Origin of the sequence: Nocardia sp. NPDC049149, from assembly GCF_043197455.1 — a bacterium.
Taxonomy (GTDB): Bacteria; Actinomycetota; Actinomycetes; order Mycobacteriales; family Mycobacteriaceae; genus Nocardia.
Window position 1 is genome coordinate 113,907 of record NZ_JBICTD010000005.1, and the last position, 111,995, is coordinate 225,901.

Sequence of the window (111,995 nt, forward strand, 5' to 3'; positions counted from 1 at the left end):
CGGGCATCGACGGCCTCGACCATCTGGAGGCGCGCGGCGTGCGCGAGGGCTGGCCACCCGGCATCCCCGAAACCCTTGTGCAGCGCGGCATTACGCTCGCGCCAACGCTTGCCGTCACCGACCAGGTCTTCGACCAGCCGACCAAGGCCGCGATCTACGCTCGGGTCAGGGAGTTCCGCGCCGTTGGCGGCCGGATCATCGCGGGCAGCGACGCCAGCTTCGGCGGCGTCTATGCGGGCTCCGGACTGATTCGCGAACTCGAACTACTCGTCGCCGCAGGCCTGACCCCACGCGAGGCCATCACCGCCGCAACGGTGACGCCCGCCGCGACCTTGCACGCCGACACGATCGGGACCATCGAGCCAGGCAAGGCCGCCGACCTGCTGGTCGTCGCAGGCGACCCGCTGGCTGACATCGCCGCGCTGCGCCAGGTCGACGCGGTACTGCGGGACGGCCGCATCGTCGTGGACAACACCAACTAACCTCGACGAGATGGCACAGCCGTTGGGGGATCTCGCGGCGTAATCGTAAGGGGCGTCGGCACACATGGAACCGATCGAAATCAACGCGGGGACTTGGTATCTGCGCGCGTTGCGGGCCGACGACCGCATCGATGACCGACCCGCCCTCGCCGAGGGCGGCATCACCGATCCCGCCTATGTCGCGTTGCGCATCGCGGGCTGGGTGGAGGAAACCCACTTCTCCTGGGCGGTCTGCGAACCGACGACCGCCGAAATGGTCGCCGAGGTCGGCGCGACACCGGCCGAAGACGGCACCGCCGCGCTCACCGGCTGGGCCCGCGACGGCTACGAACCCGCGCTCGCGGCGGGCCTGACCACCGTCCGCAGGTTCGTCGAAGGCGGGCTCGGGCTACGCCCGATCACGCGCTGACTCTGGCCCCATACCGCCCGACGTCCTGAAACACACGTCGGGCGCGGCCAGACCAGGTCCGGCCGCGCCCGCACGAGTTCCTACTCGAAGCTGGTGAGCACCCGGTCCAGCGCGTCGACCGCAGCGTCCAGCTCGGTGATACTGACGGTCAGCGCAGGCCGGAAACGGATGCCACGGTCGCCGGTGCCGAGGATCAGCACGTGCTCGCGCTCACGCAGTGCGGTGATCACCTCGTCGCGCAGCTCCGCCGAGGCGACGGTGACCGCGCACATCAGCCCGCGGCCCCGCGGCTCGGTGATGCTCCGATGCCGCTCAGCCAGCCCTTCCAGCCGCTCGAGCAGGTGCGCACCGAGCCCACGCGAGCGCTCGATCAGCTCGTCCTGCTCGATCACCTCGAGGATGCGCCGAACCCGAACCATGTCGGTGAGGTTGCCGCCCCAGGTCGAGTTGATCCTGGAGTTGACCACGAACACGTTGTCGGGCACCTCGTCGACGCGCCCGCCTGCCATCACGCCGCACACCTGGGTCTTCTTGCCGAACGCGATCACGTCGGGCTGCACGCCCAGCTGTTGGTAGGCCCAGGTGCTGCCGGTCATGCCGACGCCGGTCTGCACCTCGTCGAGGACGAACAGCGCGTCGTTCTCGTGGCACAGCTGCCGCATCGCCTGCAGGAATTCCGGCCGCAGGTGCCGGTCGCCGCCTTCGCCCTGGATCGGTTCGGCGATGAAACACGCGATGTCGTGCGGGTTTTCGGCGAACGCCCGCCGAGCCTGGTCCAGCGCACGGGCTTCCGCCTCGGCGACGTCGTGATCGTCGGTCAGGTAGGGCGAGTCGATGCGCGGCCAGTCGTATTTGGGGAACCTGGCGGTCTTCTTCGGGTCGGTGTTGGTGAGCGACATCGTGTATCCGGTGCGGCCGTGGAAGGCGCCGGTCAGATGCAGCACCTTGGTGCCGAGTTCCGGTGAGCGGCCGTTCATTTCGTTCTGCCTGCTCTTCCAGTCGAACGCGATCTTGAGCGCGTTCTCCACGGCGAGGGCGCCGCCGTCGATGAAGAACAGGTGCGGCAGCCGCGGATCACCGAGCACTCGCACGAACGTCTCCACGAACCGAGCCATCTCGACGGTGTAGATGTCGGAGTTGCTCGGCTTGTTGAGCGCGGCGGTTACCAGTTCGTCGCGGAACTCGGCGTCCTCGGCCAACGCGGGGTGATTCATCCCCAGCGCGTTGGACGCGAAGAAGCCGAACATGTCGAGGTAGGAGGTGCCGTCCCGTTCGTCGACGAGCCGGCATCCGCGGGATTCGTGGAGGTCCAGCACCAAGTCGAAGCCATCGGCGAGGATGCTGGCCGACAAGATCTCGTGCACCCGGGCGGCGGGGGTGACCGCCGGGCGGGTGCGTTCCAGTTCGATGGTCACAACACCGAGAGTACGCAAAATTTACGGAATCTGTACAGGAAAGCGGATTAATTACACGTAACAGCTACCTGTCATAGAATGTCTGCAGGATGATGGTGCTTCGAGTCCTGACGTTGGCGGTCGCTCTGATCTCCTGCAGCAGCTGCTCGAGGTGCCGCGGCGAGGCCACCCGAACCAGCAACATGTAGCTCTCGTCGCCCGCCACCGAGTGGCACGCCTCGATCCCGGGGATGTGCTGCAACACTGCCGGGGCGTCATCCGGTTGCGACGGGTCGAGAGGAGTGATCGCGACGAATGCCGACAACAGCTGGCCGAGTGCCTCCGGGTCGACGTGCGCCGTGTAACCGCGGATTACCCCGCGCGCTTCCAACCTGCGCACCCTCGACTGCACGGCCGACACCGACAGGCTCGCCTTCTCGGCCAGGTTCGACAGTGTGGCGCGTCCATCGGCCATCAACTCACGAATCAGCAGGCGATCAATGTCGTCGAGAACGGGTCGTGCTGGTGTATCCGCCATTTGCGAAGGCTAACCCAGGCGACCCGCTACGTGGCAGAAACCTCACCCCCATCCTCCCAAGACATGGGACAAACACGCCGCAATGCGGCCGAAAGGTACGGCGGAGCAACACATGACAGATGTACTCGGCGATCAGAGCACCAGGGAACTCGCGGAGCGCGCGGCGGCGGTGCTGCGCGGACTCGGTGTCGAGCCACCGGAATCCGGCGATCTGCCCGCCCGCAGCCCGATCACCGGCGGCCAATTGTTGACGCTGCAAGCTAGCTCGCTGGACGAGGTCGACGCCGCAATCGAGCGGGCCGCCACGGCATTCGGCGCATGGCGCACCGTGCCCGCGCCGGTGCGCGCCGCCGTCGTGCGCAGGCTGGCCGAGCTGCTCACCACACACAAGAGCGAGCTTGCCGAGCTGGTGACGCTGGAAGCGGGCAAGATCGGCGCCGAAGCCGCGGGCGAGGTGCAGGAGATGATCGACGTCTGCGAGTTCGCGATCGGCCTGTCCCGCCAGCTGTACGGGCAGACAATGCCGTCCGAGCGGCCAGGCCACCGGCTGATGGAGACCTGGCATCCGCTCGGCGTGGTCGGCGTCATCTCGGCGTTCAACTTCCCGGTCGCGGTGTGGGCGTGGAACACCGCGATCGCGTTGGTCTGCGGCGACACCGTGGTGTGGAAGCCGTCCGAGACCACGCCGCTGACCGCGCTGGCCTGCCATGCGCTGCTGCGCCGTGCCGCGACCGACGTCGGCGCGGATCCCGAAGTGCACCAACTGATCCAGGGCGCGGCCGAGGTCGGCGCCCGGCTGGTGGACGACGAGCGGGTTGCGCTGGTCAGCGCGACCGGCTCGGTGCGGATGGGCAAGATCGTGGCGCCGAGGGTGGCCGAACGCTTCGGCCGCTGTCTGCTGGAGCTCGGCGGCAACAACGGCGCAATCGTCACGCCCTCAGCGGATCTGGAACTCGCGGCACGCGGCATCGTGTTCGCGGCGGCGGGCACGGCCGGGCAGCGGTGTACCACGCTGCGCAGGCTGATCGTGCACGCCGACGTGGTCGGGCCGCTCATCGAGCGGATCGAGAGCGCGTATCAGCAACTGCGCGTTGGCAACCCGCTCGAAGACGGGGTGCTGGTCGGCCCGCTGATCGACGGCAGGGCCTACGCGGGGATGCGCGCCGCACTGGACAAGGCACTTGCCGACGGCGGCGAATTGATCTGCGGCGGTGAACGAGTCGATGGCTTCGGGGACGACGCCTACTACGTGCGCCCGGCGATCGTGCGGATGCCCGCCCAGACCGCGGTGGTGCGCGAAGAGACGTTCGCGCCGATCCTGTACGTGCTGACCTATGACGATTTCGACAGCGCGATCGCCATGCACAACGCAGTGCCGCAAGGCCTTTCGTCGGCCGTGTTCACCAGCAATCAGCGCGAGGCCGAACGCTTCCTCGCCGCGGACGGTTCCGACTGCGGCATCGCCAACGTGAACATCGGCACCTCCGGGGCCGAGATCGGCGGCGCGTTCGGCGGCGAGAAGCAGACCGGCGGCGGCCGCGAATCCGGGTCGGACTCGTGGAAGGCGTATATGCGCCGCGCCACCAACACGATCAACTACTCCGCCGAACTGCCGCTGGCCCAAGGCATCAAGTTCGGCTGATCGGAGTTCGTCACCGAATACGGCACGGCCGAGGCCGGGTTGGTCGCCATCGACCACCCGGCCTCGCTCGTTGTGTGCCGACACCGATCCCGGCGCCGTCCACTGGTACTTCCCATTGCTGGCGGTCTTCTAGTGTTGATTGACGAGCCCTACTCGCACACGGTCAGTCGAGCACGGTCGGCAGTTCCTGCAACCCGCGCAGGAACGTGCTCGGCCGCCACTGCACCTCGTCGGCGATCTTCATGTTCGGGTACCTGGCCAGGATCTTCTCGAAGGCGATCCGCGCCTCCAGCCGCGCGAGCGGTGCGCCGACGCAGTAGTGGATGCCGTGGCCGAAGGCCAGGTGCCCACCCTTCGTCTTGCCCGCCTTCCCGATCTCGATGCGGTGCGGATCGTCGAACTGGTTCGGATCGTGGTCGGCCGCGGCCAGCGAGACCGAGACCAGCTCCTCGGCCGGAATGTCGATGCCCGCCAACGTCACCGGCTCGGAGGTGTAGCGCAACGTGGCCAGGTGCACCGGCCCCTCGTGCCGGAGGAACTCCTCGATGGCGGCGGGAATCCGCTCGGGTGCGCGGGTGAGATCCTCGTACAGGATCCGATCGCGCAGCATCGCGTAGAGGCCGTTGCCGATGAGGTTCACCGTTGTTTCGTGACCCGCAACCAGGATCAGGAACAACATCGCGATGAGTTCCTTGTCGCTGAGCTTGTCGCCCTCGTAGTTCGCCATGATCAATTGCGACATCAGGTCGTCGCCGAGGTTCTTCGAGCGCTCGGCGATGAGCCCGATCAGATAGGTGGCCAACTCGATGCTCGCCGCGCCGCGCTGGGCGGCCGTTGCGTAGAACGCCGACTTGGCCGCCGCCTCTTGGTCTTCGGCGTTCTCGGTCGAGGACGCCGTCATCGTGGTCGACAGCTCCCGGAAGCGGGCCCGATCGGCTTCGGGCACCCCGAACAGCTCGCAGATGACGGTCATCGGGATGGGCAGCGCGTAGTCGTCGATCAAATCGATCTCGGGCTTGTCTGCCATCTCGTCGAGCAGCTTGTCCGCGATGGCCTCGATCCGCGGGTGCAGCTGCTCGACCGTTCGCGAGGTGAACGCCTTGGTCACCAGCCGCCGCAGGCGGGTGTGATCCGGCGGGTCGGAGCTGAGCATGTGTTCCCACAGATCCGTGCTCACGGTGGTGTATTGGTCGCCGGGCCGCAGCCGCGAGGTGATCGGCGCCAGGGCGGCCGCGCCCTTCTTGATCCTCGGGTCGGCGAGCACCTCGCGCGCCAGCTGATAGTCGACGACCAGCCAGGAGGTGAGCCCGTTGGGCAGCAGGACGTGATGGATCGGCCCCTGCTTGCGGAGCTCGTCGTACACCGGGTGCGGGTTGTAGACGAACTCGGTGCCGAGTTTGAGCAGTGGCTTGGTCATGAGAACTCCCTGGCTACCTTGGTTACGCTGCCCCCGCCGTTGAGGACGGTGAGCGGTTTCAATCCCCAGGCCTCGGCGATGATGCGCGCCAGGAAGCCCAGTTCGTCGTCGGAATGCGCCATCTCAGGCTTGATGCTCTCCAGCACCCACTGGATCTTCCCGTCGAACTCCGAGAGCCAGGTCGCCAGCGCGATCGGCTGCTGCGCGGCCTGCGGAGTGTCGATGCCCTGGAAGACGCCGCGCATCACGAAGGCGGTCGGCTCCGCGCCGTGCCGCATCGCGGTCGGCACGAAGGGGTCGAGTACGCCCATGTTGGAACACATTCCGACGGTGATCGGCGGCGTGTCGACGAGTCGTTCGACCACACCGTCGGGCAATACGTCGATCAGCTCGGGCGGCATGTTCCTCGGGCGCGAGATCCCGCCGGAGCCGACCTCGTGCACGGCCTCGAACGAGGCCTTGCTCGCCACCCGCAGCGGCGCGAGATCGAACCGATCCAGCCACTCGCGCTGCACCACGATCGGCACGCGGGCAAAGGAATTCGAGTCGATCTGATTCTCTTCCCGCAGTCGCCGGACCGCCGTCAGCAGGACGAGGGGTCCGTTCTCGCCGACCAGCGTGCAGTGCCGCATGAGGTCGGCGACCAGCGCGAGATACAGCGTGTTGGTCGAGCCGCCGCGCTGTGCCGCGAGGTTCTTCCATTGCGCCGCATCGAAAGTCGCGATCACCGAACCCTCACGCCAGCCGAGCGGCGCCGACTCGTGCTTGGTCCGGTGGCCGGTCAGCGCCGTGCGCACCGCCGCACGATGGGCAGGATCCTTGGCTGCGCGACGCGCTTCCGAAACCACCTCTCGCGCAACGGCTATCCCGCGTTGCACACCTTCCTTCAGCTCCGTGCGGAGTTGCACGGTCTCGACAAGCCCCTCCGTCGTCGCGAGTTCGGGCTGGACCAGCCCGATCGCCGCCATCAGGCCTGCGTGACCGTCGGCGATGGCGTGCGAGGCGACCGCGGAACAGACCATGCCGCCGGACCTGGTCGGCACCGCAGACAGCCGCCAGCCGTAGCCGCGCTCCGGGTCGAGCGGGTACTGCGCCTGATCGTTTGCCCACGCCAGCGCGTCGGCGTCGTCGATCGCGGCATGTTCGAGGCTCAGCGGCAGCGCGTCCTCGGCAAGCACCCAGCGCCAGCGGGCGAAGGGCACGCCGGGACGGTGCACGCGCCGCTGGAACGGCCCGGCCCGCAACGCCTCGTACATCGAGGTGAGCTGTTCATCGGTGAGCCGATGGTGCAGCACCGTCACCGTCTGGCTGATGACCGGTGCGCCGTAGCCGTGGTGCAGCCGCAGGAAGGCCTTGTCGGTGAGACCGACGTACACCGGGCCCATCAGACGGCCGCCTTTGCGACGAAGCCGCGCTCTTCCGGCAGCACGAAGTCCGGGTCGGCCAGTCGCAACATCCGCTCCTGGGCGACCATCGCGACCAATTCGCCGGAGCGGCTGAAGATCCGGCCCTGAGTGAAGGCCCGACCGCCCTCGGCCGAGGGTGATATCTCGTCGTACAGCAGCCAGTCGTCGACGCGGAACGGCCGCATGAACCAGATCGAATAATCCAGTGCGGCAGTCTGAATCGCGATGCCGGGATGCGGCGCAACGGCGGCGCCGAGCAGCGTCATGTCACTCGCGTAGGTCAGCGCGCAGCTGTGCACCACCGAGCAGTCGGGCAGCGGCTCGGTATAGCGCAGCCAGACCTGTTGGCGGGCACTGCCGTTCGGCTCACCGGGTACCTGGCGAATGTCCCAGCGGTCCCATTCGTAGCCGGGATCGTTCGCACCGATGCGCGCCAGCTCCTCGGGGTTGGGCGCGTCGGGGCACGGATCCGCGTGCCGCACACCACGATCGCCCGCATGGAAGGAGGCGACCATCAGGAAAGTTTCGCGACCGTGCTGCAGCGCCCTGATGCGGCGCACCACGAACGACCGGCCCGCCTTGACGGTGTCGACCAGGTAGTCGATGGGCAGTTCGGACACCATCGGCCGGACGAAGTACCCGTGGATCGAGTGGACGGCGAACCCATCCGACATCCCGGACGAGCCAGCGGCGAGCGCACGCGCCGCCACCTCGCCGCCGAATGCCCGGACGAGCACTGTGCGGTGCGGAAGTTTGCCACGAAAGAAGTTCGTGTCGATTTGTTCGACCGCAAGTGCGTCGAGTAGCTCAACCATGCGCCATGTTTCCCTTCGGACGCTGAAACAGTTCGACGACCTCGTTGTCGCATCCCCCCGCACGGTTGGTGTGCGAGCGGCAATATGGATTCGCTTGCGTCAGCATCGACAGAGGGACGACCGAGCGGCCGGCACCAGGTGCCGAGGTCAGGTTTCTGACGCTACGTAACGAATACAGTGAACCTCTGGTGAACTCAATTCAAGCCGCTGTAGTCCATTTCACAAACCAAATGACGATATCTTTACGGAAATGCAGTCAACCCCGACTGACCAGGCATTTTCCTACGCCGACGAAGCGGAGCCGAGCTGGGCAAATACTGCCGAATTGTCGGGTTTCGAAAGTGAAATAATTCCGCTTCTATCCATCGATAAATTCCGCAGAGTTCAGTGGAATTGAGACGAATTACAGAAGTCAGCCGCCCTCAATTGTGCATAGTTCCAACTGGAAGCTATCCGTTTTGTCGCATTTCGGCCGATACTACCGATTCAGGCGAGGTCGCCGGCGCCCACGCTCGACGCACCGGCCGCACCGGACTCTCGCAACGGGATTTCCTTCCAGAACAGCACCATGACCAACGCAAGCACCGCGATAGCGGCGGCCGCGAGATACACCGTCGACATGGCATCGGCGAACCCGGTCTGCAATGGCGCGGCAAGCGTTGGATTCAGCTGTTGAATCACCGAGCTATCGTCGAGCACCCGCTGGATCGCGGCCGGATCGTGGCGCACCAGGCCCTGCGCGAAGGCGACCTCGGCGGGGTTGCCGCTGTGCAATCCCGCGATCACGGCCTGCTGATAGGCGGGCTGGGTCGAGGCGGCCGCCAGCGCGGCGGTCACCTTGGACGGCAGCAGGCCGAACAGCGTGGACAGCAGCGCCGCGACCCCCAACGTGCCGCCGACCTGACGGAAGAAGGTGGCGGCCGCGCTCGTCACGCCCATATCCTTCGGCGCGGCGGCGTTCTGGATCGCCAAGGTGATGGGCTGCAACAGATTTCCCAGACCGACACCGGTGATCGCCATGAAGATCATGGTTCGCCACAGCGGCGTCTCCGGCGTCAGATAGTGGAACAAGAACAGGCCGACAGCGACGATGGCGGTGCCGAAGATCGGGAACGCGCGGTAGCGTCCGGTCCACGCGATGAGCCGGTTGGACACGATCGAGCCGACCATCAGCCCGCCGACCATCGGCAGCAGCTGCAGGCCCGCCGCGATCGGGCTGGCGCCCCGCACCACCTGCAGGTACTGCGGAACCAGGATGATGCCGCCGAACAGCGACGCACCGACGACGAACGCGATCGCCACGCCGAGCGCGAAGGTCGGATTTCGGAAGAGCCGCAACGGAATCAGCGCCTCGTCGCCCATCCTCGCCTCGATGCCGACGAACGCCGCAAGGCCCGCCACGCCGACCAGATAGCAGGTCACCGCGCTCACGCTGGTCCAGCCCCACTCGCGGCCCTGCTCGGCGACGATGAGCAGCGGCGTGATGCCGATCGCGAAGGCCGCCGTGCCGAACCAGTCGATCAGGCCGGTGGTTCGGGTGCTTCGCGGGATCCGCACCACCCGATAGACCACCACCAGGGCGATCAGGCCGACCGGGACGTTGATCAGGAACACCCAGCGCCAGCCGGTGATGCCGAGAATCGTGTGCTGGCTGGCGAACAGGCCGCCGAGCACCGGGCCGATCACGCTGGCCATGGCCCAGGTGGCGAGGAAATGTCCCTGATACTTGGCCCGCTCCCTCGGCGTGACGATGTCACCGAGGACGGCCGAGGCCAGCGACATCAGCCCGCCCGCGCCGACACCCTGAACGGCGCGGAAGACGGCCAGCTCGTACATCGACTGCGCCAGCGTGCACAACAGTGAACCGAGCACGAAGATGGTGATGGCGGCGAGCAGAAATGGCCTGCGGCCGTACATATCCGAGAGTTTTCCGTACAGCGGCGTCGTCAGCGTCGCGGTGATCAAATACGCCGTGGTGACCCACGCCTGCAACGAATAGCCGGACAGATCGTCGGCGATGGTGCGGACCGCGGTGGCGGTGATCGTCTGGTCCAGCGCCGCCATGAACATGCCGAGCATCAGGCCGCTCAGGATGACCAGGACCTGCCGGTGCGTGAATCCGCCCGGATTGTCGGCTTTTTCGAGAGGTGGCGGCGTGGTGGGCCGGTCGGTTCGATGTCCGTATTTGAGCAGCGCCATCGGTCACTCCTGAAGATCAGCAGGAACTCACATCAGTTATTGGAATGCGGCCAAATCTCTTCCCCGGACCGCGGCGATCATGCGCCCACCGAACTCATCGAGCTCGAGACAGCAACGATAGTCCTCGCCCTCGACCCGGGAGCCGCGTAGTGATGCCTGTCTCAATTGCCATCAATTGTGATCCAGATCACATCGATAGCGACCAGGCCACCAACCATGCCGACGCTCCTAAACCGCCTCTCACCACACGTTTTCGCATACCGACGCCGGGTGTGTAAGGTTGGGAACACCCAACGCGGGGTGGAGCAGCTCGGTAGCTCGCTGGGCTCATAACCCAGAGGTCGCAGGTTCAAATCCTGTCCCCGCTACAGAAGGCTCAGGCCAGAGAGATTTTCAATCTCTCTGGCCTGAGCCATTTTTCGGCCTTCTCGACCCTTACTCGACCTTTTGAACGGGATAGACCGCGTTCTGGATCGCGGCGGCCATAGCACCGTTGGGCCGGCGTCGCCGCGAGGCGTAGGTGTTGAGGGTCTGGGTCGGGTTGACGTGGCCCACCAGATCGGCGACCAGCGCCGCTGACAGCTGAGCGTCGAGACCGACGTCGACGACGAACTTGCGGAACGAATGCCCGCTCATGCGGTCCGGTAGACCGAGCGCTGCACGGACCCTGCGCATCTGGTCGTTGAAGTTCGTCGGGTCACGCAGCGTCCCCGCTGCCGACTGGAACAGCGGTGTCGTCCCGTCCTTCATCGGCCGCAGTGTAGGAATCCGCAGATCCAGCATCGCCATCCCGTACGGCGCCAGCTGAATGGAGCGACGCAGGTTCTTGGGGTTGTCGGGATCGTCCTCGTTGGAGACTCGGATCAGCCCGACGCCTCGAACCCTGACCACGTGACCGGTCACCTCGATGATGCCGGTCTCGGGGTCGTAATCCTCGAGCAGGAATGCCAGCAGTTCCGAGATTCGCCCACCTGTGGTGGAGAACATGGTGAACGGGTCGGCGAGGTCTCCTCGTTTGCAGAACGCGGCCACGGTCGGCACCCGGTACCTCGGGTCCGGCGGGACGAGGACGCCGTTCTTCATCTTCGGCAGCGGCGGACACAGTACTTCACTGGTTCGCAGGTCCAAGAGCAGTTGCCGAACCTGTTCGGGCTCAAGGGCTATCGCGCCCTTGCCCTTCTTGTTCTTGATCGGCTCGGTCTCGCGCATCGGATTGTGGGTCCACACGTCGTACCGTGTCGCCAGCCCGCACATTCCGGTGAGGACGATGCGTACACCTTTCGCGTCGGTTCCTCCGCGCTGTTTGTATTCGGTGATGAAGCGCTCGAACCGTTGGGTGCTGCATTCTCGGAGCCGAACCCTGCGCAGCGCGTTGAGGATTGCGACGGAGACCCGATCGTAGCGGGCCAAGGTGTTGTCGGCGCGCTTCTTCACCTCGACCAGATATTTCCGATACGCGTTCCACAAGGCTTCGATGGTTGTCTCGCCGTTGATTTCGTCGCTGCCCGAGTGAGTACGGTCTCGAAGGTGTTCGAGCAGACGGCGTTCGGCGACTGCGCCGGTGCGATCCGCTGTTCCTTCCGGTGTCCAGCGGTAGGCGCGGCGAGTTACTCCGTCGTGGTCACGGACCTTGCAGTATGCGTACCAGTAATTGGGTTTGATCTGTTTGCGTGTGATCTTGCCCCAGGTGCCGATGGGTAGCGGTGGCCTCGCCATCAGCACGCTCCAAGGATCGAGGCATGCGGATATTTCATTGTTACTCCCGTAGGTGCAGTGCCCGGTGCTAGCCGGTGTTGAACACTTCAATTCTACGGGGGCAGAATGGATTTACGTGTCGCCCCTCAGCGTGAAAGCCGAAATTGGTTCGGCAGCTTCTATTTCGACGCTTCCAGGGAGGAAACAACGACGCCGGTTGTCTGAATCTTCAACGGAGGTCGGGGATGTCGATTGTTGGCGGCCAGGGCGCGAATGAGATCGGAGACGAGTTTGCGCTGATCTCGGTCGAGGATCGCGGCCTCCGGAGGCGGGGTGTATGCCTCGTCGAGCTCGAGTGCGATGCCGGACCAGTGCGCGACGTCGCGGGTGTCGAGTTTAAGGGCGGTGGCGATGGCGCGGATGGTCTCGAGCGCGGCCGGGTGCTCGGGGTTGTCGATCAGGCGAGTGACGGTGGTGGCGTGCACGCCCGCCTCGTCGGCGAGCTGGTTGCGCGTTTTGATACCCACCGCGGCCATCGCGGAGGCCCATGGTTCGGGTATCGGGCGGGTTCGTGCCATGTCCACAAGGGTAAGGCATATGTCCACACCAGCCGTAGACATGATATCGATTTGCTTGATTCGATGCGGACTGATCGCACGGTATACCGCCTGTAGCTGCTACGACAATCTATACCGTAGTCGAGGTCAGTAGACACTGATGTCTTCTGTTGTTAGGGTTTGTGGCAGGGGGAGGAGGACAGAGGGAGGGAGCTTTGATGGCGAACAGCACGCGGCTGGCAAGCCAGACCGCACTACGGGATGCGATGACCACCCAAGGCTTGTCGGTGCGCCAACTGGCCGATCGGGCCGGATGCGGCAAGAGCATCATCGGCCTGCTGCGCTCAGGAGCCCGACGGTCATGCAGTCCGGAGTTGGCAGCGAAAATTGCTGCGGCGCTGGATATCCCAGTTTTCGAGCTGTTCCCCGAACAGAAGGACGGAGGCACGGACTGAGCGAGCGCTCAACAGTTCTACGGGAGAGAAATAGTTGACCCGGCGGGCTAGCACTCCGCCGGGTCGGCGCACATCTACGGGAGTAGTTATGCGATATCAGTTTAGCCCGACTGCCGTGAAGTCGACAGACGGGCACACCATGCTGCCGCAGAACGGGCGGCAGTGATGGCGATCGAATTCAAGCCCGCCGTGCGGCGCAAGACCCCGGCGCGGTTGGCCCTGGCCGGCCCGTCCGGCTCGGGTAAGACCTACACCGCGCTGGCGATGGCCTGGGAATGGGCACAGCGGGAGAAGTCGGTGATCGGGATGGTCGACACCGAGCACGGCCGCGCCAGCATGTATCAAGGTGTCAACGGATGGCAGTGGGAAACCCTTGAGCCCGAACGATTCTCACCGTTGGGGTTGGTCGAGATCCTCGGTGCCGCAGCGGGACGCGGGTTCAACCCGTTCATCATCGACTCCTGGTCGCACTACTGGTTCGGCCCGGACGGGATGCTCGAGCAGGTCGACCGCCGCAAGACCGGTACCAACAGCTTCTCGGGCTGGAAGGAAGTCACCCCCGACGAACGCAAGATGATCGAGGCGATGCTCACCTATCCAGGGCATCTGATCGTGACCCTGCGAACCAAGACTGAATATCTCGTCGAAGAGGATGCCAAAGGCAAGGCCGTCCCGCGCAAAGTTGGCACCAAGCCGGTCCAGCGCGACGGGCTGGAGTACGAGTTCGACATCGTCGCTGATCTGGATCTACGCAACAACCTGCACATCTCCAAGACCCGGCTGCCGTTTCTGGCCAACCAGGTCATCGCCCAGCCTGGTGCCGAACTCGCGACGCAGATCGCCGACTGGCTCGACAGCGGACAAGCCGTGCCGACGGTTTCGGAGTTCCGGCAGCGGATTCTCGAGGTCGAGGAGATGACGCAGCTGCGGGAGATCTACCTCGAGGTGGACTCCTATCGGATGCTCGGGGCACCCACTGTCGACCACGAAGGCACCCCGACGACGCTGCGGGAGCTGATCGTGGCCATCAAGGCGGCCATGGAGGCAGTCGAGCAGCATCAGGCCGCACATCGCGCGGCTGCGGCGGCCGAAGACGGCTACGACGCTAAGGGAAGGGGGTGAGAACAGATGACAACAACACAATGCGAGGCACCAGCCTGCACCCATGGGTTGATCGACATCGCCGAGATAGCAGAACGGCTCCGCGTCACCGAGCAGCTGGTGCGGCAGTGGCGATCCCAGGCGAAACCGCACCTGCTGGCGGACAAAGGGTTTCGGCTCAACGGTGATTCCGGTCCGCTGCGCTGGGTCGACTGCGACTACTGGGTCTACCTGTCAGGGCTGGCTGAACCGAGGTCGGCGTGAGCGGGGGCGGGCGTCCTTCGCTCGACGCGATCACCACGTCGAAGGAGGACGCCCAGCGGATCTTTGTCACCGAGTACCGGTTCCTGCGCGAAGCGAACATGACCCACGAGGCGATCGCGCAGCGCCTCGGCATGACCGTGGCCACCTTGCGCACCCGCATCCTGCGCTACGACTGCCTCATCTTGTCCAAGGCCGAGCAGCGGATCGCCGATCGACTCGACGGGTTCATCGCCGCCGGTGAGTCGTTCACCCTCGAACAGCTCCACGTACTCGACAGTGGGATCGCGTTGATGCTGATCCAGATCGCGCTCAAACGTGGCCGCATCCGCTCGTCACAATCACGGGCTCAACGCCCCAGGCGCGCACCGGTCTACACCCCTGTCGATACCAAGCCGTGAGGGCCGCTGATCCGTTCGGCGACGGCCAGGACTGGTTCGTCATCGACGAAATCATCGACCAGGACGGCTATCTCGTCCGTGTGTTATGGCAGTGCCGTTACATCGTGGAAAGCGGCAGCGGCAGCGCGCAGGTGACCGAGCGCCGCTGGAATGACGGCCAACACGAGTCCCGCGAGGTCGAGCCACTGACCTGAACCTCACGCCCCGTCGTGCCCGTGGCACGCCAAACGGCTCCACGTCACACCAGTGATGTCGGCCAGTTTGGCGCGCAATGACTTTCGGAGTACACGCATGCCCGTTGAAGCCCGCGAGGTCACCAGAGACACTCGCGGATACATCAAACTCGCCTTGGACTTCCTTGAGAACCCCAAGACCGCACCGATGTCACCGGTGACCAAGCTCAAGCTGATCGAGCTGTGGATCTACTGCGCCCGCAACCGCACCGAAGGCATGGTGACCGCCACCCAGGCACGACGGCTGGTGCCCGGCCGTATCCGCGAAGTCTTCACAGTCGCGCGCTGCTGGCATCACCATGACTGCACCACAGTGACAGCGTGCCAGCACGGGGCGTGCACACCGTCTGCGCCGTGCGGGCGCGAGTTCTTCACGATGCACGACTACGAGCGCCACCAAAGCTTGCACGGCCCGGCCTCGGCCAGGCGCAAGGACACCCGCGGCTACCTCAAACTCAGCGTCGACTTCCTGGAGAACCGCAAAACCGGTCCCCTGACGCCGGTCACGAAGCTCAAGCTGATCGAGCTGTGGATCTACTGCGCCCGCAACCGGACCAACGGGGTCATCGCTGCCAGCCAAGCCCGCAAGATCGCGCCACCACGCATCCGTGACGCGCTCACCATGGCCGGATCATGGCAGCACCACACCTGCACCACAGCGACACCGTGCCAGCACGGCGCATGCACACCGAACACACCATGCGGTCACGGTTTTTTCACCATGCACGACTATCGACGCCACCAAACCCACTACCTCGACCCCACCGCAAGGAGCGAACAAGCCAGGTCAGCCGGTAGAAAAGGCGGGCTCGCCAAAGCCGCCAACCGGCGAGACACGGCTAGCGAAACCGCTAGCGTCCCGGCCAGGGCTCCGGCTAGCAACGCGGGCGCGTCTCACAATTCACAAGTCATAAATACCTCTACTCCAGTAAGTTCCCTCCCTTACGGCAGTGACGCGTGGGAGGAAAAACCGCTCCCACCACCACGACCCGCACCGCGTCCTCGCCACGGCGGCGACGAGGTCGCCGACCGGCTCAACGCCGCCGCCCCCGAAATCCCGACGACCCCAGCGATGCGCCGCCGCGTCCTGGCCCGCCTGGCCCCCGATGCCGTCGCGGTCCTGGCCGATCCTGATGCCGGCGCGATCCGCCACGCCCAAGCCCAAGCCGAACTCGACCGCGCCGAGGCGGTGATCGACGCTCGCACCGAGTACCTCGCCACAGCGGACGTGGTCGAAAAACCCGACATCGACCGGCTTTTCGACCCGCACGGCGACCACGGCTACGCCCGGCGCATGGCGGCCGCGCACACCCCGCTGCCCACCCCGGACCCGGTCACCCCTGGCGAGAGACGGGCGATGGCCTACCGGCTCGCACGCGACCACATCGACGCCATCGCCCGCCACGGCGGTACCCCGCCCGGCCCGGCCCGCGAAGCCCTGCGCGCCGAACTGGAAGCGCTGCTCGATTCCGGTGTGCACCAAGACCGGCTGCGCACCGAACTCGCTGCGATGCGCGAGACCGGGATGTGGGCGGCCTCGAAACTGCGTGAGCGCCTCACGAAGGCCATCGCGTGAACGGCCCCGATTTCGAGCAGCCGGAGATGTGCGACATCGAAGCCGAACAACAAGTCCTCGGCGCGGCGCTCTACACCGAAGACAACACCGAGGTCGCGGCCATGGTCGCCGACATCCCCACCGAGGCGTTCTACCGGCCCGCCCACCAGCTGCTCCACGCCACCCTGGTCGCGCTCGTACGTGACGGGCAACCCGCCGACCCGATCGTCGTGCTGGAAAAAGCCAGCAGCAGAGGCGAACTCGGAGCCGACACCGGCCGACTGCGCCTGATCACCCTGGAGCTACTCAGCAAAGGCGTACCCGGCTCGGTCCCGTACTTCGCCGACCGCATCATCACGCTGTGGCACGCGCGCACCGCCGTCGGAGAAGCCACCCGCATGATCCAGAAACTGCACGTCCTGCACCACAACGGGGATCTGTCGTTAACTGGTCAGGTCGTCGCCCGCGCGCGCGAGGGGCTCGACCTGGATTTCACCGACCCCGTCGCTCCCGGCGAGGCGGCGCTCCCGCCCTCGGTCGCCGAGCTGCTGGCCGGCAGCGATTCCTACGACTGGCTGATCCCGCAGCTGTTCGAGTACGGCGACCGGATGATCCTCACCGGCATCGAAGGGCTCGGGAAGTCGATGCTGCTGGCTCAGATCGCGTGCGCGGTGACCGCGGGCCTGCACCCGTTCCTGGCCGCGCCGATCCTCGGTGCCGGGGCGCCACGGGCCAGCTCGCATCGGGTGCTGGTCATCGACGCGGAGAACCTGCCCGGCCAGCTGCGCCGCCGCTACCGTGATCTGGTCTCGCGCATCGACGCGGTGTGCGCGCAGCAGAACCATCCGCGCCCGGACTGGAACGACGAACTACGCATCGAGGCCCGCCCCGACGGCGTGCGCCTGGAAGACCCGCGCGAGCTGCGCCGCATAGAAGCCGCGATCGCCGCGCACCGGCCCTCGCTGGTCGTGGCTGGCCCGTTGTACCGGCTCAACGGACTCGATACCGAAGCCGCCGAGGGCGCACGGGAATTGGTGCGCATCCTGGATCGGCTGCGGGTGAAATACCGCTTCGCGCTCGTGCTCGAGGGACACATCCCCCACGCTGCCGACGGGCGTTCGCGCTCGGTACGCCCGATCGGGTCCTCGCTTCTGCTGCGCTGGCCCGAGTTCGGTTACGGCCTGGTCCCGGCGCGGGGGCACGAGGAAGAAGAACACCCCAGCGTGGTCAACCTGCGCCAGTGGCGCTACGCCCGTGACGAGCGGTTGTTCCCGCACGATCTCTACCACTCCACCTTCGGGCTGCCCTGGACTCCGGGCGACAACTATTTCCGACTCTGCCGCAGCCGAGGAATATTCATATGAATGCCGATCGAAACATACTGCACTGCAAACGAATTGAGGTATTGAGTCCGAATTGATATTGAAATATTATGGAGGACAGGGGATTTCAAGTGGCTGGCACCACCGATCCCCTGTGAATCGAATACCGCATCTACGGGAGAAACGATGACAATCGTCATGGAATTGCACTGCCCGCTCGAGCACGGAAGTGCCGAGGAAGCCGGGCCGAAAGACATTTCACCGACCAGGCCCAGCCTGGGACAGCTGGCCGGTATGGCCTGCCCAGCCTGCCCGACGCTGACCCTGGAACCAGGCTTGACCATGATGGGCGGCAATTCGGTCACCACGGGCTATTGCCCGTGCTGCCACGCCACCTGGCTACCGGCTGCTCCCATGCATCTGCTGGCAGCCGGACGCCTCGTCGGTGTCGAATACACAGCCGGACAGAGTGTTTCGTCATGATCCGCCGCGCCACACCTGATATCCGGTTCGCGCGCAAGGTCATCGACACCATCGCCTCACTGCCCGATCAGCGCCGTCATCCTGGGCTGACGTGGGATCAGGAGTTCTTCCGGATGGTCGACGTCGCCACCATCGTCCGCGCCGATACCGGCGCACCGCTGTGCCCGATCGCGATGTGCGTCGCGGGCTGGGTCGTCGAACTCGACCCCGACGTGGGCTGGGCCTACGACGCGATGACCCTGCGCACCGCCGGTCTCACCGATGACACGACCATGCCGCCGGTGCGCTTGGACGCTGATCTGACCACCGCACGGGACCTGGCCACCGGCAAACAGTTACGCGCTGCCGAATACGCCACGCGGCGACTCGGGCTGTCCGAACCCCAAGCGCACGAGTTGTTCCACTCCGCCAACACCCTCGATGAACTCACCGAGATCATCGACCGCATCGAGCGGGGGCGGCTATGAGCACCACCATCACCGCGACCGCGCTGGTCTGCAAGGTCCGCGAACTCGTCATGACCACCCCCGACGCCATCACCCCCACCGCCCACAACCATCCCCACGGCAACCGATACGTCGTGCGTGACGCCGACGGCGGCTGGCAAGGCTCACGACTGATCGGGCGCGCCCTGCTCGATCTGGGCGCCGACCCCGACGCCCTGGCCGAGCACGATGCATTCGCCCTGAGCGCGGCAAGCACCGTCATGCATTTCGTGCGATTCGACATCTGGGGTCAAGACCTGTTGTGGCTCAACGTTGTTCAATCCCAAGAGAGCAAGGGCCATCCCTGGCAGTGGGCGATGACCTTCGCTGACCTGCGCATCAAAGGTGTCATCGGGAGCAGCCGATGAGACCACCCATCGAGCCAGGCACCTGCACAGCGATCGACATCGAATACTTCCCCGCGGACCGCGATGAACCCGAACGGTGGCGCGCCAGGGCCATCTACCGCGACCTCGAGGGCAAGGTCCACCGCCTCGAAGCGCTGCGCCCCGACCCCGACGAAGCCGCGAAAGCGGTCGAGACCCGACTAGACCAACTCGGAATACACTGATGCCGCAACATAATCCGACTCCTGATCGCGTCTTGGTCGACGCCATCGACGCTCTGGTCGATGAACAACTAGCCCGAGAACCCGACAGCGGCACCGTCGAGCACTGCCCACACTGCCCCCAGGAATGGCACTCCTTGCCGGTCCGCATGCAACTGCTGATGCTGCGGCTACGGTATTGCGGTTGCGAGGACTGCGAGGCAGCCCTCGATGCGTACGACTACGCCGCAGACGACAGCCCCGTGTTCTGTCCCGGATCCCAGTTCCACGGCCCCGTACAACCGCTCCTCCAACGTCTTCGAGCAATGCGGGGACGGATCCCGATCCCGATCCAGATCGACATCATCGAGCTGATCGAAACAGACACGACCGCGGTCGAGGCCGAGCCACCACCAGGTCCAGTGCCGCCGGACGGGTGCGCCTACCGCATCACGTTCCACGGCGACGCCGACCACTACCGCGCCCAGATCTGGACCTACCGGCTCTCGCGGCCGTGGCGGGACACGAACTATGTGTTCGTCTCCCACATCAAGCGAACCATCGCCGACGACGGACCAGAGTTCGAGACCGCGATCTTCCGCTACCACCCACCCGGAACCCCCCAACCCGCCATCAGCAACCGCTTCCTCGTTGATGGGCACTGGCACGGTGTCCTCGCCGGGGAGGACATCAGCCACTACCAGGCGGCGATCGACGAGCACGGTGTCATCGTCGAAGTCGACCCGAACCTGCGAGCTCGCTACCACGCGGACGGACGAGTCGACCCCGACCTGTTCGTCCAGCAGATCACCGGACAAATGGTCATCGCGATCGTCGACTGAGGCTCTCGCCCAGGGAACGGCGGGCTTGACGTAGGTAGATCCACCTACTGTGAAGCCCGCCGTTTCCACTATTCTGGGACAGATGCTGGGGGAATGGCTACTGATCGAATGCGTCCGTAAAGATCCCAACGTCATGGCCATCGGCCGCAAACCCGTACGCCTGCAACCACTCCAGAAGGTGCTGCGTAACGAAACGCTCAAAGCCACCCGGCGCCTGACCAACCAGGTCCGCCGCAGCGGGCACAGATGGGAAGAAACCTCCACCGCACGCGGCGAGCATCTCATCGCCGAGCCGATCACGAACACGACCGACCGCATCTACGGCATCCGAATCTGGGTCGGACACACCGGGATCGAGGTGCCGCTACCGCCTCGATCAGGGGCGTGGGATCTGAATCTCGACACGATGGTCGCCCTCTACACCGACGAAACGCACGATGTCTACCAGGTTCCGAAGGACCGCCGACGCACTGAGATCTCTCGGATGTCGGCCCTTCGATACCTGAACTTCGCCGAGGACGAAGGTGCTGCCTTCGCACTGGCGATGCGAGCCGACGACACGACGCTCTATCAGAACACCTGGCCCATCATCCGCGGAGACGGCGTCGCTCGCGATCTCCACTTCTGCGCCCGCGGGGCGCGAGTTGGTGGCCGGCGGTTTCTTCAGGGCTTGGCGATCGACATCAGCCCCGGCCGCGACGAGCCCGCCGAACCACCACCGCTGACCTTCTCCCAAGCCGTGATGGCCGCCGAGCTCTCTGTGCCGGGCATCTACCACGCCCTGGTCGATCTCAAAACACTCATTGCCCACCGCTGGCTCGGAGCCGAAATGCCCGGCATCGCCTGGGAACTCACCGGCGATGCCGACCGTGATCCCGCGCTGCACCCCGAGGACATCGCCCTTGCCCGTGCGACGGCGCGCGCGACTATCGACGGGCCCTCCAACGCCGTGCTGCGACTGCGGAACACGCAGGGAGGCTGGACACGAGTCCGGGTCGAAGCCAAACGTGTGCTGCTAACCCGAGATTCGGACGCAGTAGCCATTCTGGTCAGCATGGCGCACGACACAGCAACCGAATAGCGGTGCGGGCTTCCTCTATGATGGATGACACGTTTAAGATCACCTGTTCGGGGTCAGGCCCCCTCGACCCTGGTCGGCCCCCCTCGCGAGAACCGTTGTCATCAGCTTGATTTGTCACGTCGGGCCGGGCCGACCACTGACGAGTCGCTGATTCCAGGGCCGGGACTAACTCGGCCGGTTGGGGGAAACTCATGTTGCCAGCCCGGAGGTTCCGGTGCCTATCGTCCTGAACCTGCCGCTCGCCCACACTGTTCTTCGCACCCTGAGTGCGAAACCGCATCTGCACGATCATCGCGTCTGGGCCGACGCGCGCCCCGAAGGCACCGCCCACAGCGTCGCCGGATGGACTGTCACCCTGGCCGGAGCCGAATGGACCCAATGCCACGAAATCGTCATCTACCGCGGCAAACGCCGCTCGGTCCCCATGCTCGCCCAAGAGCTGCTGGGCCTGTCCTACAACCAAGCGCGGACGCTGTTCTTCCACTGTGATGAACAACAAGCCATCAACATGCTCTGCGGGCTGGTCGGCCACGCCTACCAACAGCAGTTTCACCAATTGATAGCCGCTGCAGAACAATTCAACCGAGCCAGCTGACCGCGAACGACTCACCATCTACGCACTGGTGCGATATCTACTGATGCACGCTAGAGTAGAGACATGGTGATCGTCGCTGTGACACAGCCGGATTCACGCCCATGACTCGCACAACCCCACGGGCCGCCGTATCCCACGAGCTCGATGACGCGGTCCACGCCCTCATCGGGCACCGGCTGCGCAACCACATCGACTCCGACGGCGCGATCCGCAGCGGCTACAGCGAATCGGTCTACGACGAGATTCGCGCTGAGCTTGCCGCACGCCAAGGTGACGGCGGATCCTTGCGGCCACGCAGCCTTCCACCCGCCTGGGTCGAAGGACTCGACTGGCTCAGCGACGTCGACGCCACCGTCGCCGCCTGGCATCCCGATGCCGGCGGCGACAACGGGCACACCGAGACCGTGCGCCGACTCAACCTTCTCGCCGCAACCGCCTGGGCGCCGGAGTATCGCGAAACCGTGGACGAGTGGATCGCCCAGCTGCGGCGTTGGGCCGAGGCCGGAAAGGGATTGCTCGAACCGGTGCATCGGTGGGAGCTGGTCGCGGCCTGCCCGGCCTGCCAGGTCCGCACCGTGCACCGGCCCGACACCGCAGGGGAATACGTCCGACAAGCCGCACTCCAGATCACCGCAGACGGCTGCGTCTGCCAGTCCTGCCACACCCGATGGGCTCCCACCCACTACCGGCTACTCGCTGCCGCCCTTGGATGTGAACTTCCGACCGGCGTCCTCGAATAGCGCGCCGGGCCTCATGCGGAGTCGCGTCACGTCGCGGATTCCTTCGCGATCTTGCGGAGGAGCCTGCGACTGTGAGGCTCATCCAGTGACGAACGTTGTAGTTCGGCGTACGCCTGCTGATACCGCTGGACCTCATCGATCTTCTCGAGGTACGCCGCGCCGGTGTAGCCCTGTAGGTGTACGACAGGAGGTTCGGTGAGCCGCGCCGTACGGTGCCTCGGGAATTCGAGCAGCTCGAACGGGCCGACAACCAACCCCGCATACGCCTCGACGCTTAGCGGAACCACCTGCACGCATACATGCGGCAGCTCCCCGAGATCCGCTAAGTAGTTCATTTGCTCTGCCATAACAGTCCGGCCACCGACGGCTCTGCGCAGAGCGGCTTCATCAATGACAGCATGCAGCGACCGGGGATGAACAGGCTCGTAGAGACGAGCCTTTCGGCAATTGAGCATCTCGATGCGACGTTCGACCTCGGCGACAGGCATCATCGGAGCCGTCAGCCAGATCAGCGCTCGATGATATTCCTCGGTTTGCAAGAGTCCGGGTAGAAGCGTCGTCTGATACGAAGTAATCCGTTTCGCGGCATCTTCGAGCCCTATGAACATTTCGCAGCTCTTTGGGATCACGTCCCCGAATTCGTGCCACCATCCCTTCGCGCGCGCTTCCTCCGTCAATTCGAGAAGTATGCCCGTCACACCCTCGGACGCTCCATACATTGCGCATAGTTGCTCGATGAACAGCGGATTCAGCCGCACAGGTTGTCCGGTTTCCATCCGCCACAGTGTCTGTTTGGCGACACCGATCCTCTTCCGGGCCGTTTCCGCACTGACGCCTGAGTTCTCCCGCAGCTCGCGCAGCTGGCGCGCCAACATGCGGCGGGCGAGGACGGGTGCGGCAGTGACGGTCACGACGCACGGTCCATCCTGGTGCGGCCGTCGGCGGCGACGTAAAGTTTTCGGTTGTAACTGAGGTTCATTCGAGTTCCTGGCTGTGCGGTCGTCGATGGTTTCGATGCGGGCTATGACCTCGCTCGAATACCACCGGATTGGTCAATACTTGGCCACAACCTATGCAATAGATCATTTATCGATTGAATATATGGGCCTATATCTGCTTGTCACATACCATATTAGTCTGTGCATAGTCATTGCTCAATTGATGACAGAGGGGGTTCTGAACCATTACACAAATGCCACAGGTGCCGAAAACGGAGCGTGGGACGTTCGGGCTAATGTCGACCCGACTCGCTTTCTGGTGGCCCACGACGTTTCAGTCCTGGGCCACCAGAAAGCTGTATTCGACGTATGCGAGGGAAAGTTCTTAACCACTGGCGCAATCACCCGCAGCCTTGCCCGCGTATTGGATATTGGCGTATGGGCTGGCCTACCTCAGTCCAAACTGGCTACTCGTCGCCATCCTCGGATATGGAATTCCTCCAATCGTGCACGAATAGCCGGTACCGCATCACGATCAGGTGCGTGGCTCAGCCTCATCCTTCGTCTCGGGATCCGGCACAGGCTGTGCCAATAGCTCACGCAAAGTGGCAGCCAGGTCGGCAAAGTCCGCGAGCCGTGTCTCCTGGTCTGCCGCCGACGTATCGGGACTGGGCATCCCTAGCGGCAGGGGTGCGAATTCGTCGTTGAGAGTTGCTTCGGCGCGGGGCAGTACCAGACATTGCACCGGACACGAAAAGTGGACACACATGGCATAGATCGCGTCGTCGCGAGTGAGGACTCCGGGGTCGACCAGGCAGTCACCGAAACCGGTCGCACCCGGATCCGGTGAGGCCGGCGTGTTCACGACGCACACCCCATCGTGGGGCGGCGGCCATCGTCGATGATGCGCCATCCCGCCCACTCGCAGGCATGGTGGTCCCATGTTCGATGTGCCTCGATCCTGCTCTCTCGCACCGGAACACGCCCGCACAACACCGCCGGACAGACCACGCCAACCAGAAGACCATCTTCATCGAATTCCGGTCGCCCGCAATGGGAGTAGAGCTTCAGACATCGACGTTTGAGCTCGGCGTTCTCGAACATGACGAAGCTGCGACAGCCCCGCCGACGGGATGGGGCTCCGCTCGATCGGTGAGATATGCGTCGAGCGAGCTGATCTCGCCAGTTCACCGGCGCACCTCCTTTCCCTGATGATCATCGAAATCGACTGGTCGCCAACCTGTTTGGCGGCACCGTTCCAAGCCGCAGGTGCTGCGGGGATAGTCACACGAACCCGATAGGGGCCATCGATGGTCTCGGATTTCTGTCCTCATCGGTACACCTCCCATTCGATCGGCCACCGCCCTGATCGGGAGATGGTCAACGCGTCATTGATCTCGACCTTGGTTTCTGCTCCTGCGGCGTCGCGGATCAGAACTTCGCCTTCGGTTCCTGCGGCCTCGAGGACTCGTGCTCCGACCGTGATCAGCTGACTGGCGGCCCTGTGCCATGACATGGCGACTGACCGTTTTCGGATCCCTGCTGCCGCGGCCGCGTCGAGCTCGACGGTGATGTGACTGTTGGGCAGGACTTCGAACTCGATCTCGTGGCGCCGACGCGCGAGTTGGTGGAGGCTGTGCGCGGCCCAGAACGTGATGTTGAGCAGGATCATCAACGGTGGAGCCCCGAGCAGCTGCTTGTATCGCAGGTGCTGCTGCGGCCACTCGAGCCACCAGGACTCGCCTACCGCATACGGGCGCGCGGCCATCGGGAGGGCAAGGCGTTGTCCGGGCTCGAGGACTCTCACTCCCAGCCAGCCGAGCTCTTCGAGCGCTTTGGGCGGGATCGACTCACGCGTCGCCACTACCGTCCAGTCCGCGGTGGAGAGCTTCTCGGGCGCGGGGGCCAGTGTCGGTGTCTGGAACCCGATTCGGTCGTTCACCCACCCGACAAAAGCGTGGGGCATCATCACCGCGGTTATGGCGTCATCCGCGATCAGCTCCACCCGCCCGTCGTCGCTGATCGTCGCGGGCAGGTTCCGCGCCCGATAGGCGGCCGCCCAGTCTTGGGACGTGGTCAACGAATCCGCGTCGTCCCAGCCGTGGTTGCGGGCACCGTCGATCACTGCTCGCGCCGCGAAGTGGGCACGACACTCGTGCCAATAGTGCGCAGACCAAAGCACTCGCGCGTCGTGCGGACTCAACGACAGAGGGAAGCTGTCACAGGTGTCTTCCTCGTCTTCGTAACCCATTACGCTCGCCTCCTCATAGGCGTACGACAGCGGGGTAGTCGATCCAACGGCGCAGGCGGGTCCGGTCGTCTAGCGCGCAAAAGTGTGAGCACGCCGAACGTTTCCACGGCGATGGTGAGTGCAGAAAGCAGCAAGGGGGAATCCTTCCGGGTTTGTTGTCGGTGAATGTGTCTCAGCAGCAATGCGTTTCAGCGCCAGGTATCCGGATCGCCAGGAAAGATGCGCCGGATCCCGCCGCGGGGATCGGCGATGTCGCCGTGGTAGCGGGGGATGATGTGAAGATGCAGGTGGTCCACGCTGCGGCCTGACGCCGGGCCGTCGTTGATGCCGATCGTGTATCCCTCAGGGCGGAAACGCTGCTCGAGGTGACCCTGCATAGCACGTGCCAGCCAGTGAAGGTCGCTCGCTTCCTGATCAGTCAGGTCGAAGAACGACAGCATGTGACGGAAGGGAACGATCTCGAGATGGCCTGGGCTGGCGGGGAAGTTGTCCCACCGTGCATATACCGTGCCCCAGCTGCCAGCGATCCTGTTCAGATCCGGATTCGCCGGGCAACAGAACAGGCATCGCGATTCAGAATTCGGTGATGCGCCAGCCCGTGCACTATCTAGCTCAGCCACCGGTGTGGCGAGGGAATCGACCATGGATACTGACTCCTACTCACGTGCTATTCACTGAATACGGGATATGTTGTGCGACAGCACTATTCACAACGGAATAGTGATCTCCGGAAGGCGGCGGGTACCTCGCCCGAGCTCGTCGGCGAGGTCTTGATAGGCATCGCCGAGTTCGGCCAGTTGCGCGGAAGCGTCGGCAAACAGGCGATCCGGCGCGGCTACGAGCGCGATATAGGTTTGGACAGTCGCCTGCGCAAGCTGATCGATGACCTGACCCATCGTGTGGGTATGCACTCGCGCGTCCGGGAACGGGTCCGGGGTCACCAACCTCACCCAGTCATCGATCTCGCACATCAAACGAGAGCGGTGCCAGTCGATTTCCTCGAGCTCGCATAGCGGTGTGTGCTCGCGAGTTTGATGCAGCGCGGCGAGCTCGCCGGCCGAATCCAGCAGCATGACGTCCTCGATCGGAGGGAAACCCCTGCAGGCGGCCAAGACCATGTCCTTGCCCGGCAGCCCGGTTCGACTATCCATCGACCGATGGGTGTTGCGACCACCCGCACACGCCGAAGTGCTCTCCGTGCAGAAACAAATTCAGTCCGGCACGGGTACTCAGCAGAGTCGCTGGCGGGATCTCATCGAACCCGAACCACCGCAGGTCCGAACAACGCTCGGGCTCACGGTTATACGGTTCACCGGTCCAGGTCTCAGCGTGGAAGGTGAACACGATCCGTGTGCCGCCGAGGGGCGACTGGATGTGCAACACCGCCACCATCCGGACCTCGTCAGGGACCAGCTGTACGCCGACCTCTTCGTTCGCCTCACGGATGACGGCGGCGAGGACATGCTCCCCCTGCTCTAGTCGGCCTCCGGGAGCGTTCCAGTCGCCATCGGCGAAACCGGTGTTGTGGCGTCGCGTCAGCAGTAGGCGGCCATCTCTGACTATCAGCAGTTGCACCGCGACCGCGATGCCGTTGCCGCGCAGTGCATTCGGCACGTCGGACACAATGTCTCCTTGATCGTGGCTCAGCCCTGGCCTGCGCGACTGTGCCGTTTGCGGGATTCGATCGCCTGCCTTCGGTGCGATGGCAGGCGATCGCCCTCGCGTCTTCCTACGACGTGCGGTGTCCATCAGCGGCGATCCCCAAGTGCAGGAAGACGTCGAGCACGCTGGATTACTTCGCGGGTCAAGTCGGTATAGCCGTCGACCAATTCCGCCAGCCGGTACCAGGCCGCGTGCACCCTGGGGTCGTCTGGACTGATCGTCATCAGCAGGCGGTACGCGTGTACCTGCGCTTCGGCGATCCGGTCGAGCAGTCGGCCCACCGTTTCGGTGTGCAGGCTCGCGTTCGGATGTGGCACCGGTAGCCGGGCCGCCACCCACGTATCAACCTCGACGGCGAGTTCGTCTCTGCGGCGAGCGATCTCAGCATGGGCGGCGGCGGTTTCGAGGAGCTGCTCGTGCAGGATCCCGAATTCCCGCGCGAATCCGCACAGTGGCTGGTCGCCGATGTGGTGCCCGCGGATCGCGGACAGCAGCTCTTCGTCGGAGGGGAAAGACAATCGCATGTCGGTCATGACCAGCGTGAGGCTCGTCGGCGCGGCGCACATGAGATCAGCACCCTTGAGACCGAGCGATGGCATGTCCGTCGAGCACTTTGCGGGCTATCCCAAGCACAAATGTGCGGGATGGAGCCGCGCTCGCGCCTTCCAGAGGCGGTGCCGCCCAATACCATCCGATCGGAGAGTCCGACATCGGCAACCACACCCGCGTTCCGGCATCCAGCAGTCGGACCTCGTGGCGTTCCAGCTCGGCAAGAGAGCGGTCGCCTAGCTTGTTGCTCCGGTTGGGGCCGACCAGGAAGATCCATCGACGATCCGGCCCGGAATGGCTGATGACAGGTGCCGACGCGGCATCGCCGAGCAGCTCCTGGACCAATTGCCCCAGACTGGGCGGCATCACCACCGCACCGAGCCGGGCGCTGGTCAGCATCGAGGTCCGGCCGAACGTCAGCTCAACAGGGAAGCCGTATTGGCCGTACACATGAGCGACGTCATGCGGGCTGTGGCATCGCTCGAACATCACCGGGTCCTCCTCCATAAACGGCTCCGTAGGCGACCTGGTTCGGGCGGCGGCCACATACATTCCGCTTCCGCCAGGCCAGCCAGTTCCAGCCCGGTCAGGCCCAGGCTTGCGGCGTCCGCTCGGATAGCGGCCCACTCTTCCGCCGCGCGCAGGGCCGCGACGGCCTGATCTGCTGTCAGAGTGCGACCGGGCAGGAAGCTCACTACCCAGCCGTCCTGTCCCGCCGCTCTCGCTTGATGCTGAGTTAAATCGCTGGTCATCGACTTTTGATCGACTGCGTGGATCGACATTTGCCCCACCGCCTAGGTAAGAGATCCATGTCTCGAGCCGTACATGGACTCACATTTGCCTGTTAGATTCCATGTTAGTCTGTATATATACATGACTCAATGGAATGGCTGAAATCGTCCAAGAGCGGGTGCACGTACGATGCACAGGTCGTTTCATGTGCCAGTACAGGGAGGCCAGGGTGCCGGACAGCCGTTCCGATCCAGCTGCATTGCGATTCTTGATCGGTCACGACCTGCGGGTATCTCGCGAGAAGGCCGGGATGAAGCAGGCCGAAGCCGCCAAGATCCTTGGGTGTAACCAACCGAAGATCAACTACTTGGAGACCGGAAAGACGCAGCAGAAGCCAGACGAGACGACAGCGCTGCTGAGGGCGTACGGCGCAGATGTCGAGCACATCGATCGAATCGCCTCACTGGCGGGAAAGGCGGATCAGAACACGTGGTGGGCGCCGTTCTCCGACGTCTTACCCGACTGGTTCCGCACGTTCGTCGGACTGGAAGGACTCGCGACAAATCAGTTCGTCTACCGATCCAAGACCATCCCCGGACAGATGCAAACGCCGCGATACGCATCCACGCTCCTTGAAGCCAGCTTGCAGATCGCGTTGATGGATGCACCGCAGGTGGTTGCGAGTCGAATGGCTCGACAGCGACTGAATGACGAACGCAATCCGCTAGGACTGAGGGCAGTCATCGAAGAGGCTGTACTGGATCGGCCAGTCGGCGGCCCACCGGTTATGCGCGAACAACTCCAGCACTTGCTCGACCTGATGCGGCTGGACAACGTTGAGCTACACGTGATGCCCACCAGCGTGGCGGTTCATGACGGATTGGATGATGAGTTCATGCTGCTCGACTTCGATGCCGCACAGAGCATCGGCTATCTGGAGCACGCGGCAGGTGCCCTTTACGTGCAGGATCAGGACCAAGTCCGCCTGTATAGAATGATGGCAGACCGTTTGTGCAGCGTTGCGCTCTCGCCTTCCGAGTCCGCCGACCTGATCGCGGCCCGCATCGCTAACCTGCAAGCATGAGTTCGGAGCGACCTGACATGAAGACCATCGCCCTCGCCTGGCGGACCTCCAGCTACAGCGGAACCAACGGGGGCGAGTGCGTCGAGATTGCCTTTGACGGTGACACGGTCCTCATTCGTGACAGCAAGTACTTGCGGGATCCATCCAACGATCCGGCTGCACAGCCGGTGATCTCCATCCCCGCGCAAGAATGGAACGCCTTCAAGGACGCCGCGGCCGGCACCGAGGCCGACGATGCACGCGGACTGCCGCTCATCGAAAGGCTCTCATCCGGCGAGGTGCGCATCCAGACCGACGGTGGCATCGCCCTCACCTATACTGCCGCCGAGTGGGTTGCGTTCACCGCCGGTATCTGTGACGGTGAGTTCGAGCTCGCAACTGTGTAGCCCGATGAGAAGCCCCGACGATGCGTGACGGCGAGTTCGTAACCACCTAGCGGTTCCGCTTATCGCGGTGGCCAGCGGATGCGCCATGTGACGACGTCATCAACCGAGGACAGTCGCAGCGGCATATACAGCGCGTAAACGGTCACGCACGCTGGCGTTGTCCACGAGTTGGAGGGCGTCGGCGTGATCGGCGGCGGTGACTGACAGCTTTCGCTGTTGCTGTTCAAGGTACTGCTGGAGCATCACCTCTACGGGGCCAGGCGCGAGGTGGCCGGCGGTCGCGGTGAACAACATGGTGAGTGGGAACGACCAACAGGCATGGAGGAATCCAAATGCTGGTCGCGGCGTTCGCTTCCACGGCGAGTAGTAGGTTCGGCTGTCGTGGATGGCGATTTCCGTCGCCGCGAGCGCATCGTTGAGCCAATTGTGACCAGCTTCGTGAACGATGTCGCGGGCTAACACCGTTGGGTCGTTGATGTGGTCGAGAAATATGGTTCCGGGCAGTCGGCTGATGGTCCAGCTGTCCAAGGTGTCGGTGGGGGCCTTGGACCGAAGTAGGCAAATGATCGGTGCGTGGTTATCTACGAGATCACCGAATCCAGCGCTGGCGGCGATGTTGAGGGCGGCGGTGACGAGGTCGATGGTGTGGCGTGGTGCTCGCGTGGTGCGTGGCCCCACTACGTAGTAGGGGGCGTCTGCTAGTGGAGATTGCTGCATGTCTTCGGGTGTGGGCGATTGGGCGAGCTTCCGTCCGCGTGCTGTCGGTTCGAACCAGGTGGCGGGCGGTTCGACGATTGTTTCCTTGTACCAGTGGAATTCGTCAAGGTTGCCGCTGCGAGCAGCCTGCTCGGCGCCTTCGAGGTAGTGATGGGCGAGGGCGTAAGCCAGGGCTTGATCACCTAGTGCTAGATGCTCGCGTGATCCGTTGGTGTTGAGGATCGAATGGATTGCCGCGGTCCGGGTTTGGTGGAGTTGGTCGGTTTGCTGTAGGCGGAATACGCCATTCAAGACGTCCACGAGAGGGCCTTTCGCATGGCGGGCAGCTGTGGGCTGGGCGACTGTTCGCCGCAGCCCACAGCGAAGGGTCTACTTCTCGGCGGCCATCCAGCCTTCGGAGATGATGCTCGACGTGTGCGCCGTGGTGCGAATGGCTTCGTCGGCATCTCGTAAGTCGCCGACGGCCTCGAGGAAGTCGGTCATCTCATTGATGGTGGTATTGCTCATGGTCAATTCCGTTCTCTAGCTGAATATTGGGTGCTGGTAGGTATGGTTCGCGGCAGTGGCTCTTCCCCCTTTCTGTTGACGACTACGACGCAGCAGCGACAGCGGTGCGGAGCAGAGCGCTGTGCAGCTGCGCCATGGTTGGCCTGTCGGCGGGGCGGTGAGCGAGTGCCGCGTCGACTGTTTCGGTCAAGACTGAGTACCCGGCGGGAGGTCTGGGCGGATCACCCGCTCGGGGGATGTCGCTGAATAGCACTCGATAGGCCAAGACTCCGAGGCTGAAGACATCGGCCTCTACGCCCGCGCCGGAGTAGTTGGTCAGATACTCGGGCGGCCAGTGGACTTCGGGGCCGCGTCGGTGCGGGCCTCGTGGGGATGAGAGTCGGCGAGCGGCGCCCAGATCAGTGATCAGTCCGCGTCCATGGTCGATCAGGATGTTCTCCTGGTACACGTCGCGGTGCACAATTCCGTGTTGGTGTAGCGAGATAAGTCCTGCTGCAACGTCAGCAAGTACCGATATCTGTTCGGTATGCGTGACACCGGTTGCTGACGTTCCGGCACTAAGCATGGAGGTACGGAAGTTACCGCCGGGGTAGTGCGGCATTGCGTACCAATCGAATGCAGAACATGTTCCGGTATCTAGCACGGGGACAACGTGATTGCTGCCGGTAACCTCTACGGCGAGGTCACGTTCGTAGCGGAAGTCTTCACGCGCGAGGCCACGTTCGACCGCGGTCATCTGCTGGTACCAGTAGAACCCGTAGGCGGCGGGTCGCTGTTCGTCGGGAAGTGCTTCCAGTACGTGGTTGCTGCCGAAGCCTGCCTTGATCACTACGGGCTGCTCGCCGTCTCGGTGCGCGAGCACGAGAGTGCTGGATCGAGTGAACGACACCAGCTCGACAACGCGCCAGGACCATTCGGTGAGTTGGTCGAGCACCCATGCTGCTGGATGCATTGGATGCAGCTGCATCAGGACCCTCCTGCATTTTGAGAGAGAAGTCGATTGAGGACTTCATCGGCAGTTCGGACAGCGTCCTCGGGGGCATTCAGCTCACGACGCCATAGGGGTGTGCCAGTGCAGCGTTCGGACTCGGAAGCAGCCTGTTGATAGAGCTCGTCCAGTACGACGGCAGAATCCGGATTGTCCGTCGGCCGACTTGCTGCCCGACGCTGGGCCAGACGTTGCTGGCATAGCTCTGGGGCTGTGGTGACCAAAATGGTCAGATCGGGCCGGATGCCGGTGTGCCTGATGAGCGTATTCACGTAACCGCCGACGCTGCGCTGGTAGGCCGTGGCGAGCATGCATGCGGTGGAGAGAACAAGTCGGTCAGCGATAACGTCGCCGAGGCGAGCGGCTGGGGCGAGGTTGTTTTGCATGTGAAGGGCGAGGTCGTCGAGAACAGCGCCAAGAGCATCGTCCTCGGCGACGGCGCCCCGGCCTGTCCTTAAAGCAACGAGGGACCGGGTGGATCTCAGAGAGAGCCAGGAGAACTGGCCCAGATGGGTCATAGTGAGCGATCGGGCTTGGGCACGATCCAGGATCTGGTTCCGCAAGGTGCTCTTGCCAGATGCGGCAATGCCTTCGAGTGCGATCAGCATGGTCATAGCCTTGGGGTTGTGGTTCAGGCTGCGTCGGCGAAGAGCCAGCTGATGAACTTGCGCATGCGGCCGTCGGTGACTGGGCAGGTTCCGTGGGCCAGTTGAGATCCGTACAGCAGGGCGGTACCCCGAGCCGGTTCGACAGACCATCGCGTGCGCGCCATTTCCGAGAACCATGGTGAGGAATTGTCAGCGCCGTCGTGCGCGAACGACATGCCGTCCTCGTAGCCCGCTACCGGGCCGGACGTGGCTGGCTCCCAAAGTCGTTCATCGGAGGTGGTTTCGACGAAGAACTCGCCGCCACTACACCATGGACCGATCGTGACGCTGATTCCGGCTATCTGGCGAGGCCACTGGTGAGGATCTGGTGCGATGCAGTCGAGGTGGGGCGTGATGTGTTGTCCAGGCCCGTATTCCACGTATGTCCATGGACGGCACGAACTCACCGAAGGCAGCAGCCGCGCAAGCGTTGTCTGGGATCGGTCGAAAGCCTTCTTAAGCAGATCCTCTGCCGCTGCCGGGATGTTAGGGACTTCGAGGCGTCCGGCGGGTTCGTATACTTGCATCGCCTGGAATGCGGTCTGTCCGGGGATCTCATGGATGGAGGATCTGCGTTCGTGTTCGAAGCCGGGTCTGGTTGTGTCGGTGAGGAACTGCTCCATCGTGTCGTGGAGCGTGCGGGATTCCTCATCAGTCAAGAATCCTTCGATGCTGCCGATCGCGAGTGTTTCGCCGAGTTTGATCAGCGGTTGTGTGCGCACATGTCCCCCTTCACTCGTAGTTCGTGTGCGATGTCGTCGATGCCTGCGCAATGGTTGAGCCAACTGGCTACCGGCGCGGCGCCTATCGGAGCGGCCCACAATTCGGAAAGCTCACTTGAGAGCGGAAGCCCGGTCAGATCCGGGATCGCGTGCTCTGCCGGAGGTTCTACGACAGCGGTACACGAGGTGCCGTACTGGAGATCGAACGCCGTGGCCATCCGCTCGGCGATGACTTTGCACCATTGCGTCCGGTGAGTGACCTTGGGTCGACTGTGCTGATACGCGCGGGATTCGGTGCTGATCCAGCAGTCGGCGATCGCGCTGGCATAGGAGCGCACACGGCAAGCGACGCAGCACGTACTCACGTCTGGCCGGCACTGCTGGACGCCGATTGATTCACCGATCTCGGCTAGGACCCGCCAGGGGGCGTTCTCCAGCGCTGCGCTGTCGGCCTCGGTGGCCGCAGCGATAGCCGACTCCCGATGGTGGCAGCATTGCTGGTCTAGGAGCGCATGGGGTGTCGTCAACGCTGGTTCGATAAAGAGAACGTGGAAGTAGCACAGCCGCCCTAGCAGCTGGTTGACGATAGCCGTCTCGGCGGCGGTCATGATGTTCCGGTTGTTGAGCTCACGACGGCGCATCCGCATTCTGTGCGCTCATCTGGTGAGGTTGCTCGAAGTTGTTCTGTGAGAAGGCGTGTGGCGTCGGCGAGGTTGTCGAAGTAGGCGTTCCAGTCGTAGCCGTCGGCGCGCTCGAACAGGACATTGAGAACGGGGAACTGCCTTCTGGAGGTTGCGCAGGTCAGATCAGCCCGGCCTATGACTATCCGAATCGGTTCGGGCACATGCTGTTCGGTTGCGGCGCAGCATCGGCATAGCGCCGCCGCGATACGCGCATACTGGGCAGGTTCTCGAGGCAGGATCCCTACTCGACGTTCGCCCGGTTCGATCGCCAGTCCGGCGTAGGCGTGACCTTCACAGCTGTCGTAGGTAATCAGATTCCACTCTGCGGTGATCACTTCGACCAGCGGCCAAACTCCAGGTTCGATTGCATTGCGCCACAACGGATGTAGCGGGTCCAGATCGTCGGCCTCATGGATCCCAGGCTCGCCCACAGTGTTGATGTTGCCGTGAGTGCTGATCTGAAGGCGCGGCTTGTGCCGGGTGGCGCGCGGATCACGCCACCGCCCGATGAAGCCGCGCACATCATGCATCTCATTGAGACGCTTCGGACGGGCATGGACGTGTTGGCAGGACACCGCCGACGGCATCCCGGGCTGGGTAATCAATGCCGCGACACCGTCGATGAGCCGCATCCGGTGGCCGCAGTACTCATCGTCATCTCCGTAGGCGATCGTCGCCCGAATGCGGGTAGCGATACAGCCGCCTCCGCAGGTGCTGCGATACCGGCAGTCGGTGCATTTGTTCGTCAGTGACCGTCCCTGTTGCAGCAGCGGGAGCTGGCGCTGGGCGGTGGCGACCTGTTCGTGACCAGCGAACTGATCCAATGTGGCGAGTTGTGCAGCTGGCCAGGGCAATTCGTCACAGCTACCCACACGCTTGTCTGGGTAGAGAGTAAAGATGTGATCGCACTTCAGGTTGCTGAAATGGCAGAAGCCGGTGTCGAGGCCGCGCAGCTTGCGGATGGCCGACACGATCGGTTCGAGCTTGATTCGGCGGTACGCACCGGCGTGCACCCAACGCACAGCAGCAGCGAGAACGAACTCCACATATTCAGTAGGCGTGATGGCCCACGCCGGGCCCTTAGAGGACAGGCTCGCCTGCTGAGCGATACGACTCGCCGTTGTCCTGCGTCCGACCGCTGCGGTGGGCATGGTCACCGTGGCATCGAAGCAAGGCACGAAGCTGATGGCGTCAACTGCGGCAAAGCTGGCCAGATGGTCTAGCACCACCGACGCGCGGCCCAGTACGCGCGGGGTGACTGCGGTGATGATCCCGACCTTGCGCCCGCGGGCCGCGAGCCGTTCCAAAGCAGTGGCAACCTTTGAGTAGGTCGGCGCGCCGTCGTAGTCGACACGCCACGCATTGCCTTCCGGGTCTCCGTCCAGGGAGATCCCGATTCGAAGGGCCGGGTACACCCCGTCGAACATGTCCAGCCAACTGTTGTCGAGTCGAATCCCGTTGGTTTGCAGGGAAACTCGCTGAACGGTTGGCTGGCCGGCCAGTTCGGACAGCAGCTGCTCAATGTAAGGCTTTCCTGCGGTCAGTGGTTCGCCACCGTGGAGTTCCAGAGAAAGCGGACGATCACCGAAGATTTCAGGCAATCGTCTGATGTCCTCGGCGCCGATCCGAGCGCCACCGGGCGCTTCTTTGCGCTTCTCGTAGCAGTACAGACAGTCGATGTCGCAGGTCTCGCCGCGAAGCTTCAGGATGACCGACACCGCTGTCGCGGTGTCGGTCTCCGGAAGCGTCAGATATGTCTGAGGATGTTGACTATTGGGTTCCCCGGTCATCCAGCACGCTCCCCATCGGGTTGATCATGGTCAGCTCAGTCGACGAGTCGACCGAGCAGTGCACCCTGTCCTGATTGCAGGACATGCGCTGCTTCCAGCGGTATCCAGAAGCATTCGAACTTTGTCGGCTCGCCTTGACCGTCGTGGTCTTCTTGGCTCATCCACCGCTCCGGTGCCTGCTCGTGCAGTTCGAGTTCGAAGAAGTAGCGGTGCTGGATCTCGAATCGGTAAGGGCTGATGTCATATTCGGCCTCGCCCAGCTTGCGTCGAATCGAAAAGTTGCTGAGTCCGGTCTCCTCCCGAGCTTCACGAAGAGCCGCGTCTTCTGGAGCTTCTCCGGCGCGGATACTGCCTGCGGGCACCTGCACCCCGACTTCTTCCCAGGAGTAGTCGGTATGCCGGAAAACCAGCAGCTTGCCGTCACGAACGATGTAGCACAAGACCTTGTCCCGGACGACCTTGTCGGGCATGGTGAGCAACCTTTCTATCTGTAGTCGACGGTGCGATGAACCCAATAGCGCCTCGGTCAAGCTCTGACGCCAGGCGACGATGCGAAGGTGTTATCCTGCAACGCATTTCATGCGTGGCTATCTGGTCTCAGTCGAAACTCATAGACCGCCCTCGTCTTTCCTGGCCCCTTGAAGTCGGTGATGACCGAGACCCCGTCGACGATGTCATCGCCGGGGACATTGGTGAATCCGAGCGTGGTCCAGGTCTTGTGGGCAACGTGGTTGCTCGGCTCCGAGGTCAAATACACACGGCGACAGTCCATCGCCTTCGCCCGACTGAGCACGTCGTTCAGCAACTCTCGAACGACGCCCTTGCGCCGATAGCTCGGGTGGGTCATCACGTCCTGGACGTAGAGCTCGTCCGGGTCGTCTTGGCTTCGGAATCCGATGACTGCACCAGCCAACTCGTCGTCGATGACGGCTAGCGGACAGGTCGAGGAGAAAAGCGTCGCGTAGAGCCAGTAGTCGGAATAGGTACGGGGGGTGATGTATGGCTCGCCGAGCCCCATCAGCGCGATCACATCGGGTATCTGCTTCTGGTTCAGTGGTTGAACAATCATGGACCTGACCTCAGTGTGTTGTGAACGTGGCCGACCGCCAGAGCCGAGAACGCTCGGCCGCCGAACCAGTGAGCCTACGGTTGCGGGTCGCCCGCTCGCGGACAGGCACAGCTCCTGCACGACGATCCCCCGTCCATCTCGATACACCCGATCAAGTTCTCGAACCAGTGAACCGGTGGCGGCGAGCGTGAAGGAATGATGAACTGGGTTCATTCACGCTTCATGTCGACTCATGCCGATCACTAGCAGCCGGGGGCAACGGGTTTGGACGCACCAGCGGACTCCGTATCGATCGAACACGCCGCAGCGGCGTTCGCGGCCGAAGTCGCGCACTGGCGTGACGTCAAGGGTTGGGCAAAGCGGGCGTTGGCCCTGAAGATGGGCTTCGACCCCTCCTATGTCAGTCATGTCGAGTCTGGGCGTCATCCACCGACCGAAGACTTCGCCCGTAAAGCCGACCTCGCTCTCGGTACAGGCAGCGTCATCTGGCAACGCTGGCGCGAATACGATGCCGCCAAATCCAGCACCCCCAAATCTGCTGGGCTACAGTGGACTTCGCCTGAAACCGTGCTGATCGGGCAGAGCGCCCTCGTTGTCGAGCACGACGTCGGCCACTTGGACTACGACGGAATCACATACCGACCATCGATGCGAAGGCTGTTGCGTAACGTCGGGGCCGAGCCCGTCACTCGTTTTCTTGCTCGAATCAACGTCGACCGTTACCCAGGAGAACCCGAACGCTCCAATGCCTACTACAGGCAAGACCCGCTTACGTTCGATGAGATCGAGCTGACAGCAGCGTGCGGCGGTGAACCCATGCGGTGGGAGGTCAAACAGGATCTCGACGCCCTCAAGGAGGTGTGGTTCCTGTTCGAGAACAGCGAGGGCCGATTTCCGCTGTATCCGGGACAGTCGGTTTGGATTACCTACGGCTACAAGGTTGGTCAGGAGAAGTGGGGCCATTGGTTCCAGCGCGCGGTCCGATTACCGACAGAACGGCTCGAAGTCCAGCTGTCCTTTCCAACCGCACTCGATCCGGTCGTGTGGGGCATCGAAACATCGATGACCGCCAACGCCCGGCCGCTACCCACCTCGCCGACCGAGACCATCGACGGGGAGCGCACAATCTTCACCTGGAGCACCACCGCCCCGCCGTTGCACACTCGCTACCGCATGGAGTGGCGGTTCCGTGCGCAATCCGAAACCACGTCTCAGACATAAGGATCCAGTGTGATCGAAGCCAAGCCAAGCGACGCCATGCGTGAATGCGGGATCGTCCAGTCCAGTGCTCAGAGCCTCCGTGAGCAGTGCAGGTCACTCGAACTGCCCGGCGAGCGGAGCCTGGCCGACACGATCATCGCCGAACTAGTCGCGGCTACCCATCGCGTACGCGAGGTGCACGACTTCGCAAAGGGGATGGGCATCGCGGCTCCCCAGATTGGGATCCACCGACGAGCAGCTGTGGTTCGACCGCCCGATGCGCAGGCCCCGAGCATTGTCCTGCTGAATCCGCGGATCGTTTCCCACTCCGAGACAGAAGACGAGCAGTACGAAGGCTGCCTCAGCTTCTTCGACGTGCGAGGGCTGGTTCCACGCCCCTTATCGATCATGGTCGAGACCACCACGCCCACCGGCCAAACCCAGACGACCGAATACCGCAACGGACTGGCTCGACTCGTTCACCACGAGATCGACCACCTCGACGGCATCCTGTACACAGCCCGCATGCGCGCAGACGCGCAACCTATTCCTGTCGAGCAATATCGTCAAACGGGAAACTCCTGGATCTACAACCATCAATAGCTGGTCAACATAGCGAACGGCAACAGATTGCGCGCGACCGAAATGGCATCCGACTTCGCCGATTTCGTATCGAATCGGTTAGCACCTTGAGTACGCTGAAATCAAGCTACTGGACACAAATGCCCTGCTATAAGGACTGCCTACAAACCCGATGTCACCGATGCTCGCAAATTGTCAATACCTGTGGTTCGAGAGTGTTTCCAGCCAGGGATGACCGGGGTGTACTCGCGATAGCCACCCGGACAGTCGGGACCGCCGTGATCGGTCCATCGCGGGGAGCGCGTGTAGGAAGTCTGCCTCGTCTTTGGCCCGCCGAGCTTTCGCCTTGAACAAGAGTACGACCTCGGGGATCGCGTATGGGATGCCAGCGGCGGTATGGAGAATCAGTTCGTCGTGGGACAGGGTGATCGAGGCATCGCGGCGGCATATCCATCGATCCCCCAGGTGCGGTTCGCGGAACACGTCGAGGCGATACAGCCCCGTCGCCGGCTCGCGCAGCCATGTCTGATGTTGGTTGTCGGCTTCCTCGGGAAACGGCCAAATGCACCCGTCGCCGACGACGTCCCATTCGAAGCCAGGGAACGCGTCCGCGATCTCGGCGAATCGTTCATGCGGAACTCCGATTTCGAGATCGGAGTGCTCGCGTCCTAGGCCGCCGGTGAAAAGATCCAACGCCCACCCGGCTGCGACATACCAGCATGACGGAGTGCCCGACAGCCGTTCGGCGACTTCGGCGGGCGTCCAGGCTTCCCAGAGCCGGTCGCATTCCTCGACAGACAACGGGTGTCCGGCCATCTCAGGCTGCCTCCTTCACATCAGGCAGGTCGACTGGTCGTTCCAGCCCGACCTTCTCGAAGACGGCTCCGGCGCGGACGAGGGCGACCAGGTGCGGCGCGTTGACAGCGCCAGCGGGCCTGAACGATCGCGATCAGCTTGAACGCCATCGCGAGACCGGCCGCGCGGGAGTCCGGCCCCTTGGTGACTTCGGTACTCAATTCATCCGGAAAGTACTCCCTCCCCGATCATCCACAGGTTCTGATCATGACTCCAGCGTGAATCATGTTGTGGCGCAACCGATGGTCGAGTTCCCACAGAGCGGTGCGGTTGGAATCCCAGCGAACCATCTTCGTGGCATCTGCCAGCGTGCACCACCGATACTTGGTGTGCTCATCCGACAATCTCAGCTCACCATCCTCGACCTGAACGCCGAAAGCGTACTCAGGGATCACCAAAATATCAGGCCCCCAAGTGAATTCGCCCGTGACGTAGACGACAGGGATCGTGGCTCGCGCGTCCAAGGCAACGAACTCATGGTCCGCGGTCAACCCCGCTTCCTCGGCCGCTTCTCGTCGGGCCGCAACCAGCGGAGTCTCGTTGTCCTCGCCGCCTCCCGCTACCCCCTGCCAGTAATCGGCATCCGCACGTCGAAACAGTGCGTACCGCACACCCTCGGCAGTGAGCCGATACGGCAGCACCAACACCTGATATGCGGCGCGTCCGTCTACTGGTTCGGTCATTGCGCCATCGTATGACCCAACACCATCAGCCACCAGGCTCATGCACATCAGCCGCGGGTTTCCCAACCTCGGTTCAGGCGCTCGAAGTATTCGTCGTCAGCCGCCTGGATCTCTCCTTCGGTCATCGGCCGCGCTCCAGGAGCGGTCGCGGTATCGGGTTTCGGTCTTCCTCGTAGTTCCTGCATTCCTATCCGAATTCGAGGATCGACAGTCCGCAGGAGCTTTTCGGCCTTGTCCGCGGCGTCGGCGCGGGCTCGGCGATGACATTCGATCAGAGCATTCGTGAGTTGCCCACTCGGCCAACGCATTACGCCCGGCGCGATGTTCAAGCTGGTGATATCGCCGGTGGTGTCGACCTCGATGCTGATGCCGCGAACCTCGCTACGGCCCCGGACAGCAGCCGCGGCTTTGGTGAGTTTGGCAGTGCTGCTGCGAATTTCAGCAAGGTCGCGTTCGAGTTGGCGTTCCCATTCCTGTAGGTAGGTCACAGGCACGATTCTTTCTGCGGGTCTTGTAATTGCGTTCGCGTCACGGGGTGTCCTCGTCGAGAAGGTCGGCGAACACAGCTTTGATCAGCGGCTTGTTGGAGACCCGCCGCACTCGAGATAGGGGCGAATTGCCTTGCTGGTTCTCGATGGTGGGGTCACCACCACGATCACGCAGCAGCTGCACAACCTCTGGGCTGGTCCAGGGACTACGCACGGCATACATCAATGGGGTGTTGCCATCTTCGTCACGGATGTTGACCTCGGCGCCAGCGTCGAGGAGAGCACGTACGGCGTCGGGACGATCGTATTGGGCTGCGGCGTGCAGTGGGGTGAACCCGGCGTAGTCACGGTCGTTGGGATCTTGGCCTTGCGCGAGGAGCTCGGCGACGAGGACGTCTTTTGTGGTGTCGTCGTCGGCAGCCGCGTAGTGCAACGGTATACGCCCGCCTTGGTCACGGACGACGGGTGCTGGCTTGTCCTTCTTCTTCCACATCGCAGGCGTCCTTACTTCGGTAGCTCGTCACGGTGGGTGGAGTTGCCGTACTTGTCCTCGATCCGGAACTTGGCCGGATCGTTGTAATAGTCGCTGTACTCCTTCCAGGTCATCGGCGGGTTGCCGCGCAGCGCATCATCACGCAACCGCCAGTTCTCGCGACCGGTCACATGGCCATACACCGCTTGGGAATCAACCGGATACAGGCTGCCGTCCGCGGCTTGGTAGTACTGCCCGTCGAGTGGATACTGTTGCGGGCGAGGCAATCTGGTGATCGCGGCGTCGTCGTAGACGCCGCTGACCGGGATCAGGACCTTGTCGTTGGTGGCGCTGATGTAAAACTCCTGCCCGTTGACCACCGTCTTGTCCGCGGCAGCGTTTACAGCGTTCTTCGTGGACTGACGCAGATACGGACGCCGCGAGAGCAGATTCAGATCGGTTTGCGTCAAGGGGTTCACGCTGCCGGCGACCTCGGCGCTGAGCAGACTCGCCTGCGAGGTCAACAACGGGGTGAGCTCTTCGACCGAGCGAACGAACGCACCCGAGGCTGCTATCACCGGCAACCCGGAAAGCTGGGCCGTGGCTGCGAATTCGCGAATGATCGTCGCGATGCGCGCCCCAACGACCGTTGCGCGTGCTGCGATCGCGCCATTGCCCGCCAGCAGCGAGAGCCCGAATGTTTCGCCCGCCGCGAGCCAGGACACGCCTTCGCCAATGGCCCAGATCGCGGCGAACTCACCGAGTTCTTTGAGGATCTCGGTGTGGGCGTCCTCGATGTTCTGCGCGTAGTCGCCGCAGCCGTGGGCGAGGATTTTGAACTGTGTAGCAAGGGTTTTCGCTTGAGTATCTAGCAGGTTGATCTGTTCGATGATCTGGCCGACTTCCGGAGTTTGCTGGTCACCGATGATGTCGCGGACCGGCTGAAAGTTCAGATGCGTACCGAGTTGCTCGGCGCAATAGCTCCACCCGGTGGCGGCGTTCCGTAGGACCTCGGGGTTACCGTTGGGCCACAGCTCGCCTTGCGTGAACGAAGCGATCTTGTCCCACCAGGACGGCTCCCCCGAATCTCCGCCGTAGAGGTTCGGGATGTCGGGGCGTTTCATCCACTCCAAGGTCCCCGGCGGAAACGCGAGATCGTCAGGGGCGCCGCCGACGACCGAGAGATGATCGGCGTTGGCATGATTGGCCGCGGTTGCTTGCAGCAAGTCGTGCATCTGGCTCAACCCGATCACGAACGAGGTCGCCGCGTCGATCGCACGCTGCGCGACGGGATCGTAGTCGTCGGACCATTTCTTGCCGACCCGGTCAGTGCCCGCACAGCCACCGCAGTCCTTGAGCATGCCGAACATGCCCGTCATGTCACCCCACGCGAAGCCCCATAAGTTCTTGAACGAATCCGACGCTCGTCGCAGTTCACTCGGGGTCACCACAACCGGCGTCATGCAGGCCACATCCGCGTGTTGACGTCGATGGCCCCCGCATAGTTCCGATGTGCCTTGGCAGCGACGACCCGCAACTCGTCGAGGTTCTCCCGCATCTCCTCCACACCGGCCACCCACCTGTCGTGGGCCGCTCGTTGAGCGGTCGCGGCTTCACTCGACCACGACAGATGCAGATCCGCGACGTGGCGATCGACCTCGCCGAGCAACTCCTCGACATCCTGGCCGAACTGATCCATCGTGGTGATCGCAGCATCGAGCTGCTCCAGATCAACGCGGAAACGATCCTCACCGGCCATCGGCAGGCACCTGCCCGGCGATCTGATCCATCGCGTCGCGTCGCGCTACATCCTGTGCCTCGTACTGGATCGCGGCTTGTGCCAGCTTGGCGGCGGACTGCTCCAGCGCATCGGCAACCTTGTCGGCACCGGCCTTCCACTCCACCCACGACTCGTCATACGCCGAGGCCGCCTTACCCTGCCAGCCATCGGCGAGAAGTTCCTGACCAATAGTCTTGTCCAGCTTGGCCACCCTCTCACGGATGATCCGAGCCTTGTCGCTGACAAACCGTGATGCCTCGCGCAACCGATCGACCTCGACCCGGAGTTCGTCGGACACCGCCGCCTCCCCTCGTAGCGCAGTCCACAGCGCCCAGAAACTCACGTCCAGGAAACTATAGAACGCAGCATCGGCGTTCGGGCTCGCACTGGTACGCATTGCCTGACCGCACGCCGTTCGGCGCAGTAGCGGTTATCGGCTCGGCGCCGGGCGAGGGATCTGGCGCGGAAAATCTGGAAAGTACGTCACCGGAACGGCCGCGAGGCGTAGCTCATCGCGTACGGCCACGAGGAACCTCTCGAACGCTTGGCGCGCGGGAATTCGGATCCGGTACCAATCCTCGATCTGGTGCAGATGATCTTGTGCCTCATAGAACAGTTCGGTCTCGGCGAGATCGAGAGCTGTCGCCGCCTGGACAACTACCGGCGATCCGTGAAGCCACACCGCCGAGTAGGCGTCGTCCCAGCTGCTATCGGCCCGAAAACGGTCCACCATCTCAGCGAAGCGCTCATCCGCTGGGTCGGCCAGCGCGATCGTCCTGATTCCCTCGGTAGTCTTGCGAAACACGTCGGCCATCCGCTGGTAGCTAGCAGTCATCTGGTCTCGTCGCCACCGCGAAGCCTCTGACCGCATGTCCCAGAACCTCCCGATGATGATGCCCAACGTTGCCCCTACCACTGCCGCCAGCGTTGCTGTCATGTTCCCCCCTGGTACTCTGCAGCGTCGTCAACCACAACCTCAGTCAATGGTCGCGCATCTCCTGCCCATTTGAGCCGGCTTCCGACATGGGGTCCTCAGCACGGACAACCTCACGCGCCGAAGCCCGGCCTCACCTGCCGAAGATCGGCGGCGGCTCCTCGGCGGCAACGCGGCTTAGAAGCGACAGACCACCATGCGTCGTTTCGACCGTTTGCTACCGGTGAATAACCATGCCCGAATCTATTGCGCGGACAGACTGTGGACAGATAGCGTCGATTTCGCGCCAGTGGTGTGCCAACCCCCTTCCATCGCTGGCGTTTTCACGACAGAACCCCCGAGAGCCCTGATCGCCCCCTGACAGGTCTCGGGGGTTCTGTCGTTCTTGTATCCCGCTACTGCTCGTTAGGAGGTTCCTCGTGAGTTACGGTCCTGGTCTTGTCATTTGGCTTCAGATCCTCGATTTCATCGGCCGTGCCCTCGGCTCGGCTATCGGCCGTTAGCCGCCGTGCTCGGTCCTGGCACCCACACGTGCATGAGCACGGTGCCGGTTGCCGGTTCAGCGTCCACCATCGTGGCCGGATCGAACCGGTGCATTCCTCGTGCCGGTTAAGTGCACACGCCAGGCTGAGCCCGTCAGGTCGGGCCTCTCGGATGAAATCCAGTGCGACACCGCCGATTTCGACTCCTCGATCCAGGAAGTAGGAGATCTGCCAGCCGCCGTTGATCAGTTGCTTGATCCCGAGCAGTGTGTAGGTCGCCCAGATCGGTTCGTGGCCTCGTTCGAGATACGCGGCGATGTGCTGATCTTCGGGATACTCCAACGGTGTCGAGCTGACTCCGAGGCCCGCGACCAGTTTCAAATCACGCTGGCGGCGGATCTCCTCCAGGCCGAGGCCCGGCCACATCGGAATCCCTTGCCCTGTAGGCGGATACCAGGTCATTCCGCGGATCGCTGCCCTGAGGTTGACGCGGAAGGCGTCGGGTTCGCTGTAGCGGCGGTACTCGGTCACCCAGTACCGCCAGCCGCCGGTGATCCGGTCACGCCGCCACACCCCGGCGGGTAGCTCGCGGCGGCTCATGCTCGCCCCCACACGGTGGCGACGTGACCGGTGTCAGGGGCTCCGGGGCGGGTGTCCCACCAGTGGATGTCCCCGCCCGCCGAGTCGATGAAGTACGCCCATCCGATCAGAGGATGGGTGCGAGCGTCGGCGAGTGTGAAACGGTGCAGCAATGGCCCGACGGTGTAGGAGAACCCGTATCCGGGGATCACCTTTCCGGTGATCAGCGGCAGGTGCAGGTTGGTTTCGGCGTCGCCTGTGTCGAGTTCCGGCCACAGGTAAGCCCAGCCGTAGTGTCGTCCGGCGAGGGTTCTCAGGACCTTTTCGGTTCCGTCGCGGGCCAGCAGTTGCCCCAGGCGGGGCAGGATCGCTTGTGGGGTGCCGTCGACGTGGATATAGACACCGGTGGCCTTCTCGCCGCCGAGTCCGCCCACGATGCACGGGTCACTCATCGTTGTCTCCCGTAGATATTTGGTGAACCAGAAACCGAGGCCCGGCCAGGTGCTAGCTGGCCGGGACCCGGCCCACGCACCCGTGGGTGTGTGGAACCTGCTGCGGTGCAGCAGGAGTCGAAATCGCCACCCCCGCTCGGGTGGCAAGTGATGTCCGGAGCTCAACTCCGGTGAATCCGCCGCCTGGCGTTCGTGCGAGCAGGCGAGCTCACTACCTCGAGGAGGCGTGGATGGCTGCTCCAGCTGGGCTCGACTGGGCGTGGGCGCAGAACACGTGCGGGAAACTGACTACCGCGCAACGCATTGCGCTGATGTGGGTGATGCTCGGCAAGATGCCGGACCTCGTTGTTGACGTCGTCCGAGCCCGCACCGGCCATCACGGACCCGCCCAGCTCGAACTCGCCGACGCTCGGCTGCCTGACACCGCGCTCGCACGCGCCGTCGAGCGCGAGGCACGTACGGTGCTGTCACCGGCGATGCTCGAGCACTCCTATCGCAGCTACTGGTTCGCACGCGTGCTCGCGGCCGTCGGCGGTGCCGACTACGACGACGAACTCGCCTACGTGTCGTGTCTGCTGCACAACCTCACCCTCGAACACCCCCGTGCGGGATGCTGTTTCGCGGTCACCAGCGCTCGCCGCGCTGTCGAGATCGCGTTAGCCGTGGGTGAGACGCCCGAGCGGGCACAAGACCTCGCGGCGGCGATCGCCGGGCACATGAGCTTCGGAGTCAGCGCCGATCTGTCGGATCCGGCCGGTTTCGTCGCCGCCGGAACACTGCTCGACACCTTCGGTATCCGCCTGTCGGAGTTCGACCCCGTCTGGGTGCGCGAGTTGCTGTTGCTGCATCCGCGGATGGGGTTCGAGCACACGGTGGTGGCGGCGCTGCGCGCCGAATCGGTGGCAGTGCCGGCGGGGCGGGCGGCATGGTTGATGTCGTGGGGTTTCTCGCTGCTCGTCGGCGCGAGCGGTTTTCCCCGGTAAGGGTGTAGAGACAGCGAAAGCGCCGACCTGTGCTAGCAGGGTCGGCGCTCTCGTCTCACACGGTCATGCAGTTCAGCGTGCGGTGCGTACCCAGCTCGCTGGGCTCGCTGAGACCAGCTTGGTCAGCTCGGCAGCGGTGGCGGGCGTGAACGGCCCGCCACCGATTGGCTGATGTCCGGTCTTTCCGGCTTCCCAGCCACCCGGCGGGCGTTCCCAGATCGCGATCACGTCGTGCTTGTCCAAACGCGGGTACCCGTGCTTGGTGACCGGCGTACCGATCAGCACGACTCGCGGGTTTCCCCTGAGGACACCCGGTTGGATCCGGACCTCCCAGGACGCGATCATCAACGCCGAGAGCAGATCTCCGAAACCGAGGCGGTTCTCAGCCATCAGTTCGGTGACGATGGACAGGTGATCGTGACTGTGGCTGGGCCCGTTGCAGGACACGACCTCCCCACACCCGGCGCATCGCAGCTCGATGCTTTCCCGGCACGAGGTGGGTTGCTCACTCATTGCGTACTCCATATCTCTTCTGGGACACCTGCGATCGGTGCTCGCAGGTAGATGTGCGACGGCCGGATCACCGGCCGCCGACAAGGTTCGATCGCTATCCGGACACGTTGGTGGATCGCCATGCGCTAGGAGCCAGCCCGCCAGCGCTGAGCCACTGATCCAATTCGGTGAAGCCGTCGACGAACTCGGCGATCACGTCATGGGATTTGTCCGCGACATATATTTCGTCGAGTGGGTTTTCGCTGGTGCATTGCCTGACCAGCTCGCGCAAACACGCCAAGTGGTAATCGGGGTTCTTCATCACACTCCGTCTTCGATAGCGACAGCTCCGGCCACCACCGTCACGGTGATGGCCGGAGCTGCTTGATCTTGAGCTGATAACTGCCTGGTCGTGACCCCTGCCGGTGGTGCGTCGACCCGTGCTAGCGAGGTCGGCGCGCCACCGAGTGATCGCCCCCCAGTCAGTGCTCGATGTGCGCCCAGCGCGCCGGGGCATCGGTCACCATCGCGACGAGATCGGCGGGCGTCGCGGGCGTGAACAGCCCCCCACCGATTGCCTGGGAGCCGGTGCCGTGGCCTGCGACTTGCCAAGCGCCGGAGTGGTATTCCCACACCGCATTGATCTCCCGCTTGTCCAGGCGTGGTCGCCCGAACTCTGTGACCGGGGAACCCCACAGGGTGACCCGCGGGTTTCCATCCACGACGAGCTGGCAGACCGTGAAATCCCATCCTGCTATCGACATCGCGGTCAATAGGTGCGCGTAGCGCAGATCCTTGTCAGCGACCAGCTTTCTGATGATCCAGCCGGGGCAGTAGTCCCCTTTCGCGTGAGCGTCGTGGACGTCAGGCATGCATTCCTCATTCAACTTCGTGTACTCCATCTGATGTTGCCGATCGCCTGCGATGTTGTGTCGCAAGCGTTTTCACCGAACCGACCTGCCCTGCGAGAGAGCAGGTCGGCCGGGATACGGCAGGACAACTGTCCTGCCGTATCCCGGTTCGCGTTGGCTCCCTGCTGGTTTCAGGATTCGATGGCGCGATGCGTGTCGCCGACCCTGGACTGCCCGAGGTCGACACCGTGAGCGCTGCGGCTTCCCGCGGCCATCCCAGCCCGGTCACCCTGATTGGGCTTGAAGTCACGCGCATACGGATACAACGTGGCGTATGCCGCGTCGGTACGCCGCTTGTCCTTTGCGAACTCGGCTTCACGTCTGGTACCGCGCACCGCCTGCCGCTCGAAGTCGACGATCCGGGCCATCGCCTCACCGGCGAACCCGGTCATGTATCCGATGCGGTCACGGCGAACACCTGACCTGTCGAACGGATCTTCCGGCACTCGCTTACTCGCCGCGCCGATCATCTGCACCTCGATGATCGGATAGATCATCTTGACGCGATCGACGTGACAGCGAACGCCGACAATGTGCACTTCGTGGCCGACGATGATCGGCCGCGTGTGCAGCGCGAGGGCGACCGAGCCCAGCAACAGCATTCGCTGTTCCCGAAACGGTGCCTTCGTCGGTACCCGAATGCGGATCATCTGATCTTCTTCCGCGGTACGTCCACCGAAAATCCGTGGATCGTTGTCCAGCCCGTACTGGGCGATCAGCTCCCACGCCTTCTGGCGCTTGGCTGCCGACTCGTTCTCGTTGGAGTCATCGGTGGCGGCTTGCAGCATCGCCCGAACACGACGGACGACCTTGGCCTCTTGTTCCTTGTCCATGGATGGTTCTTTCTCTCCGAAACTGGAATAGGCTGTGAGCGAGCCGGTTCGAGGCAGCTAAGACCTGTCTCGAACCGGCTCACTGCGTGGTCACGCGGAAACGGGTTCCTTGGAGTTCGGCTCGGCGAGCACTTCCTCCTCGGCGACCTCGAGTTCTTCGGCCTCGCTGGGCTCCTCGTCGCCGCCGACGTCCTCGGTGCTACCGGGGTCCTCGGTGGTGTCGGGGTCTTCAGCAGGGGCCTCAGGTTCAGGCTCAGGGTCGGTTGCCGGTTCTGGCTCGTCCTGCGGTGCAGGTGTCGAACCCACCGGCAGCCCTTTGGATTCCGGGTCCAGCGGCGGCTTCGTCGCAGGCTGTGCCTGCTTCTTGGCCTTGCTGGTCGCGCGCTTCGGCTTGGCAGCTGGGGGCGCGTCGGGCTCGTCGATGTCGGCGAGCATCCACGCGGCCACGTTGTTGCCCACGTAGGTGGTCAACTGATCGGCCGTGCGGTTCTGGAATCCGGTCCCGTCGGCGCGGCTGTAGCCGCATTTCTCCGCGAGCTGTACCCATCCGTGTTCGGGGTGGTGTTCCCAGGTTGCGGTCACCATCTTGCGGTTGTTCAACGTGTTACCGGCCTCGTCGACGGGAATACCGATGACGATCACCGTGGCGCGGCCGTCGATGACCTTTTGCAGGGTCTGTGACTGCCAGCCACACAGGAACAACGCGCCCGTCAGGTTCGCGAAACCAGGATCGTCGTAGAGCAGTGAGCTTCCCTTGAACGGGTCGCCCTCCTCCGGCCCGAGCCGGGCACCGCACTTGGTGCAGAAGGGATTTGGCTTCTCCTTCTGCTCCTCGGTCGGCGGTGTCGACGGTGCGGGCTCCGGTGCCGGGTCAGCCTTCCTCGGACCCGCCTTGCTCGGCGTGCTCTTGGTCGGCGCGGCCTTGCGCTGGCTGGTGGTGCGCGTACGCGTGCTCTTGCGAGTGGACATGAATTCTCCCAGTTGAACATCTGCGACCCAGTGAATGGCCGCAGAAACGGAAAGACAGAAATCCTGTCTTGCATGAGTTCACACTGTGGAATTGTCAAATCGACATGCGGAGGTCACGCGAGCGGGTAAAACTGCGTGCGACTTCCCCCGTAATGTGGCATAGCTCCGCTGTCACCGGAATGCCGAATTCACCCAGAAAACTATATGAGTGAGCCGTACCAATAGGCTGATTGTTGGGGCGACCCTGCCGTTAGTCCAAGGCAGGTACCCAGTGGTGAATGGGAGCCTGTGAAAGCACTTCCAGAACCAAGTAATCCATACTCATTGCAGTAATGCAACCCCTGAATTCAAATGCCCTGGCAATGGCTTCTCAATGGCCTGTGGGGCTCTGGGATCACTTGGTTGACTCACCACTGCCCCAGGGGGATTCTGAGCCCTGAGAATGGCTCTCAGGGCTCAGGATGGGGCAATGGGGAAACTGTTTGGGTGCCCTCTAGCCTGCCCCCTGAGCCCTACCTGTAGGGGCTGCCTAGTGAAGATTGCACAGTGAGGATTACCCATGAAATCAGCACCACCCTGCTCAGATGCCGACCGCAGACCTGACCAACCCGTAACCGGGAGGTGCCGATGATCAGCCTGCCCGGATACCCCACCTCCACCCAGCTGCTCGACGGGCTGGCCGAGACCGGGAAACCGGTGATCCTCAACTTCTCCCGCGGCAAGGACTCGGTCGCGGTGTGGCTCGAGCTCGCCGCACGGGGGATCGAGGTGATCCCCATCCACAAGTCCATCGTCCCCGGCCTGGAGTTCATCCGCGCCGACCTCGACCGCTACGAGGACTTCTTCGGCACCCGCATCATCGACCTGCCAGCGGACGCGTTCTGGCGGATGTTATCCAACCTCGTGTTTCAGCCGCCGGAGCGGTGCGCGATCATCGAGGCCGCCGACCTGTGGGTGCCGACTCGCGAAGAATGGGACGAGCTGATGCGCGAGGCATTCGCGGCCCCGGACACCTGGATCCTCGATGGTGTACGCGCCGCTGATTCGGCTACCCGGATGCTGGCGATCAAGCGGTGGGGAGCGGTCAAGCACCGCACCCGGCGCCAGTCCCCGCTCTGGGATTGGGAGACCCGCGAGGTGTGGGCGCGGATCAAAACAGCGGGGCTCGAACCCAGCCCGGACTATCGGATGTTCAAACGCTCCATCGACGGCATCCGCTACGACTACCTCGGCCCGCTGCGCACCCACTATCCCGACGACTATCAGACGATTCTGAAATGGTTCCCACTCGCCGATCTAGAAATCTTCCGTGCGGAGGTCATGCATGCCGCTCCCTGACGAAGTCCTCGCCATCCTCAAATCCGGAAAATCCAAGGTAAAAGCGTCGCGTGAAGACATCGCCGAAGCATTACGCCGCCAGCCGCACCCCGACCCGCTCGCTGAGGTTCGCGACTCCTCCACCGGCGACCTGGAAGCCGACGTAAAAGCCGAACTCAACGCACTCGGAAAAGGGTTGTCCGGGGCAAGTAAGCAATGGGCCGAGAAGTTCGCGGCCATGAACGACTCGGAATTCTGGATCGCGGTCTGTTTCCGCTCCCGCGAACAGAAAGACGAATTCCTCCGCAAAGCGCAATTGATCGAGCTCGGGGACAAATACCTCGACGGCGAGAAGGTCGCCCGCATCCTCGGTATCGAACTCGACAACCAATAAGTCCGACCTGGACCCGTGAGCCCCGGCAGAGCCTCTGCCGGGGCTTTCGCATGTCCGTCACCCGTACGTGAGGAAAGGAGGACAACACAATGAATCGTTTCGCAGCAGCAGGGCGCCGCCTGGGCACCGTCATCCGCGCGGCCGGCGCCCGCGCCCGCAGCCGCATCGCCGGATCGCGTAGCGCCGCATCCACGTCCGGCTCCTAACCGACCGCCCGGTGGCCCCCACCTAGTCGAGGCCACCGGGCACCATCACCTGCTTCGAGAGGCACCAGCTGTCATGACCGCACCGGACTACCCGGTCGTCCCTCTTCGCCGAGCGACCCAGCCTGTCTCGGTGTCGGCGTGGAAAACCGATCCGCCGTCGTGGCTGACCGAGCAGGCCCGGCTGCTGTGGGAACAACTCGCACCCCACACCGAGCTCAATCCCGCCAACGTGGGCGAATTCGCCTGCTATGTCGAGGCATTGGCCGAGTTCCAGGAAGCCACTGTCATCCTCGGCGAGACCGGCCTGCTGGTCATCGACGCCGCCTCCGGCACTCCGGTACCGAATCCGATGAGCGCGGTTCGTGATCGCGCCGACCGCAAGATCGCCGCGTGGGCGGCCCGGTTCCGGCTCTGATGGCTCGACCGAAGAAGACCGACCCACCCCGACCGCAGGCCGCTGCGCGTGGTGGCGGATCCCGCCCCGGCAAGATCACCAGCGAGGATCAGCAGCGCATCATCGAGCTGCACGCGCAAGGCAAGGGCCGCAACGAGATCGCCGAACTGCTCGGCGTCACCCGCGCCACGATCACCTATTGGGCACGCAAACTCGAGCTGCGCTTCGATGAATCCCAAACCGCGGAAGCGACCGCCGCGCGCCTGGAACAGCTCAAACGCCGCCGCCTCGATCTCGCCGAGATGATCGAGGCCCAGATCCCGGCGTTGCATCAGCGGTTGTGGAGCCCGGTCACCACCTACGAACGTGGCCTGGACTCGATGATCCCGATCACCGTCCCGTTGCCGCCGCTGCGCGATGTCCGCGACGGCTACACCGCGCTATCTCTTGCCCTGCGCAGCTTCTCGGAGTTGCTGACCAGCCAAAGCAACGACACCGTCGCCGGTGATCGATCGATGCTCTCGGACCTGTTCGGCAAACTCAAAGCCGCCGTTGACGCCGACACCGCCGAGGCGGTCCACGGTGAAGCTGTCGCCGGCGAACTGGTCGACCAGGCGGAAGCGGACGACGAGCTGGAGCCGCCGCGGTGAGCGTGCTCGATGAACTACCGATCTCCCGCAAACAAGCGGTGTCGATCGTGCAAGCGGTGGCGCGCTGCAACATCTGGGAAGGCGCGATCCGCTCCGGCAAGACCATCGCCTCCATCCTGTGCTGGCTGATCTTCCTGTCCAACCCGCCCTCGGGCGGTCAGTTCGTGATGGTCGGCCGCACCCGAGAATCGCTGGCCCGCAACGTGATCGAACCCATGCGCGACCCTGCCCTATTCGGCCACCTCGCCGGACGAGTGTCCTACACCCTCGGTGCACCGACCGCGACGATCCTCGGCCGCCGCGTCTACATGCTCGGCGCGTCCGACGCCAAAGCCGAAATGTCGTTGCGCGGGCTGACGGTGGCTGGGGCCTACGTCGATGAGATCACCGTCATCCGCCCGGACTTCTTCCGCCAGCTGCTCGGGCGCATGAGCCTCGACGACGCGCGGCTGTTCGGTTCCACCAACCCCGACAATCCCGTGCACTGGCTCAAACGGGAGTTCCTCGACCGCATCGGCAAACTCGATACTGACGGGGAGCCGCTGTTACCGGACTGGCGGACATGGCATTTCGAGCTCGACGATAACCCCGCCCTGTCGGAGAAACGGAAGCTTCAGTACAAGCGGGAGTACTCCGGATTGTGGTATCGCCGCTTCATCCTGGGGCATTGGGTCGCTGCCGACGGCAGCGTGTTCGACTCCTGGGCCGAGCACCTGATGGTCGACTGGGCCGCGTTGCCGCTGATGCGGCAGTTGATCGCGGTCGGCATCGACTACGGCACCACCAACCCCACCCACGCCATCCTGTTGGGCCTCGGCGTCGACGGGATCCTCTACGCCGTGGACGAATACCGCTACGAGCCCTCCACGATGAGCCAGCGCAAGACCGACGCCGAGCTGTCCACCGACCTGTGCGCCTGGCTCAACCAACCCCACCTCCCGGATCTGCGCCAAGCCCGGATGCGCGCCGAGCACATCATCGCCGACCCTTCTGCAGCGTCGCTGCGGGTGCAGCTGCACTCCGACGGCGTCGAGACCGCGGCCGCCGACAACGACGTCCTCTACGGGCTGCGCGTGCTGACGATGCTGTTCGCCCGCAACCTGCTTCGCATCTCCACTCGCTGCCCGGCACTGCTGCTCGAGATCCCCGGCTACTCCTGGTCGACCACCGCCACCGAAGAAGGCGAGGACGCACCCATCAAAGTCAACGACCACGGCATCGACGCCCTCCGGTATGCGCTCATCACCACCGAACGCCTCTGGCGACCGGTGATCGGATTCGATGAGGTGCCCGATGCTGCCTGACACCGACATCGCCTGGCCGCCACCACCATTCGACCGCGCCCAGAAAGCCATGAAGGTCTGGGATGCCTGGTACGCCGGAGACACCGACCGCCTCGCCGACATCTACCAGCGCTATCCGGCATACCGGCCCGCCCAGTTCTCCGGCGGTCTCGTCGGCCGCATCGCCCGCTTCTTCTGGGGACGACCGAATCCCCAAGCCACCAAACGCCTCCACATCCCCCTCGCCGCCGACCTGGCACGGGGCTCCTCGGCGCTGCTGTTCTCCCAACCCCCGCGGTTTGTCATCGGCGAAGACGATGCACGCGGAGACCGCAAACCCGCTCAAGCCCGCCTTGAGCTGTTGCTCGGCGGGGCAGACACCGCCGCCATCCTCCTGGAGGCCGGCGAGCTCGCCTCCGCGTTGGGCGGGGTGTATCTGCGGGCCTGGTGGGATCGCTCGATCAGCGACCACGTCAACTTCGCCACCATGGCCGCCGACTGCGCCATCCCACGCTGGCGATACGGCCGACTAGCTGGTGTCACGTTCTGGCAAGTCGTCGCCGAGGACACCACCAACGGCGAAGTCTGGCGGCACCTCGAATACCACGCACCCGGCAGGATCCACCACGGCCTCTACCGAGGCGGACACGACCAGCTCGGACAGCGCCGCCAGCTCATCGAACACCCCGACACCGCCTGGGCCGCACCGCTGGTCGATTCGACCGCCGCCATCGCCACCGGCATCGACACCCTCACCGCCCGCTACGTGCCCAACGTGCGCCCCCACCGGGGCTGGCGCCACACACCCGGCCTGGCCCAGCTGGGGCGCTCGGATCTCGACGGCCAGGAACCACTCCTGGACGCTCTCGATGAGACCTGGTCGGCGTGGATGCGCGATATCGACCACGGCCGCAGTCGATTGTTCGTCGACAAGCAGCTCACCCACACCCGCGGCCCAGGTGCGGGCGCGACCTTCGATTCCGAACAGGCGATCTTCACCCCGCTGCCCGGAGCGAGCCTGGGCAGCCTCAAAGACGGTGCGCCACCGATCGTTCCGCAGCAGTTCGCCATCCGCTGGCAAGAACACAGCGAAACCGCCACCGAGATCACCGAACTCATCCTGCGCGGCGCGGGCCTGTCGGCCTCCACCTTCGGTGACCCCCGCACCGCTGGACTGGTCACCGCCACCGAGGTCAACTCCCGCGACAAACTCTCCGAAACCACCCGCGACCAGAAAATCAACTACTGGAAAGCCGAGCTCGCGCCGTTCGCGCGCACCCTCACCGAACTCGACCGGATCCACTTCGGCAGCCGGATCGAGCTCAAAGCCAACCCCGAAGTGCGCTGGCCCGTTCGTGCCCAGCTCCCGCCGCTCGAGACCGCCCAAAGGCTCGCCGCACTCAAGACCGTGGACCTAATCTCGCTGGAACAGGCTGTGCGAGAACGCAACCCGAACTGGTCCGGCGACGACGTCAACGACGAAGTCGCGCGCATCCTGCGTGAAGTCGAACAACGGACCCGTATGCAGGCCCTCCAACCTCGGCTGTCCGGCAACACCGCAGTCCACGACCAATTCGCGCACTGACCGCGAAAAACAACTAGCCCGAAACCCATTGGGCCATAGCTGTTTCAGAACCACTCGTCATCTAACCCCGGAGGAAGCAACCCATGTCCGACGACCCCACCTCACCCGCTGAGACCGCAGAACCGCCTACCGAACCGGCTCAGCCTCCGGCCGCCGCCGTACCCACCCCGACGCCACCCGCGCCAGCATCGGCATCGGCATCGGCATCGGCATCGGCATCGGCATCGGAGGAAGCCGAGGCGCAGGACCCGGTCCAGCTGGGAGCGGTGATCGCCGAGCTGCGACGGGACCTGGAAAGCGCACGCACCGACGCCTCGGCCGCCCTCGACCAAGCAGCCCAGCAAGCACGCGACGCAATGGTGCAGGAGATCGGACGCGCTCTGGGCCTGGTCGCCGACGAGAACGCCGATCCCGAGCAGGTCATCGCCGAACTCACCGACCGCGCCAGCACCTCAGATCGCAGACTGCGCGACTACCGGATCAAAGATGCCATCGCCGCGGCCGCCGACACCCACCGTGGCGACAACAAGCTACTCGTGCCGTACCTGCGTGGGCTCGGTGCCCTCGACGAACTCGACCCGGACGCAACCGATTTCACCACCCGAGTCGACGCCCTGGTCGCTGACGCCATCACCACGAACCCGAAACTCGCCCACACCCCACCGGTCGAACGCTCCGGCGGGGAGTTCAGCGCAGGCAACTCCACCCCACCTGCACCCGCCGTCGAGGACGACATCGAGGCCATCCGCCGCAAAGTCCGCGACTCGATCGCCGACTCGCGCACCTAGGAGACCACCGTGCCCAACACCTTCCTCACCCCCGACGTCCTCGCACGCCGCAGTCTGGCCAACCTCTACGAGCTCACCGTCATGCTCCCGCTGGTCTATCGGGACATCTCCAGCGACTTCGGCCCGCAGAAGGTCGGCAACACCGTCAACGTCAAACGACCGCCACGGTTCGTGGCCACCGAGTTCGACCGCGCCCGCGGGATCGTCATCCAAGACACCACCGAATCCAAGATCCCGGTCGTGCTCGACACCATCGCCGACGTCTCGGTCGAAGTCACCTCCGAAGAACTCACCCTCGACATCGAGAACTTCGACGAGCAGATCCTGCGCCCCGCCATGGAAGCCATCTCCCAGAAGGTCGACCGCGACCTGCTCTCGCTGCGTGCCCAGGTCACCCAGCACTGCGGAGCCGAACCGATGGAGGCCGGCACAGGCCGACTGTGGGAGAACCCGGAAAACCTCATCGAGGCTGGTCGCCAGCTCGACATCCAAAACGTCCCCGCGCCGGGACGACGCGCGGTGGTCGGCCCGACCACCAAGGCCCGCTGGCTCGGCAAGCCGCTGCTGCTGCACGCGGACAAGAGCGACTCCACCGCAGCGCTGCGGCAAGGTTCGATCGGACAGCAGCTCGTCGGGTTCGACACCTTCTGGAGCCAGAACGTCGGCCAGCCGCCACTGACTCCTGTGCCCGGCCAGCCGAGCACCGAAGTCGGAGTCGCCTTCCACTCCACCGCCTTCGCCTTCGCATCGGCTCCGATGGAACTGCCGCCCGGCGCCGAGGTCTTCACCGTCCAGTACAAGGGCCTGTCGATGCGTGTCGCCATGGACTACGACATCCGCCACAAGACCACCGTCATCTCCGTCGACACCCTCTACGGCGTCAAATGCCTCGACCCCAACCGCGCCGTCCTGCTCAAAGGCCCCGACGCCACCGCTGCCCCCACATCAGCACCCGACGCCGGAACGGGTGCGTCCGCGGAAACTGCGACCACGACCAGCAAGCGCACCGCATCCAAGGACGCGACCAAGACAGGAGCTGCCCCCGCGTGATGCTCGTCTACGCAAAGCCCGCCGACCTCACCAATCGTCTGGACCCGATCCCGCCCAACGCCGTCGCGCTGATCGAGGCCGCCTCTAGCAGGGTCCGCGACATCACCAGCAACGACCTCTACGACATCACCCCGCCGGGACTACCCGCCGACGACGACCTTCGCGACGCGCTCCGCGAGGCCACCTGTCTCCAGGTCATTGCCTGGGCCGAGGCCGGAATCGACCCCGCCACCGGCGGGCTGAAAGCCGAGATCGCCAGCCAGAGCGCCGACGGCGGATCGGTCTCCTACAACCGGCCGGATCCGGCCGTACTACGCCGGGCATCCGAATACCTCTGCCACGAAGCCGTTCTCGTGCTCCGCAACGCAGGACTGGCCAGCGGACGACCACTCATCTGCTGATGGACACACCCAACTACCCGCACGGAATGATGATCGAGATCTACCGCGAAGGCGAACCCGACGCCTACGGCGACCTCCGCGACGCAGACGGCCAGCTGCTCGACCGCTACGCCCACCTCAGCCACATCATCGGCCCGTGCGCGATCTCCTGGACCACCAGCGAAGAATACATCGACGGCGAAACCATCACCGTCGCAGCACAAGTCACCGCACCCGTCGGCTCAGACGTACAGGCTGCCGACCGAGCCAAAATCGCCGGAGACCCATTCCGGATCGTCGGCGCGATCCTCGACCCGAAGAATTCCATCACCGGTTGGTCGCCAGGCAGGCGCTTCCGCCTCGCTCGAGGCTTCTAAACGCAGGAGAAGCTATGGACTTCGACCCGAGCGGCAACGAACTCGAACTTGCTGTTGATATCGGCGAAGACACCCGCCGGATGCTGCAACAGATCGTCGAACTCGGCGCGGACTACTGGCGCACCCGATCCCACCACCGCACCGGACACAACGCCACTTCCGTCATCGGCTACGTCGATCCCGGCCAGGGCCATCAGTTCGGCGTCGTCTACGCCTACAGTCGTTACGCCCGCTACCGGGAAGAAGGCACCCGAAACAACGCTGCTGAGCACGTCATGGGCGATTTCATACACCTGATCGAGGGCATGTGATGCCCGCATATCCGAACGTGCACGAGATCCTCATCGCCATGCTCACCCCGATCGCCACCACGGTGAAGGCCAAGCGGCCAGACCAGCGCCTGCCTTACAACGTGGTCCGCCGCATCGGCGGTGCCGAGGACAACTACACTGACCGACCGATTGTCCGGGTCGACACCTACGCCCACACCGACGAACAGGCCGAAATGATCAAAGAAGCCTGCCGCCAGCGTATTACCGACTCCGGGTGCACTCTCGTCACAGGTGTCCTCATCGACACCGCCCGTGAGATCACCGGCGGCCAAGACGCCCCGGCCCCCGACCCTACCGACCGGAAGCAAACAGCGGTGTATCAGCTGTCGTTTCGTGCGCTGTAGCGAGAAGATGAAGTGGATGTGGTTCCGGCAACGGATAGTGAGGGCGGTACCTAGTCAGGTTCACTATCAACGGAGTGAACGATCCGCAGCAGACGTCGTCGGCGCTCATTGGCTTCCTCTTCCGAGATCGTGCTGAATTGGACTTGGCCAGCAACCTCGGGTGACACGTTCTCGATCGACCGCAACAGTTTGGCTGCCTCCGCTGACTCGGTTGCGAGCAGGATGAGCTGTCGGATGGTCTCGCTCTGCTGGGACATGGCCTCGTGCTCCAGATTGACAATGCGAAGCCCCCGCTCCACCTTGAACGAAGATGCACGAACGATGAAGTCCAAGATGAAGTTCGCCTTGCTCAACGCCTGCCAGACGGCCCAGACAAGTGCGCCATTGCCTGCGATCGTTGGCGCGACGCTCACCACCTCTTCCCACGGGTTGACCGTAAGACTGCTGGAGACGTCGACATATGTCAGCGGCCTCCGCTTGTCCTCCAGCCGGTAAAACACCTCGCTGACGACATCGACAATGTGGGTCCTGGTCTCTCCTGTCCCTCGTCGCAGGAATGCGCCTATGGCGTCGTCCGCTTGCGTCAACTCCTCGATGGTGTCGATCACCTCATGGACCTCGAGCTGAGGGCGCTGCACAAAGCGAGCGCGGGGTGGCACCGTTGAGACCTCGAAGTCGACTAAGTCCAGAAGCAATGAGCGGACAGCGTGCTGCGTGTTGGTGACTTGTCGAAGGCTGACCCTCGTGCCGAAGTCGACACGAACCATGAGCGCACCTGTAGGTGGCGTCAAGTCTTTGCGAGCAGCACGGCGCCACGTGACGCGTTGATCCGCTGAGGCGGTCGGATCCGCTGATTCAGCGTCTGCCTGGTCGTCTGTTGAGCGAGCCCCCGGATCAGTCACGGCTGCATCGTAGTACGAAGCCCTGCTGCGCAGCAGGATTCCGGTTCTCTAATCGATCCGCACAATGCCTCCAGTATTTCGCCGCCACTAGGGCGGGATAGCCACGCGCATCGCGGCACGGCACATCACAACAACCAGGCCAGCACCTAACACCGACTACCCACCTCCGTTCGGCACGAACGGAGGTGGGACGGGTCGGTTGGAGAGGAACGACACGATGGCAGTAGCCACATTCGAGCAGATCGTCAGCGCGAACAAAGATCTGCTGCTCAAACCGCTCAAGGGCGCGGTCCTGGTCGCACCGATGACAGTCGATGTGCCGATCAAGTTCACTGCGGGCAAGGACGCGAAATTCCAGTCCCTGGACGGGTATTCGTCGCTGGGGTTGATCGACAAGGCCGGTGGACCGCAGTTCCGGCCCGAGCAGCAGCTCTCGGAGACCGAGAGCTGGGGCTGGCTCGAACCGACTCGTTCCGACATCGTCAAACGCGACATGAGTGTCGGTTTCACCGCACAGGAGTTCAAACGTGCGGTGCTGGAACTTGTTTCGGGACGCAGCCTGGCCGACGTGCAGGCCGACGCGGTGACCAAGGAGCTGTCGTGGAACGAGCCCGTCTCTCCGGACACCATCCACTACCGCGTGATCTTCTTGTTCGTCGATGGCGCCGGTGACCGGGAGAAGTGGGTGCTGCGGATCATGCCGCGCGCCTCGGTGACCGAAGTCGGTCAGCAGCAGTGGAATTCGGAGAACATCGCGTCCTGGCCGATCACGGTCAAGGCGACCGTGGACGACAAGCTCGGCTACTCGATGCGCAATGTCCTGTGCGGTCCCGGCGTCGGAAACCTGGTCATCCCGATGGGCTTCACCGTCGCCACACCAACACCGCCAGCAGTAGCCGATAGCGACACCACCGGCACTCCGAAGAAGGTGGCGTAATGCCGAACTCCTCCAAGCGCCGCAAACCACGTCGCCGCAACCCCGACGCCCCGACGCCACAGAAGTCGACATGGCTTCAGATGCGCGACGAAGCACGTGCGAGCAGGAAGCAGAAACGCAAGCGCCCCTACATGTTCGACGGCACCACCCCACCCACGCCGATCCATGAACCCGACACCGTGTGGCAGGTACTGACCCTTGCGGCACTGCTCGACGGCCAGGACATGCCCGCCGGCCGAATCCGGGAGTTGTTCGAGGCCATGTGCGGTGACGGATTCGAGGCGGTGTGGGCCGTGATCAGGGCCGAGCCGGTGGAGGTGTTGTGGCCGTTGTTCGATGCCATCAACCGTCACTTCAGCTCGCTGCCCGACCCGGAGCAGGCAGGTGAGCTGCCGGGGGGCTAACTGGCCTCGTGCTGCTCATCGAGGACTTCGGCGAGCACATCGAGGCCGACCTGTTCACCCGCGGCTGGGACCTGCTCGACTACATGCGCGGCGAACGCCCCTGGACCCAGCTGATCCGGCTGCTACGGCGGCAACCCATGTGGTCGCACTACCAGGCCGCGCTGCTGATGGACCCCGAGCTCGGCGAGCTCCGTGCCGCCGACCCAGAGCCCGAAGACGCTGAGCCGCAGCTACTTTCGCCGCTGCATTACGACCTCCCGGCACTGCTGGCGTTGCGGCATATCGACGTCACCAAGGAACTCATCCGCGTCGTCGCGTCAGTGTTCGGCGACAGCCCTGCTGCGCCGTTGCCGCCCGAGCCGCGTCCGATGACCGCCGAAGCGCACGCGCGTGCCCGCGCCGACCGTGACCAAGTGCTCGATGTCCTTTCGCGGCTGGGGGTCCAACTGTAGAACGGCGGTGAACCGGTGGCGCAGCCGTACTCGGCCGGTTCGGCCCGCATGACCGTTGTACCGCAGCTGGCGCGCGACTTCGTCGACCGGTTGCGGGGGCAGTTGCTGCGGATCCGGGAGAACCTCTCGGTGCGGATCGTGCCGAACCTGGGGGAGTTCGCGACCGAGCTACGCACCCGGTTAGCCCGGTTGCGCAACTTCACGGTGCGCGTGCGGCCGGTCCCGGACCTCGATGGGTTCGCGGCCCGGTTCAACGCGGCGCTGGCGCCGTTTCGTGGCCGGGTGATCCATGTGCGGATCGAGATCGACAACTCCCAGTTGCTGTTGCTGTTGCAGCTGCTGGCGCAATTGAATCGGGCTGGTGGTCCGGCAGGGATGTCGATGGGGCGGCTCGGGTCGGTGATGAGCCTGGCCTCGGTCGCCGCCGGAGTGTTGAAAGCAGCACTGATGGGCCTGGTCCTCGGGTCGCTGTTCCCGCTGGTCGCGGTCGCCGCCCAGGCAGCCGGGACTATAGGGTTGCTGCCCGCGGCCGCCGCCGCGGCTGCCGCGGGGATCGCGACGGTCGCGGTCGGTGTGTCCGGGGTCTCCGACGCCTTCGCGGCGGCCAAACAGATGTCGGAGACCGCAGGCAAAGACGCCGAAACCCGTTCCCGCGCTATCGCTTCGGCCCAGCGCGGTGAGCAGCAGGCCACCCGCGCTGTCGCCACCGCCCGCGCCGACCTCAACCGCGCCTACGCCGACGCGACGAAACGGTTGCGCGACCTCGAGCTCCAAGCGCGTGGCGCGGCATTGAACGAGAGCGACGCACTGGTTTCGATCGCCGAGGCCAAACGCGATCTGGCACAACTGCAATCGACCGACCCGCTGGAATACGTGCGCGCCAACCAGCGCGTCGCCGAGGCCGAGCAGCAATTGCTCGAGGTGCGAGCACGCCGCGCCGACATCGACGAACAAGCAGCCGACGCCCACGCCAAAGGCATCAACGATGCTGATGAAGTCGTCGCCGCCCGCGAACACCTCGCCGACGCCGAAACCCAGCTCGCCGACGCCCGCACCGCCTTGGCCGACGCGAGTGCCCAAATGTCGCCTGCGGTCGAGGCATTCGAGCGGGCCATGGCCAAACTCTCGCCTGCGGCTCAGGATTTCGTCACCAAGATCCGCGGACTCGGCACAGAGTGGACCAGCTTCCGCATGGCCGTGCAGCAGCCACTGTTCAACGGTCTCGGCGACTCGGTCGTGCGCCTAGCCGATGCCCAATTGGAGCGTGTGCGTGAGGGATTAGCCGGTATCGCGACCGAGATCAACGCCGGTGTCCGCCGCGTTCTCGATGACCTGGCGACCCCGGCAACCGGGGACAAGCTCGAGAAGATCTTCACCAACGCCCAAGCCGCCATCGGCCCGCTGATCGACGGCGTCAACGACCTCGTGCAGGGTCTGCTGAGCTTGGCCGGGGTCGGTTCGGAATTCCTGCCAGATGCGAGCCGCTCGTTCGCTGACACCATGGCCAGCTTCCGGGCCTGGGCCGAAAGCCCGGACGGCCAACAGAAATTCCGGGACTTCCTCACCGACTCCCTCGACGCTCTCGACCGGATCTGGGAGCTCGCCAAGTCCATCGGCAAAGCCCTGGCCGGGCTGATCACCACCGCCGAACCGTCGGGTGAGTCGATGCTCGAGTCACTGGTGCGCAACCTCGACCGATTCTCGACCTGGCTGAACTCACCCGAGGGCCGCCAAGCGATGAAGGACTTCTGGGAAGACGTCCGCACCACCGTCACCAACCTCGCCAACCTCGTGGTGTGGATCGGACAAGCGGCCGAGAAGATCTACGAGTTCCTGGATGCGATCCGAGACATCACAGGTATCAACATCTTTCAGGGCGCGCTGTTCACCCTGATCGACAACCTCGAGAAGATCCCCGAGAAGTTCGACAAAATCCGCGAATGGCTCGAGGAGCGGCTACCCGGCTCACTGGTCGGGGCGGCGCTGAGCCTGACCGGGTTCGGAGACTCCCTCGACACCCTGCACGCACGGGTGTCGAGCATCGTGTCCGGGATCGGCGAAGCCTGGGACGGGCTGCGCGAGCGCACGGCCGCGCCGATCAACTGGGTCATCGAGCACGTCGTCAACGGCGGATTCCGTGCAGCCTGGAACGCCATCCGCACCGTCGTACCCGTGCTCACCGAATGGGCCGGTGAGGTTTCCCTCATCCCCATCACGCGCCGCGCTACTGGCGGTCCGGCAAGCGAAGGCCCCGTCGTTGGTCCTGGTTCGCGGACCTCGGATTCGGTGCCTGCGTTGTTGTCGCGTGATGAGCACGTCTGGACCGGCGCCGAAGTCGACGCGGTCGGCGGGCACGCCGCGATGCTGCGGCTACGCCGCTCCGCCCTCGCGGGGCAGCTGCCCCGCTTCCGCGACGGCGGCGGGCTGTTCGGATCGGTCACCGACTGGATCGGTGACCGCTTCGCCTCAGCCACCGCGGGAGTACGCGCGAAGCTCGCGGAGCTGTTTCTCGACCCGATACAGGCACTGGTCGACACCGTGCCCGATTTCGGTGGCGGTGTCGGAGAACTACCCCGTGCGACGCTGGCCCAAGTCACCGATTCCGCCGCCGAGCTCATCGCCGGCCGGACCGCGGGCATGCGCGCCGGAGCCGATACCCGCGCCGCGCTCCCGCCCGGTGAGGGAGTGCAGCGGTGGCGGGCGATGGCCATCGAGGCCCTCAAACGCGTGGGCTTCGACCCCGCCCAGGTCGACATCATGCTGTCCCAGATCGAGTCGGAGTCCGGCGGAGACCCGGACATCGCGCAGCAGATCGTCGACGTCAACGGCACCGGAGAAGCCGCAGGCGTGGGTTTGTTGCAGATCATTCCGGGAACCTTTGCCGCACACCATGATCCGGATCTTCCCTTCGATCGGCGTGACCCGTTCGCCAACATGGTCGCGGCGTTGCGCTACTACAAATCCCGCTACGGGCTGGACTTGTCGCAGATGTGGGGCCACGGGCACGGTTATGACTCCGGCGGGATGTGGGAGCCGGGGACTCTCGGTTGGAACACCTCCGGCAAGCCCGAAGCCGTGCTCACCCACGATGAGTGGCGATGGTTGCGTGAACTCATCGACTCACGCGTCCCGCTCGTGCCCGGCCAGCAGAAACCGGGCTTGGATGATCCCGCCCGCAAGGGGCTGGGTTTGGATACCTGGGACAGCCTCGGGCAGCGGGCGACCGAGTCATTTACCAAGGCGGGCAAGGAATTCCTCGGCGGCCAGCTCGATGACGCCCTGTCGGTGGTCGGTGCCCCGAACCCGTTGAACTCCGAACGCGTGCGAGCGCTTCAGGACTATCAGCGCTCCTATGAGGTGTTCGAGGCCACCAAAGCCGCACGCGCGGCAGGGACCGCGGACTACCAGTCGCTGATGAATCAGGTCGCGCCACCACCGGCGCCCACCGTCACCTCGCCAGCGGGGCCGATGTCGCACACCGACAACTCGACCCACATCACCGTCCAAACCCGAGACGTCGACGAAGGCTACCGCCGCGCCCAGCAAATCGCGGACCTACGCGCACTCCAATACACCGCGAGGGGGTGAAACCACTGCTGGTGCACCCGGATTCGGTCACTGTCGAGGTCTTCGGCGTCGATGACTCGCATTGGATCATCAACGGCCCCAACGCCGATCGCGATGTGATCACCTTGGCCACCAGCCCGAAAGGGATCGGGGACGCTCCGGTCACCACCAGCTACAAGTCCTCGGTCTACCAGCGCGGCGCGACCTACCAGGGCAAACGCTATCTCAAACGCGACATCACCTTCGCCGTCACCATCCACGGCAGCGACGAAGAGGAATGGGAGCTGCGGGATTCAGGGTGGCGCAACGCCTGGGACTACGAACTCGATCAGTGGGATCCCGATGCGACGCTGACGAAGTTGCAGATCAGCACCGACCGCTCCACCCGCTGGCTGTGGCTGGCGTTGGATCGCAGCATCGAGTTCGAGTCCGAACGCGACCCCCACTTGCTGCGCAAATCGGTTGTGCCGATGGCAGTCACGGCCGCGCAGCCGATGTGGGAAGAACCCATGAAGGTGACTTCGTGGGAGAGCGGGCAGGGATCAGGTGAAGGGTTCATCGAGGTCTCCAACCCCACCGATCTCGAGATGGCCCAGAAATGGGTGCTCACCCGCGGACGCTGGCGGATCCCGGACCTGTCGTGGATCGGCAAGAAGTACCGGCGCACCCCCGGCGGGCGGTTCGGGAACCGGATGATCACCTTGCCGATGCTCGGTGACCGTGAAGGCGGAGCCCGCATCGACTTGGACCCGGACAAGCTCTACGTACGAGACCTGGGCGGCACCAACCTGATCGGCCGATTGGGCGGGCTGCATTTCATGCACCGTATTCCGCCGCGCACCCCGCCGACGCTGCTGCCGATCAGCGTCACCGACGCCCCGGCCGGCGGCGCGCGGGCCGAGCTACGTCAGCCGCGGTTATGGACAAGGGCGTGGGGTCTGCGGTGAGCGTCGATCTCGACTCGCTGAGCCTGGCGCAGCAGTGCGAGGCGATCTGGGACGCCACCCTTGCTGCAGAACGTGCCGACGACCTCGATCGGCTCGCTCAACCACTGGTGCGGCTCTGGGATGGACACTGGCGACTGGCCGGGATCATCTGCTCGGAATACCGCGCCGAGTTCACCTGGGTCGACAACGACACCGGCACCGCCTTGGTCGAGATCCCGCTGTCCGACCCGCTGGCGCGGTGGGTATGGCGCACCCGCGCACGCATCGAAGCCGGTGAAGGCCGCAACATCCACATCACCTGCGACAGACCCGACGGCACACGATGGTCCGGGCATCTGCACGATCACTCGATCGAGCGCCGCGCCGACGGCAGCCAGGTACTCACGCTGCGGTTCGTGCACGATTTTCAGCACCTGAAGGCATATCTGATCTGGTCGAACCCGTTCTTCGGCCCGGACGTCCAGATACCTCGCACCTTCGGCCCGATCCCCGGTCCGGCGCGGTGGGCGCTGAAACTACCGCTGCTGCTCAACATCATGCGCGAGCAGATGCAGCAACACGGCTGGCACCTGCCCGACGATCCGCTCGACCCCGCCTCCTGGCTCGGCGCGGTCGGGCTGGACATGTCGGACTGGTCGGTAGTCGTCGTCCCGACCAGCTTCGCCGAAGACCTGACCGCCGGAACCCTCTGGGCAGTACCGCATTCCAGGTTCAAGTACTGGTTCGACATGGCCCGCGACATCCTCGAAGACGCCGAACTGTCGGTGCGGTGCCGTCGCTGGCTCGAAGGCGACCCGCCACCGTGGCCGGGCGCGCCCCGGCTGCGTCACGGGGTGCTCGTCGTCGACATCGTGAATTCTTCGGGCTTCTACAGCGACACCTCCAGCGGCGGAAACCCTTTCGACGGTCTGGCCCGCACGGTAGCCCGCTTCTCCGAGGACTTCATCGACACCATCGTCGAACCGATCGTCGATCCGGTCACCCCTGCCGACTACCTGATTCCTGGTCGTCGGCGTACCGATGTCACCACACCGTTCGTGGTGTATTTCGACAGTCCCGAGACCGGTATCGAAACCTCTAAATTCACCGAGACCGCTGCTACCGCAGTGCAAGTCGTGACCGGAGGGCAATCGATGCCGGGGGTCGCGGGTGCCCCACTCCCATACGGGGGTGGGGCACCCGCGATCCGACCCCGCCGACGAGGGTCTGTCAGCCGCCATACAGATGGCCGGCGATCTCCTGGCCGCCGCCATCGTCCTGCCGCCCGTTGGGGGCGCCACCGACGCTTTGTTGCGCCCTTTGTACCAAGGGACGTTGCTGGCCTGGCATGCGGTGAAATCCAATGCCCGAGAACAGAACTCGGGCTGGTCGAGACTGTTCGAGTACCTGGCAGGCTCGCCGGGGCGTGCCTACACGATCGCGGCAATGATGGCCCTGCGCAAGGGCTTTCACGATACGAGAGCGTGGTTCTCCCACGAGATCACCGTGCGCTCCGGCGCGCCCTTCGTCATCGGCGAAGGCGGGCACTGGTTCATCGGTGACCGCATCGGAGCCACCGCTCCCGGTGATGACACCTACACCATCCGCGTCGACCGCGTCCGCGAGCTCACCCTGGCCTGGGACCGTGACCAATTTCCCGAATGGCGGCCAGTCATCGGCGATCCCACCGGCAACAAGGACCGCGGACAACGCACCCTCGACATGGTCTCCGACCTCGTCTCCGGCGTGCACGAACTGGGGGTGATGGCATGAGCCCGGACGGCCAGTTTCCCATCCGCGACAACTGCGACCCCACCGACCCCGAGGAAGCGTTCCTGTGGATGCTCGTCGGGCTCCCGGGGCTCAAGGGCGCACCGCTGCTGTTGCCGGTCCAGCACCTGCGCGCGGTCTCGCGCCGGTTGTGGGACTGCGGGGCGCGCCCGGTCGAGCAACCAGTCATCAAGTACCGGCCACCACGCGCCGGTGACCCGCACTGGCTCCTCTCGCCGGGCACCTGGGCCGACATCGATGACCCCGACCCCGAAGAGGTCTTCGACGTCCGGCAATTCGTGGCCGAACTTCCGCTACGCCAACGCCAGCAACTCGCCGCCGCCCTCGGGTTGACCGGCACCGTCGCAGATGAGGCACCACCGGAGCCGATGCTGCCGGTCACCCGCCCGGTGACCACCGAAGCCTCCGCATCGAATGATGCACCGCCACAGTTCGACCCGACCAGGCGCGGCGTCAAAGCCGTGCTGGCCTACCTGCGCAACGCCGAGCCCGAGGAACGCGAACGGGTGCTGGCCATCGAGCGCCACTTCGGCAAAGCCCGCCCGGCGATCCTGTCGCGCTACCAGCGCGCCTGATCGAAACCAGCTTCGAGAGAAAGGGTTTCGTATGCCCGCACGTTACTGGCCGCTGCCTCAAGGTCATGTGGTGACCTCACCGTTCGGGCCACGCGAGGACGGCTGGCATTTCGGGGTCGACTTCGGCTGGCCCGGCGGCTCGGCCGGGCTTGCGGTCTACGCCTGCCAGGGTGGCACCGTCGTGCGCGCTGGTCCGGCACGAGGATTCGGCCAGTGGGTGGTGATCGACCATCCCGACGCCGACGGGTCAGGCACCACCGTCTACGGCCATGTCCGCCCGAATGTCGTTCCGGGACAGCGGGTCGAGGCCGGGCAGGCGATCGCGGTGATCGAACCCGACCGTGCCCGCAACGGGGGCGTCGCCCCGCATGTGCACCTCGAATGGCACCGCAGCGTACTCAGCCCGCCCGGCCCCGATGTCCTCGACCCGCTGCCGCAGCTCGACGGCGCGGCTTACCCCTGCACGGAAGGAGATGTATTGACCGAGTTCGGCATCGACATCAGCAACCACCAAGGCGAGTTCGACTTCGCCCGCGCGGCCGCCGAAGGCATGACCTATGCGACCCATAAGATCTGCGAAGGCACCTGGCAAGACCCCCAATGGTCGCGAGCACGCGAGCAGATGCCCGCCCACTTCCAGTACTGGGGCGGCTACGTCTACTGCCGCCTGGGCACCCACCCCGACGCCGAGGCCGACGCCTTGGCCAGCTACGCCGACACGACCATACCTATCCAGATCGACTACGAAGACCTCACCGGCACAGCATCTTTGGCTGACCTGCTCGCGCGCGTCGATGCCATCACTGCCCGCGGATTCGCGTTGCTGCCGATCTATCTGCCCCGCTGGTACTGGCGTGACAACATGGGCTCCCCGGACCTGTCCGGGCTGCCGGTACCGATCTGGAACAGCCACTACGTCACCGGTATCTCCACTCCCGCCCGGCTCTATCCCGGCGATGCCTATCCCGGCTGGAACCCGATGGGCGGCAAGGACATCGCCATCCTCCAGTTTTCCTCCACCGCCGCGATCGGCGGAGAACTCGTCGATGTCAACGCCATCCGCGGCGGCCGCGCTCAACTCGACCGCTTGTTCAGAAAGAAACCCGATATGCAGCTCACCGACATCGTCATCAACAAGGACGGCAACCCCGTCACCCTCGCCGACCTGCTGGCCTCGCTCGACATGCACGCCTCCTGGGTCGTGGACCAGCTCGCCGGCCCCGACTCCCGTCGCCAGCCCGGCCCCGGCCTGGACCCCACCGGCTGGCCCCAGCTCGACGGCAAGTCCGTGGTCGACTCGGTCGCGTCCGCGCACGACAAGATCGACGCCGTCACCACCACGCTGGGCCTGGTGCAGGACAAGATCCAGGTCATCCTCGAATCCCTCGACGCCGACTCCTACGTCGGCCGTCACCGTGCCCAGAAGCCGGAGTAGGCGATGGGATGGCTCAACGCCGAGGTCGTCCAGGCATTCGGGGTCGCGCTGGCCACCGTGATCGGTGCCTTCACCGCTCGCCAGGCCGGGCAGGTCCGCAAACTGCGCGACCGTGTCACCGAACTGGAAACCCAGGACCGCACTGATGTCGAACGTTTCCGCGCTATGGTGCGCCTCATTCGCGCGCTGCTGCATGACCGTGACGATCTCACCGGCCTGCTCGCTCAGCGCGCGCCGGACGTGAAACCGCCCGAGGCACCGGCGATTCCGGATTGGCTCGCTACTGAGCTGTGACCACACCCAACAAGCCGACACCCGATGGGTCCTGGAACCTGGGCGCGTTCCGCCGGTTCCAGGACCAATCACCCGAAGACGCCAAAGCAGCCATCCGCTCCGGGGTCATCGGCGCCTACACCGGCGCGCAGAACACCCACCGCCGCGAAGTCCGCCAGCCGATTCAGGCACGCCCCACCTACGACGAGATCCCCACCGACATCCCGCTGTGGGCCAACCTCACCGCCACCGACGACACCACCTTCCCCCTCGCCCTACTGGCCCGCCAACCCGACAAGGACGGCGTGCTCAACGAGCCGCCGTTCTACCAACCCGCCACCGGCGCACTCGAAATCGGCATGATCCGCACCACCCGCGACCGTGAATACCGCCAAGTCGGGCTCATCATCGGCCCCGCCGGATGGTCGTTCGTCAACAGCGCCTTCGTCGCCGTCTACAGCCTCAACCAAGACAACGGCGACCTCTCGCTGATCTGGGACAGCGGCGACATCAAATCCGTCCTCAACTACGCCTCCACCCAATACCGGTGGGACATCCCCACCATCAACGCCCGCCAAGGCGACGTCTACGGCGTCGGATTCCTCGCCAACTACGTCGGCATCGGCTACAAACTCGCCTCCGTCGCCCGCTGGATCATCAACCAGCCCTGGGGAACCCAACCCACCCACCCCTACTACTGGACCCGCGGCTACAACGGCGGCGGCAACGGCCCCGGCCTGCCATCCCCACCTCCATTCCTCATCCAAGACCACCTCGGCACCAACCACTGGTGGCCCTGGTTCCTCCTCGGCTGACCTCGCCCGCTATCCCGAACTCATTTTGGAAGGCACCCATGCCCGAAACACTCTCCACCGCAACCGATGACGCCGAACGGTCGCGGCAGCCACCACGACTACGCAGCATCCGCTTCGGCTGCTTTCGGCTCACCTATATCCCTGATGGTCACGTCGGCCTCAAACCCCGCGGATGGCTTCCCGACACCACCGACGAGGACTGGGCTACCAACGCCGAATATCTCGACGTGAACGGCAATCTCGTCGCCGGGATCGGTGGTCTGCTCGTCCAGCGCGGCCGCCGCGCGCTGCTCATCGACGCCGGGGCCGGGCCGATCACCCTGCGCGACAATCCCGCCAACCCGATGACCGGCGCCATGATCTCGGGCAGTCTGCTCGACAACCTCGCCCGCGTCGACGGCCTGGGCCGCATCGACTCGATCGCGATCACGCACCTGCACTTCGACCACCTCGGCTGGACACTGCGCCCAGCCCCCGGCAACGACCGCCCGCCGTTCCACACCGCCCGCATCCACATCGGCGAATACGAATGGAACTGGTGGCGCTCACTGACCCCGGCGATGATCGACACCTTCCCCGGCTGGGCCAAAGGAAGCGTCCTCAACCGGCAGGTGCTCGACACCATCGCAGGCCAAGTCCAGCCGATCACTCACGGTGCCAAGATCTTTCCCGGTGTCCGCGCGATGATGATTCCCGGACACTCCACCGGCCACACCGCCTACGTCATCCGATCCTGGGGCCGCCGCATGATCGTCTTCGGCGACGCCCTGCACTCACCGATCCAAATCGCCCATCCTGAATGGGTTTCCGGCTCCGACTACGACCAGCACGCGGCCGTATTCCACCGGCGTCGGCTGGTGGAGCGGCTCGCCGACAGTGGAGACCTCGCCTTCGGGATCCACTTCGCCGATGTGCCGTTCGGTCGCGTGCGACGCGACGACGCCGGCCTGACCCGCTGGGTTCCCTACGACTAACCCCCGTGCAGGGCCGGTCCTCGAAGAGCCATGGTCGACTACCTCGGATATCGCCCCAACAAATACACGATCGTCCTGACTCGTGGTGCGGCATTTATCCAGCGGTTCGAAGTCATCGACACCCCTCTGCCCGAGGGGACAACCTCATGGCTCGACATCTACGACAGCGACGACGAACTCCTCGCCACCTGGCCCGCTACCGCCATCAGCCCGCTCGCCGTCGACTACCTCATCGAGCCACAACACGCCGACGCCCTCCCCGCCCGCACCCACGCGAACTACTACCTCTACCTCAATTACCCCGCCACCACGCTGCCTTACTGCTGGTTCCGCGGACCAATAGTTCGCGAATAGCCAGGCCATGACTCAGAGCGCTTGCGACTTAACCACTTTTGGGCCTGCACGAGAGATCGGACTGCCAGTGACCCCTGCCCTCCATCCGCATCCGCACGAGCGCGCCCAGCTGAGCCGCAACCAATTCCTCCGCCTGACCGGTGCCGCCCTCACGGCAACTTCCGCGGCCGCACTGACCGCGTGCTCGGTCCCCGATCCGCCACGCACCGAACGTGTTCTGCTGGACAGGGTTCGCGGCTACACCTGCACCACCAACGGACTCCGCCGGTTCAGCAGCGTGCTGATCGACGCCAGCGGGCGAGTAGAAGCACTCGATCCCGCAAGCACAGCAGGCGCGCGACGAATCGATGGGCGCGGCAGAGTGTGCCTGCCTGGCCTGCACGACGCACACGGTCATATCTGGAATTTCGGTGCTGCCCTCACCCAGATCAACCTCGCCGGAGCGCAATCCGTCGACGACGCGTTGCGATTGATCGCCGCCTACGCCCTCGAGCACCGTAACCAGCCATGGTTGCTTGGGCGCGGATGGAATGACGTCCTCTGGGGCCGGTTACCGACAGCGTCCGACATCGACCAGGTTGTCGATGACCGGCCAGTGTGGCTGCTGCGCGTGGACAGCCATGCAGGCGTGGGCAATACGGCCGCCCTACGGCTCGCCGGGATCACCACATCGACGCCGGACCCGGCTGGTGGGCAGATCGTTCGCGACCACGACGGCCGACCCATCGGCGTACTGGTCGACACCGCCAAAAGGCTTATCGAACAGCATGTTCCCGTACCGACGCTGACCGACTACGAAGATCGGCTTCACGCGGCCCAACGCAAACTCAACGCGGCCGGACTCACCTCAGTCAGCGAGGCATCCACCGGTCCAGATCAGATCGCCGCGCTCTACGACCTCGCCAATACCGGCCGAATGACGTTGCGGATCAACGCATTCCTGAATTGGCAAGCTTTCGTCGAATTCGGCAGGCAGGCGCGTACAGATTCGATAGCAGATGACATGTTGCGAGTCCGCACGGTGAAGCTGTTCGCTGACGGCGCGCTCGGGTCCTACGGCGCGGCGCTGCTCGAACCGTACACCGACCGGCCCGAAAGCCGGGGACTGCCACAGCTACAACCGGCCGAGCTGACCGCACAGGTGCGCCAAGTTGTGTCGGCGGGCTACCAGACCGCGATCCACGCCATCGGCGACTACGGCAACCGGATGGCGCTCGACGCCTACACCACGGTGCTGGCCTCAGCTCGGGGACCGCGGCTGCGGCACCGAATCGAGCACGCCCAAGTCCTCGCCCCGGCGGACCTGCCACGCCTGGCCCAGCTCGGCCTGATCGCCTCGATGCAGCCCAGCCACGCGACCGACGACATGAACATGGCCGAGACACGGATCGGCCCGACCCGCCTCGCCGGCGCCTACGCCTGGCGGTCGCTGCTCGACCACGGAACCATCCTCGCCGCCGGAAGCGATTTCCCGGTGTCCTCCTACCGCCCTTTCGACGGCATCCACGCCGCAGTCACCCGAACCGACCGCGACGGACAGCCCATCGGCGGCTGGCACCGCGAGCAAGCGCTCACCATGGTCGAAGCGCTACGCGCGTACACCCTCTATGCTGCCTACGCTTCACATCAGGAGCGAAACCTGGGGTCCATTGAGCCTGGCAAGCACGCTGATCTCGTGCTGGTCGACCAAGACCCGTTCTCACCTCAAACGGCGCTCTGGCGGACGGAGGTGCTCCAAACCTGGGTCGGTGGCAAATGCGTTGGCGATTACGGCCAACTCTGAATGCTGCAATCGTCGGGAACGTCAGTTTTGTGTTGGGGCGCAGCGTCATACTGGCGAAAATGAGCGGGGGGTCTCGTGATCAGCGTTCTTGTTGCAGCCGTCGGAATCTTTGGCACGGCGATCGGTGCGGTGTTGACCGCGTCTATTTCAGCGAAGACCGAGGGGCGGCGGCAGGTTGCGCTGGAGCGGCAGCAAATTCGAGAGGAACAACTCCAGCAGGACCAGCAGCATCGCGAGTTACGGCTCGAGCATCTTCGATGGCGTCGCGAACGTCGCCAAGCCGCCTACCTCGATCTACTCACGGACCTGACCATCGCAGACCGGGCCAACCAGCAGTTCTTCCGCGAACTGATAGCCGAGTCAGAACCGACGCCTGTCGACGAAACTCGGCTGGCCGAGATCCGCGGTCTGTTCAAGGCGGCGGAGCAGACCCTCTACAGAGTCGCCCTCGAGGGACCGGCCAGCGTCGTCGAGGCGGCGCAAGCGCTGACCGATCAGTTGAGTGCCCTCGTAACCGAGGTCCGAGTCTTCGCGCAGGCGCATGCAACGCAGGCACCGAACGTCGCAGAACTCAGCAGCGCCGTGGACGCCACCGGGCAGAGCTTCCTCGTGGCGCAACGCATGTTCCTCGAGACCGCACGCGCCGCCCTCGACGAAATCATCGACGCCACTTGACGTAACCAGCAATGCGAGGACGGCAGCTACGCGGGGACCAGTCAGTGGGGCCGATTCGAGTACTTCACCTGGAATGGCCACCAGGCGAAGCCCGCGCCCTGTCACCAGATGCGCACGCTGTTGTCACCAGAGTGCGGGTGTAGGCCGGTGTCGGTGCCCCGCTAGGTCTCAGGTCCGAAAGGATCGCGGGCGCAACGTTCGTCCGGCACCGAGGAGCTGCACCAGGTGCGAATGCGCTTGCAGGAGTAGAAGGTAGCTGCCAGCTTCGGTGAAGAACTTTTCGGCGGCCAGATCGTCCTTCATGGTGGAATGAATGCCGTAGTTGCGGACCTGGCGGACCTGGCCAGCGAAGGCCAGCAGCGCATCTGCCGATGCCTTTCCGGCAGGAAGGTTTGCAGAGCGCAGGACTGCCGCCACACGAACCTGCATCGGTGCGGCTTGGCCCTTAGCCGTCACAATCTGAGCCAGTTGTGCGTCGCGGCCGCACAGCTTCTCGGCAACTTTCCACCACGCACCTTCGAGCACCGCGCCCATCAGCGTGACCGCACTCAGGTAGCTGCCCCGGCGTGCAGCATCCAGACTCTCTTCTAGCAAGCGCAACAATCGGGCGTTGAGCAGCGGCTTGACATCGGTCCAACGTTCCACGGTTAACATCGCCAGATCGCCCGCCGCGGCAAGTCCGGGCGTCCTGCGAAATGACCCAGGAACCAAAACACGGCCCACTGGAACACGTGCGCCCCCGCCGTGCCCTCGCACCTTGTAATTCACGGTGACCGAATGATCGCTGTCGGTTCCGCTCCTTGTCGTCGGAACGATCACTCCTTGCGCAACCAACCGGGCGATCGCCAGCCGCGTAGCGTGCACCTGTTTGAGATATTCCATCATTGGCGCGGTTCGCACCTGCTCCTTCGCTGCCGCGACGGCGACATTGCCGACCTCGATCCGTCCATCACGCGCGACCGGTACGCCCACCTCATCGCAGACGATATCGACAGCTTGATTCTCCGACAGCACCACGTCCTCATCGACTAGGGCTGCCACGATCGCGTTCGATGCGATAGAGACGTCCGTGAACGTCGGCCGTGTCACATCCGCAGCGATCGACTCAATCTCTTTTGCGTCCACTCGGTCCTCCGCTTCGCGGCCCGGTGATGTTGGCCTAGATGCTGATCTTGCCACCGACGTCAGACTGCCTGCCACCGGCGCTGATGCCCTCCAGATCAATCTGAAGAAATGCCATCGAATTGAGAGCGACCACCTTCGAAGCAGCTACGACCAACGGAGCGGTACCGCCGAGAAACAAGCTGGCTGTTCCCGGCTCTCGACGGCACCCGTATCCGAGCAGGTTCACCACGCGGGCGCGGTGAACCTGTCGTAGTTCGACGCCGAGCCTAGGTTGGATTGGTGCGATTCCTAGTCATCACTACCGGATTCGTTGCGATCCGCCGCAGCGTCCGCGCGATCGGCGAACCCTGACCTCGCCGACGGTGATGATGCATCACGCTCCGCAGCTTCGCTGATACGGTCTGCTGCCTCCCGATCCATCCATTCCTTACCCATGACGAACCTCCTTGCGTGTGGTGAGGCCGCGCCGAGGGGGGATACGAGATGCTGTCGTTCGACCCCAGGGCACGGTTGAGTGTCGGCGGTCGTTACCTGGGGGTCGACAGAACCAGCGGTCCACGGAGGGATTTCCGGCCACTGGATAACCGTTCGCTCAGGGGCCTGAGCGAACGGGCTGCATGCTGCGTTTCACGCGTTCGAGGAGCGCCGACCGTCTAGCGCACCTTGCCCGAGAAGTAGCGACTGACGTCCGGTGAGCCTCTCGTCAGTTTCCCGTACACCGATTATCGGCTCGCGAGGAGAAAGACGGAAGCCAATGCGCAACATCAAGACTGCACGAGCCGACGCACCGGCTGTCGGCTCGATCACCGCACGCGCTCCCCGAACCCCGGTGCAGACCACGACCATTCCCCAAGTCCCGTCAGCGCATACGACCATCCGCGAGTCGGTGCCGAACAACTCAGACCGATCTGGAGAGACTCAGTGCCCCTCATCGGCACTAGGCAGTCAACGTCAACCGGGCTAACCTCGCACCGGTGGAGGTGGAGATCTATACCGACGGGGCGTGCAGCCCCAATCCCGGACCTGGCGGGTGGGGCGCGGTGCTCCGATGCGGGCAGCACGAGCGAGATATCTATGGCGGCGATCCAGGGCCGACGACAAACAATCGAATGGAGTTGATGGCACCGATTCAGGCGTTGGAGGCTTTGAAGCGGCCATCGACAGTCCGGGTTTACACCGACAGCATGTACGTCCGGGACGGCATCACTTCGTGGCTGCCGAAATGGCAAGCCAACGGGTGGATTACGACGAAGAAGGAGCCGGTCAAGAACGCGGACCTCTGGCAACGGCTTGCCGAGGCCTGCGCGAGTCACAACGTCGAATGGAAGTGGGTCAAAGGGCATGCCGGGCATCCGGACAACGAGCGCGCTGACCGCCTAGCTGTCCGCGGTGTGCTGGAAGCCGGCGGATCGGAGACCCAGCCTGGTACGCCCGCACCTCGCCCTGCGAAGCCTGTTCGTGAGCAGACTTCGCAGGGTGGCGAGCAGTGCAGCGCATTCACCAAAGGCGGACAGCGCTGCCGGACAGCAGCCGGGCGATCGGGGCTTTGCCATGTGCATGACCCAGCGTTGCAGTGTGGGGCGATCACGAAGAAGGGCAAGTCGTGCGGCGTCGCGACCGGCGGTGGTCGATGCAAGACGCACCGAGATATCGCAGACCGGCCTCCCAGCGCTGGACAATCGGAGCTCAACTTGCACGACCGGTAACCCTCGTCGTGGCTCTCCCGTCAGACGCTATTCGAGATGCCGTTTCGGTTTGTCGCGCGGCTGCCGGGCTTCGTGCGGGCGAGGTCGTTGATCGTTCCCACAACGATGGGCCAGTACATCTCAAGGGTGTCGGCATCGGGGACCTCGCCGACTAGTTCGAGTTGCTCTCGAGGGTGAACAATGTTACGGAATTTGCGCAGCGCTCCGATTACTTCACCGACATCACTGTCAATCCATTGCAGACGCCGTGCCACAAAGGCGAGGGAGTGCAACTTCCAGTCTCCTGGACCACGCGGCCTACTTACGTTGAGCTTCTTGGCCTCTGGCTCGTTGAAGATTTCGGGTGGTACGGGGCGATGCTGTGCAGCGTCGTGCAGTATGCCCTCGAGGAGACTGCCCGCCAGGATGACAGCAGCAAGGTAGCTGCCGGTCTCCCGGCAAGCATGGAACTCACGGATCCGCTGGTTAAGCAGCGGTATGAGGCGTCTGTCTGTAACGACATCTTCGACCTTATACAACAGTTCACGCCTGCTGGGATCCTCCGGCGGATGGTCGGGTTGGGCGCTACCAGGGCGCACGTGCGGGCGTAGGTCGCTGTCGAGCTCAATGTGGACGAGTTCTGGTTCGAGAAGCCTATTCAGATCTACACGAATGGCGTCGGTAAGTTCGGGCCTGCCAGGGTATTCGCGGCGGTCGACCAATCGGCACAGGACGCGTTCTATCGCGTCTGTGTCGTGGCGTTTCCGAGCGAGTTGCTCGTGGGTCCATGATCGGCGGGATTCGCCGTCGTAGCCAGTGATTTCATCCCACCCGGCGCTCCGAAAGAATTCGACGAGGTCTACCGCTCGGCGATAGTGGAGTGTGTCATCACCGCAGATCAGATCGGCCAGTGACGACAGTGTCTTCTCATCCAAGAGCTCCATATCAAACCTCCAAGGTCTCGATCGGGCGGACGTCGTGCTGAGCAAGCATCTGCCACAGCGGTGCCAACGCAGATTCTTGGTCGAGAAGGAACTGGCTGTGGGAGATCCGGTGAAAAGGCCATCCGGCGCGGTGTAGCTCGCGCAGTGATTCAGCGTCTCGCTCAGTGTCCTCAAGGCTGGCACCGGTGTGGCGATCGCACACCACCGCGACGGCGCCGCTGTCGCCGTAGACGACGATGTCGAGCTCGCGCTGGCCCACCGTGACATGCGGGCTGGCGTGGTAACCGCGTTCGAGTAGGGCACGGTAAACGCGTTGCGGGAACAGGGAAGTGAAGGGCGGGCGCAGAGCGTCAGACGGATACTCGACCGCGCTCGGCCGCGGGGCCAGATTCCGAGTGTTCTGGTAGTGGGAAAACATCTTGCGTCGAATGTCATCTGGGCCGAGATCATCGTCGACCAATGAGGTAGTGATGCGGAGCTGGTCCCGAGCGCGGCTGACCGCGACGTTGAGATCGCGGAGATAGCGGGTCTCCTTGCGCATCTGCCTGGTCCCGCCGGAGACGACAGTAGAGACGATCATGACGTCGCGTTCGTCGCCTTGGAACTCGGCCGCCGAACCGACAGTGAGTTCGCGGCGATCTATCTCCTCCGGAGAGAGTCGTTGGATTAGCAGATGCTGGATCAGTTGGCGCTGGGCGCGGCTGCGCAGCGCGATTACTCCAAACGTCTTGCCTACGTAGGCAGGATCCGCGAAGCAGGCAACGAGTGTCGCGACAATATGCTCTGCTTCGAGCTGGTTGACCATCTTCTCGTTCGCCCCTTGGGCCGACCCGTTTGCGACGCGATCGATCACGACAGGTTCTAGCCGGTTCGCACCGTACTGCCGAAGCGGCACCAGCCGGCCACCGTAGAACTCCTGAGACGGCCAGTCGATGATCTCGGGCATGCACCGGAAGTGCTCGCGCAGGGTGACGGCGTTGGGGAAAGCACACCCGAGGATGTTGTACAGGTTGCCGTTGGGTAGGAGCTGTATGCGCTTGTACTCGTCGATATGGGGGAAGTCGCTGTGCAGCCGCTGTTGCATCTTTTCAAGGTTCTGGATGCTCGACTGTGGAGCGCACTGCCTGTCATCGCCGACGACGACGATCCGTGGCGCGAGCCAGAGCAGGAAGATAGACGTCATCGCCGCTTGGCTGGCCTCGTCCACGATCACTACGTCGAAGGAGTTCGGCTTCGCCAAAATCAGTTCGGCGACTTTAGGAATGGGCATCACCCAAGCGGGCACCGCCTCCCGCGCCGCCCGCATCGCGCCCTTCGCGGCTCGGCGATAGTCCGCGGTGTAGTTACCGCGCCCAGGTCCCTGTTTCTGTGCCAGCACCTCGAAGTGCTTGAGTGCTCGGTGTTGGCTTGGCGTCATCTTTTTCAGACAGTGGTCCCACGCCAGTTCGGTCGCCAAATCCGCGGTGACCTTCCGGAGCAAGGCTTTGGCTGCGATCAGGTCTGCCTCCCGCCTCCCGACCAAATCGGGACGGTGGGAACTCCGCAAGAACCGATCGGCCACTGCCCACAACCACGCCTCGCCGACGTTTCCAATCCGCCCGTCCCAAGCAGTGTCGCAACAGGTTCGATCGATCTCGTTTGCCAACTGTGGATGAGCGGCTCTGAGGATCTCCAGCAAGTCTCGATAGCGACGGTGATCGGCTATCGACCGCCGCACCGAGGCCAGACCGTCACATGCGAGGCGGTAGTCGTCTGGGTCTTGGGCGGCCAAAGCCTCAGCGATCGCTTTGCACTCTGGTGCCGAATCCGGTTGGTCGGCAATGGTTTTCCATTGCGACGACCATTCGGCGTAAATCCTTCGAGCAGCCTCGCCTTGATGTCGTTCGAGGGCTGCACCAGCGGCATCAGCGAGCGCTTGCCAGGTGCCCATATCTGACAAGATCGCCAAAACACCGGTTGATGAAAGGCCGCTACGTATAACGGCAGCCTTTTCTGCAAGCTCTTTCAGGACAACCAACTGAGGTTCGATCTCTCGTCGCTGAGCAAGGCGCCCAAAGTCGTCGGAATCCCACTGCCAAGGGCCGGTAACGTATTGCCATACGCGATCCAGGGCTGACATTTCAACCAGAACCGTTAGGTACTCGGCTACTGCGCTCGCAGCCTCGGGTGTTGTGGGTTCGACGCCCTGATACGTGAAAGCCTGCCGCACAGCGGCGGTCGCCTTGCCGAACGCGGTCGCGGTCTTGAGGACCTTGTTGCGCAGAAGCTCGCCCCTCTGTAGTCCAGCTTTTAGATGCTGGGCTTCTTGGAGGAGCCCGTTTGCCCGGCTGCGAACAGTTGCCCACTGCTCAGGGAGCTGGACCGTGCACCCCACATCACGCACCGCGGGCGCTCGCAGACGTCGGTCGAGATCGGTCGCCACCCCGATATTGCCGAGGACATCGTTCCACGCTTCTACGGCGAAACCCGCGAGTACTGCATTGGTTCCGGCTTCGACCGATGAAATGCGTTGCGAAGCAACCTGATACAGATGTTCAGCCAGTTCGAGCACGCGCTGTGCGGTATCTCGCCAGGTAAGAACGGTATCGGCGGGCAGACCAGCCAGCCGATCGGTGAGTTGGCCGATCTCTCCATCCTGCGGTGGCAGCGCCATCGTACGGATTGCTTCGGCAACAGCCGACGGTGCTGGCGTCGATTCCGCATCCGGTACGTACTGTGCAGCACGGGCGGGGTTGTTCAGACCGGCGCGACCTGACACCACCAACTCGTGCAGGTCCGATGGGGGCATTGGGCATTGAGGGGGTGCTGTCGGGGGCAGCGGCGGAAACCACGCGAACCGCTCAGCGTGGTCTGCGACGGTTTCTGCGATATCGGCCAGTAGACCGCCGTATCCCTCTGCCACCGGCGGATGCTCGGTATGTTCGACCCGCAGGAGGTCGGCGAGGTCATCGGTCAGCGCTTGGACCTTAGCTTGTACGGCATGGCGCTGTGCGCCAAGCCTTTTCACCTCTGCAGCGACGGCCTCGCTGGTGGTTCGGGACAGTCGCGCCGACATATCTCGGACGCTCGTTTCGAGGCCGTTGTCGCTACCGCGTTTGCTCGCCATCGACACACACAGAGATCGCATATCCTCGGGCAGTTTGTCGCGCAGTACCCGCAACGGCTGCTCGCGTTGGCTGACCACCAGCACTCGAAGTCCATCAGCGAGCATCGCTCCGAGCAGGTTCGCGATGGTATGGGTTTTGCCGGTGCCGGGCGGTCCCTGTACGACCGCGCCGTTGAACCGCCGCACACGGTCAAGAACTTCGCGTTGCTCGGTGTTTGTTTCTTTGTGGAACAACGGGTCATCACTGAGCAGGCTGTCCGAGACCGTCCCGATCGCAGCCTGCCATGCGCGCTGCTGACCCTCATCAGGTGTATGGAGTAGCTGATACAGGCCCAGCGGGACGGCGGCCTGTCCCGAACGGAGATGTTCGAGGATTTGTTCGTAGAACGCGGCGACAGTGGAGCGGTCGCGTAGACGCAGGATCAACGCTGGCGAGGCACTCACCGCGGAAGTCTTATCCTCCCGAGATTGTGGTGGTGCCAGCGCGGTGCTGTAGGCCGGACTGTCCGGCAGCATCCGATGGCTCCAATCAGAGAGCCACTTCGCTGGTTCCTCGGGATTGTGTGGGAGCACATCCGATTCCGCGACTTCGTTGCGGAGTTCGAAGGCGTGCTTGAGTCGTTCACCAAGCACTCCCATCAGGAACCGCCGGTCTTCGAGCTGCATTGGTACGTCCTGATCAGGCCCGACCAGCACCGTCGACGACTTCTTGTCCACCCGCACCCAACAGCGTTTGACCAGCAAGTGTCGGCGGATGGTCCCTGCCTTTGGGTCAGTACCTGCGAAAAGCCCTGAGCACAGAACCAGTTCGAACTCGTCGTCGCGGGTGTCGAGTTTGTGCGCAGCCTCGCGAAGATCTTCGTAGAATGTTCGATAGGGGCGGTCGGCAGCAAGTCGATCAATCCAGCCTTGCCGTAACCGAAGCGCGCTTTGAAGCGTTGTTGCCCGGACGTTTTCGCTGTCTACCGCTGGCTTGAGCTGCTCAGAAATCTCGGGGTTGGAGACTTGTGGATCGGTCCACGTACCTTCACTGAGGCAGTTGCGGAGTGGTTCCGGCACCGTGGGGCAGGGCGGAGGCTTGCGATACGGCACTTTGAGAACCGACCCGTCGGCTGCGGGGGTTGCTCGAAGCTCTAGTCCTCCTGGTAGCTCGCTGAGCCACCAGCACGCGAGGTAGCCCTCGACATCCAATACTTCACTCCGGCTGGACATCGCGGCTTCGCGCGCGTACTCCGCAAGCTTAATCACGTCCCGGCGCACTGCATGGGCGTCGGGCAAGCGTCGGTCGTCGGTGTCATCCACGGTAGAACCCCCTCGCGAATAGGCAGCCTTGCAGTATCCGCTGCGGGCCGACGTGCGGTCAAGGACTCGAAGCGCGCGGATACGACCTTGACAGGTGAGCGCAGCGTGGAATGCTCGGCCCGGAGCAGTCGGCAAGCTGGCGGCGACCCGTCACGACGAAAGCGGCAGTGATCTTCGGATAGCTCCCGCTAGCCGATCAAACCGGCTTCGGGGGACGGGTCGGAAAGATGACGCCGAGCCTGTTCGCTTCCTGCCTCGCATCCGCATCTAACGACCATGACGCCGTATGGTCATCGTTGGGCCACTCCTGGGAGATCGCCCCCGGCTGGCCGCCGGGAGGCGAACTGCCCGTGCGCATGCCGCTGCGGCGACCGGCGATACCACATTTATCGCCCGCGCGCGAATCCTCCAGTCCCTGAACGTGATCACAACTTTCCTGCTCGACCCTTACTGGACCCTTTTGCTCGAATACAGCCGAATACCACCATATTTCGACGCATCTCCCGCGACCTGCATACGTACTGGTAGAGGTAGGTATCCGAACATGTCCGAAGGCAATCGTAGAGGGATCTGCCATAACCCAGAGGTCGCAGGTTCAAATCCTGTCCCCGCTACAGATGAAATGACAAGGCAGAGGCCGGATTCCAGTGGAATCCGGCCTCTTGCCTATCCAGGCGAGCGCGCAGCAATTCCAGGCGGACCAGCCGGGCATTCGGCGGCTGCCGTGCCCGATTACTACCTATCCGCGCCCGACGACTACCTATCCGTGCCGGAACAATACTTTTTCACAAATGGGAATACCTAATAGTTGACACGTCATGATCGGCTTTGCCAGCGTGACCTGCGGCGACCAGAGCTGATCACCGCACGATCGAGGGCTCTCGGCGCGCACCGCGAGAACTCCGATCGAACGAGAACAGCATGGAATACAGAGAGCACGTAACGAAGCTTGTCGAGTCGTTGCTCGAGGAGCCCGAATTACGTTCGGAAATAACGCATCTTCAGCATCGGCTTTCGGTGACCCGGCAGGAGATCATCGACGCGTGGCTGTTCTACGACCTTGCCATCATGGACTATTCGAACGAGTCGTACTCGTCGACGACACTGCGCATGGCGATGCATCTGCACAACTACGTGGCTGGAAACTGGCATGATCGCCGACAGGATGTCGTGCTGGGGTACCTCGCACGTTTGGATCCAATAGCTGTGTGCGACATCGGATTCGGCACGCCGCAACGGTATGTCAGACATCTGCTCGGCGCCGCGCAGGCGGAGCTCGCCCTCTGCGAATTCGAGTATGCCAGTTTGGAGTTCGCTGCGGTCACGCTCGAGCACTGGCGCCCCGATTGGAGTAGTTCGGTCAAGCTCATCGAGCACGACATGAACCGTGATGAGCTGCCCGCGGGCTACCAGGTCTATCTCTTCCAGGATTCGATAGAACACGCGGCACAGCCGACCGAGACCCTGCGTCGATATGTGGACAGCGTGGCAGCGGGCACCCACTTCATCTTCTCACTGCCCATCGAAGTGTCCGATCCCATACCGGGACACAACATCTCGTGGACCGAGGAGGCTGCGGCGACCGATTGGCTTGCTGCCGCAGGACTGCTGGTGCTGGACAAGGAAGTGATCCGGTTCCGCCACGACCTCGATCTCCACTCGCACGCGCTGCACCCGGATACCCGTCAGCTGGCGGTACTGGCCGTCAAGCAGTGAACTGCCGCTAGCGCCGCAGCAAATCGACAACGCCGGTCGTCGATTCCTTTCCGCCGCCTTCGGCGACTCGGCGTTCCATCAATGCCATGAAGGGCGTGAGGAGTTCGGCGCTGACACCCTGTTCCGCGGCGGTACGCAACAGCGTGCCGTTGGTCGTGACCATCATCGCCAAGTTCGACTCGACACCCTCGGTGTAATCACCGCGGGCCAACTGCGCCGCAGTACCGTACGCGTAGCCAGCCATCGCCTGCTGATAGGCGACCATGAGCGGCGCGAACGCCATCGGCGAGATGTCCTCCTTGCCGATCAAGGCGAAAGCGTGTGCGGCTCCGGCGAACATGCCCCACATCGCGCTGAGCAGCGCGATGTCGTACAAAGCGGCGAATCCCGGGTCGGCGCCGACATAGTTGACCCCGGCGGGCACGGCCAACGCCTCGGCGTTGGCTTCGTGCAATTCCGTTGCGCCGCTGTAGAACACATACGCGCCCGAGTCTGCGACGCCGATCATCGACGGGACCGCCATGATCCCGCCGTCCAGGAAACGTCCGCCGCGCGCGGTGATCCATTCGGACAGCGCGCGGGCCTCGGCGAGCGTGCTCGTGGTCAGGTTGACGATGTCGCGACCGGTGAGGTCGATGCCGTCGAGGGTCGCCCGCACCGCGGCGTCGTCGAGCAGGCAGACGACAACAAGCGTGTTCGTGGCGACCGCCGTTGCGGCCGTGGCAGCGACCGTCGCCCCCGTGGGCGCCCGTCGCGGACTGCGGTTCCAGACCGTGACGGCATAGCCTGCGGCGAGCCAGGAACGGGTCAGCGCCGAACCCATATCACCGAGGCCGAGGACAGTGAGCGCTTTGTTCGAGTAAACGGACATAACGGTTAGTGTTGGTGGGACGCCCGGATCCCTCAAGTACGTACATGGAAGTGGGTACGCACTTCCGGGTAAGCGAACTGGCAGGTGGAAGGGGTAGTCGTGCCGATCACACGCAGACCGGGCGAGTACACGTGCGGCCTCGACGCGACACTGTCGGTGCTCAACGGCAAGTGGAAGATGCTCATCCTGTGGCCGCTGAGCGAACGCCCGCACCGCTTCGGCGAACTGCGCCGCCAGGTCGGCGGCGTCACGGAGAAGGTGCTCACCGCGCACCTGCGCGAACTGGAGGCCGACGGGATCGTGCACCGGGAGGTGTACGACGAGGTGCCGCCGCGCGTCGAATACTCGCTGACCCCACTGGGCGTGCAGCTCAACGAGGCGCTGCTGCCGCTGGAAGCGTGGGGCCGTACCCATCTCATGAGCGAGAGCCCTGCGCCCAACGGCCGAGGCTAGCGATCGGTTCAGTCGGCGAGGATCTCGTCCAGGAATGCGTCCAGCTGGGCGATCATCTCGGGCGCGGTCCGGTGGCCTGCCAGGCCGTGCAGGCTGAGGCCGTCCACGAGGGCGTGCAGCCGGGCGGCGAGCAGGTCGAGGTCCGAAACCGGTTGGGCCAGTAGGTGCTCGGACTGTTCACGCTGCTGGTCGGCGAGCTCGACCGGACGGCGCCGCTGTGGCACGCCCTCGCGCCATGGACAGTGGTCCTGGCCATCGACTTCGTCGTCTCGTTCAGCTACACCGTGCTGCCGCGGCGGTCTTAGGCACTTCCCGCAGTCTCGACGACCACAGCGCTGGCCTGGTGGGACCATGGCTGCCCTGCGTCAAGATCTCGACACGCGTCCCGTCGCGGTGGTTGCGTAACATCCCGGTGAACCACAACGCCTTTCACTGGATGTGAGCGCCCCTGCGCGGCAATCCGTTTCGAGTTATGGAGAATCCAGGCTGTGACCTCGCCCTACGACGATGGCTCGCACGGCGGTCGCCCCCCTCGGGGCAGGCAACCGGGACCGGGCGGCTATCCCCCGCCGCGTCCGTCCGGACCACAGCAGGGAACGCGCCCGATGCCACCGCCGCGGCATGGCCCCGGTCCGGTGCCGCCGGGTGGGCTACCGCCGTCGAGCCCCCGTGCCCCGCAACGTCGCGGTCCCGCACCGCAGGCCGCGGATCCGCGGCCGTCACGCGGTCCCGGCGGCCAGCCGCCGCATCGCCCCGTCCCGCCTGCGCAGCAGCGCCCCGGACCGGGAGCGCCACCGACACAGCGGCCCCGGCAGCGGGTGGCCGGAGACGTCGGTGGGCCGCCCGCACCACGAAATCAGCTTCCCAGTACGGCAACTCGGCCGCCGCTCGACCGCGACCCTCCGCGCAGGGCCCAGCGGCGTCGCCGACCGACGGCCACAAAGAAATCACGATGGCGCATTGTCCGTCGCGTCTCCTACCTCCTGCTGGCGCTGGCCATCATGGTGCCGAGCGCGATCTTCGCGGTCGCCTACACCACGGCCTCGGTGCCCCAGCCGAGTGCGCTGAAGACCAACCTGGTGGCGACCATCCTGGAGTCCGACGGCAAGACCGTGCTGAACAAGGTGGCCCCGCCGCAGGGCGAACGCACCGACGTCTCCATCGATCAGATCCCAGCGCATGTGCGTAACGCGGTGATCGCGATCGAGGACCGAACCTTCTACACCAACCCCGGGTTCTCGCTGTCCGGTTTCGCCCGTGCGCTCCGCGACAACCTGCTCGACCGCGACGACGCGGGTGGTGGCTCGACAATCACCCAGCAGTACGTCAAGAACGCGAATGCCGACAACGAGCACAGTCTCGACCGCAAGTGGCGCGAGCTGGTGGTCGCGGCGAAGATGGCCCGACAGTGGAGCAAGGACGACATCCTCACCGCCTACCTGAACATCATCTACTTCGGTCGCGGCGCCACCGGCATCAACGCGGCGGCCAGGGCCTACTACGACAAGAAGGTGCAGGATCTGACGCCGGCCGAGGGCGCGATGCTGGCCGCACTCCCCCGGGAACCGTCGAACCTGGATCCGGAAAAGAATCGGAAGGGCGCGGAGGGGCGCTGGAACGACGTACTCGACGCGATGGTCGACACCGGCGCCCTGCCCAAGGCCGACCGGGCGAAGATGCAGTTCCCCCAGGTGGTTTCGGCGGCACAGACCGGTGACGACAACGCCGATCAAGGCCCCAACGGCCTGATCAAGAGGCAGGTGCTCGCGGAGTTGGCCGACGCGGGCATCACCGAGAAGCAGCTCAATGCTCAGGGCCTGCAGATCACCACCACCATCGACCACAAGACACAGCAGGCCGCGATCGATGCGGTCCAGAAGAATATGCAGGGCGAGCGGCCGGAAACCCGCAGCGCGGTGGTGTCGGTCGACCCGAAAACCGGTGCGGTGAAGGCGTATTACGGTGGCGACAACGGTCGGGGCTGGGACTTCGCAGGCAACCCGTTGCAGACCGGCTCGACGTTCAAGGTGTTCGGTCTCGCGGTGAACCTGGAGCTCGGCATTCCGCTCTCGAAGGAGTACGACAGCTCCGACCTGACCGTGCCAGGCGTCAAGGGCAAGATCACCAACGCTGAGGGCCATGGCTGCGGCACCTGCACGATCGCCGAGGCGCTCAAGCTCTCGTTGAACACCAGCTTCTATCGAATGGAGATGGATATGGGATCCAGCGGCGCGAACAAGATCGCCGCGATGGCCTACAAGGCGGGTATCCCGGACACCATTCCCGGTCTCGGCAAGACGCTGGTGGAGCCGGACGGCTCGCCGCCCAACAACGGAATCGTCCTCGGCCAGTACTCGCTCCGTGTGCGCGATATGGCTTCGGCCTACGCGACATTCGCGGCCTCGGGTGTCTACCGCAAGCCGCACCTGGTGCAGAAGGTCGTCACGGCCGAGGGTCGGGTGCTGCTGGACAACGGCTCGGTGGCCGGCGAGCAGCGCATCTCGAAGGCGGTGGCGGACAACGTGGTCGCGGCGATGGAACCGATCGCCGCGTCGTCGCGGAATCATGGATTGGCCGGTGACCGCAAGTCCGCCGCCAAGACCGGGACCACTCAGCTCGGTGACACCGGTCAGAACAAGGACGTCTGGATGGTCGGCTTCACCCCGTCGCTGTCGACCGCCGTCTGGGTGGGCACGCCCGACGGCACCCCGCTCAAGACGTCGGCCGGCAACGTCATGTGGGGATCCGGGCTGCCGTCCGACATCTGGAAGGACACGATGGACGCGGCACTACAGGGCACCCCGAAGGAGGAATTCCCCAAACCCGCCTCGATCGGCGGTCAGCCCGGCGGCGTGCCGACCTCCACCGTCGCGCCCTCCTCGACCCCGTCCGCCCCGCCGACCGCACCACAAGGCTGTGGACAACCCTTCCCCATGCTGCCTCCCTCGTTCTTGAATCCTTGTGCGGAGCAACCGCCGCAGGATTCGGGTCGGTAGCCCGGCCGGCGTCTCGCGCTGGTCCGCACACACGAAAGTGGCCCGGAACCAATGGTTCCGGGCCACTTCCCATGTGCCCGGGAGCGTGGCCTTTACGCTCGACCAGGCGCGCGGTCCACTGCCCGTGCCGCGCTGGTGGCACTACACCTGCGGCGGCTCGATGCCGAGCTCGCGCAGGCTGTTTCGGTACTGCTCCACGTTGGCCAGCTTGATGTCCTCGTAGCCGCGCACCGTGTCGGCGAGCGCGGCAGCCTGGACCGCCCGGTCGTAGCCCGCCTCGTCGAGCGTGTCCGCGAGGGTGGTCACCATCGCGGTGTAGTGGGCGAGCAGCGCGCGCTCGACCCGGCGGACGTGGGCATAGCCGAAGGGATCGAACTTGGTGCCGCGCAGCCGCTTACCCTTCGCCAGCACCTTCAGGCTGAAGTGGCCACGCGGACCGATGCCGATCTTCTTCTTGCGGCCCATCGCGCGCAGGATCGGCGGGTGCAGCTTGTAGGTGAGGTTCGCCCCCTCGGGCAGCTGGCCGGCCACCTCGTCCAGGAAGGCAGGGTTGGTCAGCTGGCGGGCCACTTCGTACTCGTCCTTGTATGCGGTGAACTTGTACAGGCCACGGGCCACCTCCTCGCTGAACTCGGTGCGATCGGTGATCTTGCGCTGTCCGTCCCAAACATGTTGCACGGCTTGCACATAGTCGCGAGCAATGCGCACACCCTGGAAGCCGATCAGCTCGGCGGCACGCAGTTCGACCAGTCGCTTGGTCTCCCCTGTCGCGGTCAAACCGTCGAAAAGGTCGGCGGGAACGACGATCTCAGCGCGCTCGGGCTGCTGCCGGGTGGCCACCGCGGCGAACTCGTCCGGCCGCTCGATCGCGATCCGGCCCCAGCGGAACGCCTCGATATTGGCTTTCACCGCAACACCGTTGATCTCGATGGCCTCCTCGATCGCCGCAGCGGGCAGGCGAAGACCGCCGAGCTGGTAGGCCGCGCCGACCAGCAGGAAGTTGGCGGCCGCAGTGTTGCCGAACAGCACCTCGGCGGCGGTGAGCGCGTCGAACGAGCGCACCTCCCGCGACGCCTGCGCGAGCCTGCCGAGCAGCGCTGGCGTCTCCGGGTACTGAACGGCCTTGTCGTACACCATGTCCCCGGTCGGGGTCTTGCTGGTGGACGCGACCGTCATGGTCGATTCCGTCGAGCCGTACGCCAGGTTCTTGTTGTCGGTGGCGGTGAGCAGATCGAACGCAACGATGCAGTCGGCCGAACCCGGCGTCAGCCGGTTCGCGGGCTCCAGCTCGCCGGAGACGAAACGCAGGTGCGAGACGACCGGTCCGGCCTTCTGGCTCAGGCCGATCTGGTCCAGGCTCGCCACGTCGTAGCCTGCCCGCAGCGCGGCGGTCGCAAGCACCTGGTTCACCGTCACGATGCCGGTGCCGCCGATGCCGGCGAGGAAGACGTTCTGCGTCGTGGTCGGCGCGGCCTGCCTGACGTCGGGCAGCACCGGCGGCTCCGGACGCTGCATCGCCTTGCGCTTCTTGGCCTTCCCCGGATCGGGCAGCTCCACCGTGACGAAGGACGGGCAGTCACCGTCGAGGCAGCTGTAGTCGGTGTTGCACGAGGTCTGATCGATCCGGGTCTTGCGGCCGAATTCGGTGTCCACCGGCTGCACGGACAGGCAGTTGCTCTTGACGCCGCAGTCGCCGCAGCCCTCGCAGACCGCCTCGTTGATGACGACCCTGGTGCGCCGGACCGGCAGCGTGCCGCGCTTGCGCTGGCGGCGCGCGTCGGCCGCGCAGTGCTGGTCGTAGATCAGCACGGTCACGCCGGGGATCTCGCGCAGCACGCGTTGCGCCTCGTCGAGCCGGTCCCGATGCCACAGCCTGGTGCCCGCGGCGAGATCACGCTTGCGGTACTTCTTCGGCTCGTCGGCGCAGATGATGATCTGCGCGACGCCCTCGGTGCTGAGCTTGTGCGTCAGCATCGGCACGGCGAGCGCACCCTCGGCGTCCTGGGCGCCCGTCATCGCGACGACGTCGTTGTACAGCAGCTTGTAGGTGATGTTGACGCCTGCGGCAATGCAGGCCTGCACGGCGAGCTGGCCGGAGTGGAAGAACGTGCCGTCGCCGATGTTCTGGAACAGGTGCGGCACGTCGGTGAACGGCGCCTGGCCGATCCACTGAGCACCCTCACCGCCCATCTGGGTCAGGCCGGTGACCTTGCTGTCTTCCCGGCCCGACATGGTCACCATCGTGTGGCAGCCGATGCCGCCGCCTGCGATCGAGCCCTCCGGCACCGCGGTGGAGCGGTTGTGCGGGCAGCCGCTGCAGAAGTAGGCGGCGCGCTTGGCGGGCAGCACGGCGAGCGACAGCGGCTGCGGCAGTGGCCGTTTCATGTCGAGGAAGCCGTCGAGCGCGCGGGCCAGCGGCTTGGCGATCCGCCCGGTGGTGAGTTCGCCGTCCTGGCTGAACAGCGGGCGGCCCGCGGCATCGCGCTTGCCGATGATCTCGGGGGCATCGGCGGTGCCGTAGAGGATCTCGCGGATCTGGGTCTCGATGAACGCGGTCTTGTCCTCGACGACCACGAGCCGGGTCAGCCCCTTCGCGAACTGCTGAACGCGTTCGGGCGCAATGGGAAACGGCATCCCGATGCGCAGCAGCCGAACGCCGGCGCGCACGAGGGCGTCGTCGTCGACGCCGAGGTCGATGAGCGCCTGCCGGACGGCGTCGAATGTCGTTCCGGTGGCGGCGATGCCGATCGTGGCGCGGGCCGGGTTCACCTCGATGACGTCGAGTTCGTTGAGCGTGCTGTAGGCCTTGACCGTTTCCCAGCGGCCGCCGTACAGGTCGGCCTCGGCGATCACGCTGTCGGTCGGCGCCGCCATCGGTCGCTGGAGGTAGCGGAACGGCCTGCCCTCCCAGGAGATTTCGGGGACGACGATGTCGATGTCGCCGACCGTGCCGTCGACCGACCAGGCGCCGTCGGCCACGTCGGCCACGATCTTGAGCGCGACCAGGCAGCCCGAGGCACGTGACAGCGCAACACCGTGCAAGCCCATGGTGATGATCTCGCGGGCGTTGCGCGGGAACAGGACCGGAATGTTCATCGCGGCCAGCGAACGCTCGCTCACCGCGGGCACCGTCGAGGACTTCGAGGCCGGGTCGTCGCCGACCAGCAGCAGCACCCCGCCATTGGCATTCGCGCCGTACATGTTCGCGTGCCGCAACGCATCCGTCGCACGGTCGAGGCCCGGCCCCTTGCCGTACCAGACACCGACAACGCCGTCGTGGGTCGCGGTGCCTGCGGGCAGGTCGGCCTGACTACCCCACACCGAGGTCGCGGCAAGTTCTTCGTTCAACCCTGGCACGAACGAAATGTCGTGCTCGGCAAGCACGCCGGGCATCCCGCCCAGCATCTTGTCCACGCCGCCGAGCGGACTGCCCTGATATCCCGAGACGAAGGTGCCGACGCGCCGCCCGGCACGCAGGTCACGCACGTGCTGTTCCACAAGCTGACGTGCGATCGCTTGGACCCCGGTCAGAACAACGGTGCCCGCGCCGACCCGGTAGCGGTCGGCGAGGTCGTACGGAGCCGGGATCAGGTCGTGATCGGCGAGCTCGGTCATGCAGTCCACCCGTCCGGACGGCGCCGATCGGGCGGCGTCCTAGTTGAGCACTTGATGCCGCATACCCTGCCCTTAAAGCGCGAATTGAACAATAGTGGCGCAGAAATTTGAGCAGACTGCTCAATTTAGCACCTTGTGAATGGGCACACACTATGCACGGTGCGAGGTGCGCTGTGACCTCCACCACCGAGCGCCGGATCCCACCCGACGCCGAAGACCCGACCGACCGGTACCCGAACGACAGCCCCTGGACACTCGAGCAGAGGGCGCACTTACCGCCCGCGCACCGACTAAGCCTGCGACACGGCACCGAGGGACACCACCGAAGCGATCGAACACCCCTTACATGATGACGTACTGCGGTAATAGCCAATAGCTTTCGCAAACCGTCGGCTATCGGCACCGAAGGCGCTGGTAGTGATCTCGTGCAACTGCACAGGAAAAGCGCTGTGAATTATCAAATAATGCCCACCCGGTGATATACGGTGGCGGACACGGCGCTACGTTTGCGTACGGATGGTTTCGCCGAGGTGCGGCGGTCCACAGGTTGACCCGAAAGGTGGTGTGCCGGTCCGCTCCTCGGGTGCGGCCGTGGGTTCCAGCTATCCGCCTGCGCGGCAAACGACGACGTTTACCGCGCATCTTCCATGCAGTGGTGGTCCGCCCGAATCGCCGAGAAGTCTGTCGGGGTCGGTGAGTCGATGGTGGCCGAAAGTCGAAGGAAAGCCGTGCGAAGAGTTCCGTTCAGGATTGCGATCCTGATGTTGAGCATCGTCTCGATCGGGCTGGTTGGCCTGCCCGTGAATGCTCAACCGCTGTATCCGACCCCGGATCCGGATGTTTTCTACACCCCGCCCGCCGAACTGGCCGCACTGAAACCCGGCGATGTGGTGCGCGCTCGCAAGATCGACACCGGCCCGTATGTCGGCACCGAGGGCTGGCAGGTCGCGTTCCGGTCCACCAACTCGATGAGCAAGCCGGTGATGGGGGTGACCACGGTTCTGCTGCCCATCGGCGTCAAGAACCCGCCGCTCGTCTCCTACCAGGCCCTCATCAATTCACTTGGTACCCAGTGCAACCCGTCGCGGTCGCTGTTCAACGGCGAGCTGCAGGACGCGGTCGGCGCGATGCTGCCGATCGGTCGCGGCTGGGCGGTGTCCCTGCCCGACTACCTCGGCCCGACCTCGGCCTACGGTGCGGCCAGGCTCAGCGGCATGATGACGCTGGACAGTGTCAGGGCGGTGCAGAAGGTGGCCGAACTCGGCCTCACCAATTCGCCGGTCGCCCTGGCGGGTTACTCCGGCGGCGGCATGGCCACCGCCTGGGCGGCCGCGTTGCAGCCCACCTACGCGCCCGATCTGAAGCTCACCACCGCGGTCTCCGGCGGCATCCCCGCCGATCTCGAGGAGATGGCGCTTTCGCTCGGCTTCGCACCGCACCCCGGTTTCGGGTTGGCGTTCGCCGCCGCGATGGGACTGGAGCGCGAGTACCCGGAGAAGCTGCCGATTTCGGATCAGCTGAACGAAAACGGGCTGTGGTTCCGCGAATTCACCCATGACGCCTGCCGCAGGTTCCTGCTGTTCCACGGAGCCTTCCGCAACGCGGAGCAGATGGCCGCATCGAAGAGCCTGATGGACAGCCCTGTCGCCCGCGAAGTCCTGCGCCAGAACAGCTTGCGCCACTTCGACGGCATCCCGTCCGTCCCGGTCTTGATGTGGCAGGGTCGTTTCGACGAACTCACCTTCTTCCCGCCGGTCGCCGAGGTCGCCGACCGCTACTGTCGCGCGGGCGCCCGACTCGAGTTCCGCCCCTACGAAATTGCCGAACACATGACTACGGCCGTGGCGGGCTTCGCCGACGCATGGAACTACGTCGAGGCCCGCTTCCGGGGCGACCCAGCCCCCACCACCTGCTGACCCTGGCATACCACCGGCACGAAACGGCCCCGGAGATGTTCTCCGGGGCCGCTTTTCGTCTGCGAACGGGCTCAGCTGATCGAGCGGACCTGCTCCTCGTATTCAGCCCTGACCTTCTCGTCGGCGGGATGCAGGGCACGGTCGCCGTCGACGAGGCGGCGTACCAGGCGCACCGCGCGCTCCGGCGCGGCCGCCAAGGCAATGTCGATCGGGCCGAGATAGTTCGGCACCGCGACCTCTCCCTTACGGGTGGCAACCGTGCGCAGGATGGCGGCCGCGACGTCTTCCGGATCGACGGTCGGCATGCCGTGGCCGAGCGCCATGCCGGACGACAGCCGGGTGCGCACGGCCGACGGCATGACACAGCTGACGCTGACGCCCTGCGGTGCGAACTCCAAACGGGTTGCGGCGGAAAGGCCTACGGCGGCGAACTTGCTCGCGTTGTAGACGGCGAGACCAGGCAGCGGGATCTTGCCCGCCAGCGAGGCCACATTGACGATGTGACCGCGGCCGCGCTCGACCATGCCAGGCGCGACGGCGCGCATGCCGTGGATGAGACCCCAGACGTTGATGTCCATCGTGGCCTGGCCGACCACGTCCGGCTCGTCGAGGAAAGGACCGGCGGGCATGACGCCCGCATTGTTGACGAGGACGTCGACGTGGCCGAGATCGGCGATCACCTTGTCCCACTGCCCACGCGAGCGCACATCGAGCTCGTAGGCCTTGCCTCCGATCGCGCCTGCGGCTTCCTGCGCGGCCTCGACGTCGACATCGGCGATCACCACCTCGGATCCCTTGGCCGCGAACAACTCCGCGGTGGCGCGGCCGATGCCGCGGCCTGCTCCGGTGATCAGAACACGGGCGCCGCTGAGCGCGACGTCGGGGTAACCATGACCGAGAATTCTCATGCGAAGGTTCCTTGTTCGAGCGCACGGCGGGTGCTGCGCAGACTGTGCTGATAGGTGTCGAGACGGCGACGGCCGTCCATGAAGTTGGGGCCCATCACCGCGAGGTCGTCGGCGGTGGCGGCCACGTGCAGCACCGTGGTTCCGGTCGCGCGTAGCTGGGCGATCTCGGCATCGAGCTTGGCGCTCATGCGGTTTCGCATCTGGCGTTCGAGAAAGTGCCCCGGGCCGGTCGCGGGGATCTTCCCGGCCGATGCCATCGGGGTGAGGACGACGAGCTCGTCCAATTTCGCGGGGATCAGCAGATCCACCGACGCGGTCGAGCCTGCACCACCGTCGATGAAGCGGCGGCCAGCGATCGAGACCGGCGGAAACCAGCCGGGCACCGCCCATGACGCGCGCAGCGCATCGCCGAGCGGTGCGGCAGGTGCATCGGACGAGCCGAACGGAACCCGTTCTCCCGTCGCATAATCCATGCTCACCAACCAGGTCGCCGGGTGCGGCACCCAGGATCGGCCTGGGTTCAGCCGTTCGGCGAGCTGCTGCAACCAGCGCGCGTCGCCGCCGCCGACCGGCAACAGCCCGCTGCCCGCGGTGAGCAGGCCCTGGCCGGAATCGGTGCGCCGCAACGGCAGCCGGACCGAACCTAGTCGCGGGCGCGGCACCGGCGGGAATCGACCTGGCCCGGACCGCATGTGCGCCAACAGGATCGGGTCGGTGGAGGTGCCGTCCTGCATGGCGGCCAGCTCGTCCACCGAGATTCCGCTGCCGAGCATGGTCACCAGCTCCGCGCCCGCCGAGGTCCCGATGAGCACATCAGCCTCGCGCGGATCCCAGCCGAGTGCGTCGCGGACCGCGACCAGCGCCGCGACGATCCACGCCGCGCCCAGCGTGCCGCCGCACCCGATGGCCAGGCCGCGCCGCTGCGACCCGTTGTTGTTACTCATGGTTCCAAACACTAGCAGAATTCAAATACCCTTGGTATCCGAAATCCGACGGTACGTAGAATCGCGGCATGGCACGTCTGACCCGCTCCGAAAGCCAGGCCCGCACCCGCGCTGACCTGATCGCCACGGCACGCGACCTCTTCCTGGCCGACGGCTACGCGAGCACCAGCCTCGAGCGGGTCGCCGAGGAGGCCGGGTACTCGAAGGGCGCCGTCTACTCGAACTTCCGCACCAAGAAGGAACTCGGCCTCGAAGTGCTCGAGCTCATCCACGCGACCAAGTTCCAAGAGGTGACCGACCTGCTCGCGGCCGACGACAGCTTCGACGCGCAGCTCGAGCGGTTCCAGGAGTGGGCCGAACGCACCGTCGGCGATGTCGGCTGGACGATGCTGGAATTCGAGTTCGCCACCGTGTCCAGGGACGATCCCGTCTTGCAGGCCGCGCTCGTCTCCAGCCTCGCGGTGGTGCGCGGCGCGGTCGCCGCCCAGGTGCAGACGCTGGCCGACACGCTCGGCGTCGACCTGCCAGTGCCCGCCGAGGACGCCGCGACGGGCATCCTCAGCATGGGCATCGGCCTCGGCATGCAGCGCGCCATCGACCCGTCGATCCCGGCCCGGTTGATCACCGACGCCGTGCGGCTGCTCATCACCCTCGGCACCGGACCGCTCGCCACGAAAAGCGGTGTCACGCCGTGAAGTGCAAGGTCCACTCGCCGCGGTAATGCAGCCGGGTCACGCTGCCAGGCGGAATGTCGATCCGCCAGAACGATTTCGGCGGCGCGTCCAGCGTCACCAGCAGCGCCGCGCGGATGACGGCGGGATGGGTGACCGCGATGGTCGACTTGCCCTCCGAGGCGATCTCGGCCATCCAGTACCTGGTCCGCTCGATCACGTCCACCACCGACTCCCCGCCGTGGCCGCGGAACATCGGGTCGGTGAGCCAGGCGTACAGCTCGTCCTGCGGCACCGACATCAACGCGCCGCCGCGCCACGCACCCGCATCGAGATCCCGTAGTCGCGTGTCCTCTTCGCCGGGCAGGCCTAACAGCGCCGCGGTCTCCACCGTGCGGCGTTCCGGTCCGGTCAGTACGCGATGGGCGGCAAGCGGCGCACTACCAGAGATGGCACGGCGGCCTGCTTCGGTCAACGATTCGTCGACTGGAAAACGTGCCTTCCGCATCGCCTCGGTCATGCCATGGCTGACCAGGTCGAGTCTGAGCACCTTTTGCACGCTCGAAGCGTACGACTATGCGCATAAGGCTGTTCCGCTGCTCACGAAATCAGTGGGTTTTGCGGCGGTCCCAGGTTGTCGGTGGGTGGGTGCAGACTGAAGGGCATGGCTCAGTTCTCGCCTGCTACGCAGGAGTGGTTCGACGGTGCGTTTCCTGCGCCGACGAGCGCGCAGTTGGGGGCGTGGGCGGCGATTGCGGCGGGTGAGCACACGTTGGTGATCGCGCCGACCGGGTCGGGGAAGACGTTGTCGGCGTTCCTGTGGGCCATCGATCAGTTGGCTACTCGGGAGAAGTCGACCGAGAAGGTCGGGACCTCGGTCCTGTATGTGTCACCGCTCAAGGCGCTTGCGGTGGATGTGGAGCGCAATCTGCGGGCGCCGTTGGTCGGGGTGACGCAGACCGCGAAGCGGCTCGGGTTGGATCCGCCCGCGATCACCGTCGGAGTGCGGTCCGGTGATACCACGGCGGGCGAGCGCCGGACGATGCAGCGGACGCCGCCGGACATCTTGATCACCACGCCGGAGTCGCTGTTCCTGATGCTCACATCGGCGGCCAGGGAGACGCTGCGCGAGGTGCGCACGGTGATCGTGGACGAGGTGCACGCGATCGCGGGTTCCAAACGTGGGTCGCATCTGGCATTGTCGCTGGCCCGGCTCGATCAATTGACCACCGGTGGTGGCCAGGAGACGGGTGCGCACGGGCGTCCTGCGCAACGCATCGGGTTGTCGGCGACCGTGCGGCCGCCGGACGAGGTCGGGCGGTTCCTGGTCGGCAACGCGCCGATCACCATCGTGTCGCCGCCCGCGCCGAAGACCTTCGACCTCTCCGTGCGAGTGCCGGTGGCGGACATGACCGAACCCGGCGAATCCGATCAGCCCGGCTCGATCTGGCCGCACGTGGACGAAGCGATCGTGGATCTGGTGCTCGAGCATCGGTCATCGATCGTGTTCGCGAATTCGCGCAGGCTCGCCGAGCGGCTCACGGCCCGGCTCAACGAGACCTATGCCGAGCGGCTCGGGGAGCCCGTCGACACCGAGCACAAGCCGCCCGCTCAGCTCGGCGCCTCGACCGAGGTGATCCACGGTGCCGGCCCGCTGCTGGCTCGTGCGCACCACGGATCGGTGAGCAAGGAGCAGCGCGCGCTCATCGAAGACGACCTGAAGAGCGGCAGGCTGCGCTGCGTGGTCGCCACCAGCAGCCTCGAGCTCGGCATCGACATGGGCGCGGTCGATCTGGTGGTGCAGGTGGAGGCGCCGCCCTCGGTGGCGAGCGGACTGCAGCGGATCGGCAGGGCCGGCCATCAGGTCGGCGAGATCTCGCGCGGCGTGCTGTTCCCGAAACATCGCACCGATGTGATCCATTGCGCGGTGGCCGCGCAGCGGATGACCGCCGGACAGATCGAGGCCATCCAGATCCCGGCGCATCCGCTCGACATCCTGGCCCAGCAGACCGTCGCCGCGTGTGCGCTCGAACCGATCGACGTCGACGCTTGGTTCGACATCGTCCGCGGGACAGGAAGTTACGCGACGCTGCCGCGGTCGGCGTACGAGTCGGTGCTCGATCTGCTGTCCGGACGGTACCCGTCCGACGAGTTCGCCGAGCTGCGGCCGCGGCTGGTGTGGGATCGCGACGCAGGCACGCTCACCGGGCGGCCCGGCGCGCAGCGACTCGCCGTGACCTCGGGCGGTGCGATACCGGATCGTGGTCTCTTCGCGGTGTACATGGTCGGCGAAAAGGCTTCGCGGGTCGGCGAACTCGATGAAGAGATGGTCTACGAATCGCGGGTCGGCGACGTGTTCGCATTGGGCGCGACCAGCTGGCGGATCGAGGAGATCACCTTCGACCGGGTGCTGGTGACGCCCGCGTTCGGCCAGCCGGGACGGCTGCCGTTCTGGCACGGCGACGGCCTCGGGCGGCCCGCCGAACTCGGCGGGGCGCTCGGCGAATTCGTGCGGAAGGCAGGCCAGCACCAGGAGAACCTCGAAAAGCTCACCGCGGCAGCGGGACTCGACGCCTTCGCGACCGGAAACCTCGGCACCCTGCTCGACGAGCAGCGGACCGCCACCGGTCACCTGCCCACCGACAAGACGCTCGTCGTGGAGCGTTTCCGGGATGAGCTCGGCGACTGGCGGCTGGTGCTGCACTCCCCCTACGGGCTGCCGGTGCACGCACCGTGGGCACTGGCCATCGGCGCCAGGCTGCGCGAGCGGTTCGGCGTCGACGTCGCGCCGAACGCCTCCGACGACGGCATCGTGGTGCGGCTGCCGGACACCACCGACGATCCGCCCGGCGCCGAGCTGTTCGTCTTCGAACCCGACGAGATCGACGACATCGTCACCGAACAGGTCGGCGGCTCAGCGCTTTTCGCGTCCCGCTTCCGGGAGTGCGCGGCAAGGGCGCTGCTGCTGCCCCGGCGCGATCCCGGCAAACGCGCCCCACTGTGGCAGCAGCGGCAGCGCTCGGCTCAGCTGCTCGATGTGGCACGCAAGTTCCCCGACTTCCCGATCCTGCTGGAGACGGTGCGCGAATGCTTGCGCGATGTCTACGATTTGCCGTCGCTGCGAGAGCTGCTCGGGCGGGTTGCGCGGCGCCAACTGCGGTTGGTCGAGGTGGAGACGGCGACGCCGTCGCCATTCGCGAACGCCCTACTGTTCGACTACATCGGGCAGTTCATGTACGACGGGGACAGCCCGCTCGCCGAACGCCGTGCCGCCGCACTGTCGCTCGACTCGGGGCTGCTCGCCGAGCTGCTCGGCCGGGTGGAACTGCGCGAACTGCTCGACGCCGCGGTCATCGACCAGATCGAGCGAGAACTGCAGCGGCTCACCCCGGAACGCCATGCGCGCGATGCCGAAGGGCTGGCCGATTTGTTGCGCCTACTCGGACCGCTGACCGCGGCCGAAGCCGAGGCACGCTGCGTCGCCGATCCCACGGACTGGTTCGCCGAGTTGGTGACCTCGCGCCGCGCGCTGGAGGTGTCCTTCGCAGGCCGCACCTGGATGGTGGCGGTCGAGGACGCATCCCGGCTGCGCGACGCGCTCGGCGTGCCGCTGCCGATCGGGACGCCTGCGGCATTCATCGAGCCCGTCGCCGACCCGCTCGGCGATCTCGTCGGCCGCTATGCCCGCACGCACGGACCGTTCAGCACCGAGGCGGTCGCCGCCCGCTTCGGCCTCGGCACCGCCGTCGTCGCCACCGCCCTGCACCGGCTGATCACCGAAAAACGGATCGTAGAAGGCGAATTCACGCCGGGTGCGGCGGGCTCCGAATGGTGCGACGCGCAAGTGCTTCGCCGCCTACGCCGCCGCTCGCTGGCGGCCGCCAGGCACGAGGTCGAACCGGTGTCGACCGCCACCTTCGGGCGTTTCCTCCCGTCCTGGCAGCACATAGGCACCGGCGAGCTCCGCGGGGTGGACGGCGTCGCGACCGTCGTGGAACAGTTGGCAGGCGTGCCGATCCCGGCCTCGGCCTGGGAATCGCTGATCCTGCCCGCCCGGGTCCGCGACTACTCCCCCGCCATGCTCGACGAGCTGATGGCCACCGGCGAGGTGATCTGGTCCGGCCACGGCGCCATCACCGCAAAGGACGGCTGGGTCGCCTTGCACCTGGCCGATCAAGCCGCCTTCACCTTGGCCCCGCCGGACGACATCGAGCTCTCCGAGGTGCAACTCCGCCTGCTCACCGCGCTCGGCGCCACCCTCACCCCGTGGACGCCCGCACCGGATCCCGTGGGGTCGAGGGATCCGGTATCGCTCGACCCACCAGGACTCGACTCTCCGCTGACGCCGATACCACTCGACCCGCCTAGCCCGGGCGATGCTGCCGCTTCGGCACCGACACCGCCCGGCTCGACATGGCAGGATTCGGCAGCCTCGAATGGCACCGGCCCCGGCGGCAAGAAACGCTCAAACGTAGTGGGGTCGAACAACACTCGGCGATCGGCGGCAGACGCCGCACCCAGTTCGACAGCGCCACGACTCGCGCCCGTGCTGCACGGCGGTGGGGCGTACTTCTTCCGGCAGCTGTCCGACGCCACCGGGTTGCTCGACGACAGCGGGGTTGCGGACGCGCTGTGGGAGTTGGTGTGGGCGGGCATGGTTTCCGGCGACACGTTCGCGCCGGTTCGGGCACTGCTGTCAGGGACTACGCGGACCACGACGGCGCACCGGACGCCACGCCGGGCACCGCGCGGACGGGCCTATCTGCCGCGGCCGAGCATGCCGACGCGGTCCGGGCCGCCGATGGTGGCCGGGCGCTGGTCGCTGCTGCCGGAGCGGGTGTCGGACAACACCGTTCGCGCGCACGCGACGGCGGACATGCTGCTGGAGCGATACGGGGTACTGACGCGAGGATCGGTGCAGAACGAGGGGGTAACCGGTGGGTTCGCGCTGATGTACCGGGTGCTGACCGAGTTCGAGGATCGCGGGCGTTGTCGCCGTGGATATTTCATCGATTCGTTGGGCGGCGCCCAGTTCTCCACCACCGACGTGGTCGACCGGCTGCGCTCCTTCGACACCGAACGCGCGCGCCCCGGCGTGACAGGGCAGCAGACCGGTAGCGCGCTCGCGCTGGCCGCGTGTGATCCGGCGAACCCGTACGGCGCGGCACTGACCTGGCCGAAGGGCGACGCCGACGGCGGGCACCGGCCGGGCCGCAAGGCCGGAGCCTTGGTCGTGCTCGTGGACGGCGAACTGGTGCTCTATCTCGAACGCGGTGGCAAAACCCTGCTCACCTTCACCGAGGACCCGAACGCCCGCCAGTCCGCCGCCAAGGCGCTGGCCGACCTGGTGCACACCCGCAGAGTCGACTCCCTCGTCATCGACAAGGTCGACGGAGAAACCGTGCACGGCAACACCTTCGCAGGCTTCCTCACCGAAGCAGGTTTCTCCGCCACCCCGCGCGGCCTGCGCCTTCGGGGCCGCCCGTGAGCGGGGTGCTGCATGCCCGAGGGTGACACGGTCTTTCTCACCGCCGCTCGCCTTCGTGCGGCGCTGGAAGGGAAGACCTTGACCGGCAGCGACTTTCGGGTGCCCCGGTATGCCACCGTCGACCTGCGCGACGAGGTGGTCACCAGCGTCGGCAGCTACGGGAAGCATCTGTTCATCCGGACACCGACGGTCAGCATCCACACCCATCTGAAGATGGAGGGTTCATGGCGAACCTTCCACTGCGGGCAGCGGTGGACCAAACCGAGGGTGACCGCGCGGGTCGTGCTGCGCACCGACGAGGTCGAGGCCGTCGGGTTTTCGCTCGGCAAGGTGGAGGTGCTGCGGATCGACGAGGAGCACCAGGTCATCGCGCACCTCGGACCGGACCTGCTCGGCCCTGATTGGTCGGTTGAGGAGGCCGTGCGCCGACTGCAGCGATATCCGGACCAGCCGATCGGACTCGCCCTGCTCGATCAACGCAACCTCGCCGGGATCGGCAACATCTACCGCAGCGAGATCTGTTTCCTGCGTCGCGTCCATCCCACCACTCCGGTCGGCGCGGTCCCCGATCTGCTCGCGTTGGTCAACGAGGCACACCGGGTGCTCACCAAGGCCGCGCACGAACCACCGTGGCGCCCACTGGCCTACGGCCGCACGCGGCGACCGTGCCAGCGGTGTGGCACGCCCATCGTCGTCCATCTCCTCGGCGACTCCGCGCCCGATTCGGACCGGATTGCCCACCGTGAACGCGGCATCTACTTCTGCCCGCGCTGCCAGCCGGTTCCCGACGACTGAGCCGAGGCCAATTCCCGCTGACAAAGTTCGCTTCGAGACCAAACCCTTTGGTCAACCGCACCGAATCAGTTGTGCAACATGTAGGGCCGCCCGGCGTGCCAGCACGCTATCACCGGCCGTTCCTGTAATTTGCCACTCAGTTGCTAACGATCGGCGCATTCGGCACGACTACTTCCCTGGCGTTCACCACACGGCACAGGAGCGGATCATGACGACGGCAGCGAGAACGGGCAGACGACTGCTCTTCGCGATCGGCAGCCGCCTCCTCTTCGCCACATTGGCGACCCTCGCCACCGTGCTGTTCAGCTACCTACTGCTGCATCAGAATTCGAACGCCGATCCGCCGCGGGCGCCGTATCCCCCACTCACCACGGTCGTCCCAGGCCCTTGACGCCGGCCACGCTTCGGATCTAACTTACAACTTGTAAGTTAGTGAGGAGTGCGGCATGAACGACCAACGGCAGTATGTGGTCATCGGCGGTGGACTGGCCGGGCTCGCCGCCGCGGTCTGGCTCGCCGAGGCAGGCAAGCAGGTCACCCTGCTGGAACGACGCGGCAGGCTCGGCGGCCGCACCCATGCGATGAAGGTCGACGTGGTCGACGACCTCCCGGACAACGGCCAGCATGTGATCGCCAGCGGCTACGACCATCTGTTCCGATACCTGACCAGCATCGGCACCCGCCAGTACGTCGCGTTCCCGCACCATGCCACCCTGCGCTGGCCCGACGGCCGCAGCGTCACCATGCGCACGAAGGGACTCGGCGCACTGCGCACCCTGACCGGCGCCCACCCCGACGCCTCGCTGCTCGAACGAGCCAGGACCCTCGTCGCCACAACGAAGCTCGGCTGGCAATGCCTGAACCAACCCGCCGACCTGGCAGACCTCAGCACCGAGCAATGGTTCAACCGCGTCGGCATGCCGGCGAAAGCCCGTGAGGCACTGTGGGATTGGCTTGCCCTCGGGGTCGCCGCCGAACCGGTGCAGCGCGAATCGGCGAAGGTGCTCGCGGACGTCATGGCCACCGGCATCCGCCTCGGCATCAAACATCGACGGCCGGCCACCATCGGCTACCCCACCACCGACCTGGACACGCTCTACATCACCGGTGCGCTGAAATTCTTTGCACAGCACGGGGTTCAGGTCCGATACCGGGCGGTGGCCCGCCGGATCACCATCGTCGACGGCAACGTCACCGGCGTGACGCTGGCCGACGGCACCACGGTCCCCGCGGACGCGGTGGTGTGTGCGGTGCCGAACTCCACCATCAACGGCCTGCTCGACGACCTGCCCGAGCACGCCGAAATCTACGCGGCCGCAGACAAACTGGGCTACACGCCGATCGTCAGCACCAACCTGTACCTGGATCGCCCGCTCGGCACCACCGCCGAATTCGAGGCGCTGATCGGCGGCACCGGCGTGATCGACGAGGTCTTCGACCGCCAGCGGATGACCGGCCGCGCCACCGATCGGGCCTGGTTGTACTGCCTGACCACGAGCGGAGCCTACGAGCAGATCCACAAGAGCAACGAGGAGATCGTCGCCGAACAGGTCGAGCTGCTGCGCCGGTACTATCCGGCCGCGAAAGAAGCGAAAGTCATTCTCGGACACGTGGTTCGGATGCCCAAGGCGACCTTCTCCCAGGTGGTCGGCACGCACGCGCTGCGCCCGGCGCAAAAGACCTCGGTGCCGACGCTGGTGCTCGCGGGCGACTGGACCGCCACCGACTGGTCGGCGACGATGGAAAGCGCGGTCCAGAGCTCGGCCAACGCGGTCGATTTGCTGCTTGCGCTACCGTCGGTGCCGTGACCACGGAGCGCACCGCGTCCGAGCACATCGCTCGGTCGCCGTCCACCGGGGCTTCGATCGCCGAGGCCCCGACCGATCAGCCGTCCCCGAAGCGCAGGATGTCGGCAGCCGACCGGCGCGCCCAGCTACTCGATGTCGCCCGCGACATCGTCGCCGCCGATGGTTTCGGCGCGGTCAGCATCGACCGGGTGGCGCGCGAGTCCCAGGTCGCCCGCGCCCTGGTGTATCAGCAGTTCACCGACCTCGGCGGCCTGATGACCGCGCTGCTCGATCGCGAATCGGCGATCGCGCTGGCCGGGGTCGGCAGCGTCGACTGGTCCGACGCCGACGCTGTCGACGTCGACCGGGTCGGCCGCGGCATCCTCGCCTATCTGCATGCGGCGCCGACCAGTTGGCGGATCATCCTCAGCCCGCCGGACGGCGGGCCGCCCGACCTGCGCGCCAGGCTCGAACTCGGCCGCGCCTACGCCCGCGCGATCGGCGCGCGCCACCTCTCCCGCTACACCGGCGTCCGGGTCGACCCGGACGGTCCCACCGAGCGGATCATGCTGGCGGCCATGGAAGAGCTGGCCCGGCTGCACCTGACCGATCCGGTGCAGTACCCGGACGAGCTGGTGCTGCGCTATCTGCGCTCGCTCGTCGGCTGGGCGGTCCGCCTCGAAGCACCGGACACCCTCGGGGCAACCTGAGTAACCAACCTCGACCGGCTTCATCACCCTGACCTGCGGCGACGTCCGCCTCATGAAAATCTCACGGACACCTTGGTTTCCTACTTCCAGGCGCGGAACAGCGCGCCAGGGAGAAAGGAAAACAGCATGAAAATCAGCACCCTGCTCGCGGCCGTCGCGCTCACCGCAGGCCTCGTCGCCGGAGGGTCGGCGGTGGCCAACGCGGAGACGATCTACGTCGGCACGTACGGCACCGAGGCGGCCTGCCGCGCCGACGGACTGAACGCGCCCGCCCACCCGGACTGGAAATGGTGGGAGTGCCAGCAGACCCCGACCGGTGAGTGGGACCTCTACTACTCCACCAACTGATCTCGGCGACCCGGTGGTTCGGCGGGGGCCGGACCACCGGGCGGCACACTGCCTCAAATGACCTATTCTCTGATCTCGTGCGGGTGTTGGTAGTGGAAGACGATGAGGGTCTCGGCATCGAAATCGCGGCTGGATTGCGGGCGGCCGGTTTCGCGGTCGACCTCGCATACGACCTCGCCGACGCCGACTTGAAGATCGCCGTCAACACCTACGACGTCCTCGTGCTCGACCGCGGCCTGCCCGACGGCGACGGACTGCAGCTGGTCGCCGCGCAGCGCGCCGCAGGCGCGCGGGTGCCGGTGCTGATGCTCACCGCCCGCGACGGCGTTGCCGATCGCGTCGCCGGTTTCGAGCACGGCGCCGACGACTATCTCGTCAAACCGTTCGCGCTGCCCGAACTCGCCGCCAGGGTGCGCGCGCTCAGCAGGCGCCGCGAACATCCGGCGCCCGCGCGCCTGGTGCTCGGCGATATCGACATCGACCTGCCGCGGCGACGGGTCGTGCGCGCGGGCATCCTGCGCTCGCTGACCCCCAAGGAATTCGCGGTGCTCGAACTGCTCGCCACGCGCGCGGGCAGCGTCGTCTCCCGCAGCGAACTCATCGAGTGCTGCTGGGACGAGATGGCCGAGCCCGCCTCGAACGTGGTCGACGCGGTCATCGCGCAGCTACGTCGCAAGCTCGGGCCACCGCCGGTGATCGAAACCGTCCGTGGCACCGGATTCATGATCGGAAGTGAAGCATTCGCACGTTGAGCCAGGCCGAGCCGCGCGGCGACATCACGAGCCTGACCAATCCTCGCCCCGCCGTCGCCAGGCTGCGCCGCACCCGCTGGCTGCTGACCGCGCTGATCACCGTGATCACCGCGACCAGTCTGGTCATCCTCGGCGTCCTCGCGGCGACCATCGACGCGCGGTCCAGGCACAACGCGGTGGACAACAGTCTCGACCGGGTCGTGTCGGGGCTGTGGCGCGCCCTCGACTTCGACCCGGACGAGCAGGCGATCAACCTGGACCAGGTCAAGCAGGACGATCTGGCCAACGGTGAGATGGCGGTCATGATCGTCACGAACGACGACAACGGGCGCTGGCGCGAGATCTACGGACATCTGCGCTCCTGGCTGCCGGCCAGCAACGGCGTCGCCGCGATGGCCGATGATGCGGTGCGGGTCTCGGGCACCGTCTTCCAAGACAGCCGCGACAGCGCGGGACGACCGGTGCGACTCGCGGCGACCCCGGCCTACTGGGAGGACACGAAGACCCGGGCCGTCGTCATCGCAGGCACGAATCCCGGTCTGCACGACCGGGATCGGGCATTGCTGTTATGGGGCCTGGTGGTCGGCGGACTCACCCTGGTCGTCTTGTCCGCCATTGCGGCACATGGCATTTCGGGCCGGAGCATGCGTCAGGCGCTGGCGTTGATCGAGGAACAGGAACGCTTCCTCGGCGACGCCGCACACGAATTGCGCACGCCGCTCACCACTTTGGGGCTGGTGACCGCGCCGCGCAGGCGCAACCCGCACGAGGTGGAGCGCGCGCTCACCGATGCCAGCGCACTCGGCGCCAAGATGGAGCGGATCGTCGCAGGCCTGCTCGCACGGGCCAGGATGCAGGCAGGCGTCACGACGATGGAGCGGGTGCAGTTGCTGCTCGATCAGCTCACCGAAGCGGTGGTCGAGGAATTCAAGTCCGAGATCCTCGTGCAGACCACGCCAACGGTGGTCGTCGGTGACCCGAACCTGCTGAGCCTCGCGGTGCGCAACCTGATCGAGAACGCCATCACGCACGGCGCCGTCAATCCCGGCGCGCCGGTCGAGGTGTACGTCGGCGACGGGCGGGTCAGCGTGCGCGATCACGGTGCCGGGCTGAATCCGCAGCTGTCGAGCAACCCGTTCCAGCGCGGCGTCACCGGCGGCCGCGGCAGTGGCATCGGCCTGGCGCTGGTCGCCTGGATCGCCGAACTCCACGGCGGCGCCGCGACCATGGAACCGGCGCCGGGCGGCGGCACCATCGCCACCATCGCCCTGCCGCCGCCGACGCTGTAGGTTGCGCCGAATCAGGCGGTCACCTGGTGGAATTGGATGAGGTTGCCGCAGGTGTCGTCGAATACCGCGGTGGTTGTCGTGCCCATGTTCGTCGGCTCCTGAGTGAACTCGACGCCGCGCCGGCTCAGCCGCTCGAATTCGGCGTGCACGTCATCGACGCCGAAGGTGGTGACCGGGATGCCGTCGGCACGCAACGCATCCCGATAGGGACCGACGGCAGGGTGCCCGGCGGGCTCGAGCAGCAGCTCCGTGCCGTCCGGATCCTCCGGCGAGACCACGGTCAACCAAGAGGCGGCGCCGAGCGGAATATCGTTCTTCTTCACGAATCCGAGCACATCGGTGTAGAACTGCAGCGCCTTCTGCTGGTCATCGACGAAGACACTGGTGACGACGATCTTCATGGATTTGCCTTTCCGTTGTCGGCGAGCCATCGATCAACCAGGCCCACCAGTGGTTTCCGGTCGATGTAGTGGAACTTGGACCGGCCTGCCCGCTCCGTCCTGACCAGCCCCGCCTGCTCCAGCACATCGAGATGCTGCGAGACGGCCTGGCGCGAGGAACCGAGCCCGTGCCGCATGGTCAGCCGCCCGCAGATCTCGAAGAGCGTCTGACCGTCCCGCTCGGCCAGCCCGTCCAGAATCGCCCGGCGGGTCGGATCGGCGAGCGCCTTGAACACGTCACGCACAGCACCGACAATAGGCAAGTATTTACTTGCATGTCAATGCTCGGGACCATGGTCCGTGTGCTCGTTTCGAGGCAGGCGGGTGTTCAGCCGTCCAGCGGAACCGGCTCCAGAATTTCGGGGCGCGGCTCGGGGGCGGCGACGCGCAGTGCGTCGGCGGAAATGTCGTCGGGCTGAGTCTGCGAACGGATCTCGGCTTCCACGCGAGCCTGGTACGTGGTTATCTCACGGGCGATTTCGGCGTCGTCCCAGCCGAGGACGGGGGCGACGAGGCGGGCAACCTGTTCGGCGCAGGCACTGCCGCGGTGCGAATATTCGATGGAGATCCTGGTGCGCCGGGCGAGGATGTCGTCGAGGTGCAGCGCGCCCTCGGCTGCGGCCGCGTAGACGGCCTCGACCTGCAGATACGAGGGCGCCTCGGTAATCGGTTGCAGGAGTTCGGGTTTGCCGTCGGCCATCGCCATCACCTCGTCGATGAGGGAGCCGTAGCGGTCGAGCAGGTGCTTGATCCGGTACGGGTGCACGCCGTACGCCTCGGCCAGCTGGACGGTTTGGTTGACGAGGGCGAAGTAGCCGTCGGCGCCGAGCAGCGGGACCTTTTCGGTGATCGATGGCGATACTCGAGCCGGAATGTCTTGCGCCGCTTCGTCCACCGCGTCATAGGCCATCACACGGTAAGTGGTGTACTTGCCACCCGCGATGCCGACGAGGCCGGGCGCGACGCGGGCGACGGCGTGTTCCCTGGACAGCTTGGAGGTCTCGTCGCTCTCGCCGGCCAGCAGCGGGCGCAAGCCCGCGTACACGCCGTCGATGTCGTCGTGGGTCAGCGGCGTGACCAGCACCTCGTTCACCCGGTCGAGCAGGTAGTCGATGTCGGCCTTGGTCGCCGCGGGATGGGCGAGGTCGAGGTTCCAGTCGGTGTCGGTGGTGCCGATGATCCAGTGGGTGCCCCACGGGATGATGAACAGCACCGAGGTGGGGGTGCGCAGGATGATCGCGGCATCGCTGACGATGCGGTCGCGCGGCACCACGATGTGCACGCCCTTGGAGGCGCGCACATGAAAACGACCGCGCTGGTGCGACAACGCCTGCACCTCGTCGGTCCACACGCCGGTCGCGTTGATCACCACATGCCCGCGTACCTCGGCGGTGCGGCCGTCCTCGCTGTCGCGCACCTTCACGCCGACCACCCGGTCCGACTCGCGCAGGAAGCCGACGACCTGGGTGGACGTGCGGATCACCGCGCCGTAGTGCGCGGCGGTGCGGGCGACGGTCATGGTGTGGCGGGCGTCGTCGACCACGGTGTCGTAGTAGCTGACGCCGCCGATCAGCGCGCTGCGCTTGAGGCCTGGCGCCAGCCGCAGCGCGCCCATTCGGGACAGATGCCGTTGTCCTGGCACGGATTTCGCGCCGCCCATGGTGTCGTAGAGCACCAGGCCTGCCGCCACGTAGGGGCGTTCCCACGCCCGATGGGTGAGCGGGTAGAGGAAGCGCAGCGGCTTCACCAGGTGCGGCGCCAGCGTGGACAGCGCGAGCTCGCGCTCGCGCAGCGCCTCGCGCACCAGACCGAACTCCAGCTGCTCCAGGTACCGCAGGCCGCCGTGGAACATCTTCGACGAGCGGCTCGACGTGCCGGAGGCCAGGTCACGGGCCTCGACCAGCGCCACCTGCAGCCCGCGTGTCGCGGCATCGAGCGCGATGCCTGCACCGACCACCCCGCCGCCGATGACGACCACATCGAAATGGTCCTTGCCGAACCGCTCCCAGGCCGTCCTACGCTGCTCCGGACCGAGGAACTGGGATTCCGGTTTCTTGGTCATGCTCGACTCCTCCAGCCGCGCCGGTTGTCGACGACGTAGTGGTCTTTCTCGGGCATTCGTTCGAGCTGCTCCCGTACAGGCTATGCGAACCGGTACGGATCTCTTCGACCGTGACGCCGTCCGTGTCGTCGATCACTACCCATCGGTAACTGACACCGACCCTAATCGAGCGACCCGGCGACGGCAGGGCAAGACATCGGCGGGACCCGCGCACGCCACAATCGACCACACCCGGGCCCGGTTTTAGTAACCTGCACGAATGCGTCGCTATGTGGCCGCCATCGACCAGGGCACGACTTCGAGTCGCTGCATCGTCTTCGATCGGCAGGGGCGCGTTGTCGGCGTCGCCCAACGGGAACACGAACAGATCTTCCCGCGCCGGGGCTGGGTCGAGCACGATGCCGAAACCATCTGGACGAATACCGAATTCGTGCTCGGCGAGGTGCTGAAGCAGACGAAGCTCGGCAAGGACGACATCGCCGCGGTCGGCGTCACCAACCAGCGCGAGACCACGGTGGTCTGGGATCGCGCCAGCGGCAAGCCGATTCACCACGCGATCGTCTGGCAGGACACCCGCACCGACCGGCTCACCACCGAGCTGGGCGGCGAGATCGGGCCGACCCGCTATCAAGAACGCACCGGCCTGCCGCTGTCCACCTACTTCGCAGGCCCCAAGCTCCGCTGGATCCTCGACAACGTCGACGGTGCGCGCAAGCGCGCCGAGGCGGGCGAGCTGTGCTTCGGCACCATCGACAGCTGGGTGCTGTGGAACCTCACCGGCAAGCACATCACCGATGTGACCAACGCCTCGCGCACCATGCTGATGGATCTGCGTACCCGGCAATGGGATTCGCAGATCTGCGCGGAATTCGGGGTGCCGGAGTCGATGCTGCCCGAGATCCGCAGCTCCTCGGAGGTCTACGCGGAGATCACCGCGGGCCCGCTGGCGGGCATCCCGGTGGCAGGCATCCTCGGCGATCAGCAGGCCGCCACCTTCGGCCAGGCCTGCCTGTCCCCCGGCGAGGCCAAGAACA

The 111,995-nt window shown here is 64.9% G+C and carries 117 protein-coding genes, 1 tRNA gene and 2 pseudogenes (2 of these 120 cut by a window edge); 66 read left to right on the plus strand and 54 right to left on the minus strand.

The window, feature by feature from the left end; translation table 11 throughout:
* Both ACGFNJ_RS20725 and ACGFNJ_RS20730 read left to right on the plus strand, forming a co-directional pair.
* Window positions 1-482 carry the final stretch of an amidohydrolase family protein gene (locus ACGFNJ_RS20725; RefSeq protein ID WP_393450358.1) on the plus strand. Its footprint begins 856 nt before the window's first position, so the window shows 482 of its 1,338 coding nt (coding positions 857-1,338); its start codon lies off the left edge, out of view; the stop codon is at window positions 480-482.
* 64 nt (window positions 483-546) lie between these two features.
* Window positions 547-891, plus strand: coding sequence for a hypothetical protein (locus ACGFNJ_RS20730; RefSeq protein WP_393450361.1), 345 nt, complete (start codon window positions 547-549; stop codon window positions 889-891).
* An 80-nt stretch (window positions 892-971) separates the two neighbouring features.
* Here ACGFNJ_RS20730 and lat read toward each other — a convergent pair whose 3' ends face one another.
* Both lat and ACGFNJ_RS20740 read right to left on the minus strand, forming a co-directional pair.
* Window positions 972-2,306 (minus strand): L-lysine 6-transaminase, encoded by a 1,335-nt coding sequence (gene lat / locus ACGFNJ_RS20735; RefSeq protein WP_393450364.1) that lies wholly within the window; start codon window positions 2,304-2,306, stop codon window positions 972-974.
* Between the two features lie 64 nt (window positions 2,307-2,370).
* Complete coding sequence (locus ACGFNJ_RS20740; RefSeq protein WP_014981966.1) at window positions 2,371-2,823, minus strand: Lrp/AsnC family transcriptional regulator; 453 nt, start codon at window positions 2,821-2,823, stop codon at window positions 2,371-2,373.
* Window positions 2,824-2,935: 112 nt separating this feature from the next.
* Between ACGFNJ_RS20740 and ACGFNJ_RS20745 the strand changes: the two genes are divergently transcribed.
* On the plus strand, window positions 2,936-4,465 hold the full coding sequence (locus ACGFNJ_RS20745; protein WP_393450368.1) for an aldehyde dehydrogenase family protein: 1,530 nt from the start codon (window positions 2,936-2,938) through the stop codon (window positions 4,463-4,465).
* Window positions 4,466-4,628: 163 nt separating this feature from the next.
* Here the strand turns inward: ACGFNJ_RS20745 and ACGFNJ_RS20750 are convergent, their stop codons facing one another.
* From ACGFNJ_RS20750 to ACGFNJ_RS20765, 4 genes are all read right to left on the minus strand, one after another.
* The gene (locus ACGFNJ_RS20750) at window positions 4,629-5,882 is read right to left on the minus strand and encodes a cytochrome P450 (protein ID WP_393450371.1); all 1,254 of its coding nucleotides are present in this window, start codon (window positions 5,880-5,882) and stop codon (window positions 4,629-4,631) included.
* Entirely contained in the window at window positions 5,879-7,267 is a 1,389-nt protein-coding gene (locus ACGFNJ_RS20755; protein ID WP_393450374.1) for a hypothetical protein, read from the minus strand. The genes ACGFNJ_RS20750 and ACGFNJ_RS20755 overlap by 4 nt, the downstream gene beginning before the upstream one ends.
* Entirely contained in the window at window positions 7,267-8,103 is an 837-nt protein-coding gene (locus ACGFNJ_RS20760) for an acyl-CoA thioesterase (protein WP_393450377.1), read from the minus strand. The genes ACGFNJ_RS20755 and ACGFNJ_RS20760 overlap by 1 nt, the downstream gene beginning before the upstream one ends.
* 486 nt (window positions 8,104-8,589) lie before the next feature.
* Entirely contained in the window at window positions 8,590-10,302 is a 1,713-nt protein-coding gene (locus ACGFNJ_RS20765) for an MDR family MFS transporter (protein ID WP_393450380.1), read from the minus strand.
* A gap of 294 nt (window positions 10,303-10,596) precedes the next feature.
* On the opposite strand from ACGFNJ_RS20765, the gene ACGFNJ_RS20770 reads away from it, so the two are divergent.
* Window positions 10,597-10,670: transfer RNA gene (locus ACGFNJ_RS20770), tRNA-Met, on the plus strand.
* Between the two features lie 67 nt (window positions 10,671-10,737).
* Here the strand turns inward: ACGFNJ_RS20770 and xerC are convergent.
* Both xerC and ACGFNJ_RS20780 read right to left on the minus strand, forming a co-directional pair.
* The gene (gene xerC / locus ACGFNJ_RS20775) at window positions 10,738-12,018 is read right to left on the minus strand and encodes a tyrosine recombinase XerC (RefSeq protein WP_393450383.1); all 1,281 of its coding nucleotides are present in this window, start codon (window positions 12,016-12,018) and stop codon (window positions 10,738-10,740) included.
* Window positions 12,019-12,176: 158 nt separating this feature from the next.
* Window positions 12,177-12,575, minus strand: a complete 399-nt coding sequence (locus ACGFNJ_RS20780) for a helix-turn-helix domain-containing protein (RefSeq protein ID WP_393450386.1) — start codon at window positions 12,573-12,575, stop codon at window positions 12,177-12,179.
* A gap of 197 nt (window positions 12,576-12,772) precedes the next feature.
* Here ACGFNJ_RS20780 and ACGFNJ_RS20785 point away from each other — a divergent pair, with 197 nt between their 5' ends.
* From ACGFNJ_RS20785 to ACGFNJ_RS20855, 15 genes are all read left to right on the plus strand, one after another.
* A complete protein-coding gene (locus ACGFNJ_RS20785) occupies window positions 12,773-13,009 on the plus strand; it encodes a helix-turn-helix domain-containing protein (protein WP_393450389.1) in 237 nt (78 codons plus the stop codon).
* 165 nt (window positions 13,010-13,174) lie between these two features.
* Window positions 13,175-14,131, plus strand: coding sequence for an AAA family ATPase (locus tag ACGFNJ_RS20790; RefSeq protein WP_393450392.1), 957 nt, complete (start codon window positions 13,175-13,177; stop codon window positions 14,129-14,131).
* 6 nt (window positions 14,132-14,137) lie between these two features.
* A complete protein-coding gene (locus tag ACGFNJ_RS20795; RefSeq protein WP_393450395.1) occupies window positions 14,138-14,374 on the plus strand; it encodes a hypothetical protein in 237 nt (78 codons plus the stop codon).
* Window positions 14,371-14,772 (plus strand): hypothetical protein, encoded by a 402-nt coding sequence (locus ACGFNJ_RS20800; RefSeq protein WP_393450398.1) that lies wholly within the window; start codon window positions 14,371-14,373, stop codon window positions 14,770-14,772. The genes ACGFNJ_RS20795 and ACGFNJ_RS20800 overlap by 4 nt, the downstream gene beginning before the upstream one ends.
* Window positions 14,769-14,966 (plus strand): hypothetical protein, encoded by a 198-nt coding sequence (locus ACGFNJ_RS20805; protein ID WP_393450401.1) that lies wholly within the window; start codon window positions 14,769-14,771, stop codon window positions 14,964-14,966. Before ACGFNJ_RS20800 ends, ACGFNJ_RS20805 begins: the two co-directional genes overlap by 4 nt.
* Before the next feature lie 97 nt (window positions 14,967-15,063).
* Window positions 15,064-16,581, plus strand: a complete 1,518-nt coding sequence (locus ACGFNJ_RS20810) for a hypothetical protein (RefSeq protein ID WP_393450404.1) — start codon at window positions 15,064-15,066, stop codon at window positions 16,579-16,581.
* Entirely contained in the window at window positions 16,578-17,924 is a 1,347-nt protein-coding gene (locus tag ACGFNJ_RS20815; protein WP_393450407.1) for an AAA family ATPase, read from the plus strand. Before ACGFNJ_RS20810 ends, ACGFNJ_RS20815 begins: the two co-directional genes overlap by 4 nt.
* 144 nt (window positions 17,925-18,068) lie before the next feature.
* Window positions 18,069-18,365, plus strand: coding sequence for a hypothetical protein (locus ACGFNJ_RS20820; protein ID WP_393450410.1), 297 nt, complete (start codon window positions 18,069-18,071; stop codon window positions 18,363-18,365).
* A complete protein-coding gene (locus tag ACGFNJ_RS20825) occupies window positions 18,362-18,832 on the plus strand; it encodes a hypothetical protein (RefSeq protein WP_393450413.1) in 471 nt (156 codons plus the stop codon). Before ACGFNJ_RS20820 ends, ACGFNJ_RS20825 begins: the two co-directional genes overlap by 4 nt.
* Entirely contained in the window at window positions 18,829-19,218 is a 390-nt protein-coding gene (locus tag ACGFNJ_RS20830; protein WP_393450416.1) for a hypothetical protein, read from the plus strand. Before ACGFNJ_RS20825 ends, ACGFNJ_RS20830 begins: the two co-directional genes overlap by 4 nt.
* On the plus strand, window positions 19,215-19,421 hold the full coding sequence (locus tag ACGFNJ_RS20835; protein WP_393450419.1) for a hypothetical protein: 207 nt from the start codon (window positions 19,215-19,217) through the stop codon (window positions 19,419-19,421). Before ACGFNJ_RS20830 ends, ACGFNJ_RS20835 begins: the two co-directional genes overlap by 4 nt.
* Window positions 19,421-20,239 (plus strand): hypothetical protein, encoded by an 819-nt coding sequence (locus ACGFNJ_RS20840; RefSeq protein ID WP_393450422.1) that lies wholly within the window; start codon window positions 19,421-19,423, stop codon window positions 20,237-20,239. Before ACGFNJ_RS20835 ends, ACGFNJ_RS20840 begins: the two co-directional genes overlap by 1 nt.
* An 82-nt stretch (window positions 20,240-20,321) precedes the next feature.
* Window positions 20,322-21,320 (plus strand): GAF domain-containing protein, encoded by a 999-nt coding sequence (locus ACGFNJ_RS20845; RefSeq protein ID WP_393450425.1) that lies wholly within the window; start codon window positions 20,322-20,324, stop codon window positions 21,318-21,320.
* 214 nt (window positions 21,321-21,534) lie between these two features.
* Window positions 21,535-21,915, plus strand: coding sequence for a hypothetical protein (locus ACGFNJ_RS20850; protein WP_393450428.1), 381 nt, complete (start codon window positions 21,535-21,537; stop codon window positions 21,913-21,915).
* 101 nt (window positions 21,916-22,016) lie between these two features.
* Window positions 22,017-22,655, plus strand: a complete 639-nt coding sequence (locus tag ACGFNJ_RS20855; RefSeq protein WP_393450431.1) for a hypothetical protein — start codon at window positions 22,017-22,019, stop codon at window positions 22,653-22,655.
* Window positions 22,656-22,681: 26 nt separating this feature from the next.
* Here ACGFNJ_RS20855 and ACGFNJ_RS20860 read toward each other — a convergent pair whose 3' ends face one another.
* The 8 genes from ACGFNJ_RS20860 to ACGFNJ_RS20895 form a co-directional block, all read right to left on the minus strand.
* Window positions 22,682-23,566, minus strand: a complete 885-nt coding sequence (locus ACGFNJ_RS20860) for a helix-turn-helix domain-containing protein (RefSeq protein ID WP_393450434.1) — start codon at window positions 23,564-23,566, stop codon at window positions 22,682-22,684.
* Between the two features lie 562 nt (window positions 23,567-24,128).
* Complete coding sequence (locus ACGFNJ_RS20865) at window positions 24,129-24,458, minus strand: hypothetical protein (RefSeq protein ID WP_393450437.1); 330 nt, start codon at window positions 24,456-24,458, stop codon at window positions 24,129-24,131.
* 465 nt (window positions 24,459-24,923) lie between these two features.
* Window positions 24,924-25,844: a hypothetical protein gene (locus ACGFNJ_RS20870; RefSeq protein ID WP_393450439.1), complete on the minus strand. Its 921-nt coding sequence runs from the start codon at window positions 25,842-25,844 to the stop codon at window positions 24,924-24,926.
* 188 nt (window positions 25,845-26,032) lie between these two features.
* The gene (locus ACGFNJ_RS20875) at window positions 26,033-26,488 is read right to left on the minus strand and encodes an HIT family protein (protein ID WP_393450442.1); all 456 of its coding nucleotides are present in this window, start codon (window positions 26,486-26,488) and stop codon (window positions 26,033-26,035) included.
* Window positions 26,489-26,551: 63 nt separating this feature from the next.
* Complete coding sequence (locus ACGFNJ_RS20880; RefSeq protein ID WP_393450445.1) at window positions 26,552-26,917, minus strand: hypothetical protein; 366 nt, start codon at window positions 26,915-26,917, stop codon at window positions 26,552-26,554.
* A 70-nt stretch (window positions 26,918-26,987) separates the two neighbouring features.
* Window positions 26,988-27,467, minus strand: a complete 480-nt coding sequence (locus ACGFNJ_RS20885; RefSeq protein ID WP_393450448.1) for an NUDIX domain-containing protein — start codon at window positions 27,465-27,467, stop codon at window positions 26,988-26,990.
* Window positions 27,468-27,592: 125 nt separating this feature from the next.
* Entirely contained in the window at window positions 27,593-28,105 is a 513-nt protein-coding gene (locus ACGFNJ_RS20890) for a DUF4254 domain-containing protein (RefSeq protein WP_393450451.1), read from the minus strand.
* Window positions 28,077-28,562 carry a hypothetical protein gene (locus ACGFNJ_RS20895; RefSeq protein ID WP_393450454.1) on the minus strand — a complete coding sequence of 162 codons (486 nt, stop codon included), beginning with the start codon at window positions 28,560-28,562 and terminating at the stop codon, window positions 28,077-28,079. Before ACGFNJ_RS20895 ends, ACGFNJ_RS20890 begins: the two co-directional genes overlap by 29 nt.
* 454 nt (window positions 28,563-29,016) lie before the next feature.
* On the opposite strand from ACGFNJ_RS20895, the gene ACGFNJ_RS20900 reads away from it, so the two are divergent.
* Together ACGFNJ_RS20900 and ACGFNJ_RS20905 are read left to right on the plus strand one after the other, a co-directional pair.
* Window positions 29,017-29,871, plus strand: coding sequence for a helix-turn-helix domain-containing protein (locus ACGFNJ_RS20900; protein ID WP_393450457.1), 855 nt, complete (start codon window positions 29,017-29,019; stop codon window positions 29,869-29,871).
* Complete coding sequence (locus ACGFNJ_RS20905; RefSeq protein WP_393450460.1) at window positions 29,868-30,257, plus strand: DUF397 domain-containing protein; 390 nt, start codon at window positions 29,868-29,870, stop codon at window positions 30,255-30,257. Before ACGFNJ_RS20900 ends, ACGFNJ_RS20905 begins: the two co-directional genes overlap by 4 nt.
* Before the next feature lie 99 nt (window positions 30,258-30,356).
* On the opposite strand, the gene ACGFNJ_RS20910 is transcribed toward ACGFNJ_RS20905, so the two are convergent.
* The 9 genes from ACGFNJ_RS20910 to ACGFNJ_RS20950 form a co-directional block, all read right to left on the minus strand.
* Window positions 30,357-31,274, minus strand: a complete 918-nt coding sequence (locus ACGFNJ_RS20910) for an aKG-HExxH-type peptide beta-hydroxylase (protein ID WP_393450463.1) — start codon at window positions 31,272-31,274, stop codon at window positions 30,357-30,359.
* A gap of 69 nt (window positions 31,275-31,343) precedes the next feature.
* Window positions 31,344-31,481: a hypothetical protein gene (locus ACGFNJ_RS20915; protein ID WP_393450466.1), complete on the minus strand. Its 138-nt coding sequence runs from the start codon at window positions 31,479-31,481 to the stop codon at window positions 31,344-31,346.
* Between the two features lie 82 nt (window positions 31,482-31,563).
* Window positions 31,564-32,448, minus strand: coding sequence for a protein kinase (locus ACGFNJ_RS20920; protein ID WP_393450469.1), 885 nt, complete (start codon window positions 32,446-32,448; stop codon window positions 31,564-31,566).
* Window positions 32,448-33,077: a hypothetical protein gene (locus ACGFNJ_RS20925; protein ID WP_393450472.1), complete on the minus strand. Its 630-nt coding sequence runs from the start codon at window positions 33,075-33,077 to the stop codon at window positions 32,448-32,450. Before ACGFNJ_RS20925 ends, ACGFNJ_RS20920 begins: the two co-directional genes overlap by 1 nt.
* Before the next feature lie 23 nt (window positions 33,078-33,100).
* Window positions 33,101-33,838 carry a 2OG-Fe(II) oxygenase gene (locus ACGFNJ_RS20930; protein WP_393450475.1) on the minus strand — a complete coding sequence of 246 codons (738 nt, stop codon included), beginning with the start codon at window positions 33,836-33,838 and terminating at the stop codon, window positions 33,101-33,103.
* Complete coding sequence (locus tag ACGFNJ_RS20935) at window positions 33,820-34,446, minus strand: hypothetical protein (protein ID WP_393450478.1); 627 nt, start codon at window positions 34,444-34,446, stop codon at window positions 33,820-33,822. Before ACGFNJ_RS20935 ends, ACGFNJ_RS20930 begins: the two co-directional genes overlap by 19 nt.
* Window positions 34,443-36,311: a radical SAM protein gene (locus ACGFNJ_RS20940; protein ID WP_393450481.1), complete on the minus strand. Its 1,869-nt coding sequence runs from the start codon at window positions 36,309-36,311 to the stop codon at window positions 34,443-34,445. Before ACGFNJ_RS20940 ends, ACGFNJ_RS20935 begins: the two co-directional genes overlap by 4 nt.
* Before the next feature lie 35 nt (window positions 36,312-36,346).
* A complete protein-coding gene (locus ACGFNJ_RS20945; protein WP_393450485.1) occupies window positions 36,347-36,781 on the minus strand; it encodes an NUDIX domain-containing protein in 435 nt (144 codons plus the stop codon).
* A 107-nt stretch (window positions 36,782-36,888) separates the two neighbouring features.
* Window positions 36,889-37,380 (minus strand): GNAT family N-acetyltransferase, encoded by a 492-nt coding sequence (locus ACGFNJ_RS20950; protein WP_393450488.1) that lies wholly within the window; start codon window positions 37,378-37,380, stop codon window positions 36,889-36,891.
* Window positions 37,381-37,644: 264 nt separating this feature from the next.
* On the opposite strand from ACGFNJ_RS20950, the gene ACGFNJ_RS20955 reads away from it, so the two are divergent.
* Together ACGFNJ_RS20955 and ACGFNJ_RS20960 are read left to right on the plus strand one after the other, a co-directional pair.
* A complete protein-coding gene (locus ACGFNJ_RS20955; protein ID WP_393450491.1) occupies window positions 37,645-38,601 on the plus strand; it encodes a multiprotein-bridging factor 1 family protein in 957 nt (318 codons plus the stop codon).
* A 9-nt stretch (window positions 38,602-38,610) separates the two neighbouring features.
* Entirely contained in the window at window positions 38,611-39,183 is a 573-nt protein-coding gene (locus tag ACGFNJ_RS20960; RefSeq protein WP_393450494.1) for a peptide deformylase, read from the plus strand.
* A gap of 174 nt (window positions 39,184-39,357) precedes the next feature.
* Here the strand turns inward: ACGFNJ_RS20960 and ACGFNJ_RS20965 are convergent, their stop codons facing one another.
* The 11 genes and pseudogenes from ACGFNJ_RS20965 to ACGFNJ_RS21015 form a co-directional block, all read right to left on the minus strand.
* Window positions 39,358-39,978 carry a hypothetical protein gene (locus ACGFNJ_RS20965; protein ID WP_393450497.1) on the minus strand — a complete coding sequence of 207 codons (621 nt, stop codon included), beginning with the start codon at window positions 39,976-39,978 and terminating at the stop codon, window positions 39,358-39,360.
* A gap of 1 nt (window position 39,979) precedes the next feature.
* Window positions 39,980-40,178 (minus strand): annotated as a pseudogene (locus tag ACGFNJ_RS20970) (IS256 family transposase); the annotation flags it as partial.
* 27 nt (window positions 40,179-40,205) lie between these two features.
* A complete protein-coding gene (locus ACGFNJ_RS20975) occupies window positions 40,206-40,700 on the minus strand; it encodes an NUDIX pyrophosphatase (protein WP_393450500.1) in 495 nt (164 codons plus the stop codon).
* A gap of 47 nt (window positions 40,701-40,747) precedes the next feature.
* A complete protein-coding gene (locus tag ACGFNJ_RS20980) occupies window positions 40,748-41,188 on the minus strand; it encodes a hypothetical protein (protein ID WP_393450503.1) in 441 nt (146 codons plus the stop codon).
* 40 nt (window positions 41,189-41,228) lie between these two features.
* A complete protein-coding gene (locus tag ACGFNJ_RS20985) occupies window positions 41,229-41,681 on the minus strand; it encodes an ankyrin repeat domain-containing protein (RefSeq protein ID WP_393450506.1) in 453 nt (150 codons plus the stop codon).
* An 11-nt stretch (window positions 41,682-41,692) separates the two neighbouring features.
* Window positions 41,693-43,123, minus strand: a complete 1,431-nt coding sequence (locus tag ACGFNJ_RS20990) for a GH-E family nuclease (RefSeq protein ID WP_393450509.1) — start codon at window positions 43,121-43,123, stop codon at window positions 41,693-41,695.
* Window positions 43,120-43,419 carry a WXG100 family type VII secretion target gene (locus ACGFNJ_RS20995; protein WP_393450512.1) on the minus strand — a complete coding sequence of 100 codons (300 nt, stop codon included), beginning with the start codon at window positions 43,417-43,419 and terminating at the stop codon, window positions 43,120-43,122. Before ACGFNJ_RS20995 ends, ACGFNJ_RS20990 begins: the two co-directional genes overlap by 4 nt.
* A complete protein-coding gene (locus ACGFNJ_RS21000; protein ID WP_393450515.1) occupies window positions 43,409-43,837 on the minus strand; it encodes a WXG100 family type VII secretion target in 429 nt (142 codons plus the stop codon). Before ACGFNJ_RS21000 ends, ACGFNJ_RS20995 begins: the two co-directional genes overlap by 11 nt.
* A gap of 33 nt (window positions 43,838-43,870) precedes the next feature.
* Window positions 43,871-44,377, minus strand: a complete 507-nt coding sequence (locus tag ACGFNJ_RS21005) for a hypothetical protein (RefSeq protein ID WP_393450518.1) — start codon at window positions 44,375-44,377, stop codon at window positions 43,871-43,873.
* A 392-nt stretch (window positions 44,378-44,769) separates the two neighbouring features.
* Window positions 44,770-45,456 (minus strand): hypothetical protein, encoded by a 687-nt coding sequence (locus tag ACGFNJ_RS21010; RefSeq protein ID WP_393450521.1) that lies wholly within the window; start codon window positions 45,454-45,456, stop codon window positions 44,770-44,772.
* A complete protein-coding gene (locus ACGFNJ_RS21015; protein ID WP_393450523.1) occupies window positions 45,453-45,887 on the minus strand; it encodes a hypothetical protein in 435 nt (144 codons plus the stop codon). The genes ACGFNJ_RS21010 and ACGFNJ_RS21015 overlap by 4 nt, the downstream gene beginning before the upstream one ends.
* 230 nt (window positions 45,888-46,117) lie before the next feature.
* Here ACGFNJ_RS21015 and ACGFNJ_RS21020 point away from each other — a divergent pair, with 230 nt between their 5' ends.
* Window positions 46,118-46,870, plus strand: a complete 753-nt coding sequence (locus ACGFNJ_RS21020; RefSeq protein ID WP_393450526.1) for a phosphohydrolase — start codon at window positions 46,118-46,120, stop codon at window positions 46,868-46,870.
* A 72-nt stretch (window positions 46,871-46,942) separates the two neighbouring features.
* Here ACGFNJ_RS21020 and ACGFNJ_RS21025 read toward each other — a convergent pair whose 3' ends face one another.
* The 5 genes from ACGFNJ_RS21025 to ACGFNJ_RS21045 all read right to left on the minus strand — a co-directional run bounded on the left by ACGFNJ_RS21025 (window position 46,943) and on the right by ACGFNJ_RS21045 (window position 50,075).
* Complete coding sequence (locus ACGFNJ_RS21025; protein ID WP_393450529.1) at window positions 46,943-47,383, minus strand: hypothetical protein; 441 nt, start codon at window positions 47,381-47,383, stop codon at window positions 46,943-46,945.
* Window positions 47,384-47,477: 94 nt separating this feature from the next.
* Window positions 47,478-47,684 carry a hypothetical protein gene (locus ACGFNJ_RS21030; protein WP_393450532.1) on the minus strand — a complete coding sequence of 69 codons (207 nt, stop codon included), beginning with the start codon at window positions 47,682-47,684 and terminating at the stop codon, window positions 47,478-47,480.
* 160 nt (window positions 47,685-47,844) lie between these two features.
* The gene (locus ACGFNJ_RS21035) at window positions 47,845-48,234 is read right to left on the minus strand and encodes a hypothetical protein (protein WP_393450535.1); all 390 of its coding nucleotides are present in this window, start codon (window positions 48,232-48,234) and stop codon (window positions 47,845-47,847) included.
* A 170-nt stretch (window positions 48,235-48,404) separates the two neighbouring features.
* Window positions 48,405-49,106 (minus strand): DUF2786 domain-containing protein, encoded by a 702-nt coding sequence (locus tag ACGFNJ_RS21040; protein WP_393450538.1) that lies wholly within the window; start codon window positions 49,104-49,106, stop codon window positions 48,405-48,407.
* A 90-nt stretch (window positions 49,107-49,196) separates the two neighbouring features.
* Window positions 49,197-50,075, minus strand: a complete 879-nt coding sequence (locus tag ACGFNJ_RS21045; RefSeq protein ID WP_393450541.1) for a hypothetical protein — start codon at window positions 50,073-50,075, stop codon at window positions 49,197-49,199.
* Window positions 50,076-50,702: 627 nt separating this feature from the next.
* On the opposite strand from ACGFNJ_RS21045, the gene ACGFNJ_RS21050 reads away from it, so the two are divergent.
* From ACGFNJ_RS21050 to ACGFNJ_RS21105, 12 genes are all read left to right on the plus strand, one after another.
* Window positions 50,703-51,413 carry a hypothetical protein gene (locus tag ACGFNJ_RS21050; RefSeq protein ID WP_393450544.1) on the plus strand — a complete coding sequence of 237 codons (711 nt, stop codon included), beginning with the start codon at window positions 50,703-50,705 and terminating at the stop codon, window positions 51,411-51,413.
* A complete protein-coding gene (locus ACGFNJ_RS21055; protein WP_393450547.1) occupies window positions 51,400-51,786 on the plus strand; it encodes a hypothetical protein in 387 nt (128 codons plus the stop codon). The genes ACGFNJ_RS21050 and ACGFNJ_RS21055 overlap by 14 nt, the downstream gene beginning before the upstream one ends.
* 336 nt (window positions 51,787-52,122) lie before the next feature.
* On the plus strand, window positions 52,123-52,407 hold the full coding sequence (locus tag ACGFNJ_RS21060) for a P27 family phage terminase small subunit (RefSeq protein ID WP_393450550.1): 285 nt from the start codon (window positions 52,123-52,125) through the stop codon (window positions 52,405-52,407).
* A complete protein-coding gene (locus ACGFNJ_RS21065; protein ID WP_393450553.1) occupies window positions 52,407-53,036 on the plus strand; it encodes a helix-turn-helix domain-containing protein in 630 nt (209 codons plus the stop codon). Before ACGFNJ_RS21060 ends, ACGFNJ_RS21065 begins: the two co-directional genes overlap by 1 nt.
* Window positions 53,033-54,340 carry a PBSX family phage terminase large subunit gene (locus tag ACGFNJ_RS21070; RefSeq protein ID WP_393450556.1) on the plus strand — a complete coding sequence of 436 codons (1,308 nt, stop codon included), beginning with the start codon at window positions 53,033-53,035 and terminating at the stop codon, window positions 54,338-54,340. The genes ACGFNJ_RS21065 and ACGFNJ_RS21070 overlap by 4 nt, the downstream gene beginning before the upstream one ends.
* Window positions 54,330-55,904, plus strand: a complete 1,575-nt coding sequence (locus ACGFNJ_RS21075; protein ID WP_393450559.1) for a phage portal protein — start codon at window positions 54,330-54,332, stop codon at window positions 55,902-55,904. Before ACGFNJ_RS21070 ends, ACGFNJ_RS21075 begins: the two co-directional genes overlap by 11 nt.
* 83 nt (window positions 55,905-55,987) lie before the next feature.
* The gene (locus tag ACGFNJ_RS21080) at window positions 55,988-56,692 is read left to right on the plus strand and encodes a hypothetical protein (RefSeq protein ID WP_393450562.1); all 705 of its coding nucleotides are present in this window, start codon (window positions 55,988-55,990) and stop codon (window positions 56,690-56,692) included.
* A 9-nt stretch (window positions 56,693-56,701) separates the two neighbouring features.
* Entirely contained in the window at window positions 56,702-57,742 is a 1,041-nt protein-coding gene (locus ACGFNJ_RS21085; RefSeq protein ID WP_393450565.1) for a P22 phage major capsid protein family protein, read from the plus strand.
* Window positions 57,739-58,143, plus strand: a complete 405-nt coding sequence (locus ACGFNJ_RS21090; RefSeq protein ID WP_393450568.1) for a hypothetical protein — start codon at window positions 57,739-57,741, stop codon at window positions 58,141-58,143. Before ACGFNJ_RS21085 ends, ACGFNJ_RS21090 begins: the two co-directional genes overlap by 4 nt.
* Window positions 58,143-58,499, plus strand: coding sequence for a hypothetical protein (locus ACGFNJ_RS21095; protein WP_393450571.1), 357 nt, complete (start codon window positions 58,143-58,145; stop codon window positions 58,497-58,499). Before ACGFNJ_RS21090 ends, ACGFNJ_RS21095 begins: the two co-directional genes overlap by 1 nt.
* 14 nt (window positions 58,500-58,513) lie before the next feature.
* Window positions 58,514-58,810: a hypothetical protein gene (locus ACGFNJ_RS21100; protein ID WP_393450574.1), complete on the plus strand. Its 297-nt coding sequence runs from the start codon at window positions 58,514-58,516 to the stop codon at window positions 58,808-58,810.
* Window positions 58,810-59,175: a hypothetical protein gene (locus ACGFNJ_RS21105; protein ID WP_393450577.1), complete on the plus strand. Its 366-nt coding sequence runs from the start codon at window positions 58,810-58,812 to the stop codon at window positions 59,173-59,175. Before ACGFNJ_RS21100 ends, ACGFNJ_RS21105 begins: the two co-directional genes overlap by 1 nt.
* Before the next feature lie 50 nt (window positions 59,176-59,225).
* On the opposite strand, the gene ACGFNJ_RS21110 is transcribed toward ACGFNJ_RS21105, so the two are convergent.
* Window positions 59,226-59,942 carry a hypothetical protein gene (locus ACGFNJ_RS21110; RefSeq protein WP_393450580.1) on the minus strand — a complete coding sequence of 239 codons (717 nt, stop codon included), beginning with the start codon at window positions 59,940-59,942 and terminating at the stop codon, window positions 59,226-59,228.
* A 352-nt stretch (window positions 59,943-60,294) separates the two neighbouring features.
* Between ACGFNJ_RS21110 and ACGFNJ_RS21115 the strand changes: the two genes are divergently transcribed.
* The 15 genes from ACGFNJ_RS21115 to ACGFNJ_RS21185 all read left to right on the plus strand — a co-directional run bounded on the left by ACGFNJ_RS21115 (window position 60,295) and on the right by ACGFNJ_RS21185 (window position 75,038).
* Window positions 60,295-61,014 carry a hypothetical protein gene (locus ACGFNJ_RS21115; RefSeq protein WP_393450583.1) on the plus strand — a complete coding sequence of 240 codons (720 nt, stop codon included), beginning with the start codon at window positions 60,295-60,297 and terminating at the stop codon, window positions 61,012-61,014.
* Entirely contained in the window at window positions 61,014-61,418 is a 405-nt protein-coding gene (locus ACGFNJ_RS21120; protein ID WP_393450586.1) for a hypothetical protein, read from the plus strand. The genes ACGFNJ_RS21115 and ACGFNJ_RS21120 overlap by 1 nt, the downstream gene beginning before the upstream one ends.
* A gap of 8 nt (window positions 61,419-61,426) precedes the next feature.
* Window positions 61,427-61,870 (plus strand): hypothetical protein, encoded by a 444-nt coding sequence (locus tag ACGFNJ_RS21125; RefSeq protein WP_393450588.1) that lies wholly within the window; start codon window positions 61,427-61,429, stop codon window positions 61,868-61,870.
* Window positions 61,871-61,918: 48 nt separating this feature from the next.
* A complete protein-coding gene (locus ACGFNJ_RS21130; RefSeq protein WP_393450591.1) occupies window positions 61,919-65,458 on the plus strand; it encodes a hypothetical protein in 3,540 nt (1,179 codons plus the stop codon).
* A complete protein-coding gene (locus ACGFNJ_RS21135; protein ID WP_393450594.1) occupies window positions 65,455-66,384 on the plus strand; it encodes a hypothetical protein in 930 nt (309 codons plus the stop codon). Before ACGFNJ_RS21130 ends, ACGFNJ_RS21135 begins: the two co-directional genes overlap by 4 nt.
* Window positions 66,369-67,925 (plus strand): hypothetical protein, encoded by a 1,557-nt coding sequence (locus ACGFNJ_RS21140; RefSeq protein ID WP_393450596.1) that lies wholly within the window; start codon window positions 66,369-66,371, stop codon window positions 67,923-67,925. The genes ACGFNJ_RS21135 and ACGFNJ_RS21140 overlap by 16 nt, the downstream gene beginning before the upstream one ends.
* On the plus strand, window positions 67,870-68,136 hold the full coding sequence (locus tag ACGFNJ_RS21145; RefSeq protein WP_393450598.1) for a hypothetical protein: 267 nt from the start codon (window positions 67,870-67,872) through the stop codon (window positions 68,134-68,136). Before ACGFNJ_RS21140 ends, ACGFNJ_RS21145 begins: the two co-directional genes overlap by 56 nt.
* Entirely contained in the window at window positions 68,133-68,729 is a 597-nt protein-coding gene (locus tag ACGFNJ_RS21150) for a DUF2744 domain-containing protein (protein ID WP_393450601.1), read from the plus strand. The genes ACGFNJ_RS21145 and ACGFNJ_RS21150 overlap by 4 nt, the downstream gene beginning before the upstream one ends.
* 70 nt (window positions 68,730-68,799) lie before the next feature.
* Window positions 68,800-70,164 carry a peptidoglycan DD-metalloendopeptidase family protein gene (locus ACGFNJ_RS21155; RefSeq protein WP_393450604.1) on the plus strand — a complete coding sequence of 455 codons (1,365 nt, stop codon included), beginning with the start codon at window positions 68,800-68,802 and terminating at the stop codon, window positions 70,162-70,164.
* Between the two features lie 3 nt (window positions 70,165-70,167).
* The gene (locus tag ACGFNJ_RS21160; RefSeq protein WP_393450607.1) at window positions 70,168-70,458 is read left to right on the plus strand and encodes a hypothetical protein; all 291 of its coding nucleotides are present in this window, start codon (window positions 70,168-70,170) and stop codon (window positions 70,456-70,458) included.
* Complete coding sequence (locus ACGFNJ_RS21165) at window positions 70,455-71,252, plus strand: hypothetical protein (RefSeq protein ID WP_393450610.1); 798 nt, start codon at window positions 70,455-70,457, stop codon at window positions 71,250-71,252. The genes ACGFNJ_RS21160 and ACGFNJ_RS21165 overlap by 4 nt, the downstream gene beginning before the upstream one ends.
* A gap of 38 nt (window positions 71,253-71,290) precedes the next feature.
* Window positions 71,291-72,226 (plus strand): MBL fold metallo-hydrolase, encoded by a 936-nt coding sequence (locus ACGFNJ_RS21170; RefSeq protein ID WP_393450613.1) that lies wholly within the window; start codon window positions 71,291-71,293, stop codon window positions 72,224-72,226.
* Window positions 72,227-72,256: 30 nt separating this feature from the next.
* A complete protein-coding gene (locus ACGFNJ_RS21175; RefSeq protein ID WP_393450616.1) occupies window positions 72,257-72,580 on the plus strand; it encodes a hypothetical protein in 324 nt (107 codons plus the stop codon).
* A 67-nt stretch (window positions 72,581-72,647) separates the two neighbouring features.
* Entirely contained in the window at window positions 72,648-74,363 is a 1,716-nt protein-coding gene (locus ACGFNJ_RS21180; RefSeq protein ID WP_393450619.1) for an amidohydrolase, read from the plus strand.
* A gap of 129 nt (window positions 74,364-74,492) precedes the next feature.
* Window positions 74,493-75,038, plus strand: a complete 546-nt coding sequence (locus ACGFNJ_RS21185; protein WP_393452204.1) for a hypothetical protein — start codon at window positions 74,493-74,495, stop codon at window positions 75,036-75,038.
* A 168-nt stretch (window positions 75,039-75,206) separates the two neighbouring features.
* Here the strand turns inward: ACGFNJ_RS21185 and ACGFNJ_RS21190 are convergent, their stop codons facing one another.
* A complete protein-coding gene (locus tag ACGFNJ_RS21190) occupies window positions 75,207-76,163 on the minus strand; it encodes a hypothetical protein (RefSeq protein WP_393450622.1) in 957 nt (318 codons plus the stop codon).
* 974 nt (window positions 76,164-77,137) lie between these two features.
* On the opposite strand from ACGFNJ_RS21190, the pseudogene rnhA reads away from it, so the two are divergent.
* Window positions 77,138-77,581: pseudogene (gene rnhA, locus ACGFNJ_RS21195) on the plus strand (ribonuclease HI); the annotation flags it as partial.
* 308 nt (window positions 77,582-77,889) lie between these two features.
* Here rnhA and ACGFNJ_RS21200 read toward each other — a convergent pair.
* Together ACGFNJ_RS21200 and ACGFNJ_RS21205 are read right to left on the minus strand one after the other, a co-directional pair.
* Complete coding sequence (locus tag ACGFNJ_RS21200; protein WP_393450625.1) at window positions 77,890-78,792, minus strand: hypothetical protein; 903 nt, start codon at window positions 78,790-78,792, stop codon at window positions 77,890-77,892.
* A 1-nt stretch (window position 78,793) separates the two neighbouring features.
* Window positions 78,794-83,200, minus strand: a complete 4,407-nt coding sequence (locus ACGFNJ_RS21205; protein WP_393450628.1) for an AAA domain-containing protein — start codon at window positions 83,198-83,200, stop codon at window positions 78,794-78,796.
* A 921-nt stretch (window positions 83,201-84,121) separates the two neighbouring features.
* Here ACGFNJ_RS21205 and ACGFNJ_RS21210 point away from each other — a divergent pair.
* Entirely contained in the window at window positions 84,122-84,916 is a 795-nt protein-coding gene (locus ACGFNJ_RS21210) for a hypothetical protein (RefSeq protein WP_393450631.1), read from the plus strand.
* A gap of 7 nt (window positions 84,917-84,923) precedes the next feature.
* Here the strand turns inward: ACGFNJ_RS21210 and ACGFNJ_RS21215 are convergent, their stop codons facing one another.
* Entirely contained in the window at window positions 84,924-85,787 is an 864-nt protein-coding gene (locus ACGFNJ_RS21215; protein ID WP_393450634.1) for an NAD(P)-dependent oxidoreductase, read from the minus strand.
* A gap of 99 nt (window positions 85,788-85,886) precedes the next feature.
* Here ACGFNJ_RS21215 and ACGFNJ_RS21220 point away from each other — a divergent pair, with 99 nt between their 5' ends.
* Entirely contained in the window at window positions 85,887-86,240 is a 354-nt protein-coding gene (locus tag ACGFNJ_RS21220) for a winged helix-turn-helix transcriptional regulator (RefSeq protein ID WP_393450637.1), read from the plus strand.
* A gap of 8 nt (window positions 86,241-86,248) precedes the next feature.
* Here the strand turns inward: ACGFNJ_RS21220 and ACGFNJ_RS21225 are convergent, their stop codons facing one another.
* A complete protein-coding gene (locus tag ACGFNJ_RS21225) occupies window positions 86,249-86,464 on the minus strand; it encodes a TetR family transcriptional regulator C-terminal domain-containing protein (protein WP_393450640.1) in 216 nt (71 codons plus the stop codon).
* Between the two features lie 777 nt (window positions 86,465-87,241).
* On the opposite strand from ACGFNJ_RS21225, the gene ACGFNJ_RS21230 reads away from it, so the two are divergent.
* Window positions 87,242-89,236: a transglycosylase domain-containing protein gene (locus tag ACGFNJ_RS21230; protein WP_393450643.1), complete on the plus strand. Its 1,995-nt coding sequence runs from the start codon at window positions 87,242-87,244 to the stop codon at window positions 89,234-89,236.
* Between the two features lie 141 nt (window positions 89,237-89,377).
* Here ACGFNJ_RS21230 and ACGFNJ_RS21235 read toward each other — a convergent pair whose 3' ends face one another.
* Complete coding sequence (locus ACGFNJ_RS21235) at window positions 89,378-92,851, minus strand: indolepyruvate ferredoxin oxidoreductase family protein (RefSeq protein WP_393450646.1); 3,474 nt, start codon at window positions 92,849-92,851, stop codon at window positions 89,378-89,380.
* Window positions 92,852-93,612: 761 nt separating this feature from the next.
* Between ACGFNJ_RS21235 and ACGFNJ_RS21240 the strand changes: the two genes are divergently transcribed.
* Window positions 93,613-94,767: a lipase family protein gene (locus tag ACGFNJ_RS21240; protein ID WP_393450648.1), complete on the plus strand. Its 1,155-nt coding sequence runs from the start codon at window positions 93,613-93,615 to the stop codon at window positions 94,765-94,767.
* Between the two features lie 71 nt (window positions 94,768-94,838).
* Here ACGFNJ_RS21240 and ACGFNJ_RS21245 read toward each other — a convergent pair whose 3' ends face one another.
* Window positions 94,839-95,675: an SDR family oxidoreductase gene (locus ACGFNJ_RS21245; protein ID WP_393450651.1), complete on the minus strand. Its 837-nt coding sequence runs from the start codon at window positions 95,673-95,675 to the stop codon at window positions 94,839-94,841.
* Window positions 95,672-96,619 (minus strand): patatin-like phospholipase family protein, encoded by a 948-nt coding sequence (locus ACGFNJ_RS21250; protein WP_393450654.1) that lies wholly within the window; start codon window positions 96,617-96,619, stop codon window positions 95,672-95,674. The genes ACGFNJ_RS21245 and ACGFNJ_RS21250 overlap by 4 nt, the downstream gene beginning before the upstream one ends.
* Before the next feature lie 68 nt (window positions 96,620-96,687).
* Here ACGFNJ_RS21250 and ACGFNJ_RS21255 point away from each other — a divergent pair, with 68 nt between their 5' ends.
* Window positions 96,688-97,314 (plus strand): TetR/AcrR family transcriptional regulator, encoded by a 627-nt coding sequence (locus ACGFNJ_RS21255; RefSeq protein WP_393450657.1) that lies wholly within the window; start codon window positions 96,688-96,690, stop codon window positions 97,312-97,314.
* On the opposite strand, the gene ACGFNJ_RS21260 is transcribed toward ACGFNJ_RS21255, so the two are convergent.
* On the minus strand, window positions 97,304-97,849 hold the full coding sequence (locus tag ACGFNJ_RS21260) for a histidine phosphatase family protein (RefSeq protein WP_393450660.1): 546 nt from the start codon (window positions 97,847-97,849) through the stop codon (window positions 97,304-97,306). The genes ACGFNJ_RS21255 and ACGFNJ_RS21260 overlap by 11 nt on opposite strands.
* A gap of 105 nt (window positions 97,850-97,954) precedes the next feature.
* Between ACGFNJ_RS21260 and ACGFNJ_RS21265 the strand changes: the two genes are divergently transcribed.
* From ACGFNJ_RS21265 to ACGFNJ_RS21300, 8 genes are all read left to right on the plus strand, one after another.
* A complete protein-coding gene (locus ACGFNJ_RS21265; RefSeq protein ID WP_393450663.1) occupies window positions 97,955-102,778 on the plus strand; it encodes an ATP-dependent helicase in 4,824 nt (1,607 codons plus the stop codon).
* A gap of 12 nt (window positions 102,779-102,790) precedes the next feature.
* Window positions 102,791-103,573, plus strand: coding sequence for a DNA-formamidopyrimidine glycosylase family protein (locus ACGFNJ_RS21270; RefSeq protein WP_393450666.1), 783 nt, complete (start codon window positions 102,791-102,793; stop codon window positions 103,571-103,573).
* A gap of 208 nt (window positions 103,574-103,781) precedes the next feature.
* Window positions 103,782-103,964 carry a hypothetical protein gene (locus ACGFNJ_RS21275; protein ID WP_393450668.1) on the plus strand — a complete coding sequence of 61 codons (183 nt, stop codon included), beginning with the start codon at window positions 103,782-103,784 and terminating at the stop codon, window positions 103,962-103,964.
* Window positions 103,965-104,019: 55 nt separating this feature from the next.
* Window positions 104,020-105,381 carry a hydroxysqualene dehydroxylase HpnE gene (gene hpnE / locus ACGFNJ_RS21280; protein ID WP_393450671.1) on the plus strand — a complete coding sequence of 454 codons (1,362 nt, stop codon included), beginning with the start codon at window positions 104,020-104,022 and terminating at the stop codon, window positions 105,379-105,381.
* Between the two features lie 98 nt (window positions 105,382-105,479).
* A complete protein-coding gene (locus ACGFNJ_RS21285; protein WP_393452207.1) occupies window positions 105,480-106,070 on the plus strand; it encodes a TetR/AcrR family transcriptional regulator in 591 nt (196 codons plus the stop codon).
* A 126-nt stretch (window positions 106,071-106,196) separates the two neighbouring features.
* A complete protein-coding gene (locus ACGFNJ_RS21290; RefSeq protein ID WP_393450674.1) occupies window positions 106,197-106,418 on the plus strand; it encodes a hypothetical protein in 222 nt (73 codons plus the stop codon).
* 77 nt (window positions 106,419-106,495) lie between these two features.
* Window positions 106,496-107,170 carry a response regulator transcription factor gene (locus ACGFNJ_RS21295; RefSeq protein ID WP_393450677.1) on the plus strand — a complete coding sequence of 225 codons (675 nt, stop codon included), beginning with the start codon at window positions 106,496-106,498 and terminating at the stop codon, window positions 107,168-107,170.
* The gene (locus tag ACGFNJ_RS21300) at window positions 107,167-108,459 is read left to right on the plus strand and encodes a sensor histidine kinase (protein ID WP_393450680.1); all 1,293 of its coding nucleotides are present in this window, start codon (window positions 107,167-107,169) and stop codon (window positions 108,457-108,459) included. Before ACGFNJ_RS21295 ends, ACGFNJ_RS21300 begins: the two co-directional genes overlap by 4 nt.
* Window positions 108,460-108,470: 11 nt before the next feature.
* On the opposite strand, the gene ACGFNJ_RS21305 is transcribed toward ACGFNJ_RS21300, so the two are convergent.
* The 3 genes from ACGFNJ_RS21305 to ACGFNJ_RS21315 all read right to left on the minus strand — a co-directional run bounded on the left by ACGFNJ_RS21305 (window position 108,471) and on the right by ACGFNJ_RS21315 (window position 110,961).
* Complete coding sequence (locus ACGFNJ_RS21305; protein WP_393450683.1) at window positions 108,471-108,860, minus strand: VOC family protein; 390 nt, start codon at window positions 108,858-108,860, stop codon at window positions 108,471-108,473.
* A complete protein-coding gene (locus ACGFNJ_RS21310; RefSeq protein ID WP_393450686.1) occupies window positions 108,857-109,144 on the minus strand; it encodes an ArsR/SmtB family transcription factor in 288 nt (95 codons plus the stop codon). The genes ACGFNJ_RS21305 and ACGFNJ_RS21310 overlap by 4 nt, the downstream gene beginning before the upstream one ends.
* An 83-nt stretch (window positions 109,145-109,227) precedes the next feature.
* Window positions 109,228-110,961 carry a glycerol-3-phosphate dehydrogenase/oxidase gene (locus tag ACGFNJ_RS21315; protein ID WP_393450689.1) on the minus strand — a complete coding sequence of 578 codons (1,734 nt, stop codon included), beginning with the start codon at window positions 110,959-110,961 and terminating at the stop codon, window positions 109,228-109,230.
* Window positions 110,962-111,220: 259 nt separating this feature from the next.
* Here ACGFNJ_RS21315 and glpK point away from each other — a divergent pair, with 259 nt between their 5' ends.
* A protein-coding gene (gene glpK, locus ACGFNJ_RS21320) for a glycerol kinase GlpK (protein ID WP_393450692.1) crosses the window boundary here: on the plus strand, window positions 111,221-111,995 show its 5' portion. Its footprint extends 725 nt past the window's final position; 775 of the gene's 1,500 nt are visible here — the first part of the coding sequence; it begins with the start codon at window positions 111,221-111,223; the stop codon falls past the right edge of the window.

Bases quoted from the DNA above. Each gene is read 5' to 3' on its own strand.
- ACGFNJ_RS21040 (WP_393450538.1), bottom strand. From the start codon at position 49,106: ATGGACAAGGAACAAGAGGCCAAGGTCGTCCGTCGTGTTCGGGCGATG.
- ACGFNJ_RS21200 (WP_393450625.1), bottom strand. From the start codon at position 78,792: ATGGAGCTCTTGGATGAGAAGACACTGTCGTCACTGGCCGATCTGATC.
- ACGFNJ_RS21000 (WP_393450515.1), bottom strand. From the start codon at position 43,837: ATGCGTACCAGTGCGAGCCCGAACGCCGATGCTGCGTTCTATAGTTTC.
- ACGFNJ_RS20945 (WP_393450485.1), bottom strand. From the start codon at position 36,781: ATGCCCGACAAGGTCGTCCGGGACAAGGTCTTGTGCTACATCGTTCGT.
- ACGFNJ_RS21230 (WP_393450643.1), top strand. From the start codon at position 87,242: ATGGTGCCGAGCGCGATCTTCGCGGTCGCCTACACCACGGCCTCGGTG.
- ACGFNJ_RS21055 (WP_393450547.1), top strand. From the start codon at position 51,400: ATGCCGCTCCCTGACGAAGTCCTCGCCATCCTCAAATCCGGAAAATCC.
- ACGFNJ_RS20940 (WP_393450481.1), bottom strand. From the start codon at position 36,311: ATGACCGGGGAACCCAATAGTCAACATCCTCAGACATATCTGACGCTT.
- ACGFNJ_RS21025 (WP_393450529.1), bottom strand. From the start codon at position 47,383: ATGAGTGAGCAACCCACCTCGTGCCGGGAAAGCATCGAGCTGCGATGC.
- ACGFNJ_RS20760 (WP_393450377.1), bottom strand. From the start codon at position 8,103: ATGGTTGAGCTACTCGACGCACTTGCGGTCGAACAAATCGACACGAAC.
- ACGFNJ_RS21210 (WP_393450631.1), top strand. From the start codon at position 84,122: ATGGAATACAGAGAGCACGTAACGAAGCTTGTCGAGTCGTTGCTCGAG.
- ACGFNJ_RS20870 (WP_393450439.1), bottom strand. From the start codon at position 25,844: ATGGGTTACGAAGACGAGGAAGACACCTGTGACAGCTTCCCTCTGTCG.
- ACGFNJ_RS20965 (WP_393450497.1), bottom strand. From the start codon at position 39,978: ATGGCCGGACACCCGTTGTCTGTCGAGGAATGCGACCGGCTCTGGGAA.
- ACGFNJ_RS21080 (WP_393450562.1), top strand. From the start codon at position 55,988: ATGTCCGACGACCCCACCTCACCCGCTGAGACCGCAGAACCGCCTACC.
- ACGFNJ_RS21215 (WP_393450634.1), bottom strand. From the start codon at position 85,787: ATGTCCGTTTACTCGAACAAAGCGCTCACTGTCCTCGGCCTCGGTGAT.
- ACGFNJ_RS20810 (WP_393450404.1), top strand. From the start codon at position 15,064: ATGCCCGTTGAAGCCCGCGAGGTCACCAGAGACACTCGCGGATACATC.
- ACGFNJ_RS20875 (WP_393450442.1), bottom strand. From the start codon at position 26,488: ATGGTCGATTCCCTCGCCACACCGGTGGCTGAGCTAGATAGTGCACGG.
- ACGFNJ_RS20855 (WP_393450431.1), top strand. From the start codon at position 22,017: ATGACTCGCACAACCCCACGGGCCGCCGTATCCCACGAGCTCGATGAC.
- ACGFNJ_RS21105 (WP_393450577.1), top strand. From the start codon at position 58,810: ATGCCCGCATATCCGAACGTGCACGAGATCCTCATCGCCATGCTCACC.
- ACGFNJ_RS21100 (WP_393450574.1), top strand. From the start codon at position 58,514: ATGGACTTCGACCCGAGCGGCAACGAACTCGAACTTGCTGTTGATATC.
- ACGFNJ_RS21170 (WP_393450613.1), top strand. From the start codon at position 71,291: ATGCCCGAAACACTCTCCACCGCAACCGATGACGCCGAACGGTCGCGG.
- ACGFNJ_RS21015 (WP_393450523.1), bottom strand. From the start codon at position 45,887: ATGAGTGACCCGTGCATCGTGGGCGGACTCGGCGGCGAGAAGGCCACC.
- ACGFNJ_RS21130 (WP_393450591.1), top strand. From the start codon at position 61,919: ATGACCGTTGTACCGCAGCTGGCGCGCGACTTCGTCGACCGGTTGCGG.
- ACGFNJ_RS20840 (WP_393450422.1), top strand. From the start codon at position 19,421: ATGCCGCAACATAATCCGACTCCTGATCGCGTCTTGGTCGACGCCATC.
- hpnE (WP_393450671.1), top strand. From the start codon at position 104,020: ATGAACGACCAACGGCAGTATGTGGTCATCGGCGGTGGACTGGCCGGG.
- ACGFNJ_RS21160 (WP_393450607.1), top strand. From the start codon at position 70,168: ATGGGATGGCTCAACGCCGAGGTCGTCCAGGCATTCGGGGTCGCGCTG.
- ACGFNJ_RS20730 (WP_393450361.1), top strand. From the start codon at position 547: ATGGAACCGATCGAAATCAACGCGGGGACTTGGTATCTGCGCGCGTTG.
- ACGFNJ_RS21265 (WP_393450663.1), top strand. From the start codon at position 97,955: ATGGCTCAGTTCTCGCCTGCTACGCAGGAGTGGTTCGACGGTGCGTTT.
- ACGFNJ_RS20825 (WP_393450413.1), top strand. From the start codon at position 18,362: ATGATCCGCCGCGCCACACCTGATATCCGGTTCGCGCGCAAGGTCATC.
- ACGFNJ_RS20975 (WP_393450500.1), bottom strand. From the start codon at position 40,700: ATGACCGAACCAGTAGACGGACGCGCCGCATATCAGGTGTTGGTGCTG.
- ACGFNJ_RS20990 (WP_393450509.1), bottom strand. From the start codon at position 43,123: ATGACGCCGGTTGTGGTGACCCCGAGTGAACTGCGACGAGCGTCGGAT.
- ACGFNJ_RS21150 (WP_393450601.1), top strand. From the start codon at position 68,133: ATGAGCCCGGACGGCCAGTTTCCCATCCGCGACAACTGCGACCCCACC.
- ACGFNJ_RS21255 (WP_393450657.1), top strand. From the start codon at position 96,688: ATGGCACGTCTGACCCGCTCCGAAAGCCAGGCCCGCACCCGCGCTGAC.
- ACGFNJ_RS20925 (WP_393450472.1), bottom strand. From the start codon at position 33,077: ATGCTGATCGCACTCGAAGGCATTGCCGCATCTGGCAAGAGCACCTTG.
- ACGFNJ_RS20905 (WP_393450460.1), top strand. From the start codon at position 29,868: ATGAGTTCGGAGCGACCTGACATGAAGACCATCGCCCTCGCCTGGCGG.
- ACGFNJ_RS20745 (WP_393450368.1), top strand. From the start codon at position 2,936: ATGACAGATGTACTCGGCGATCAGAGCACCAGGGAACTCGCGGAGCGC.
- ACGFNJ_RS21020 (WP_393450526.1), top strand. From the start codon at position 46,118: ATGGCTGCTCCAGCTGGGCTCGACTGGGCGTGGGCGCAGAACACGTGC.
- ACGFNJ_RS21275 (WP_393450668.1), top strand. From the start codon at position 103,782: ATGACGACGGCAGCGAGAACGGGCAGACGACTGCTCTTCGCGATCGGC.
- ACGFNJ_RS21285 (WP_393452207.1), top strand. From the start codon at position 105,480: ATGTCGGCAGCCGACCGGCGCGCCCAGCTACTCGATGTCGCCCGCGAC.
- ACGFNJ_RS20890 (WP_393450451.1), bottom strand. From the start codon at position 28,105: ATGCCATCGCTCGGTCTCAAGGGTGCTGATCTCATGTGCGCCGCGCCG.
- ACGFNJ_RS21030 (WP_393450532.1), bottom strand. From the start codon at position 47,684: ATGAAGAACCCCGATTACCACTTGGCGTGTTTGCGCGAGCTGGTCAGG.
- ACGFNJ_RS21050 (WP_393450544.1), top strand. From the start codon at position 50,703: ATGATCAGCCTGCCCGGATACCCCACCTCCACCCAGCTGCTCGACGGG.
- ACGFNJ_RS20835 (WP_393450419.1), top strand. From the start codon at position 19,215: ATGAGACCACCCATCGAGCCAGGCACCTGCACAGCGATCGACATCGAA.
- ACGFNJ_RS21245 (WP_393450651.1), bottom strand. From the start codon at position 95,675: ATGAGAATTCTCGGTCATGGTTACCCCGACGTCGCGCTCAGCGGCGCC.
- ACGFNJ_RS21065 (WP_393450553.1), top strand. From the start codon at position 52,407: ATGGCTCGACCGAAGAAGACCGACCCACCCCGACCGCAGGCCGCTGCG.
- ACGFNJ_RS20985 (WP_393450506.1), bottom strand. From the start codon at position 41,681: ATGTGGAAGAAGAAGGACAAGCCAGCACCCGTCGTCCGTGACCAAGGC.
- ACGFNJ_RS20935 (WP_393450478.1), bottom strand. From the start codon at position 34,446: ATGACCGCCGCCGAGACGGCTATCGTCAACCAGCTGCTAGGGCGGCTG.
- ACGFNJ_RS21035 (WP_393450535.1), bottom strand. From the start codon at position 48,234: ATGCCTGACGTCCACGACGCTCACGCGAAAGGGGACTACTGCCCCGGC.
- ACGFNJ_RS20820 (WP_393450410.1), top strand. From the start codon at position 18,069: ATGACAATCGTCATGGAATTGCACTGCCCGCTCGAGCACGGAAGTGCC.
- ACGFNJ_RS20950 (WP_393450488.1), bottom strand. From the start codon at position 37,380: ATGATTGTTCAACCACTGAACCAGAAGCAGATACCCGATGTGATCGCG.
- ACGFNJ_RS21305 (WP_393450683.1), bottom strand. From the start codon at position 108,860: ATGAAGATCGTCGTCACCAGTGTCTTCGTCGATGACCAGCAGAAGGCG.
- ACGFNJ_RS21110 (WP_393450580.1), bottom strand. From the start codon at position 59,942: ATGGTTCGTGTCGACTTCGGCACGAGGGTCAGCCTTCGACAAGTCACC.
- ACGFNJ_RS20995 (WP_393450512.1), bottom strand. From the start codon at position 43,419: ATGGCCGGTGAGGATCGTTTCCGCGTTGATCTGGAGCAGCTCGATGCT.
- ACGFNJ_RS21270 (WP_393450666.1), top strand. From the start codon at position 102,791: ATGCCCGAGGGTGACACGGTCTTTCTCACCGCCGCTCGCCTTCGTGCG.
- ACGFNJ_RS21235 (WP_393450646.1), bottom strand. From the start codon at position 92,851: ATGACCGAGCTCGCCGATCACGACCTGATCCCGGCTCCGTACGACCTC.
- ACGFNJ_RS21240 (WP_393450648.1), top strand. From the start codon at position 93,613: ATGTTGAGCATCGTCTCGATCGGGCTGGTTGGCCTGCCCGTGAATGCT.
- ACGFNJ_RS21075 (WP_393450559.1), top strand. From the start codon at position 54,330: ATGCTGCCTGACACCGACATCGCCTGGCCGCCACCACCATTCGACCGC.
- ACGFNJ_RS21120 (WP_393450586.1), top strand. From the start codon at position 61,014: ATGCCGAACTCCTCCAAGCGCCGCAAACCACGTCGCCGCAACCCCGAC.
- ACGFNJ_RS21045 (WP_393450541.1), bottom strand. From the start codon at position 50,075: ATGTCCACTCGCAAGAGCACGCGTACGCGCACCACCAGCCAGCGCAAG.
- ACGFNJ_RS20765 (WP_393450380.1), bottom strand. From the start codon at position 10,302: ATGGCGCTGCTCAAATACGGACATCGAACCGACCGGCCCACCACGCCG.
- ACGFNJ_RS20790 (WP_393450392.1), top strand. From the start codon at position 13,175: ATGGCGATCGAATTCAAGCCCGCCGTGCGGCGCAAGACCCCGGCGCGG.
- xerC (WP_393450383.1), bottom strand. From the start codon at position 12,018: ATGGCGAGGCCACCGCTACCCATCGGCACCTGGGGCAAGATCACACGC.
- ACGFNJ_RS20880 (WP_393450445.1), bottom strand. From the start codon at position 26,917: ATGCTGCTGGATTCGGCCGGCGAGCTCGCCGCGCTGCATCAAACTCGC.
- ACGFNJ_RS21010 (WP_393450521.1), bottom strand. From the start codon at position 45,456: ATGAGCCGCCGCGAGCTACCCGCCGGGGTGTGGCGGCGTGACCGGATC.
- ACGFNJ_RS20780 (WP_393450386.1), bottom strand. From the start codon at position 12,575: ATGGCACGAACCCGCCCGATACCCGAACCATGGGCCTCCGCGATGGCC.
- ACGFNJ_RS20750 (WP_393450371.1), bottom strand. From the start codon at position 5,882: ATGACCAAGCCACTGCTCAAACTCGGCACCGAGTTCGTCTACAACCCG.
- ACGFNJ_RS21290 (WP_393450674.1), top strand. From the start codon at position 106,197: ATGAAAATCAGCACCCTGCTCGCGGCCGTCGCGCTCACCGCAGGCCTC.
- ACGFNJ_RS20740 (WP_014981966.1), bottom strand. From the start codon at position 2,823: ATGGCGGATACACCAGCACGACCCGTTCTCGACGACATTGATCGCCTG.
- ACGFNJ_RS21115 (WP_393450583.1), top strand. From the start codon at position 60,295: ATGGCAGTAGCCACATTCGAGCAGATCGTCAGCGCGAACAAAGATCTG.
- ACGFNJ_RS20920 (WP_393450469.1), bottom strand. From the start codon at position 32,448: ATGCAGCTGCATCCAATGCATCCAGCAGCATGGGTGCTCGACCAACTC.
- ACGFNJ_RS20845 (WP_393450425.1), top strand. From the start codon at position 20,322: ATGCTGGGGGAATGGCTACTGATCGAATGCGTCCGTAAAGATCCCAAC.
- ACGFNJ_RS21095 (WP_393450571.1), top strand. From the start codon at position 58,143: ATGGACACACCCAACTACCCGCACGGAATGATGATCGAGATCTACCGC.
- ACGFNJ_RS20895 (WP_393450454.1), bottom strand. From the start codon at position 28,562: ATGGAGGAGGACCCGGTGATGTTCGAGCGATGCCACAGCCCGCATGAC.
- ACGFNJ_RS21175 (WP_393450616.1), top strand. From the start codon at position 72,257: ATGGTCGACTACCTCGGATATCGCCCCAACAAATACACGATCGTCCTG.
- ACGFNJ_RS20755 (WP_393450374.1), bottom strand. From the start codon at position 7,267: ATGGGCCCGGTGTACGTCGGTCTCACCGACAAGGCCTTCCTGCGGCTG.
- ACGFNJ_RS21250 (WP_393450654.1), bottom strand. From the start codon at position 96,619: ATGAGTAACAACAACGGGTCGCAGCGGCGCGGCCTGGCCATCGGGTGC.
- ACGFNJ_RS20830 (WP_393450416.1), top strand. From the start codon at position 18,829: ATGAGCACCACCATCACCGCGACCGCGCTGGTCTGCAAGGTCCGCGAA.
- ACGFNJ_RS21005 (WP_393450518.1), bottom strand. From the start codon at position 44,377: ATGACAGCAACGCTGGCGGCAGTGGTAGGGGCAACGTTGGGCATCATC.
- ACGFNJ_RS20785 (WP_393450389.1), top strand. From the start codon at position 12,773: ATGGCGAACAGCACGCGGCTGGCAAGCCAGACCGCACTACGGGATGCG.
- ACGFNJ_RS20915 (WP_393450466.1), bottom strand. From the start codon at position 31,481: ATGAGCAATACCACCATCAATGAGATGACCGACTTCCTCGAGGCCGTC.
- ACGFNJ_RS20795 (WP_393450395.1), top strand. From the start codon at position 14,138: ATGACAACAACACAATGCGAGGCACCAGCCTGCACCCATGGGTTGATC.
- ACGFNJ_RS21315 (WP_393450689.1), bottom strand. From the start codon at position 110,961: ATGACCAAGAAACCGGAATCCCAGTTCCTCGGTCCGGAGCAGCGTAGG.